Annotated in this window: 74 protein-coding genes; 16 read left to right on the top strand and 58 right to left on the bottom strand. The window is 62.2% G+C overall.

Translation table 11 applies throughout. The annotated features are described in order from the left end of the window. Window positions 1–162 precede the first annotated feature (162 nt). Window positions 163–1,398, bottom strand: coding sequence for an MFS transporter (locus tag AAF358_21060; protein ID MEM7708055.1), 1,236 nt, complete (start codon window positions 1,396–1,398; stop codon window positions 163–165). Next, window positions 1,388–2,431 (bottom strand): hypothetical protein, encoded by a 1,044-nt coding sequence (locus AAF358_21055; protein ID MEM7708054.1) that lies wholly within the window; start codon window positions 2,429–2,431, stop codon window positions 1,388–1,390. The genes AAF358_21060 and AAF358_21055 overlap by 11 nt, the downstream gene beginning before the upstream one ends. A 64-nt stretch (window positions 2,432–2,495) precedes the next feature. Here AAF358_21055 and AAF358_21050 point away from each other — a divergent pair, with 64 nt between their 5' ends. Together AAF358_21050 and leuD are read left to right on the top strand one after the other, a co-directional pair. Continuing rightward, complete coding sequence (locus AAF358_21050) at window positions 2,496–3,911, top strand: 3-isopropylmalate dehydratase large subunit (GenBank protein MEM7708053.1); 1,416 nt, start codon at window positions 2,496–2,498, stop codon at window positions 3,909–3,911. After that, complete coding sequence (leuD, locus tag AAF358_21045) at window positions 3,908–4,555, top strand: 3-isopropylmalate dehydratase small subunit (GenBank protein MEM7708052.1); 648 nt, start codon at window positions 3,908–3,910, stop codon at window positions 4,553–4,555. Before AAF358_21050 ends, leuD begins: the two co-directional genes overlap by 4 nt. An 80-nt stretch (window positions 4,556–4,635) precedes the next feature. On the opposite strand, the gene AAF358_21040 is transcribed toward leuD, so the two are convergent. The 15 genes from AAF358_21040 to AAF358_20970 all read right to left on the bottom strand — a co-directional run bounded on the left by AAF358_21040 (window position 4,636) and on the right by AAF358_20970 (window position 27,173). Next, a complete protein-coding gene (locus AAF358_21040) occupies window positions 4,636–5,595 on the bottom strand; it encodes a DUF4437 domain-containing protein (protein MEM7708051.1) in 960 nt (319 codons plus the stop codon). Window positions 5,596–5,609: 14 nt separating this feature from the next. Next, window positions 5,610–5,876: a hypothetical protein gene (locus AAF358_21035; protein MEM7708050.1), complete on the bottom strand. Its 267-nt coding sequence runs from the start codon at window positions 5,874–5,876 to the stop codon at window positions 5,610–5,612. 47 nt (window positions 5,877–5,923) lie between these two features. Continuing rightward, a complete protein-coding gene (locus tag AAF358_21030; protein MEM7708049.1) occupies window positions 5,924–6,712 on the bottom strand; it encodes a GntR family transcriptional regulator in 789 nt (262 codons plus the stop codon). Window positions 6,713–6,794: 82 nt separating this feature from the next. Continuing rightward, on the bottom strand, window positions 6,795–9,362 hold the full coding sequence (locus tag AAF358_21025) for a TonB-dependent receptor (GenBank protein MEM7708048.1): 2,568 nt from the start codon (window positions 9,360–9,362) through the stop codon (window positions 6,795–6,797). A 279-nt stretch (window positions 9,363–9,641) separates the two neighbouring features. Further along, a complete protein-coding gene (locus tag AAF358_21020) occupies window positions 9,642–11,930 on the bottom strand; it encodes an NADP-dependent malic enzyme (protein MEM7708047.1) in 2,289 nt (762 codons plus the stop codon). Between the two features lie 101 nt (window positions 11,931–12,031). Then, window positions 12,032–13,051 (bottom strand): class I fructose-bisphosphate aldolase, encoded by a 1,020-nt coding sequence (locus AAF358_21015; protein ID MEM7708046.1) that lies wholly within the window; start codon window positions 13,049–13,051, stop codon window positions 12,032–12,034. Window positions 13,052–13,082: 31 nt separating this feature from the next. Next, window positions 13,083–14,270, bottom strand: a complete 1,188-nt coding sequence (locus AAF358_21010) for a phosphoglycerate kinase (GenBank protein MEM7708045.1) — start codon at window positions 14,268–14,270, stop codon at window positions 13,083–13,085. A gap of 8 nt (window positions 14,271–14,278) precedes the next feature. After that, on the bottom strand, window positions 14,279–15,286 hold the full coding sequence (gap, locus tag AAF358_21005) for a type I glyceraldehyde-3-phosphate dehydrogenase (protein ID MEM7708044.1): 1,008 nt from the start codon (window positions 15,284–15,286) through the stop codon (window positions 14,279–14,281). A gap of 20 nt (window positions 15,287–15,306) precedes the next feature. Then, entirely contained in the window at window positions 15,307–17,316 is a 2,010-nt protein-coding gene (gene tkt, locus AAF358_21000; protein ID MEM7708043.1) for a transketolase, read from the bottom strand. A 141-nt stretch (window positions 17,317–17,457) separates the two neighbouring features. Further along, a complete protein-coding gene (locus AAF358_20995) occupies window positions 17,458–19,365 on the bottom strand; it encodes an MFS transporter (GenBank protein MEM7708042.1) in 1,908 nt (635 codons plus the stop codon). A gap of 107 nt (window positions 19,366–19,472) precedes the next feature. Next, window positions 19,473–20,741: a nucleoside transporter C-terminal domain-containing protein gene (locus AAF358_20990; protein ID MEM7708041.1), complete on the bottom strand. Its 1,269-nt coding sequence runs from the start codon at window positions 20,739–20,741 to the stop codon at window positions 19,473–19,475. 54 nt (window positions 20,742–20,795) lie between these two features. Continuing rightward, on the bottom strand, window positions 20,796–22,475 hold the full coding sequence (locus AAF358_20985) for an alanine/glycine:cation symporter family protein (GenBank protein ID MEM7708040.1): 1,680 nt from the start codon (window positions 22,473–22,475) through the stop codon (window positions 20,796–20,798). Window positions 22,476–22,733: 258 nt separating this feature from the next. Further along, window positions 22,734–24,089: a LysM peptidoglycan-binding domain-containing protein gene (locus AAF358_20980; protein MEM7708039.1), complete on the bottom strand. Its 1,356-nt coding sequence runs from the start codon at window positions 24,087–24,089 to the stop codon at window positions 22,734–22,736. Further along, entirely contained in the window at window positions 24,086–25,261 is a 1,176-nt protein-coding gene (locus AAF358_20975) for a hypothetical protein (protein MEM7708038.1), read from the bottom strand. The genes AAF358_20980 and AAF358_20975 overlap by 4 nt, the downstream gene beginning before the upstream one ends. Further along, a complete protein-coding gene (locus AAF358_20970) occupies window positions 25,188–27,173 on the bottom strand; it encodes a protein kinase (GenBank protein MEM7708037.1) in 1,986 nt (661 codons plus the stop codon). Before AAF358_20970 ends, AAF358_20975 begins: the two co-directional genes overlap by 74 nt. Before the next feature lie 89 nt (window positions 27,174–27,262). Here AAF358_20970 and AAF358_20965 point away from each other — a divergent pair, with 89 nt between their 5' ends. Next, complete coding sequence (locus AAF358_20965) at window positions 27,263–28,228, top strand: PfkB family carbohydrate kinase (protein ID MEM7708036.1); 966 nt, start codon at window positions 27,263–27,265, stop codon at window positions 28,226–28,228. Here the strand turns inward: AAF358_20965 and AAF358_20960 are convergent. Then, on the bottom strand, window positions 28,221–28,826 hold the full coding sequence (locus AAF358_20960; protein MEM7708035.1) for a hypothetical protein: 606 nt from the start codon (window positions 28,824–28,826) through the stop codon (window positions 28,221–28,223). The genes AAF358_20965 and AAF358_20960 overlap by 8 nt on opposite strands. Before the next feature lie 170 nt (window positions 28,827–28,996). Between AAF358_20960 and AAF358_20955 the strand changes: the two genes are divergently transcribed. Further along, a complete protein-coding gene (locus AAF358_20955) occupies window positions 28,997–29,389 on the top strand; it encodes a VOC family protein (protein MEM7708034.1) in 393 nt (130 codons plus the stop codon). Here the strand turns inward: AAF358_20955 and AAF358_20950 are convergent. Next, window positions 29,386–30,120, bottom strand: a complete 735-nt coding sequence (locus AAF358_20950) for a hypothetical protein (GenBank protein ID MEM7708033.1) — start codon at window positions 30,118–30,120, stop codon at window positions 29,386–29,388. The genes AAF358_20955 and AAF358_20950 overlap by 4 nt on opposite strands. A 234-nt stretch (window positions 30,121–30,354) precedes the next feature. Here AAF358_20950 and AAF358_20945 point away from each other — a divergent pair, with 234 nt between their 5' ends. Further along, a complete protein-coding gene (locus AAF358_20945; GenBank protein ID MEM7708032.1) occupies window positions 30,355–30,537 on the top strand; it encodes a hypothetical protein in 183 nt (60 codons plus the stop codon). A 79-nt stretch (window positions 30,538–30,616) separates the two neighbouring features. Here AAF358_20945 and metF read toward each other — a convergent pair whose 3' ends face one another. The 4 genes from metF to AAF358_20925 all read right to left on the bottom strand — a co-directional run bounded on the left by metF (window position 30,617) and on the right by AAF358_20925 (window position 34,790). Then, window positions 30,617–31,450 carry a methylenetetrahydrofolate reductase [NAD(P)H] gene (gene metF / locus AAF358_20940; GenBank protein ID MEM7708031.1) on the bottom strand — a complete coding sequence of 278 codons (834 nt, stop codon included), beginning with the start codon at window positions 31,448–31,450 and terminating at the stop codon, window positions 30,617–30,619. 69 nt (window positions 31,451–31,519) lie between these two features. Then, entirely contained in the window at window positions 31,520–32,944 is a 1,425-nt protein-coding gene (ahcY, locus tag AAF358_20935; GenBank protein MEM7708030.1) for an adenosylhomocysteinase, read from the bottom strand. A gap of 150 nt (window positions 32,945–33,094) precedes the next feature. Then, window positions 33,095–34,267, bottom strand: coding sequence for a methionine adenosyltransferase (metK, locus tag AAF358_20930; GenBank protein ID MEM7708029.1), 1,173 nt, complete (start codon window positions 34,265–34,267; stop codon window positions 33,095–33,097). A gap of 160 nt (window positions 34,268–34,427) precedes the next feature. Then, window positions 34,428–34,790, bottom strand: a complete 363-nt coding sequence (locus tag AAF358_20925) for a hypothetical protein (protein MEM7708028.1) — start codon at window positions 34,788–34,790, stop codon at window positions 34,428–34,430. 132 nt (window positions 34,791–34,922) lie between these two features. Between AAF358_20925 and AAF358_20920 the strand changes: the two genes are divergently transcribed. Further along, window positions 34,923–35,231 carry a hypothetical protein gene (locus tag AAF358_20920; protein ID MEM7708027.1) on the top strand — a complete coding sequence of 103 codons (309 nt, stop codon included), beginning with the start codon at window positions 34,923–34,925 and terminating at the stop codon, window positions 35,229–35,231. A gap of 21 nt (window positions 35,232–35,252) precedes the next feature. On the opposite strand, the gene AAF358_20915 is transcribed toward AAF358_20920, so the two are convergent. Then, window positions 35,253–35,498: a hypothetical protein gene (locus AAF358_20915; GenBank protein ID MEM7708026.1), complete on the bottom strand. Its 246-nt coding sequence runs from the start codon at window positions 35,496–35,498 to the stop codon at window positions 35,253–35,255. A gap of 176 nt (window positions 35,499–35,674) precedes the next feature. Between AAF358_20915 and pyk the strand changes: the two genes are divergently transcribed. Then, window positions 35,675–37,102: a pyruvate kinase gene (gene pyk / locus AAF358_20910; protein MEM7708025.1), complete on the top strand. Its 1,428-nt coding sequence runs from the start codon at window positions 35,675–35,677 to the stop codon at window positions 37,100–37,102. 343 nt (window positions 37,103–37,445) lie between these two features. Further along, entirely contained in the window at window positions 37,446–38,876 is a 1,431-nt protein-coding gene (locus AAF358_20905; GenBank protein MEM7708024.1) for an MATE family efflux transporter, read from the top strand. Between the two features lie 175 nt (window positions 38,877–39,051). On the opposite strand, the gene AAF358_20900 is transcribed toward AAF358_20905, so the two are convergent. The 20 genes from AAF358_20900 to AAF358_20805 form a co-directional block, all read right to left on the bottom strand. Beyond that, window positions 39,052–40,311 (bottom strand): DUF445 domain-containing protein, encoded by a 1,260-nt coding sequence (locus tag AAF358_20900; protein MEM7708023.1) that lies wholly within the window; start codon window positions 40,309–40,311, stop codon window positions 39,052–39,054. A 19-nt stretch (window positions 40,312–40,330) separates the two neighbouring features. Next, window positions 40,331–40,636 carry a DUF962 domain-containing protein gene (locus AAF358_20895; protein ID MEM7708022.1) on the bottom strand — a complete coding sequence of 102 codons (306 nt, stop codon included), beginning with the start codon at window positions 40,634–40,636 and terminating at the stop codon, window positions 40,331–40,333. Further along, complete coding sequence (locus tag AAF358_20890; GenBank protein ID MEM7708021.1) at window positions 40,633–43,029, bottom strand: ATP-binding protein; 2,397 nt, start codon at window positions 43,027–43,029, stop codon at window positions 40,633–40,635. The genes AAF358_20895 and AAF358_20890 overlap by 4 nt, the downstream gene beginning before the upstream one ends. A 260-nt stretch (window positions 43,030–43,289) precedes the next feature. Next, complete coding sequence (mazG, locus tag AAF358_20885; GenBank protein MEM7708020.1) at window positions 43,290–44,084, bottom strand: nucleoside triphosphate pyrophosphohydrolase; 795 nt, start codon at window positions 44,082–44,084, stop codon at window positions 43,290–43,292. A gap of 8 nt (window positions 44,085–44,092) precedes the next feature. Then, the gene (locus tag AAF358_20880) at window positions 44,093–45,454 is read right to left on the bottom strand and encodes an ATP-binding protein (GenBank protein ID MEM7708019.1); all 1,362 of its coding nucleotides are present in this window, start codon (window positions 45,452–45,454) and stop codon (window positions 44,093–44,095) included. 81 nt (window positions 45,455–45,535) lie between these two features. Beyond that, entirely contained in the window at window positions 45,536–46,222 is a 687-nt protein-coding gene (locus AAF358_20875; protein ID MEM7708018.1) for a response regulator transcription factor, read from the bottom strand. A gap of 34 nt (window positions 46,223–46,256) precedes the next feature. Beyond that, the gene (locus tag AAF358_20870) at window positions 46,257–46,484 is read right to left on the bottom strand and encodes a hypothetical protein (protein ID MEM7708017.1); all 228 of its coding nucleotides are present in this window, start codon (window positions 46,482–46,484) and stop codon (window positions 46,257–46,259) included. 166 nt (window positions 46,485–46,650) lie between these two features. Then, complete coding sequence (gene thrC / locus AAF358_20865; GenBank protein ID MEM7708016.1) at window positions 46,651–47,934, bottom strand: threonine synthase; 1,284 nt, start codon at window positions 47,932–47,934, stop codon at window positions 46,651–46,653. A 2-nt stretch (window positions 47,935–47,936) separates the two neighbouring features. Continuing rightward, the gene (locus AAF358_20860; GenBank protein ID MEM7708015.1) at window positions 47,937–48,923 is read right to left on the bottom strand and encodes a homoserine kinase; all 987 of its coding nucleotides are present in this window, start codon (window positions 48,921–48,923) and stop codon (window positions 47,937–47,939) included. Window positions 48,924–48,932: 9 nt separating this feature from the next. After that, on the bottom strand, window positions 48,933–51,404 hold the full coding sequence (gene thrA / locus AAF358_20855; GenBank protein ID MEM7708014.1) for a bifunctional aspartate kinase/homoserine dehydrogenase I: 2,472 nt from the start codon (window positions 51,402–51,404) through the stop codon (window positions 48,933–48,935). Window positions 51,405–51,706: 302 nt separating this feature from the next. After that, window positions 51,707–52,570 (bottom strand): arginine deiminase-related protein, encoded by an 864-nt coding sequence (locus tag AAF358_20850; GenBank protein ID MEM7708013.1) that lies wholly within the window; start codon window positions 52,568–52,570, stop codon window positions 51,707–51,709. Between the two features lie 141 nt (window positions 52,571–52,711). Continuing rightward, window positions 52,712–53,698 carry a tRNA dihydrouridine(20/20a) synthase DusA gene (gene dusA / locus AAF358_20845; protein MEM7708012.1) on the bottom strand — a complete coding sequence of 329 codons (987 nt, stop codon included), beginning with the start codon at window positions 53,696–53,698 and terminating at the stop codon, window positions 52,712–52,714. Window positions 53,699–54,269: 571 nt separating this feature from the next. After that, window positions 54,270–58,043, bottom strand: a complete 3,774-nt coding sequence (locus AAF358_20840; GenBank protein ID MEM7708011.1) for a C13 family peptidase — start codon at window positions 58,041–58,043, stop codon at window positions 54,270–54,272. Window positions 58,044–58,673: 630 nt separating this feature from the next. Next, a complete protein-coding gene (locus AAF358_20835; GenBank protein MEM7708010.1) occupies window positions 58,674–61,403 on the bottom strand; it encodes a tetratricopeptide repeat protein in 2,730 nt (909 codons plus the stop codon). After that, on the bottom strand, window positions 61,403–62,014 hold the full coding sequence (locus tag AAF358_20830) for an ECF-type sigma factor (protein ID MEM7708009.1): 612 nt from the start codon (window positions 62,012–62,014) through the stop codon (window positions 61,403–61,405). Before AAF358_20830 ends, AAF358_20835 begins: the two co-directional genes overlap by 1 nt. 112 nt (window positions 62,015–62,126) lie before the next feature. Further along, on the bottom strand, window positions 62,127–62,876 hold the full coding sequence (locus AAF358_20825) for a hypothetical protein (protein ID MEM7708008.1): 750 nt from the start codon (window positions 62,874–62,876) through the stop codon (window positions 62,127–62,129). Continuing rightward, complete coding sequence (locus AAF358_20820) at window positions 62,873–64,072, bottom strand: NAD(P)/FAD-dependent oxidoreductase (protein ID MEM7708007.1); 1,200 nt, start codon at window positions 64,070–64,072, stop codon at window positions 62,873–62,875. Before AAF358_20820 ends, AAF358_20825 begins: the two co-directional genes overlap by 4 nt. Window positions 64,073–64,155: 83 nt before the next feature. Then, window positions 64,156–64,872, bottom strand: coding sequence for a DUF2490 domain-containing protein (locus tag AAF358_20815; protein ID MEM7708006.1), 717 nt, complete (start codon window positions 64,870–64,872; stop codon window positions 64,156–64,158). A gap of 24 nt (window positions 64,873–64,896) precedes the next feature. Next, window positions 64,897–65,913, bottom strand: coding sequence for a phosphotransferase (locus AAF358_20810; GenBank protein MEM7708005.1), 1,017 nt, complete (start codon window positions 65,911–65,913; stop codon window positions 64,897–64,899). After that, window positions 65,914–67,191, bottom strand: a complete 1,278-nt coding sequence (locus AAF358_20805) for an aspartate aminotransferase family protein (protein ID MEM7708004.1) — start codon at window positions 67,189–67,191, stop codon at window positions 65,914–65,916. Window positions 67,192–67,333: 142 nt separating this feature from the next. On the opposite strand from AAF358_20805, the gene AAF358_20800 reads away from it, so the two are divergent. Both AAF358_20800 and mauD read left to right on the top strand, forming a co-directional pair. Beyond that, entirely contained in the window at window positions 67,334–67,888 is a 555-nt protein-coding gene (locus tag AAF358_20800; protein ID MEM7708003.1) for a MauE/DoxX family redox-associated membrane protein, read from the top strand. After that, the gene (gene mauD / locus AAF358_20795; GenBank protein MEM7708002.1) at window positions 67,873–68,478 is read left to right on the top strand and encodes a methylamine dehydrogenase accessory protein MauD; all 606 of its coding nucleotides are present in this window, start codon (window positions 67,873–67,875) and stop codon (window positions 68,476–68,478) included. The genes AAF358_20800 and mauD overlap by 16 nt, the downstream gene beginning before the upstream one ends. A gap of 21 nt (window positions 68,479–68,499) precedes the next feature. Here the strand turns inward: mauD and AAF358_20790 are convergent, their stop codons facing one another. The 8 genes from AAF358_20790 to AAF358_20755 all read right to left on the bottom strand — a co-directional run bounded on the left by AAF358_20790 (window position 68,500) and on the right by AAF358_20755 (window position 77,596). Next, complete coding sequence (locus AAF358_20790; GenBank protein MEM7708001.1) at window positions 68,500–68,973, bottom strand: hypothetical protein; 474 nt, start codon at window positions 68,971–68,973, stop codon at window positions 68,500–68,502. Then, window positions 68,957–69,442: a cytochrome c gene (locus AAF358_20785; GenBank protein MEM7708000.1), complete on the bottom strand. Its 486-nt coding sequence runs from the start codon at window positions 69,440–69,442 to the stop codon at window positions 68,957–68,959. Before AAF358_20785 ends, AAF358_20790 begins: the two co-directional genes overlap by 17 nt. Further along, a complete protein-coding gene (locus AAF358_20780) occupies window positions 69,442–69,945 on the bottom strand; it encodes a methylamine dehydrogenase light chain (GenBank protein MEM7707999.1) in 504 nt (167 codons plus the stop codon). Before AAF358_20780 ends, AAF358_20785 begins: the two co-directional genes overlap by 1 nt. 11 nt (window positions 69,946–69,956) lie before the next feature. Beyond that, window positions 69,957–71,105, bottom strand: a complete 1,149-nt coding sequence (locus AAF358_20775; protein ID MEM7707998.1) for an amine dehydrogenase large subunit — start codon at window positions 71,103–71,105, stop codon at window positions 69,957–69,959. Window positions 71,106–71,107: 2 nt separating this feature from the next. Further along, window positions 71,108–72,502 (bottom strand): aldehyde dehydrogenase family protein, encoded by a 1,395-nt coding sequence (locus AAF358_20770; GenBank protein MEM7707997.1) that lies wholly within the window; start codon window positions 72,500–72,502, stop codon window positions 71,108–71,110. A 97-nt stretch (window positions 72,503–72,599) separates the two neighbouring features. Then, the gene (locus AAF358_20765) at window positions 72,600–74,993 is read right to left on the bottom strand and encodes a TonB-dependent receptor (protein MEM7707996.1); all 2,394 of its coding nucleotides are present in this window, start codon (window positions 74,991–74,993) and stop codon (window positions 72,600–72,602) included. Between the two features lie 49 nt (window positions 74,994–75,042). Next, entirely contained in the window at window positions 75,043–76,257 is a 1,215-nt protein-coding gene (locus tag AAF358_20760) for an MFS transporter (protein ID MEM7707995.1), read from the bottom strand. A 1-nt stretch (window position 76,258) separates the two neighbouring features. After that, on the bottom strand, window positions 76,259–77,596 hold the full coding sequence (locus tag AAF358_20755; protein ID MEM7707994.1) for an aminotransferase class III-fold pyridoxal phosphate-dependent enzyme: 1,338 nt from the start codon (window positions 77,594–77,596) through the stop codon (window positions 76,259–76,261). A gap of 95 nt (window positions 77,597–77,691) precedes the next feature. Between AAF358_20755 and AAF358_20750 the strand changes: the two genes are divergently transcribed. After that, window positions 77,692–78,744, top strand: a complete 1,053-nt coding sequence (locus tag AAF358_20750; protein ID MEM7707993.1) for an AraC family transcriptional regulator — start codon at window positions 77,692–77,694, stop codon at window positions 78,742–78,744. Between the two features lie 59 nt (window positions 78,745–78,803). Beyond that, window positions 78,804–80,519 carry an arylsulfatase gene (locus tag AAF358_20745; GenBank protein MEM7707992.1) on the top strand — a complete coding sequence of 572 codons (1,716 nt, stop codon included), beginning with the start codon at window positions 78,804–78,806 and terminating at the stop codon, window positions 80,517–80,519. Window positions 80,520–80,545: 26 nt separating this feature from the next. Here the strand turns inward: AAF358_20745 and AAF358_20740 are convergent, their stop codons facing one another. Beyond that, window positions 80,546–81,349, bottom strand: a complete 804-nt coding sequence (locus AAF358_20740) for an SDR family oxidoreductase (protein ID MEM7707991.1) — start codon at window positions 81,347–81,349, stop codon at window positions 80,546–80,548. 173 nt (window positions 81,350–81,522) lie between these two features. On the opposite strand from AAF358_20740, the gene AAF358_20735 reads away from it, so the two are divergent. Then, window positions 81,523–82,248 (top strand): HAD family acid phosphatase, encoded by a 726-nt coding sequence (locus AAF358_20735; protein MEM7707990.1) that lies wholly within the window; start codon window positions 81,523–81,525, stop codon window positions 82,246–82,248. A 7-nt stretch (window positions 82,249–82,255) separates the two neighbouring features. Here AAF358_20735 and AAF358_20730 read toward each other — a convergent pair whose 3' ends face one another. The 4 genes from AAF358_20730 to AAF358_20715 all read right to left on the bottom strand — a co-directional run bounded on the left by AAF358_20730 (window position 82,256) and on the right by AAF358_20715 (window position 89,143). Beyond that, entirely contained in the window at window positions 82,256–85,477 is a 3,222-nt protein-coding gene (locus AAF358_20730; GenBank protein ID MEM7707989.1) for a diguanylate cyclase, read from the bottom strand. 73 nt (window positions 85,478–85,550) lie between these two features. After that, entirely contained in the window at window positions 85,551–86,324 is a 774-nt protein-coding gene (locus AAF358_20725; protein ID MEM7707988.1) for an SDR family NAD(P)-dependent oxidoreductase, read from the bottom strand. A gap of 5 nt (window positions 86,325–86,329) precedes the next feature. Continuing rightward, window positions 86,330–87,349 carry a metal-dependent hydrolase gene (locus AAF358_20720; GenBank protein ID MEM7707987.1) on the bottom strand — a complete coding sequence of 340 codons (1,020 nt, stop codon included), beginning with the start codon at window positions 87,347–87,349 and terminating at the stop codon, window positions 86,330–86,332. A 102-nt stretch (window positions 87,350–87,451) separates the two neighbouring features. Beyond that, on the bottom strand, window positions 87,452–89,143 hold the full coding sequence (locus tag AAF358_20715; GenBank protein ID MEM7707986.1) for a hypothetical protein: 1,692 nt from the start codon (window positions 89,141–89,143) through the stop codon (window positions 87,452–87,454). A gap of 250 nt (window positions 89,144–89,393) precedes the next feature. Here AAF358_20715 and AAF358_20710 point away from each other — a divergent pair, with 250 nt between their 5' ends. Continuing rightward, window positions 89,394–91,784 carry a penicillin acylase family protein gene (locus tag AAF358_20710; GenBank protein ID MEM7707985.1) on the top strand — a complete coding sequence of 797 codons (2,391 nt, stop codon included), beginning with the start codon at window positions 89,394–89,396 and terminating at the stop codon, window positions 91,782–91,784. Window positions 91,785–91,808: 24 nt separating this feature from the next. On the opposite strand, the gene paaI is transcribed toward AAF358_20710, so the two are convergent. Then, window positions 91,809–92,240: a hydroxyphenylacetyl-CoA thioesterase PaaI gene (gene paaI, locus AAF358_20705; GenBank protein ID MEM7707984.1), complete on the bottom strand. Its 432-nt coding sequence runs from the start codon at window positions 92,238–92,240 to the stop codon at window positions 91,809–91,811. A gap of 140 nt (window positions 92,241–92,380) precedes the next feature. Between paaI and iaaH the strand changes: the two genes are divergently transcribed. Both iaaH and AAF358_20695 read left to right on the top strand, forming a co-directional pair. Next, a complete protein-coding gene (gene iaaH, locus AAF358_20700; protein MEM7707983.1) occupies window positions 92,381–93,868 on the top strand; it encodes an indoleacetamide hydrolase in 1,488 nt (495 codons plus the stop codon). Window positions 93,869–93,993: 125 nt separating this feature from the next. Then, window positions 93,994–96,237: a TonB-dependent receptor gene (locus AAF358_20695; GenBank protein MEM7707982.1), complete on the top strand. Its 2,244-nt coding sequence runs from the start codon at window positions 93,994–93,996 to the stop codon at window positions 96,235–96,237. The last annotated feature ends 94 nt before the right edge of the window (window positions 96,238–96,331 follow it).

Here is a 96,331-nt window from a genome sequence, read left to right as displayed (position 1 = left end):
TGCGGGTTTCAGCAAAATTCACGCCGCTGGCGTGTACGTCAACCAGCACCTGGCCCTCGCCGGGTACCAGCGGCTCCAGCTCCTCCCAGACCATCACCTCCGGCCCGCCAAACTCGTTGACCTTAAATCCCTGCATGTGGCTTAACCTCTATCAATCATCTTCTAGGTGGCGAGTACGCGCTCCACCTCTTCCACCTCCAGCCCCGACGCCACCGGCGTAAGAAACAGGTACAGGCAGCCGGCAAGAAATAGCGGCACCCCAACCAGGAGCGAGTAGCCCACGGTCCAGCCCACCGTCTCCACCGCCAGCGAGGCCAACAGCGGCCCCGCCGCGGAACCGAGCGTGACGGCAAAAGAGCCGCACGTTGCCATCGCCGTGGCGCGCGCGCGCGTCGGAAACACCTCAGCCAGGTAGGCAAACTTGACGGCGGCGCTGCCGTAAAAAAACATGCTCATCACCCCGTAAGCCGCCAGGATCTGGCCGTAACTTTCCGCACCCCAAACCAGCACCTGAAACATCAGCGCGCCCAGCAGCGTCCACAGCACGACCGTGTTTCGTCGGGTCATATAAAACTCCCCGATCACCGCAGCCAGGATGTAGCCGATGATGCCGATAGCGTTGCCGGCACCAATGAGGAGCGAAAACTCCACGGCCGCCATGCTCCGGTGTTCCGCGAGGTAGCTGGGAAAAAGAAAAATTGAGCCCGCGTACGCCCAAACAAACAAGAACTGCGCGCAAAAGAGCAGCGCCGTTCGGCGGCGCAGGCCGGGCGAAAACAGCTCCTTGAGCCGAACCTTTTCCTGGCCGACCCCGCGCGCCTCAACCGCGCGGCGCGGCTCGCGAATCAGGCGGTGGACCACCCAGATCAACGGCAGGCTGACCAGGCCGGTGAGAAACAGCCAGCGCCAGCTATGCTGGCTCAGGAGCCACGCCGCCCATAGCGACGCCAGCGCCCACCCGAGCGGGTAACCGATCTGCAGGAAACCCAGAAACAACCCGCGGGACCGGGCCGGAAACTCCTCCGAGATAATCGCGCCCGTCACCGGATACGACAGGCCGCCCGCAGCGATGCTGCTGCCGCGGAGGAACATCAGCGTCAGCGAGTTGACCGCTGCGCCGTGCAGCGCCACCAGTATGGACGAGGCCAGGAGCGACAGCTTGAAAAGCGCTTTGCGTCCCAGCCGATCGGCCAGCAGCGCCAGCCACACGATCAGCAGACCGCCCAGCACAAACGCGCTGGAGACGATGGTCATCACCCCGGAAAGGCTGAGGTTAAACTCCTCCCGGATGGCAGGAATGGCAAACCCGAACAGCGCGAGATCCATCTGCGCCGTTGTATAGGCCAACAGACAAACGACAAACGCCGTGATGGGATAGCCGCGAAGCTCAGCCCACATCAGCAACCGCAACCCAGGCATAGCCGTCAGGGCCGTCAAAGCAGACCGAAGCTTCGCCAAACTCGTCTTCGAATCGGTCGCTGACCACCCCACCGGCATCGCCGACCTCCGCGCAAAGCCGATCCAGGTCCCGCACCTTGACCGAATAGGCGCACAGGTTGCCGCAGCCCGGGCGCGATCGATCGCGCCGATCATCGCCGGCGAGGTAAGACGAATAGATCTGCAGCAGGCCGCTGGGGCAATCCAGGGCCCGCGTCCGCTCGATGTGGAAGGTTTCCCCTGGACGCAGAGCTAGCGCCTCTATTGTCGTTTGCTCGGTACCCGAATCGTGGGCATCACCATAGGGTGCGGTTTCGAAGCCGAACACGCGCTTGTAAAACGCAGAGTCAAACCGACCGGCGGGCTGCACGATGTTCGCGTGGCTGCCTTCGGTGTTGCGGAACGCCAGACGGTCGTCAATGGTCCCGAAGCCCGGCCGGTCAAAGCCCGCGCGCTGGATAAATGCCAGCCGGAATCGCCGCCCGAACACCAGCGTTTCGCGCAGGCCGACAAACGGTCGGTAAAAGTCCACTTCTGCGGGAGGGTGGCTCAGCGGCGCATTGACCAGCGGGGATACCCACAGCGCCCACTCACGCTGCTGTTCACTGTTCGTCAGGCTGTCTCGGAGCTGGAGGATATCCTGGGTATAGAGGCCCATCCATCGGCTGCCCACCACCAGCGGCCGCGTGTCGTCCAGACCTTCGTTACGCAGCTGATCCCAGAACTGCAGACGAACCAGACCGGTGTTGAACGTATCGCAGCCGCGATGGCGAAGACGAACGCTGGTCAGGCCCTGGCGATGCGCATAAGCCAGGCCAGCGGCCTCCGGCCCGAGGCGCCCCTCGTCAACCGGCTCAAAACCGAGAACCGCCCAGAACCGCAGCAGGGCTTCTCGCTCTGCGTTTGGGGCGCCAAAGATAAACTCGTGGATGCCGGCCTGCGTCTGTCGCTGGGCAGGGCCGTGATCGCCTTTATCTTCGCTGGCTTCTGCCACCGCGATGCCCCGAACTAAAAGTCTTAATGTTATACAATTAGGTCTTTTAACGCATTCGGACAATATGCCCCAAACGCTGTTTGACAAGATCTGGGATCGTCACGTGGTCCGCAACCTGGACGACGGCTCCTCTCTGGTCTACGTGGACCGAGTGTTTCTGCACGAGCGGACGGGCGGGGTGGCGCTGACCAGCCTGGCCGAAAGCAGTCGCGAGGTTCGCAACCCCGCCCAGGTGTTTGCCACCATGGACCATATTCTGGACACCTATCCTGGCCGCGGTGACGCCACCGAGGTGCCCGGCGGCGAAGCGTTTATCACGACCATGCGAGCCACTGCCCGCGAGGCCGGCATCACGCTATTTGATATCAACGATCCCCGTCACGGCATTGCCCACCTCATTTCGGCTGAGCAGGCCATCACCCTGCCCGGCCTGGTGGTCGTCTGCCCGGACAGCCATACGTGCACCCTCGGTGCGCTCGGCGCAATCGGTTGGGGTATCGGCACCAGCAACTGCGAACACGCGCTGGCCACCGAGACGCTGCGAGCCCGCAAGCCGCTGCAGCTCGCGGTGGAGTTCAGCGGCGAGCTGGCCAACGGCGTGACCGCTAAGGACTTGATTCTCTACCTGATCGGGAAATACTCGGCAGCGGGTGCAGCCAACCACGCCATGGAGTTTCGCGGGCCCGCCATCCGCGCGCTCGACATGGAGGCGCGCTTTACGCTGTGCAATATGGCTGTGGAGTTCTCGGCGTTTACCGGGCTGATTGCGCCGGACGAAAAAACCATCAGCTACGTGGCAGGCCGACCCTACGCACCCGTAGGTAACCGCTGGGATGAAGCGGTGGAACAATGGCGAGCGCTTCGCAGCGACGATGAAGCGGCCTTCGATAAGGTGCTTTCCATCGACGTGAGCGAGGTTCCGCCGACCGTCACGTGGGGTATCAGTCCCCAGCATGCCGTGGCGGTCACCGCCGGCGCGCCAGAACTGGACACAGCGGACAGCAACGAACAGCGCGCTGAGTTCACCCAAGCCATGGACTACATGGGTCTCAAGCCCGGCCAGCCGCTGATCGGGCTGCCGATCGACGGCGCGTTTATTGGCTCATGCACCAATGCTCGGCTGAGTGACCTTCGATCCGCCGCTGCAGTTCTCAAAGGGCGCAGGGTCGCTGAGGGAGTCAGGGCGATTTGCACCCCGGCCTCCGCGCAGGTGAAGCAAGCGGCTGAGCAGGAGGGGCTCGATCAGATTTTCACCGGCAGCGGCTTTGAGTGGCGGGAACCCGGCTGCTCCCTGTGTTTCAATGCCGGCGGCGAGGGGTTTGGACCGGAGCAACGGGTGGTGTCGAGCACCAACCGAAACTTCCGCGGCCGGCAGGGCCCCCGCACCCGCACCCACCTCGCCAGCCCGGCGTCGGTGGCCGCCGCGGCTGTCGCCGGATGCATCGCGGACGTGCGCCAATATCAGGAGGCAGCGGCATGAGGGCGTTTACGGTGCACCAGGGCGTCGCCGCCCCGATCATGCAGGACAACATCGATACCGATCAGCTGATCCCGTCCCGAGAAATGAAGCGGGTGAGCAAGAGCGGTCTCGGCGCAGGCCTGTTTGCCGGCTGGCGCTACCGCTACGACGGCAGCCAGAAAATCGGGCCGGCCGAAAACTTCGTGCTTAATCAGCCAGCTTACCGCGACGCCAGCATTCTGCTGAGCGGCCGCAACTTTGGCTGCGGCTCATCTCGTGAGCACGCCGTGTGGGCACTCACCGATTTTGGCATCCGCGCGATTATCGCTGAGGGCTTCGGCGCCATTTTTCGCATGAACTGCGGGCGAAACGGGCTGCTGGCGATCGATCTGCCGGCGGACGAGATCGCCGCGCTGCGCCGGTTCTGCGAAGTTGATCCGCAGGCCAACCAGCTGACCGTCGACTTGACGAACAATCGGGTCGAGGCCGGCGACCTGCACAGCTTTTCGTTCAAGATCGACGAGGCCGACCGCCACATGCTGCTCAACGGTCTGGATTTCATCGACTTCAGTCTGCAGTTCCAGGACGATATCAACCGCTTTGCCGAGGCCTATCGTCAGCAGCATTCCTGGGCGGTACTCCCGGCGTCATCGAACGGCGACTGATCAGCCATTCATAACCAAAGACGGGCCCGCGCAGCTGCTGCGCGGGCCCGTCGATGGATGAGCAACGCCGGTACTCGCCCTCAGTCGTGGACGTGATCTCCGTTGTGGTCGTGGTGATGGTGTGTTCCGTCAGCGTGGGTATGACCACCACCGCGACGCTGCATCGTATCCTCAAAGTCTTCGGGTCCGTGAGGATGGTTATGCGCATTGTTGACGCACCACTTGTAGAGAATCGGATCGCGTTTGGCGAGCCGGGCTGCTGACCGCAGCTCGTTCTGATCAGGTGTGCTCCACGGGTTGTAGTGGAAGTGATTGAACAGCTTCGAGTCGGTGCGACCGATGGCGATACAGCCAAACTCACTCGCAAAAGCACCGTGGTTGATATACGGCGGACGCCAGAAGTAGCCACCCGTGGGCAAATCACCAAACTGCATCATCCAGGACGTGCCCCAGAGGTGATATCCCTCCTCCGCACAGTCGTGGTAGGAGATATTGTCCTGATGGAAATCCGGGGTCATGCAGTACAGGAACGTCATGGCGTAGGTCTGCGGATTGAAGTTCAGCAGCTTGATCATGCACCCCGACGCCACCGACGGACTGACCAGATTGCCCGGCTGCCAGACGATGTCACCAAAAGAGTCGACATCATGATAGAGCTCGGCGCGAGATTGCGGGTGGTGCTGATCGCTATCCACGCGACTCGGTTCTGCCGTGTTGTACATCATCAGCAGGAGCGCACCCTGATCGCTGGTGATCTCCGGCAGCGCGTAACCCGCCGGGACATAAAAGTAGTGGCCCTTGCGACAGCTCTTGTCGCCGACCTGAATGTTGCCTTCAACAACGATGAACTCGAGCTCCGAGTAGCTGAACCCGGGCGCCTGACGGTACCCGCCGGCGAGCTGCACGGTCATGGTGCAGGACCCGATTTCGGTATCGAAGCTGAGCATCTTGTAGCTGAAACCGACGCCGAAGCCCGGCAGGGTCATGTTCTTGAAGGGTACGTCGCGATCGCAAAACGGTTCGATATGTGGTCTGGACATGTTTCTAATCCCCTTCAGTAGACAACAACGTGTTCGCCGTCGGGCTTCACCGGCAGCTCTTCTTCTTTGATTTTGACCCGCTGATCACCGTCAGCGTTGAAGCCATACTTCTTCAACCGCTCGAAGAACTCTTCGTACCACTGATCGCGAGAGGGGTTAAGCGCCTTCATCTCCGCGACAATTTTCTGGTAGCGCTCTTCTTGTTCCTTGCCCTCCTGCTCCAGCCACTCGCGCACTTCGTCCGGCAACTCCCGGTCGATCTTGGTATAGATAAAGGTCATAGGTTCCTCCGCTCCTGTGAATTTTGATTCAAGCCTTCGGCGCCGGATCAATCAAGACTCAGCTCCATGGCGTACTTATAGCGTTTGGGGTTGTAGAGACAGTCGAGCACATCGACGATGCGTGGACCTTCGACCGACGACAGACGCCGGATGGATAGCAGCGCCGTGCCGGGCTCGACGTCCAGCTCAGCCGCCACCGACGGTGTCGCCGGCTCGGCGCTGAGCACCTGGCTGACGTTGCTCAGCCTCAGCCCGTTGTCGTGGAAGATCTCCAGCCGGGGTGTCGACTCGAGCTTGCTGCGGGTATAGCCCCGACGGATACCGGCAGTCCAGCTCACGTAGTAAGCAAACGGCTCACCGTCTTCGTTGCTGCGGACCCGCACGAGCTTGTGCACCTTGTCGCTGGGCGTAAGATCGAGAAGGTCCCGAATCGACTCCGGTGGTACGAGCCGTTCAATCGACAGCACCCTGACACTGCTGTGTTTGCCCATCTCAGCGAGGTTTTCCAGCATCCCCACCAGCGGCGCCCGAACGGGCTGCGGTGAGTACTGATAGGTCACGTGGGAACCTTTGCCACGGAAGCGGGCGATCAGGCCCTCAGCCGCAAGCTCATCCATGGCCCGCTTGGCGGTGATCCGGGAGATTGCAAAAGCGTCTGCGAGGCGCTGCTCGCTCGGGATCTGGCTTTTGTAGGCCAGCTTGCCGTCATAGATGGCACCGCGCAGGACGGTGTAAAGCTGATAATAGAGCGGGGCTCGGGACATCGAACCGCTGCTGACCAGATCCCAATCCGGCCGGATAGCGTTCAGCGATTCGTCCACCGTCAGTTGTGGCATGGCCCCTTTATTTGCGCGTCAGCGCACCCCTCGTTTTCGTAAGTGTGCCCCGCCGGCGGTGCCGGCGGGGCCTTCCATTAAATCAGAACATGATGCTGGCGCGCAGGCCGAACTCCTGTCGATCGTTGGGTGCCACGTTGACCCCCTGCTGCACAAAGAAGTTGCCGAAGTCCACCGGGAACGCCGTGTCCGAGAACCGGGCACCGCTGGCCCAGGCGTCAACGTCGAACAGGTTGTTGACGAACAGCTCAACCCGATACTTGTCGGTCTCCGCGCCGATCCGAACGTCAGTGATAAAATAGTCTTCGGTAAACGCCAGATTACGCTCGTCGGTAAACGTTTCGCCGAAATAGTTGATGTCGGTACGGGCAAAACCCTCCCAGGCACCAGGCAGATCGAAACGGTAGGTTGAGGTCAGGTTGCCGCTCCACTTGGGCACCCGGGGCACAGACAGGCCGGTGACGTCCGAAAATCCAAAAATCGCCTCGCCAAAGTTGAAGATGTAGCGGGTATATTCGGTGTCGACGTAAGCGACGCTGGCGTCAACGGTCCAGCCGTCGACAATGGTTCCACCCACATCAACCTCGAAGCCTTTCAGATCAGCGTCGCCGTCCAGCAGGACGTTGCGAGCGTTGAAGAACGGCTCGAGTACGCCGGTCTCCGGATTCGGCAGCTGGCGGGTGGTGACATCTCCGATAACGCCGTCATAGGTACAGCCCGGGGCACCGATGGCAACGTCATTAGCGGTACAGGTTTCGTTAATCAACCCGCTGGAGCGACCCTTGATGCCGACCCACTCATTCCACCACACGGCAACGTTCAGGTAGCCGGCACCGTCAAATAGCACCTGCTTCCAGCCGAGCTCAAAGGCGTCCAGTTCCTCCTGGGGCAGAGATTCGTTCAGTCCCGGAAACTGCGCCAGGTACTGCGCTCGCTCTTGCTCATCAGCGTTGAGGAAGAAGTCGTTGGCGTCACCCGGCACAACACCCAGCGCATAGCTGGCGTAGAGCGTGGTGTCCTGACCCGGCTGCCAGCGGGCGATCACGCGGGGCAGAAATTCGTTGAACTCAAATTCCGGCGCGTTATTCAGCCCGTCGGGGCCGGTGACGCCGCCCTTGGTCAGCGTGTCCTGCTGATAGCGTCCCTCAGCGGTCAGAGTGATCGTATCGGTCAGGTCAAAGTCCAGCGAGGCAAAGATCCCGAGAACCTCGGCCTCGTCAGACTGACCAAAGCCGTTGGGGAAAGGCCCTAGCAGGAACGGATTGCCGCCCGCCCCCGGCACGCAGTCAGACTGATCGTTTCCGGGCTCGAGGCCGATACACCCAAACATGAAGGTGCCGCCGGTCAGCGAGGAGGTAAATTCCTGCTCGTAATAGTTGACGCCTGCCGACCACCGCAGACGACCATCCTGTGGACCGGTCAGGCGAATCTCAAAACTCTGGTCTTCCAGGTTTTGGGGGTCGTTCGAGAATCCACCCGGGAATGCTGAAAGGTCAAAGTCACGGATAAAATTGGCCTGCTGATCGTTGACGCCAAGGACCACATCCAGATCCATCCCATTGTCGAAGCTGTAGGTGGCGCTTGCGCTCAGGCGCAGGGTCTCGCGAATCAGGCCGATATCGTTGATGCCCGGTACACCAGGCGGCAGCGGCGCGCTGCCGAAAACCTCAGCCAAGCTGAGGCCGGCACCGTTTAAGCCGTCAGGCAGCGTCGTATTACCGTCGATCACGCGGCTTCCCGTCACCGGAATGGTGCTGTCAACGTCTGGTACCTGGCCGCAGATAAAGTTAACCGGGTTGACCGTTTCGCCGGCAGGCGTGGTGATCGTGCGACCGCTACAGGAATCGTTGACTCGACCTGCGACATAGGCCTGTGCCGGCGCACCGTCGTCGTCTTCCGAGTAAGAGGCGCGGAAGCGAACGCTTAAGTTGTCGCTGGGCTGCCAGAGCAGCTTGGCGGAGATGGTCTCGGTGTTCTCGTCACCTAAGCGGCCGCCGTCAGAAGCCGTGAAATGCCCCTGCTTGTCGTAGACGCGAGCGCTCAGGCTACCGGAAAGGACGTCCGGGATGAGCGGTCCTTCCACAAACGCGGTGACGTCGAAGCGGCTGCGATGGGTCCCGCTGACATTCACCTCACCGCCGAATTCTTCCATGCTGGGGTCGCGCGTGATGAAGTTCACCGCGCCGCCGAAAGTGTTCCGGCCAAAGTAGGCAGACTGGGGCCCCTTGATGACCTCTACACGCTCAATATCCATGAGTGAGAGTGACGTACCGCCGTTGAGCACGTAGACGCCGTCGATAAACAGCGCGCCGGTTTCAAAGCTGGGGGAAAACTGGGCCTGGTTCAGACCTCGGAAACGCAGCTGCGTGTTGTAGCGGCCGGGCTGATTCTGGCCTTGGTTGAAGAAGTAAAAACCCGAGGCAAGCTGCGACAGGTCTTCAAGACCAGTGAGGCCACCTTCCAGAATGTCGAGCGAAGACACGGAGGTGATGGCGATGGGAATCTCCTGAAGACTCTCCTCGCGCTTCCGCGCCGTAACCACGATTTCCTCCAGGCCGCTCTCGTCGTCGCCCGACTGGGCCAGTGCGGACTGGGCTGGCACCGACAGGCAGCCGGCAATCAACGTGGATAACAGTAACTTTCGGTGCATGGTAGAACCCCTATGCTGCAAATACTGACGCTGTTGCCAGCCAGCTTCGCCGTCGGGATCTGATGCACACAGTCGACAGCGGCGTCGCCGGACCTATGATCGCCGTCTCGTCGACAGGGTCAGCTCCGCTGACGAGACGGTCTCGACAGTAGCATTGTCATATCGTTATATCAATATGACATTTATGGATGGGGGAGCGCCGGCCGGAAAATCGACGTTTACGTGCTAACGGCACCCGCGGCCGGTCGATGAATGATCACCGGCCGCCTTCTGGATGAGTCAGTCGCCGTTCGGGTGATCCAACTTTTGCGCGTCCACGACCGCCAGTGCCGTCACGTTAACGACCCGGCGTACGGTGGCGGTGGGTGTGAGCACGTGAGCCGGTTTGGCCGCCCCGAGCAGCAGCGGACCCACCGCCACCGCGTCGGCGAGCACTTTGGTCATAAAAAACGAGATATGGGCTGACGCCTGGTCGGGCATTATTAGCAGGTTAGCGCTGCCCGTCAGCGGAGAGTGAGGCGCAATCTTCTGACGAAGCTCAGGCACCAGGGCGGTATCCACCTTCATCTCGCCATCAACCTCAAGCGCCGGATCGAGTTCGCGAACCAGCTCGAGCGCCTGCCGCATCTTCTCGCTGGAGAGATCGCTGTGGCTGCCAAAGTCAGAGTGGCTGACCATGGCCACCTTGGGCTCCAGCCCAAATTCGCGCACCCGCTCAGCCGCGAGCAGCGTGGCGTCGGCAATTTCTTTGGCGCTTGGGTTGGCATTGACGTGCGTATCGCAGACAAACACCTTGTGCTCCGCGGTGCCCATCACCGACAGTGACGAGGCCTGGCTGACGCCGTCGCGCAAGCCGAGGACGCCGAGCACGTGCGCGAGCTTCTTGTTGTATCGCCCCACCACCCCGGCGATCATCGCGCCGGCTTCGCCTCGTTCCACCATCAGCGCGGCGATCACCGTATTGCGCGTGCGCACGACGTATTTTGCGGTCGCCGGCGTGATGCCACGCCGTTGCATCTTTTCGTAGTAAAGCGTCCAGTAGTCCCGGTAGCGAGGATCATCTTCCGGATTGACCACCTCAAGGTCGCGCTCGGGATCGATGCGCAGGCCAAGTTTCTTGATACGCATGGCCAGCACGCTCGGGCGCGCGACCAAAATAGGGATCGCCAGACCGTCATCGAGCACGTTCTGAACCGCCCGCAGCACCACCTCTTCTTCGCCCTCAGCGAACACCACCTTGCGGGGATCCGCTTTCGCACGCTCAACGATCGGCTTCATCAGCATCGTTGAACGGAACACCATCTGGTTGAGCTGCTCCAGATACTCGTTCATGTCGCTGATTGGTCGGGTGGCCACGCCCGACGCCATCGCGGCCTCCGCCACCGCGGGCGCCACGTGGACAATCAGTCGCGGATCAAACGGTTGTGGGATCAGGTATTCACGCCCGAACTGGGGCAGCTCGCCGCCGTAAGCCTGGGCGCTGATATCGCTCGCTTCGATCCGCGCCAAACCCGCGATGGCCCGTACCGCCGCCATCTTCATTTCCTCGGTGATCCCCGTGGCACCAACGTCCAGCGCGCCGCGGAAAATATAGGGGAAACACAGCACGTTGTTGACCTGGTTTGGGTAGTCTGAGCGACCGGTTGCCATGATCACGTCATCCCGGGCGCCGTGCGCCTCCTCGGGCATAATCTCGGGCACCGGGTTGGCCAGCGCGAGGATGATCGGGTTTGGCGCCATGGAGCGGACCATCGCCTGATCGACAACGCCGGGCGCTGAAACGCCGAGGAACACATCCGCGCCGTCCATCGCTTCGGCCAGCGTCCTGGCGGACTCCGCGGTGGCGTAGCGGGCCTTGGGGTCGTCAGCGGACAGATTGTCTCTACCCTTGTGCACCACGCCGGCCCGGTCGGTGACCAGCACGTTCTCCGGCTTGAGACCAAGGCTGACCAGCAGGTCCAGGCAGGCAATCCCGGCGGCGCCGGCGCCGGAAGCGGCCAGGCGCACCTCCTCGATCGACTTTCCCACCATCTCCAGCGCATTGAGCAGCGCCGCAGCCGTGATAATCGCCGTGCCGTGCTGGTCGTCATGAAACACGGGACTGTTGATCCGCTCCCGCAGCTTGCGCTCCACCAAGAAACACTCCGGCGCTTTGATGTCCTCGAGATTGATGCCGCCAAAGGTCGGCTCCAGCGCCGCGATAATGTCCACCAGCTTGTCCGGATCGTCCTCGTTGATCTCGATGTCGAAGACGTCCACACCGGCAAACTTCTTGAACAGCACCGCTTTCCCCTCCATCACCGGCTTCGCCGCCAGCGGGCCGATCGCGCCAAGCCCGAGGACCGCCGTACCGTTGGTGACCACCGCCACCAGATTGCTGCGTGACGTGACCTCCGACACACTGGCCGGATCCTTTTCGATCAGCTCGCACGCGGCTGCAACGCCCGGCGAGTAGGCCAACGCCAGCTCGTCCTGGGTGGTGAGGGTTTTGGTTGCCACCACCTCAATTTTGCCGGGGGTGGGCAGACGGTGGTATTCGAGCGCTCGTTCCTTCAGGTCATTGCTCATGGCGAAGGCTCCACAGGCAGGGGCGCCGCATGCGCGACGCGTTGCTGGAAAACCGCTGGCGAGACCCGAAGACGGGACCGCCGGGGCGGCTCAAAGCGGTTTCAGGCGGCCTCAACCGATTCGTCGTATTGACCGGTAGCGGCCAGCCCGTTGCAGCGCGCCCGGTGTGCGAGGATCGCCTGGGCCGCGGCCACATTTTGGGTAATGTCTTCGCCCCACTTCAGCAACGCGCCATGCTGCAGCGCCCGGCCGTAGGAAAAGCTCAGCGGCCAGGGGTGAGGTCCGACGCTGTTCATGGCGTCGAGATGCTGGGTGGCGACAATCTCCGACTGGCCGCCCGACAGAAACACGATCCCTGCCGTGGAAGCCGGCACGGCGTTATAGAGACACTGCAGCGTGGCTTCGGCCACCTCCGGCACGCTCGCCTGCTCGGCGCACTCGTCGCCGGCAATGACCATGGAGGCTTTCAGGATAGTGCCTTCCAGGAGAACCCCCTGATCAAAGAGCGCGCTGAAGAGGCTTTTCAGCGTCGCCTCGGTCACTTCGTAGCTGGTGTCGAGGTCGTGGCTCCCGTTCATCAGCACCTCTGGCTCGACGATCGGCACAATGTCAGCCTCCTGACAAAGGGCCGCATACCGCGCCAGGGCGTGAGCATTGGCGTCCACGCAGGCGCTGGTGGGCGCGTTGTCGTCGATCTTGATCACAGCCCGCCACTTGGCAAATCCCGCACCCAGCTTGGCGTATTCCGCCAGCCGGTCGCGCAGTCCGTCGAGGCCCTCGGTAATCATTTCCCCGGGATGGCCAGCCAGCAGATGGGCGCCTTTGTCGACCTTGATGCCCGGAATGATTCCGGCCTTTTTCATCAGGTCGACAAACGACTGGCCGGTACTGGCCGTCTGGCGGAGCGTTTCGTCATACAGAATGGCGCCAGATATATGCTGACCGAGATCGGGGGTGGACAGCAGCATTTCGCGATAGGCGCGGCGGTGGTCTTCCGTACTCTCAAGGCCAATCTGGTCGAAGCGTTTTGTGATGGTGCCGGTGGATTCATCGATGGCGAGAATCCCTTTACCGGCCGCCACCATCGCCTGGGCGGTGCGGGTGAGCTGTTCTACGTTCATGGGTTTCCTTTGTGTCGGGCAGCTGGCCGGCTCAGTCAGCCGAAGCTCCTGCCCGAGCTTTTAGCATGGCCACCGCAGGCAGTTCACGACCCTCAAGAAATTCCAGGAACGCACCGCCGCCGGTGGAGATATAGGAGATCTGGTCGGCAACGCCGAACCGCTCGATCGCTGCGAGGGTGTCACCGCCGCCGGCGATGGAAAAGGCGCTGGACTCAGCCACGGCTCGAGAGACGGCCGCCGTTCCCTCGCTGAAGGCGGGAAACTCAAAGACGCCAACCGGCCCGTTCCAGACCACGGTGCCCGCGGCACCGATCATGCCGGCATAGCGCGCGGCCGTACGGGGCCCGATGTCCAGGATCATTTCATCCGGCTGAACGTCACCGACGGCGCAGGTGCGCGCCTGCGCGTCAGCGCTGAAGCTGTCGCCCACCACGACGTCCTCCGGCACCGGAATCTCAGCGTTGGCCGCCCGGGCAGCTTCCATTAGAGTCACCGCCTGATCCACCAGATCCGGTTCGTACAGCGATTTGCCGACGGCGTGTCCGGCAGCCGCGATGAAGGTGTTGGCAATCCCGCCACCGACAATCAGCTGGTCAACTTTTTTTGACAGCGCCTCAAGCACCGTCAGCTTGGTCGAAACCTTAGCCCCCCCGACAATCGCCATCATGGGCCGGCTGGGCTTATCGGTGGCCTTGGCCAACGCCTCAAGTTCCCCGGCCAGCAAGGGGCCGGCGCAGGCCACCGGTGCATATTCGGCGACGCCGTGCGTCGAAGCCTGGGCGCGGTGGGCGGTGCCAAAGGCATCCATAGCGAAGACGTCGCAGAGGGACGCCATCCGCTGACTCAGCGCCGGGTCGTTGGCCTTCTCGCCAGGATTAAAACGAACGTTCTCGCATAGCACCGCCCGGCCTGGCTCGCAGTCGATGCCGTCCAGCCAGTTGCTGATCAGCGGCACTTGAGCGCCGAGCAGCGCCGACAGATGTTCGGCGACCGGGGCCATGGAAAACGTCGGGTCAAACTCGCCCTCCGTAGGACGCCCCAGGTGGGACAGGATCATGACCCGGGCGCCGGCATCCATGGCCATGCGGATGGCCGGCAAGGCCGCCTGTATCCGGGTATCGCTGCTGACCTTGCCGTCAGCGAGCGGCACGTTTAAGTCTTCCCGGATCAGCAGGCGCTTGCCGCTGAGCTCGATGTCCTTTAAGCGCAGAAAACCCACGCCTGCCGTCACGCGTTGACCACGGCCAGCGTCGTGTCGAGCATCCGGTTCGAAAAGCCCCACTCGTTGTCGTACCAGGACAGGATCTTCACCAGCTTGCCGCCGATTACCTTGGTGAGGCCGGCGTCAAAGTTGGAAGACTCGGGAGTATGGTTGAAATCGATCGACACGAGCGGCGCGTCGTTGTAGCCGAGAATGCCCTTGAGCGGCCCCTCCGCTGCGGCCTTGACCGTCGCGTTGACCTCCTCAACCGTGGTGTCGCGGCTGGCGATGAAGCTCAGGTCGACGACCGACACGTTGATGGTCGGAACCCGCATGGCAAACCCGTCCAGCTTGCCGTTAAGCTCGGGCAGCACCTTACCCACCGCGCTGGCGGCGCCGGTTTTGGTGGGAATCTGAGACATGGTGGCCGACCGTGCACGCCGCAGGTCCTTGTGGAAAACGTCCGTCAGGACTTGATCGTTCGTATAGGCGTGAATAGTGGTCATCAACCCCGACTCGACGCCAATTGCCTCGTGCAGCGGCTTGACCACCGGCGCCAGGCAGTTGGTGGTACAGGAGGCGTTCGAAACCACCTGATGTTCGGGTTTGATGACGTCGTGGTTGACCCCGTATACGACCATGGCGTCAGCGTCTCCGGCGGGCGCAGAAATGACCACCTTACGGGCGCCGGCAGACAGATGCAGACCCGCCCGGTCCCGGCTCGTGAAGATCCCGGTGCACTCCATGACGGCGTCGACGCCCATCTCACCCCAGGGCAGCTTGGCCGGATCGCGCTCGGCGAAGACTTTCACCCGGTCACCGTTGATCACCAGGTCCTCGCCCTGCACCTCGACGGTCCCCGGGAACCGGCCGTGAGCGGTGTCGAACTGAGTCAGGTGGGCGTTGGTTTGGGGGTCACCGAGGTCGTTGATGGCGACGACATCGAACTCACCGGCGCGACCTGATTCGTGAATCGCTCGAAGCACGTTGCGACCGATACGTCCGTATCCGTTGATGGCAATTTTGACGGCCATGAAGTTGTCTCCGTTGAGTGTTAGGGGCGGTTCTGCACAAGCTTCTTGCCCCGAGCAACCACGTTGTCCGGGGTAAAGCCAAAGTGCCTGAAAAGTTCTGGGGCCGGTGCTGATGCGCCGTAGCTGTGCATGCCCAGGACGTCGCCGTCCAGCCCGGTGTAGCGATACCAGTAGTCGGCGCTTGCGGCCTCTATCGCCAGGCGCGCCCTGACGCTGCTCGGCAGCACCGCCTCGCGGTAGGCCTCCGGCTGTCGATCAAACGCAGAGGTGCAGGGCATGGAAACCACCCGGGTGCCGATGCCTTCGGCCTCGAGCGTTTCCGCCGCGGCCATGGCCAGCGTCACCTCTGAACCGGTGGCGATCAAAATTAGTGCCGGGTTCTCGCTCGAGCTGTCCTTGAGCACGTAGCCGCCTCGTTCTACCGAGGCCAGGGTGTCCGCGTCGCGCTGCTGATGCGGCAGTCCCTGGCGGGTCAGCACCAACGTTGTTGGGCCGTCACGCCGCTCGACGGCCGCTTTCCAGGCCCAGGCGGTCTCCACCGTATCGCAGGGGCGCCAAACCTCGAGGTTCGGAATCAGTCGTAGGCTTGCCACGTGTTCAACGGGCTGGTGAGTCGGGCCATCTTCACCCAGGCCGATCGAGTCGTGGGTATAAACATGAATCGAAGCCGCCGGAATCAGCGCCGACATACGTACCGCGTTTCGGGCGTAGTCGGAGAAGACCAGAAAGGTGCCGGTGTAGGGGATGATCCCCCCGTGCAGCGCCATCCCGTTGGCCATGGCGGTCATGCCAAACTCGCGCACGCCGTAGTTGACGTAGTTGCCGTCTCGATGGCTGGCGGTGATATCCGTACTGGCGCTGTGCCGGGTGTTGTTGGAGCCCGTCAGGTCCGCGGAGCCTCCCACCATTTCCGGTACCGCCGCGCCGATCGCCTCCAGCGCCATGCCGGACGCCTTCCGGGTCGCTACGCTGGCAGCACCCGCCTGGCAGTCGCGAATGTACTCGTCGATCAGTTCGGACCACCCTGCCGGCAACGCGCCGCTGATCAGCCGCTTGAGCTCCGCTGCAAGCTCCGGTTCAGCGGCCTCGTATGCCGCGAGCTGCTGATCCCAGGCCTGCTGGTCCTCGGCGCCGCGCGCGCGGGCGTTCCAGCCGGCGTAAATATCTTCCGGTATTTCGAACGGCGGGTGCTCCCATTGAAGCTGCACCCGGGTTGCGGCCACTTCGTCTTCACCCAGCGGCGCGCCGTGTGTCGACGCCGTGCCCTGTTTGTTTGGTGAGCCAAAGCCGATCATGGTTTTGCAGCAGATCAGCGTGGGTTCGTCCCGATTTTCACGGGCGGATTTCAGGGCACTCGCGAGCGCCGCCGGGTCGTGGCCGTCGACCGCGTCGATGACCTGCCAGCCGTAGGACCGGAAACGGGCCGGCGTGTCGTCGGTGAACCAGCCGTCCACCTCACCGTCGATCGAAATGCCGTTGTCGTCGTAGAGACAAATCAGCTTGCCCAGCTTCAGTGTGCCCGCCAGCGAGCACACCTCGTGCGAAATGCCCTCCATCAGGCAACCGTCGCCGGCCAGCACGTAGGTGAAGTGATCGACGATCGAATGGCCGTCTCGATTGAAGCGAGCCGCCAGAATCGACTCGGCGAGCGCCATGCCAACCGCGTTGGCCAGGCCCTGCCCCAGCGGCCCGGTGGTGGTCTCAACGCCTGGTGTTTCCGCAAATTCGGGATGACCCGCGGTTTTGGAATGCAGCTGACGGAAATTGCGCAGCTCGTCAATGTCCAGATCGTAGCCGGCCAGGTGCAGCACCGAGTAGATCAGCATCGAGCCGTGGCCGTTGGACAGCACGACCCGGTCGCGATCGAACCAATTCGGGTCCGCCGGGTTGTGGCTGAGAAAATCGTTCCAGAGCACCTCAGCGATGTCCGCCATGCCCATGGGCATTCCGGGGTGGCCACTGTTTGCGGCCTGCACCGCATCCATGCTGAGCGCACGGACGGCGTCAGCAAGCTTCTTTCGATCGGGCATTATGTCTGACTCACGGATCAGTTAGCAGAGGCGGGCGCCGAATTCTCCCAAATCGAGCCCTCGCCGGAGCCGCGAATTGTCCCTCAGCCACAAGCCCGCCGCAAGGGCGAATGCCGGATCGGCGGGCAGGTTGACCGGCCCTCAGTCCGCGCCGGTTCGAATCAGCTGAAGCACCCGATCACGGAGCCCGTCAGCGGTGGCTTCACTGGCCGCCACCAGCTCTCCGGTGCGCAGGCGGATGCGGCTGAAAAGCTTACGCCACGGGCCCCGAAAGGCCCCGCCGTCAGAATGGCTGAAATAGCTGCCCCAAAGCCCGTCGAGCGCCATCGGCACCACCGGGACCGGCCGACGTTCAAGAATTCGTTCAACCCCTTTCCGGAAGGCTGCCACCTCGCCGTCGTCGGTCAGAGCGCCCTCCGGGAAGATACAAACCACCTGGCCGTCAGCCAGCTCGTCGTCGATCCGGTCGAAGGCCGCTTCCAGCACCTCGGGGTTTTCTTTGGCGCCCGCGATGGGAATGGTTTTGGCGGCGCGAAATAGCCAGCCCAACACCGGCCAGCGGAAAATCTTGTAGTACATGACAAAACGCACCGGCCTCGGCACGCTGCCGCCGATCACCAGCGCGTCCACGTAGCTAACGTGGTTACAAACCAACAGCACCGGTCCGTCAGCCGGAATCCGATCCATATCGTTAAGCCGCACCCGATAGAGCGTCCGCACCAGCACCCAGGCGGCGCAGCGTAGGAGAAATTCCGGCACCAGCGTAAAGATGTAGAGAGCCACCACGGCGTTGAGCACCGCGGTCAGCGCAATCAGCTGGGTCACGTCCAGGCCCAGGCTCAGAGCAGCGATCGAGTAGATGCCGGCCAGCACCATCAGCAGCGCGTTGAGCACGTTGCCGCCGGCGATGACGCGGGAGCGTTTGTCCGGTTCGCTGCGATGCTGAATCAGCGCCAGCAGGGGCACGATGTAGAAGCCCCCAGCGGTGCCGATGAGCAGCACGTCCGCGACAAAGCGTTTCGCCCCAGGCCGCGCCAGAAACTCTCCGACGCCGGCCAGGGTGGTCACGTCCGCGCTCAACGCGAGCGTGCCGGCGGAAAAATAGAGATCAAGCCCGAACGCCGACAGACCAAAGGCGCCCAGCGGCACCAGCCCAATTTCGACTCGCCTCGCTGACAGCTTGTCACACAGGATGGAACCGGTCCCGATCCCCAGCGAAAACAGGGTAAACACCAAAATGGCGACCGACTCGTTGCCGCCCAGCACGTCGCGCACCAGCGGCGGTAGCTGCGCCAGCATCACCGACCCGAAAAACCAAAACCAGGAAACGCCGAGAATCGATCGGAACACGACCAGGTTCTCACGAGCGTGGCCCAGCATCCTCGCGGTCTGGCGAAACAGGTTGGGATCAATCTTGAGGTTAGGGTCGGCCACCGGTACGTCGGGGATCTTTCGGGAAAAGCCATAACCGAGCGTCGCTACGATCATCAGCACCACCACCACAAGCTGCCAGCCGACCCCGTCGATCGCGATCAGCGCACCCCCGGTCAGGCTACCGAGCAGGATGGCAACAAACGTCCCCATACTGACCTGCCCGTTGCCTTTGACCAGCTCCTCGGTGCTGAGCACCTGGGGCAGGATTGCGTACTTCACGGGGCCAAAAAAGGACGACTGCGCGCCAGCCAGGAACAGCACCAGCAGCAGGAACGGCACCGAATTCATCCAAAGGGCCAGCCCGGCCAGACACATCACGCCGATTTCGAACGCCTTGATATAGCGGATCAGCATCGCCTTTTGAAAGCGGTCAGCCAGCTGGCCAGCAGTGGCGGACAGCAGAAAAAACGGCAGGATAAAAACCACCGCCGCCAGATTGACGAGTTTGCCCGAGTCAAGCCCCCAGAGGCTGAGCCCCTGGTAGGTGATCAAAATAATCAGCGCCTGCTTGAAAACGTTGTCGTTGAATGCACCCAGCGCCTGCGTTCCGAAAAACGGCCCGAAACGGCGCTGACTGATCAGCGATCTCTCTTGGGTGTTGGAAGCCTTGTCCATCGCTAGACTATAGCCGCCGGCGGGCCAATTCAGCCGCTCGACCGGAAAAGGCGCTTCGCACGGCCCCGGAGGTAGCGTCAGGTGCTACCGCCCGCGGCACCCGTGGGTCAGAAGGAATGCAGCACACCGGCGATGGTGGCCGTCATCATCGACACCAGCGTACCGCCGAGTACGGCGCGCAGGCCGAAGGCCGCGATTTCGCTGCGCCGGTCCGGCGCCAGCGGCCCGATGCCGCCGATCTGAATGGCAATCGAAGAAAAATTGGCGAAACCGCAGAGCGCGTAGGTGGTGATCAGCCGGGCCTTATCCGACATCTCGTTTTGGATCTCGCTGAACGCGGCGTAGGCGATGAACTCGTTGGCCACCAGCTTCTGTCCAATCAGACTGCCGACGGTGGTGATGTCGGCGGTGGGCACACCGATCAGCCAGGCCAGCGGCGCCAGAAGATAGCCCAGGATCACGGCGAGATTCAGCGGTTTGCCCAGCATCTCGTTGAGGCCTGTCACCTGACCCAGCCACTCGAGCGGCCAGTTGACCAGCGCGATCAGCGCGATAAAAGCCAGCAGCATGGCGCCGACATTCATCGCCAGGCGCCAGCCGTCGCCGGCGCCGTTGGCCGCCGCCTCGATGGCGTTGTGGGCGGTTTTTTCGACTTCAAACTTCACCGAGCCCATGGTGAGCGACTCGCCGGTCTCGGGAATCAACAGCTTGGCGATGACGATGGTCGCCGGCGCGGCCATGATGCTGGCTGACAGCAGATGTTTGGCGAAAAACAGCTTCTCCTGATCGCTGTCGCCACCAAGAAGCGCAATGTAGGCGGCCAGCACCGCACCGGCGATGGTCGCCATGCCCGCCACCATCATCGTGAGCAGCTCAGACTGCGTCATGCGGGCGATGTAGGGCCGAACCACCAGCGGCGCTTCGGTTTGCCCGACAAAGACATTGGCCGCTACGGCGAGGGATTCTGCGCCGCTGACGCGCATAAATTTGCGCATGACCCAGGCCATGCTCCCGACCACCTTTTGCATGACCCCCAGGTGGTAGAGCACCGCCATCAGCGACGCAAAAAAGATGATGGTCGGCAGCACCTGAAACGCGAAGATAAAGCCGAAGCTGCTTTCCTGCTCCGAGAGCCCGCCGAAGATAAACATCGCGCCGGCCCTGGAAAACTCGATCACGGTGATAAAAAAGGACGCCAGCGCGTCGAAGACGCGACTACCTAAAGGAGTCAGGATGACAAACGCACCAAATAGGATCTGCAGCAGAACGCCCGTCAACACGGTCCGCCAGTCCACCTGACGACGGTGGCGCGAAAACGCCAGCCCGATCAGGATCAAACCGGTCAGACCGACAATGCCGGAGATTACGTCCCCCATCAGGTGAGGCGCCGCTGCTGCGGCATTCCGGCGCCTGCGGTGGTTAAACCCAGACTAGCGATAGGACTGGATCTCGCCGCTGCGCACCCGGCTGAGGTAGCTCTTAAGCTCCCGCTTAACCACACCGCCGAGCAGGTACAGACCAATAATATTGGGAAAGGCCATCCCTAGAATCATCGCGTCGGAAAAGTCGGTGACCGCGGTCAGATTCATCGAGCTGCCGATCACCACAAACACACAGAAGACCATCTTGTAAGCCGTCTCCTTCCCGACCCCTTCCCCGAGCAGAAAGGTCCAGCATTTCATCCCGTAGTACGACCACGCCAGCATCGTGGAGAACGCAAAGAGGACCGCCGCCAGCGCCAGCACGTAGGGGAACCAGCTCAGCGTATCGGCAAACGCACGGTTGGTCTTGGCAACACCCTGGATCAGCTCGAGGTCCGATTCCTGAACCCACAGGTTATCCGCGTCTTCCCGCCAGACCTCGTGCCAGCCGTCGCTGCTGTTGAGCAGGCGAAGCTCGGTGCCCCGTTCCGCCTGCTCCACCACCACCGCCGACTCCTGCGCCTGGGCGTAGAGCGCCGCGCTGTCGACGTCCACGGTTGCGTCGACCCGCCAGAAACCGGAGATCACCAGCACCAGCGCGGTCATGGTGCAGATGACAACCGTATCGATAAAGGGCTCCCAGAGCGCCACGAGGCCTTCGGTGACCGGCTCTTTGGTCTTGACCGCCGAGTGGGCGATGGCGGCTGAGCCGGTGCCGGCTTCGTTGGAAAACGCCGCGCGGCGAAAGCCCTGGATCAACACACCCACGGCACCGCCGACCACCGCCGTCGGGGCAAACGCGCCGCTGACGATCGCGGCGAACGCGCCCGGAATCTGATCGAAGTTGACGCCGAGGATCACCAACGCTGCAGCGATGTAGAGTGCCGCCATAAAAGGCACCAGCTTGCCGGTCACACGGGCGATCGATTTGATACCGCCGATGATCACCACCGCGACCAGGGCCGCCATTACCAGCCCAAACAGCCAGCCCTTGTCCGCGAGAAAGCTTTCGTTGCCGCCGGTGACGGAGACCACCATCGCGTGTGCCTGGTTGGCCTGGAACATGTTGCCGCCGCCGAAAGAGCCGCCGATGCACAGCAGCGCAAACATTACGGCCAGCAGCTTGCCCAGCGGCGCCAGCGCCGGTGACCGTTCCGCCAGCCCGCGGGACAGGTAATACATCGGTCCGCCGGAAACGGTGCCGTCGGGATACTCATTGCGGTATTTCACGCCGAGCGTGCACTCGCAGAACTTGGTGGACATGCCCAGCAGGCCGGCCAGAATCATCCAGAACGTGGCGCCCGGGCCGCCGAGGGTCACCGCCACGGCCACGCCAGCGATGTTGCCCAGTCCTACGGTGCCCGACACCGCGGTTGCCAGCGCCTGAAAATGGGACACCTCGCCGGGCGAATCCGGGTCGGAATAGTCGCCCCGAATCAGGCGAAAACCCTGAGCAAATCCCCTGACGTTGATGAATCCGAAGTAGAGGGTGAAGAAGGTGGCGCCGACCACCAGCCAGATCACGATAAAGGGTACGCCGGAACCAAACAACGTGATCGGGTAAAAGATGACCAAAAACACTGCGTCGGTGATCGGCTGGACCAAGCTGTTGATACGTTGATCGATACTGCCGTCTTGCGCCAGCACGGTCAGCGGCGCGAACAGCAGCACCCAAAATAGCTTTTTCATTTGCGGCGTTCCCTCGTTTTTCTGTGTTTTTGTGCCGCACCCGCTCGCCGGGAAATGCAGCATTTTGCTGGCCGTCAGGCTTGAACACGTGAGCAAACGGAAGTCGGTCCACTTGCGTTGCTGAAAAATCTCGAAGACTGATCAGTCGGCGCTGCCGGCTTGCCTGGCGACAGTTCCAGCCGCTCCGGCGGCGCTAATGGTACACAAAATTGTCCCGGGCGGTTGCCGAGCTCCTCAAGCTCCGCCGTCGATCGCCCGTTAGGGGCCGGGCCTTGGCAGCACTTCGAGCCTGATGGTCACCGGATTGCTGAGCGCGCCCAGGAGATCAGCCGCCCGCAGCTGGAGCACCGGAGCCGGCCCACCGGCGGCTAAGCGAACGCGGGCCCCCTTGTTAACACGCTCCCACTGACCCTCACCCCAGCGATACTCCAGGTAGTCCAGCCCGATGCCTGCATCAAAGGCCGTTAGCGTTAGTTCGGTGTCGGGGGCAACGAGCAGCTGACCGTCCCGCCACCGGTGTGGACCCGTTGGGTAGGCGGCAACCGCCGGCGGCCGATCGTCGATGCGAAGCGTCTCCAGCGTCAGGAGTGTCGCCTTGCTGGCGTAGCCTTCCAGCCCGCTGGCGCTGACCCCGCGGACCCGCCAGTAGTGGTCGCCAGCCTCGGGCAGCGTGGGCTGCCAGCTCGTCTCTGCGACGGGGCCACTGCGCAGGATCAGCGAACCGCAGTCAGGGTCCCGGCAGATCTCGACGCGGTAGTGATCCGCTCGGCGAACCGCTCGCCAGGACACGCGCATGTTGGCCACTTTCCAAACCGTCCCGTCAGCGGGCTCAAGTCTGCGCGGAGAGGCCAGCAGCTGCTCGGGCGGTGACGGTGGGCCGTTGGCCGGTACCTTCGAACCCGTACCCTTGCGCAGCGCGACCTGGGTACCAGCGGCCTCCACCAGCGAGCTGCCTTCATACACCATCACCCGGGCGCTGCCGTCTTCCTCATCAGCGCCGGCGGCGATCTTGCCTCGCCCGTCGTCGCCCGGCTTGGGTCGGGTGACGGCGCTACCAGCGATCAGCTCAATCTCGGTCCGGCGGCGGCTCATGGGCGCAAATTCGAGTTCCGCTGCGCCGCGGCGCACCTCGATCCGTCCGCGGTCCACGCCGCGCAGCGTTGTGGTCTTCTGCTGCAGGAAAATCTGCGAGAACTCGCCGACCCGCAGCAGCGAGGCATCGGTGAACTGGAGCTCCGCGGACGAGCTTTGCCGCGTTCTGACACCATCCCGCTCGGCCAGCTGGTCGCCCGGCCGAGCCGACTCCCAGGCCGTGCGCTGGAGGTTTTTATCGACCTGATTGGCAACGGTTCGAACCAGCGCTTTTTCCGCCGTGATGCGCCGTTCCTTAATGACCGTCAGCTGCTGCCCGATGCGCAGCCGATTGGGATCCTGAATCTCTGGATTGAGCCGCCAGTTTTCTTTCCAGAGAAAGTCCTCGCCGAGGTAATACCGCGTGATGTCCCAGAGCGTCTCGCCCGGCTTAACGATGTGGATCCCGAGCGTGTCGTCCACCTGCTCCTGGGCGTGGAGCGCGGCGCACCCGAGCAGCAGCGTTGTAAGGACCCATCTCATAGGCCGCTGCCTCCGTCGTCTTTCATTGTATCGGCTGCGCGCATGGGCCGGGAGCGACGGGGTGAGGTGCGGACGTCAACGTGACGCACACGCTCGTTGCCGAGGCGATCGATGGCACGGAGCTGCACCTGGTACCAGCCTCGATCGACAAAGCGGATGGTCTCGGGCAGCGGCTGCGGTGGCGTGCCGTTGTAGCGGTAGGTCGCGTTTTCGACGCCGGCGCCCTCATCGGTGACCAGAATCGTCAGCACGCCTCCGACCGGCAACGCAACCTCTTCTCGCTCCGCGAGCTCGACACCCTCGGCGAGTACGCGGATCTCCGGCGGCTCTCGATCGTAGCGCCACGAGGCTTCGCTCACCGTCGTATTGCCCAGCCGGTCGGTCGCGCGAAGGCTCGCCCGGCTCGCGCTGATCGCAAGCGGCGCGCCCGCGGCCACCACCTCCCAGCCAGCGCCGCGATCCAGCTCCAGCGTCGCCACCCCGGCTGGATCGTCAGCGTTGAGCGACAGGCTGACCGGCGGCTGATACACCGCGCCGCGGGACCCCTCACCCAGCGCTTCCGACTCGATCGCCCAATTGAGCTCCGGGCCGGCGCCGTCCACCTCAAAGCTCAGCTTCGCTGCGACTCCCTCGTTGCCGAACGCGTCGCCGGCAAGCGCGGTGAGCTGATGCAGGCCGGGCCGCCAGCGACCACCGCTGATCGAGATCGGGTGCGTATCGCTTAATACCCACCGATCCAGCCCCGCCGGGTCCTTAAAACTCAGCACTAGTCGGACAGATGGCGCCGCCATCAGCCTGCCACCGTCAGCCGTCAGCCAGCTGCCGCTGAGACGCATGCTGCCCTGCGGTTGGGTGCCGTCAACGGTCACCTGCGTGGCGGTGCTGGGCGCGCTGGCCTGGGTCTCCTCGGTTATCTCAAACCAGCCGACGGGCTGAAGCTCGCCATCCTCACGCCGCAGCACCAGCACCTCGTTCAGCGGTGCGGGATCGGCGGACCGTTCGGTCAGGGGAATCGCCAGTCCGTTGCTGGCGTACCAGTAGTCGCCGGGCGGCAGGCCCAGTCTGTCGATCAGGTCGCTCGACTGCGCCGAGGCGGCGCTAGGAATCGATGCGGCGAGTAGCAGCCACCGTATCCAGCACCTGCGTTTCTGGCGTTGCGTTGCCTGAGTCATTCCCTGCTTCCAGCGGTGTCGTGTCGTCGAGGTCGGCGGCGTCCTCGGGGGCTCCGGCCAGCATCACTACAACCGGCGCTAGTCGTTCGAGCGCCTCAGCCGCGCTGGCCGGTCGTTTGGCCGGAGTTTTTTCGAGCAGATCATCGATCAGGCCCAGCATCACCTCCGGAACATGGGCCGCGATCTCGGGCGACAGGCTGACGTCGACCGAAGACGTCCGGGTAATGATCTGGGCCGTGTTGCGCCCCGCAAATACCATCCTTCCTGTCAGGCACTCTACCATCACCACGCCGACGGCAAACAGATCCGTGGCGACGCCGAACTCAGCCGTCAGATAAGACTCCGGTGCCAGGTAGCCGGGCGTGCCTTTGATCACGCGCTCCCCCTCACCGCTTCGATTAAGCAGTCCGGCGATCCCGAAGTCCGAAACCTTCACCGAGCCGTCCTTGGAGACCATGATGTTCGCCGGCTTGATATCCCGATGAATGACGCCGCGTTCGTGAGCGGCCCGCAGCCCTTTGAGGGTCGCCTCGGCTACGTTGGCCACCGTGCGTGGTGACATTCGCACCTCACGCTTCAGCTGCTCGTCGAGCCCCTCGCCGTCAACATACTCCATCGCAATAAAAGCGAACTCGTCGTTGCCGAGCACGTCGTAAACCGTCACGATATTCGGGTGGGTCAGACCTGCGCTCGTGATGCCCTCCTGGAGCAACGCGGCGGTCAATTCCTCGCGCTCCGACGCCGGCAGATCGCTGTCGAGCTTAATGGTCTTGAGCGCCACCTCGCGCCGCAGCTTCGGATCCCAGCCCAGATAAACCGTTCCCATAGCGCCCGATCCGATCCGCCGCGTGATCTGATAGCGATCCAGGCACACCTCACTCAGACTGTCCCTTTCAGCCATCGCCTGTTCCAGCTTTTCGAAGGAGTCTTTGAGCTGAGACATTTCGCTGCCGCCGCTGCTGTCACTGCCCAGCAGCCGCCGCTGCGCGGCGATCATCTGGCGCACCGGACGGACGACAAGGCGATGAGCGCCGAGCATCAGCAGCCCCATCACGAGCGCCAGCGCGCCGAACGCCTGCCAGGCCGTGCGCCGCATCTGGGTGGTTGCGCGTTCAGCCTGACGGGCCGGCTGGACCGACAGTACGGACCAGTCTGCGGCGGGAATCCGCGCAAAGGCGGCAACCCCAAAACCCTCATCCAGGCTGAAGCGATGGGCGTCCGACCGGACCGGCGCCTCCCGCGTCTGGGTCAGGATATGGTCGGGAACGAGCCCGACCGCGTCGCCGTCACCGGCCACCAGCTTCCCGTCAGCATCGATCACGGCAAGGCGCGCCGCATCGCCGAGCTCCGGCGGCGCCGAGCGGTCACGGAGCTGGGTGTTGTCGAGCAGCGCCACCAAAAAGACCCCGGGGCGCGCCGTTTCGCGGCCGAGCACCAGATAGCTGCGCTGCTGGCGGCGCACCGCCAGCGGGCCCTCGTTGAGTACGCGCTCCAGCAGCTCACCCGACGCGCTGGGTTGGCCTTTTTTGGCCAGGACAAAAATCTCTTCGTTGCTCACCGCCGCCTGCGGACCACCGGCGGATTTCCGGGCGTAAAGGCCGAGCGACTTGAGCTCATCACGCGTCGCCAGGGTTTCTTTTAATACCTCGAGCGAGGCCTCAGAGTTTGGCTGCAGATAGACGTCTTCGTGATCGCCGGCGGACGCGAGCAGACCGTCCATCACGTTCAGGTAATCGCCGATACCGTCAGCATTCGCGCGGGCAACCAGCAGGTGGGTGAGCTGGGTCTGGTCGACCATCGCTTCGCGGCTGCTTTGAATCTGATACCAGGACAGGGCAAACGGCAGCGCGCCGACCACGGTCAGACCGATAGCCACCCAGCCCAGAATCGGTATGGAAAATCGCTTGCTCAATCCCCTGCCTGCAGCGACCGCAGCCGCGCCGTCAATGCTGTCCTCCCGGAATGATAAGGTATGGCCCGATCTCAGGCGAGGTGACCGTGATGCCGGTGCTGGTGGTTGGAAGCTACAACTGCGACATGCTTTTTCGCAGCGAGCAGCTGCCGGCCCGCGGCGAGACCCGCCTCGGGACGTTTGCCACCGCTCACGGTGGCAAAGGCTTCAACCAGGCCGTGGCGGCGCATCGAGCGGGCGCTGAGACCACGTTTGCCGGCGCCCTGGGTGACGACGCGCAGGGCGGGCAGGTCCAGGCCTTTGCGACCGCAATCGGCCTTCGGTGCCGCTGGCAGCACGGCAGCCAACCGACCGGCGTTGCGTGCGTGGTCTCCGAGACGTCCGGTGAAAACCAGATTGTTGTGGCCCCCGGGGCCAACCTTGAGCTCACCTACCGGGCGGCCGATCTCCCCGACAGGCCCGCTGACGGCTGCACGGTGCTGCTCGCCCAGCAGGAGTGTTCGCTGGAGCTGACGCGCCAGGCGCTGGCAGACGCCGCTCAGCGCGGCGCGCTGGCCATGTTGAACCCAGCGCCGGCCGACCTGCCCGGCGCAGAAACCCTGCTGGATCTCACCGATCTGGTGACGCCCAATGAGGCTGAGTTTGCGGCGCTCCTGGCGGCGCGCACCGGCGAAGCGCTGCCCGCCGACTGGGCGAGCGCGCCGCCCGAACAGCTACAGGGATGGTGCGGGCAGCTGGGTGGCGCCACCGTAGTGATCACCATGGGCCGTCGAGGCGGCTTTTTCTCGGTGCCAGCCGACAACTACTGGCACCTGCCCGAGGCGTATGGACGCTACAATGCGTTTAGCGTCAACGCGATCGATACGACGGGCGCGGGGGATGCGTTCAACGGGAATCTGGCGGCTGCGCTCGCTGGGGGCGAAGCGCTTCAGACTGCGCTGACACGTGCTGCGGCTGCGGCCGCGCTGTCGACGACCGCTCTCGGCGCGGCGCCGTCGATGCCCGGCGCCGCAGCGGTCGATCAACTGTTGACCACTTTTCCGGTGACTAATTAAGACGATCGCAGGAGATACGGCTGAACGGAGACCAGCCGCTGTCGCTGCCCGGAGCGGTCGCCTCATACTTCCAGTCGAAGTGTTCGTCACTCATGTTGTAGAACGTAATCTTTGCCGCGTGCGGCGGAATGTTCGCGGTACGCGGCGGATTTTCGCCCCGCATCACAATCATGCCCTCGCTGTAGGTTGCCTCGTAGTAGTCAAACTCGGGCTGCGCCTGCGTCGCCCAGACCATGTGCCATTGCTTCTTCTCAGCGTCATAAGTACGCAGGTTGGTACCCCAGGGCGCGCCCTCGGCCGCCGGCTTCCAGACGTCCTGCACCGCATGACCGTCCAGCACGTAGTACCAGCTCCAGGTCGCCCGGCCAGGCAGCGTTTGCCACTCGCCGTTAGGACCCTGCGACGAGCTTTCGCAAGACCAGCTGCCTTTGAGCGCTCCATACTGAGCCAGTTCTGCTGGCGCTGCAGGGTTGGGGCCGGCGGCGGTGAGCGGTGCGCTATCCCCTTCGCCGGCGAAGGCCGGAGCCGTCACCAAAGCGCCCACGCAGACCAGCGCCCATAGCTTCCGCTTCCCGGGTACGTTATTCGATCGAATCATAAGTAGTTCCCTCCCGACGTTTGCTGCCGCCGGATTTAAGCAGAAGCGACGCTTGAAGGAGCGCCGAATACTGATCAAAGTTCACTTTGACCGTAATTGCAACTCCGCGGCCCTACGGATCCAGGGGTCGAGTTCCGCGTCAGCGGACGATCAACCAGAGGAATTTCACGATGACGGAAACCACCATCAGCAGCCTGGCGTTGCTGGTCCACGACTACGATGAAGCGATCGACTATTTTACCAACCGGCTCGGCTTTACGCTGCTTGAGGACACCGCGCTCGGTGATCACAAGCGGTGGGTGCGGGTGGCTCCGCCCGGCGGTGGATGTGCACTGCTGCTCGCAAGAGCTGCCGACGACGAGCAGCGGTCGGCGGTGGGGAAGCAGGGCGGCGGGCGCGTGTTTCTTTTTATGCAGAGCAGCAACTTCTGGGAGAGCTATCGGTCGATGAAGGAGGCCGGCGTGAATTTCCTGGAGGAGCCGAGAGAGGAGCCTTATGGCTGCGTCTGCGTTTTTGCCGACCTCTACGGCAACCGCTGGGACCTGCTGGGAGCGGCCGGTTAATCCTGGCAGACCCCGCCGTCCTGAACCTCCAGATCGCCGGCCAGCGTGAAGCTCACCTCGAAGTCGTTCGCCACCGACACCGCCCCGCCCAGGATGGAAAACGGCGTTAGCCCAAAGTCGTCGTGGCCCAGCGTAACCGCTCCCCGAAAGGCCGGACGGCAAAAACTGTCATTCAGCCTCTCCACGTCAAGCGCTTGCGTCGCCGTTGCGCCCGCCAGCTCAAAGGTAACTGTGACGCTGCCGTCAGCGTCGGCCGAGTCGTCAATCGTGGCGCGGATAAACGGATGCTCCAGCGGGTTCAGCACCTTCTCCGAGAGCAGGTTACCGCGGGTTCCCTCAACGTCTTTCGGCTTGATAGCGCCGGCAAAGTCTTCGCCCTGCGCTGCACGGGTTTCCGGCCGGTCAACCAGCAGCTCGGCCGGTCGGACATACAGCTCGGCCTTCACCCGATCATCCTCCAGGGAAAAGCTGCCGAGGATCGATGCTTCAATGGTGTGATTGTGACCCAGCCGGGCCAGCCGGCCGGCGCGATAAACCTTGACCAGCATCCGACTGTCAACAACCCGGTAGCGCCGCACCGCTGGCGCCTCAGGGGCTGGTTCCTCGGGTGGCGTTGCCACGGAACCCCCCGGCGATGGCTCAGCTGCCTGGGACGGTGCGGAGGGCAGATTGCTCAGGTCCGGGACCGGCTGTCGGTAGCAGCCCGCCGCCGCCAGTCCCCAGATCAGCACCGTCGGTCCGGCGAAGAGCCGCCAAAAAACGCCACAACAGGTTGTTTTTACAGAGTTAATGGGCTCGATCTCCGAGTTAACAATTGCTTACGCCGGGCACACATTCGTTGACAGAAAACGGCTCCGGCCGGCCGTATACTTTAAGCCGTGGAGTGAAAGGAAACACCCACGAGGGCCTCAACCCGGCAGGACACGGCGACGAGGCAGGCAGAAGCAACAGCCAAGGAGACAGCAATGATGGAGATGCAGTGGGATAGCACCGAAGGGTTTCAAGAAACCCCGGACGCCAGGGAAGCGGCGACCATCGCGGAACTCGAGCTCGGCCTCAGGACGGCCGCAGACGACGTGCCCGTTTATCAAGAGGACGATCGCTTTGTTCGCCAGTGGATGGCGGAAAGGCTCAGTTCCGGGCTGTAGGCAGCAAGTCCGGGCGCAAGCCCGGTCCTGACGGCACACCACGGATTGGCGTTACGGGCACGGATGCCCGACGTTGCCGTCAGGATGCTTCCGCTAGGCCCAGCGCGTCGATCAGCTTGACCGTCGCGGCGGCGCGATTCAGCGTATAGAAGTGAAGCGACGGGGCGCCGCCGGCAATGAGTCGCTCACACATTTCCCCGACCACTTCCAGCCCGAAGTCAGCAATCGCTATTTTGTCGTCGCCGAAGTCTCGTAGCCTCGCCTCCATCCAGCGCGGAATCTCCGCACCGCAAACGTCCGAAAAGCGCTTGAGCTGAGCGTAGTTGGTCACCGGCATGATGCCTGGAACGATCGGTACCTCAACGCCCGCGGCGGTCGCCGCATCGACGAACCGGAAGTACGCGTCCGCGTTGAAAAAATATTGCGTGATCGCCTCCGAAGCACCCGCATCGACCTTCGATCTAAAGTAGGCCAGATCTTTTGCGGCACTCGAGGCTTCCGGATGCACCTCCGGATAGCAGGCTACCGCGATGGAGAACTGCTGCGGATAGTTCTGCTGGATAAACGAAACAAGATCGCAGGCGTAGGCGAAGCGGTCACCGCCGACCGAGCCGGAGGTCGGGTCACCTCGCAAAACAACCAGTCGATCAACACCCTTTGCCCGATAGCGATCGAGCAGTGCGCTGATCGTGTCCTCGGTGCCGCCTCGGCAGGAGATATGTGGCGCAACGGGATCGGTCGCCCGAATCTCGTCGACGGTATCCGCCGTCTCGTCTCGCGTCGTGCCGCCGGCACCGAAGGTCACCGAAAAGTATTCGGGCTTGAGCGCCCGCAAACGCTGGTGCGTTTCCTTAAAGCGCTCGCGCTGGGCGCTGTTCCGCGGCGGGAAGTACTCGAAGCTGAAGTTGGTCATGGATAACCCGGATGGGCGGGAGGAGGAATCCGGCCGCCCCGCGGCGGCCGGAAACTTAAGGACTGCCGCTTAGTAGCGGTAGTGATCAGGCTTGTAGGGGCCTTCGACCTTCAGCCCAAGATAGTCAGCCTGTTCCGGCGACAGCTCGGTCAAGCGGGCACCGATGCGATCCAGGTGCAGCCGCGCAACCTTTTCGTCCAGGTGCTTCGGCAGAACGTAGACCTTGTTCTCGTAGTCGTCCGCGTTATTGAACAGTTCCATCTGAGCCAGCGTCTGGTTGGTGAAGGAGTTGGACATCACGAAGCTCGGGTGACCCGTGCCGCAGCCCAGGTTTACCAGGCGACCGCCGGCCAGCAGGATAATCCGCTTGCCGTCGGGGAACACCACGTGGTCGACCTGATCCTTGATCGGCTCCCAGGTGTATTCCTCCAGGCCTGCGACATCGATTTCGTTGTCGAAGTGACCGATGTTGCAGACGATCGCCTCGTTCTTCATCCGCTCGAGATGGCTTCGACGCAGGACGTCATAGTTGCCCGTGGCGGTCACAAAGATATCGGCCTGCTCGACGATGCCTTCGTCTTCCATGTTGACGACGCGATAGCCTTCCATCGCCGCCTGCAGAGCGCAGATCGGATCGATTTCGGTGATCCAGACGTTGGCGCCGAGGCCACGCAGCGACTGTGCGGAGCCTTTGCCCACGTCACCGTAGCCCGCCACGATGGCGATCTTGCCGGCGATCATCACGTCGGTGGCACGCTTGATGCCGTCCACCAGCGACTCGCGGCAGCCGTACAGGTTGTCGAACTTGGACTTGGTGACCGAATCGTTGACGTTGATTGCCGGAAACGGCATCTCGCCCTTTTCCGCCAGCCGGTACAGGCGGTTAACGCCCGTGGTGGTCTCTTCGGTCACGCCCTTGATGTTGCCGAGGATATTGCTGTAGAAGCCCGGCTGAGACTCTAGACGCTGACGGATCGAGGCAAACAGCGAGCGCTCTTCTTCGCTGCCCGGATTGTCGAGCACCGAAGGATCTTTCTCCGCGGCTGACCCCAGGGTAATAAGCATGGTGGCATCACCGCCGTCATCGAGAATCATGTTCGGCGTGCCGCCGTCGTGCCACTGCATGATGCGATGGGTGTACTCCCAGTACTCGTCCAGGGTCTCGCCTTTGTAGGCGAACACCGGTACACCCGAGGCTGCAATGGCTGCCGCCGCGTGATCCTGCGTTGAGTAGATGTTGCAGGACGCCCAGCGGACCTCTGCACCCAAGGCCGTCAGCGTTTCGATCAGCATGGCGGTCTGGATGGTCATGTGCAGTGAACCGGCGATCCGCGCACCCGCCAGTGGCTGCGCGTCACCAAACTCCTCGCGGAGTGCCATCAGGCCGGGCATCTCCGATTCGGCGATGCTCATTTCCTTCCGGCCGAAGTCGGCCTGACTGATATCTTTGACGAGGTAGTCTTTGCCCACCTCCGGTTGAATTACTGCGCTCATAAACTATGTGCTCCTAATGAGTCGGGTAGCGCCGTTATGATCGTCAGACGTGATGAGCCTGGGCCTTTTTTGGCTTGCAGCGCTTCTCATCAGCCTGATTTCTGTCACGTTAAAACCCGAATCGTCAAATTCAGGTGTATCGAATACGTTTTAACCCGCGGCCGCTCTAAGTTCCGCCGCCTTGTCGGTATTTTCCCAGCTGAATGCGCCAGTCGCCGCGTCGTAGATTCGGCCAAAGTGTCCGTACGCCGCGGTTTGCCGATAGATCGGTCGAATCAAATCCAGCATCTGCATCAAGCCGTACGGGCGCAGGTCGAAGTGTTCAGCGACGAGTGCCTCAATTCGCTCCACCGGGATCGTCTCAGTGCCGAACGTCTCGACGGTAACTGAGGTGGGCTCGGCGACACCGATCGCGTAGGAAACCTGAATCTCGCAGCGCTTGGCCAGACCGGCCGCCACAATGTTCTTGGCCACGTAGCGGCAGGCGTAGGTTGCCGAGCGGTCCACTTTCGACGGGTCTTTGCCCGAGAATGCACCACCACCGTGCCGGGCCATCCCGCCGTAGGTGTCGACGATGATTTTGCGTCCCGTCAGGCCGCAGTCGCCCACGGGGCCACCGATTTCAAATTTGCCCGTCGGATTGATGTGGTACTTCGTTTGCGAGGACAGCCACTGGTGCGGCAGCACCGGCTTGATGATCTGTTCCTGCACCAGCTCGGTCAGATCCGCCTGGGAAATCTCCGGGCTGTGCTGCGTCGACAGCACCACGGCGTCGATGGCAACAGGTTGGCCGTCTTCGTAGCGGAACGTGACCTGCGACTTCGCGTCCGGACGCAGGTACTGCTGGCCTTCTGAGGTTTCACGTCGCACCTGCGCCTGGCGCTCAACCAGCTTGTGGGAGAAGTGGATGGGCGCTGGCATCAGCACGTCCGTTTCGTCGGTAGCGTAGCCAAACATCAGGCCCTGGTCACCGGCACCCTGCTCTTCCGGGGACGACCGGTCGACGCCCTGCGCGATATCGGGCGACTGTTTGCCGATGATGTTAACCACCGCGCACGTGGAGCCGTCGAAACCCACCGCTGAAGAGTTGTAGCCGATATCGTTGATGACGCCGCGGATCAGCTCCTCGAGATCGACCCAGGCCGAGGTAGTGATCTCTCCACCGACGATCGCCACGCCGGTCTTGACCATGGTCTCGCAGGCCACACGGGCTGCCGGGTCCTGGTCGATAATCTGGTCCAGCACCGCGTCGGAAATCTGGTCGGCGACCTTATCTGGGTGCCCTTCCGACACCGACTCCGACGTAAACAGGTGGCTTCGCATGTTAAATATCTCTTTAATCGGATAAAGAGATATAGTTTATCGGCCCGGCCGGGGAATGTCACCCTCGGGGGCGTGGCTTCAGCCGTGAGCCGGGGGGCATGAATCCATGGGTTTTTACGTCGGTCGCGGGAGCGATCGATCGCGTCCCTTTGCTGGGAGACTAACCGTGTACCACCGCAGAGAAGGCTTTGACCCCGGAACCGAGGTCGCAGAGCGTGTAGGTGCAGTCAAACTCCGTAATCACCTGACCGGTTGACGTTTCGAAGCGCCAACGTACGGTGACCGTCGCCAGGTTTTCGGTCAGCGTCGCGCGCTCGCTGCTAAGCAGCAGCGCCCGGTGATAGCCCATCCGCTTGTGGGTATCGCACACACGGGCGAAATATTTCACCGCGTCATCCCGGGTGAGCAGCGCCTCGCTCTGATCCATGGACGCGATGAGGCCGGGGTAATGGTAAAGGTCGGCGATGCTGTCCGCGTCAAAGGCGTCGAACGCTGCGCGGTAGGTCTCTAGAAACTGTTTCACTTTCATAGGCTTGAGAATAACCCAAGGACGCTGCGGTGCCTATGGACCAGGGGTGATCATGACTTTTGTCAATTACGCAGGACCCCAAAAAATGCGACGATTCAAGCCCTTAGACGTTAGGAGAAGGCCTGAATGGCAACTGCACTGCAATGGTTTTTGTTTGGCATGTTCGTTTGGGCCTGCTGTGTGTTGATGAGCGCGCTGGAAAGCCGCGTGAGCGCCAACGGCGAAGCCCGCCGGCAGCGGCGTGAGGTCGGCAAGCGCCCGACCTGGTGGCGACAGCTTTGGGATGAAAGCCTGGACGACGAGGAAACCGAAGAACCGACGCAGCGCGAACGCGCCATGGCGGCGGAAATCGTAGAGCTCAAGGACCGTATCGCCACGCTCGAGGCGATCGTCACCGATCGGAAGTTCCAGTGGGAAGACGAGCTCAGGAAATAGCGCTGCTTCGCTAACGCCCCCTCAGCGTACGAAGATGCCGTAAACCCTTACGCCCAGGTACCAAAGTGCGCCGGTGCTCGTCACCGCCATCGGCCAGAAGGGTACTGGATACTCCAGGTAGTCGGAGGAAACGAAGCCCCAGCTCGCTCCGGCAACCATAACCAGTATGGACAGGTAGCTCTGAAGCTCGATACGCCCTCGGCGGAGCAAGCGTCGACGACGCTGGGCTTCGTCTGCCGAGATCCCGTCGTTTGTCGCTGCGTCCAAAGCGGTTCCACAGTGTGGGCAGACCGCGTGCTTGTTGGATACCCGGCTTCCGCAGCCGGGGCAGGAAATGATCACAAAGCCCCACCTCTCAGCCGGCGTTGCCCCTCAACACCAGCCGTTTTTTTTCTGTAAAATTCGAGCTCGAAAATACCGACTCCGAAGACCCCAGGCAAGCCATGAAAACCAACTCCAAGACCTGCATTATCGCAACGGTTGGCCCAGCCAGTTCCGATCAGAACACGCTGGAACGACTGATCGACGCCGGGGTTAACGTATTCCGCCTGAATTTCTCTCACGGTGAGCCGGAGGACCATGCGGCGGTGGTCGAGCGAATTCGTGCTGCTGAAAAAAGAACCGTCCGGGCCATCGGCATCCTGCAGGACCTTCAGGGCCCCAAGATTCGCACCACGCGCTTTGCGGACGGGCCGGTGAACCTGACCGAAGGCAACACGTTCCGTTTGACCTGCGACGACGACTCACCGGGTGATGAAAACCGGGTTGGCGTCACCTATCCGGGGCTGGCGCGCGATACTAAGGCCGGTGAGACGCTGCTGCTGGCCGACGGCCGGCTCGAGCTGGAGGTCACGGAAGTCCAGGGAGAAACCCTGGTCACGCGGGTCGTGCGCGGCGGGCCGCTGTCGAACAACAAGGGCATCAACGTGCCCGGCAGCGACCTCAAAATCCCGGCGCTGTCGGAGCAAGACGCCGCCCACATTAAGGTGGGTGCCGAGCTGAACGTCGACTGGGTCGCCATGAGCTTCGTACGCAGCCGCGACGACATCCTGCTGGCGCGACACTACCTGGACCGATACGCCAGCCGGGCCAAGCTGATGGCCAAAATCGAGAAGCCCAGCGCCATCGAGCGGTTCGCTGACATCCTTGAGGAAGCTGACGGCATCATGATTGCCCGGGGCGACCTTGGCGTTGAGCTCTCGGTCGACCGCGTACCCATGGTTCAGAAAAAACTGATTCGGCTCTGCCGCGAAGCGGGGAAGCCGGTGGTGACCGCCACGCAGATGTTGGAGAGCATGACCACCTCACCCACGCCGACGCGCGCTGAAGCTTCCGACGTTGCCAACGCGATCTTTGACGGCACGGACGCGGTCATGCTGTCAGCGGAAACGGCGGTCGGCGACTATCCAACAGAAACGGTTGGGGTTATGAACCAGATCGCACTATCGGTGGAGGCTGACGAAGGCTACCAAAAGGCCATGAGCGAAACCCAGATTTCCGTCGAAGCATCGCTGGCTGACAGCGTTGCGTCCGCCGCCTGCCAGATGGCCAGCGCGATCAACGCCAAGGTGATTGTGACCTTCAGCTCAAGCGGCAGCACGGCGCTCCGCGTCGCGCGGCACCGCGTTACGCAATACGTGCTCGCCATTACCCCAAATCGGGAGTCTTATCAGCAGCTGGCCATGTCCTGGGGGATCGATCCGGTGCTGGCCGAGGACATTCGCGACTCGGACGAGATGGTGGCGCGAGCCAATGAGGTGATCACGCAAACGGGTATTGCTCAGCCCGGCGACTACTATGTGATCACCGCCGGCGTCCCGTTTGGCGTGTCCGGCACCACCAACCTGATTCGCGCAGAAATTGTCACCTGAGCAAACCTTTGGTTAATTGACCCACGTTTTCAGCGGCTTACCACCTTCGAAAACGCCGCGAAGAAATAGATTGCCGACCGGGAACGTCTCCCGACACTTGCAAATGCCAGCGATCGGCGTATGGTCGCTCGTTCTTTCATGTTTCACTCCACAAGGGCAGAGCCGATGAGCAGCGCAGAAATGTACAAGCCGACGCAATCGCCGTTTGCCTTTAGCAAGCCTCGCACCCTGGCGAGCGCGGCCTAACGGCCGGCGATCTTCCCGGCGCCAAATCCGGCGCCACGCAAGCTAATTGAATGACTGCAGCAGCGCACGAGGCGCTGTGGCGGGCTGGAGTGTCATCATGAACGTTACTCAAAACCGTACCGCGGAGCCGGCCGTCGGCGGCGTGCGCCGCTGGTGGCGGCTGTGGAAGCAGGCCGTACGCGGTGAGACCGAAGATTTCACCGTCGGGCCGATCGGCACGGCGGTCTTTCTGTTGTCGGTACCGATGGTGCTGGAGATGGCGCTGGAATCGGTGTTTGCCGTTACCGACATCTTTTTTGTCGCCAAGCTCGGCGCTGACGCCGTCACCGCGGTAGGCCTGACGGAGGCCGCAATCACCCTGCTCTACGCCGTTGCCATCGGCCTCAGTATGGGAACCACCGCCATGGTGGCGAGACGGGTCGGCGAGAAGCGACACGAGGAGGCATCGGTTGTTGCGGGCCAAGCGCTCTGGATGGGGCTGATTACCAGCGTGGTGGTCGCAGTGCTCGGCATTTCGTTCGCCGACGATATCCTGCGGCTGATGGGCGCCAGCGAACAGGTTGTCGCGACGGGCAGCGGATACACCGTCTGGCTGATGGGAGGCAGCCTGACCATCACCTGGCTGTTCATTATCAACGCCGTCTTCCGTGGCGCTGGTGATGCTGGCATCGCCATGCGTTCGCTGTGGCTGGCGAACGGCATCAACATCGTGCTCGACCCGCTGCTGATTTTTGGCGTCGGGCCGTTCCCAGAGCTAGGTGTTGCGGGCGCTGCCGTTGCGACCACCATCGGCCGCGGCTGTGGCGTTGTCTACCAGCTGTGGATGCTCACCGGCATCCGTCGCAAGGTGCGGCTGGGCTGGCACCATCTGAAGCTTCAGATGCCGGTGCTGCGCCGTCTGCTGACGGTGAGTGCCGGCGGGGTGGGCCAGTTCATCATCGGCACAACCAGCTGGATTTTCCTGGCTAGACTGATTGCCGATCATGGCAGCGCCGCCGTGGCCGGCTACACCATCGGCCTGCGCATCATTATCTTCACGATCATGCCGGCCTGGGGTCTATCGAACGCGGCGGCCACCCTGGTGGGACAGAATCTGGGCGCAGGCCAGCCGCTGCGGGCACAGCAGTCCGCGTGGCTGTGTGTCCGGTACAACGTCACGTTCATGTTGGTTGTGGCGACGGCGTTCCTGCTGTTCGCACCACAGCTTGTCGGGATCTTTACGCAGGATCCGGCGGTGCTTGGCTACGGCGTTCAGTGTCTGCGGATCTTGAGCATGGGGTACTGCTTCTACGGTCTCGGGATGGTGCTGACGCAGGCCCTGAACGGTGCCGGTGATACCCGGACGCCCACGGTGCTCAACTTCTTCGCGTTCTGGCTGCTCCAGATTCCCCTGGCCTGGTGGCTGGCAAACGCACTGGCGCTGGGCCCGCAGGGAGTCTTTATGGCGGTGCCGATCTCGGAGGCGTTTCTTTCCGTCGGCGCCGTCTGGGCCTTCCGCCGCGGACGCTGGAAACTGAAGGAGGTTTAAGCAACTGCGTTGAGTGTTCAAAAAGCCATCCATGGCTTTTTGAACATCGCCAAATGAAAAATGTCATTTTCCTTTGGCTTACATTTTCGCTGGCTTGCAGCCATCGAAAATGCCGGCACATCCCTATGCCGGACGGTGCGGAACGAAGTGCAGCGTGTATTCACGCGGTGTGCGTTTAGGGAAGCGCGTGCACGATTGTGTGCAGCAGCAGGCCCACCAGCCCGCCCACGAGCGTGCCGTTAATGCGGATGAACTGCAGGTCGGGACCGATCTGCAGTTCAATTCGTTTGGCGGTGTCCACCGGATCCCAGCTGCGCACCGTCGAGCTGATCAGACCAGCGGCCTCCTCGCCGAGCTGCGCGACAACAAATCGCGCCCCGTCGTGCAGCCATCGATCAAATGTTTCAATGAGGCTCGGATTGTCGAGCGCGTCCATGGCCGTGCGCCGGATCAGGTCGGCGGCGAAGCTGTGGGAAGCCCCACGGTTTTCTTTAAGCGCGTCTCCCACCATGATCGAGAGTTCACGCCACAGCTCCTCGGAGTAGCCCCGCACGTTCGGGTCACGCAGAAACTCTGCTTTCACCGACTCAAAGCGGCGAGCCGTAAGGCTGTCGGGGTCCATGAGTGAGTCGGCCAGCTCCCGGTAAGCCGAGTCAAAACGCTGGCGAATTTCGTGATCGGGAGTCAGCACCATTTCGAGCAGTCGCTGCTGAACCCGATCGATAATCTTGTCGTAGATCTTTTGGTCGACAAACTCAGGCACCCACCACGGGCTCTCGCTCTGCATCTGGCCGCGCAGCGACTCACGGTGGTCTTCCAGAAACGCTGTCAGCACCCGCAGCAGCTCGGTGAGCAGCGCCTGGTGATGGCTATTGCTGGCCATCAGACCCAGCAAACGGCCGGCAGCGCCTGCGGTCGGGAGCTGCTCGAGCCGCGACAGCACGTTGCGGGCAAAAAACTCGCGATAGCGCGATTCCTGGAAAACCTCGGTGGTCCAGCCCAGCAGCTTCAGCAGCGTATCGGCCAGCGTGTCCGCGTGGAGGACGCTCCAGCGGCACAGCGTAGCGGCCGATGAGCGCTGGGCCATCTGCTGTCCCACCGCGTCGGGGGTCAGAAAATTAGCGACGACAAACCGGCCCAGCGACTCACCGATCTCGTCCTTGCGCCGCGGCACAATCGCCGTATGAGGTATCGGCAGACCCAGCGGGTGCCGAAAAAGGGCCACAACGGCAAACCAGTCGGCCAGGGCGCCGATCATCGCGGCCTCCGCGAATGCCTGGACGTAACCGACCCACGTCGCAGACGGGGCCAGCCACTGGGTCCAGCTGAACACGATCGCCATCGCGGCGAGCAACAGAAGCGGGAGTCGCCGCATGCGCTTGAGGCGCCGGGCGAGATCGGCGTCGGATAGGCCGGGCGCGGCCGGAGGACTCAAAGCGCCGCCGAGGGCGTATTCAGAAACTCACCCGCCCGATCAGCATGTCGCGGTACATGACAAAGTCACCCAGCAGGCTGTACCAGGGATGCTGGAACGTCGCCGGTCGATTCTTTTCAAAGAAAAAGTGGCCGACCCACGCAAAGCCGTAGCCCGCCAGCGGGATCGCCAGCAGCACCCACAGGTTGCCGGACAGCAGCGCATACACAACGATAGCGAGCACCAGGCTGGTGCCTGCAAAGTGAAGCCTCCGGCAAACGGCGTTGCTGTGCTCCGACAGGTAAAAGGGATAAAACTCCCGGAAGCTCGAAAACTCGCTGCTCATTGGTCCAGCGCCTCGCGCAGCGCGTGGGCCACCTGATCGATGCGAAACGGTTTCTGGATGCAGGCGCTGATCAGACCGCGATCCAGCTCCTGCTGCGTAATCATCTGGCCGAAACCGGACATGAGCACCACTGGCAGGTCAGGATTTTCCCGTCGGCAGTGCAAGCCTAAATCGATACCGCTCATGTAGGGCATAGTAAAGTCAGTCAGCAGCGCGTCAAATCCGTCAGGGTCTTCCCGGATCGCCGCCAGCGCCTCGTTGGCAGAGTTGCGGACCGTCACCGAGTAGCCGAGTTTCTGCAGGCCCTCTCCGACCAGGCCGGCGATGGCCGGATCGTCGTCGACAATCAGCACGCTTTCGGTACCGGAGAACACGCGCGCTCGATCGACGGCAACCTGCTCCTCTACCGGCACGTTCTGGTTCGGCAGCAGCACGACAAAGGTGGCGCCTTTGCCCTCCTCTTCCGTCGCCAGCTCAACCTGGCCGCCAAGCTCTTCAACCAGGCCACGCACCACCGACAGACCCAGCCCGGTGCCCTTGCCTTTCGGTTTCGTGGTCCAGAACGGGTCAAAAACATACGAGCGGTCCTGCTGCTTGATGCCGGGCCCATTGTCCTTGACGATCAGCTGCAGCCAGCCCTGATCCTCCCGGCTGACCTCGCTGGCGTTGACCGTCAGTCGCCCCCCCGCAGGCATCGCCTGTACGGCATTGGCGCAAAGATTGGAAAGAATCTGAAAAACGTCTGACGGGTTCGCCTCGATCACGCCACAGTAGCTGTCCACCTGGCTTTCAATTTCCACGTTGGCCGGCGCTGAGGCACGCACAAATTCCAGCGTCTCACGAATAAACGGTGCAGCCAGCAGCGGCTCGCGGTGCTCTGAGCGCTCCCGTCGGGAAAACACCAGCAGCTGCCCAACGAGGGAGCTGGCGCGCTCCGCAGCGGTCACCACGGACCGGAGACGCTCCACGTTTTCCGTTTCGTCGGTCATGGTGGTGAGCACCATATCGGTGTAGGCGAGGATCGGCGTCAACAGGTTATTAAAATCGTGCGCAATGCCGCCGGAAAGCACGGCGAGTGACTCGAGACGCTCAGCTTCGCGAAGGCGCATCTCCTGGGCGCGGGCGAGCGTCACGTCCTGGCCGATCGCCTGATATCCCTGAAGCTCGCCGCTGGCGTTATGAAATCCCCTCAGCGTCCAGCCCACCGTAGCCGACCGTCCGTCTACGCCGACAATCTCGTTCTCGTATGTCTCAACGGGGTGATCAGCACTGATTCGGCGCACCGCCCGGCGCACGATCGCCATCTCCTTATCGCTCAGCAGATCGCGGATGTAATAGTCCTGAACCTGGTTGGGGGAAAACCCAAAAAAATCACAGAGCGACTGGTTAGCAAACTCCAACTGGCCATCGCTATTGGTGCGGAGAATAAATCCTGTGTGGTCTTCGACCACGGCCCGGTATTTGGCTTCCGATTCACGCACCTCGGACTCCATCCGAAGCCGCTCGGATACGTCGTTGACCAGCACCACGAGCAGCTCTTCACCCGACTGCGTGATGGGATTCATCGAGAGGGAGACGGCAAATTGTCGACCACCGCGCGCGCACCCTTCCAGCAGGTGTTCCTCGGCTGCGCCAGGCGGGCCAAACTCTCCCTTCAGTCCCCGGCTGAGTACCCCGCGCTCCGGTTCCATCGCGGCCGGCAGAATTGTCGAAACCTCCCGGCCGAGCAGCCAGGTGCCGTCACAGTCAAAAAGGGCTTTGGAACGGGCGTTGCTACGGACGACAGTGCCCGCCTGGTCGACCACCAGCACGCCAACCGGAATGATCTCGAGCAGCGCTTCGATATGATCCCGGGCCTCGGTCCGTTCCCGCGTGACAAGAGACAGCGCCACCAGATCCGCCACCGAGCTGACAAACGCCTTTTCGTCTTCGGTCCACTCCCGAGGGCGGCCAACGTGTTCGGCACATACGACGCCGCGAACCGTGTCACCCGAGAAGATGGGGGCGTCCAGCATCGCACCAATTCCGGTCGGCTTGAGGTACACCTCTGCCAGCTCGCGCGTCCGCGGGTCGGTGACCGCATCGTCCGCGTCGACGACGCGAGACGTTTCGCACGCGGCAAAGTAAGAGGGGCATTGGGTGCTCAACAGGGGGGCAGCCGTCCGGTGTTCGTCATCCTCAACCATATCGGCACAGCTCAGCACGCGGCGATCGTCGCTGAAGAACCAGATGCCAGCTCGCTGGACGGCGAGATAACGGGCCGTGGCCTCGGTGATTTTCTTTAGCGCAGCGCTGAAATCCGGGTTGGGGTGTCGAAGCGACATGGCCAGATCCAGCAGCACCTGGTTCTGGGTTTTTAAGCTGTCTACGCTGCGTTTTGTCTCTACGGTCAAAGCAAGGCCCTTCCCTGCAGTATACGCATGATCACCTGGCGCTCACTGGGCCGATCGATAGAGAGGGCACCGGCGCGCTGCACTGAAAAGATATGTTATAGCATCGGCACCCCAGCCGATTTTTTGACTGACCGATCGCCGGGGGCGTCGCCGCGCACCGATGCCCCTAAAACGAATACGCAAAAGCGCCCCATTTTCCGACAAATTGGCCGTCTGAGAAGGCGCAGGTGTCGCCAATTGCTGATGCGATATGGATACGGTCATCTCTCTCCCGGGTTTGAGGAGGAGTCCGCCGCCAGGGCCTTCTTCGCGGCTTCCCACAGCTGATCGAGCTGGTCCATGGCGAGGTCATCGAGCGGTTCTGATGCCAGCTGCTCCAGCGTTCGGAAGCGAGCCTCAAATTTCCGGTTGGCCCCACGCAGCGCCCGGCCCGGATCCACCTTTAGGTGTTTGGCGAGAGCAATCGTGGAGAACAGCAGGTCGCCGATTTCCTCCTCACAATGATCGGCATACTCGGGTTCATCCATGGCCTCGGCCAGCTCGCCGACCTCTTCACGGACCTTGTCGAGGACGCCAGCCGCGTCTGGCCAGTCGAAGCCGACGGCCGCGGCGCGGCTGTGCAGCTTCTGCGCTCTCATCCATTCCGGCATGCCGCGCGTGATCCCGGCCAGCGCGGAAGGGTCTTGGTCAGCGCCGCGTTCGGCTTTCTTCATCGCTTCCCAGGCGTTCACCTGGTCATCCGCGGTGGTCACGGTGGCGTCGCCAAACACATGCGGATGGCGTCGCACCATCTTGTCGTTGATCGACCGCGCTACGTCTTCAAAACTGAAGTGCTCAGCCTCGGTCGCCATCTGGGCATGAAAGACCACCTGAAGCAGCAGATCGCCAAGCTCGTCCTTGAGGTCCGTCATATCTTCGCGGGCCACCGCGTCCGCTACTTCGTACGCCTCCTCGATGGTGTACGGGGCAATCGACGCAAAGTCCTGCTTGAGATCCCAGGGGCAGCCGCCCTCCGGGTTACGCAACTGCGCCATAATGCTGAGCAGGCGCTGCATTTCGCTCACTACGTGTCTCCTTGAAATCGAATCCAGATTCTCGCGCCGCCAAGCTCGCTGCGCGCAATGCCGAGCTGCGCACCGTATGAGTCGGTCAATTCGCGAACGACCGCCAGGCCGATCCCGTGCCCGGGAAGCTGCTCGTCACCACGCACGCCGCGCTGCAGCAGCTGCTCGGCCTGATCCTGATCGATGCCGGGGCCATCGTCCTCGATAATCAGCTCAAGACCCGAGCGGGTCTTCCCCGGCAGCGCCTTGGCGGTCAGCAGTACCCGCTTTTGGCACCATTTGAAGGCATTTTCCAGCAGGTTGCCCAGGAGCTCTGCGAGATCACCGGTTTCCCCGTAAAAACGCGCCTGAGGATCGATCGCAAACTCACACTGGATCTGGCGCTCGCGATGCGCCTGCTCCAGCGTCTGCACAACCTCCTCAGCGCGGTCTGCAATCGGAATGGGTCTCGCAAAGGTTTGATGACCGGAGGTTCGCGCCCGCTTCAGCTGATAGCCGACAATGTCGCTCATCCGCCTGACCTGCGACCGCAGCATCTCACCATTGCCGGTTTCCTCGCTGTCCAGCGACGTGCTCATCACCGCCAGCGGCGTCTTCAGGCTGTGCGCCAGGTCAGCGAGCGAATTGCGGAAACGGGCCAGCTGTTTTCTCTCCGAGCTGATAAACGTATTGATGCTGCCGGTTAGTCCGGCCAGCTCCTGGGGATAGTCCCGTTCGATGGCGTCCGCCTCGCCGCGCTGCACCCTCGCAAGATCTGCCGCCACGCTGCGCAGGGGCTTGAGGCTCCAGCCGAGCACCACAGACTGAACCAGCAGCAGCAGGACCGACGCGGCGCCCAGCCAGCCCCAGAGCGATCGACGAAACTCGGCCAGCTGCGCCTCGAAGGCGACGGTGGATTCCGCGGCGGAAAAGGTAAACGGTACGTCCCGACCTTCGGGTGATTCCCAGGCAACGCCGAGGCTCAGCGTGAACACCGGCTCAACCACCGTCATGTTGGGTAGATAAAACTGGGTTTCACCCGTCAGGACGCGCGGCGGCCACTCGAGTTCATGCCCCACCTGGGAGCTGGAGTTCCAGCCGAAGCGTTCACCCGAGACGCGCGCGTACAGCCCGGAGCTGGGGCGGCTCAGCCTGGGTTCGGGGGTGGCGTCCGGGAGCAGCAGGCGGTCATCGGTGTCTAGGTCAGCCGCAACCAGCAGCGTATAGATGACACCCTGCAGACGATCCTGGACCGCGTCACGGGCGCTGTCGGCGTAGGCGCGATCCAGCACCAGCCCGGTCAGCCCGAGGAAGGCTACCAGCGCGATGCTCACGGCCAGGGTCAGTCTGGCGGTCAGCGACAGAGGTCGAGTTCGGCTCATCGGGGATCATCATAGCCCGCGCCGGACGGGGTGCTGAAGCCTGCTGCACTCTTGGAGACCAGCAGACCGCCATCCGCCCCATTAGCTGGTCGCGGGCTCCACCGCCTTAAAGCGGTAGCCGCGCCCGCGCAGCGTTTCGATCGGTTTGACGCTGCCATCGGGGTCCAGCTTCTTGCGCAGCCGCCCGACAAAGACTTCGATGACGTTGCTGTCGCGGTCGAAGTCCTGCTCGTAGATGTGATCGGTCAGCCGGGATTTCGAAATCACCTCGCCGGCATGCATCATCAGATATTCCAGGACCTTATACTCAAAGGACGTCAGCTCCACGGCCTCGCCGTCGAGACTGACCTGCTGCGCGCTGGTATCGAGCGATATCGGCCCGCTCTGCAGCACCGACTGCGCCCAGCCGGCGGCGCGACGAACCAGCGCGTTCAGACGCGCCAGCAGTTCCTCGACGTGAAAAGGTTTGACCAGGTAATCGTCCGCACCGGCACCGAGGCCTTCCACCTTGTCCTGCCACTCCGACCGCGCGGTCAGAATCAAAACGGGGAATCGCTTCTCGGCCTCTCGCCAGCGGGCGATCACCTCCATGCCGCCGAGTTTGGGTAGCCCCAGATCCACCACGGCGACGTCGATCGGATATTCCTGACCCAGGTATAGACCTTCTTCACCGTCAGCCGCGGCGTCGACCGCGTATCCCTCACGCTGCAGCCGCGCGACAAGCGTCTCGCGAAGCGGCTTTTCGTCTTCAATGACCAGAACTCGCAAGGTAATCAGCCCTCCATCGGCAGCAAGCCGGCCGCTATCGTCGCGGCTTCACCGGATTGCCGGCGACCTGCACGTATCTCACCTTGCCATCTTTGGTCAGGACCTTAACGATGTGAATCTGCCGGTTGTTCCGCACTTCGGTGCGAGCCGACAGGACCTTGCCGCCGGTATCACGGCGAACCTTGTTGACCGCCTGCGCCAGGGTCATGGCGCTGGCTGCGGGCACGCCGAGCCCCAGGGCGAGGCCCAAGGTGGCTGCCATCAGCAATTTTCGGCGTCGTGGGTTCATCGACAAATAATATCATTCACAAACGTTGCAGGTACCTGCCACGGGCAGGCGTAACACCAAAGGCCGCACGACCCATTAGCCGGCAGCCCACTCAGGCCCATCACCTTACCAGCGCAAACTTAACGTCGGCTGAACTGCCTTATTGTGACCAGTCGAGCAATCGGGCCTTCAGCGCCGGCAGCGAAGGTTCGATATCCGTTTTGCCCGTCGGTCGCTCCAGCAGAGCGGCGAGCGCCGGCGGGACCTCCACCGGCTGGCCGATCAGCGGCTCTACCGTGCCCTCAAATTTGGCCGCGTGGGCGGTGGCAAGAGCGGTCCAGGACAGCGCCGGATCAACCTTCCTGAACGCCGCCAGGGCCGTGGCGGTGTGGGGACAAATCGCCAGGCCGAGCGAGTCGTGCGTCTCGCGCACCGTCTCGGCAATCGCGTTGTCCTCGAACGCGTAGGCGCTCACCTGCTGATTCAGTTCAGCGTGCTCCGGGTGCAGATGGCGAAGCCGTTCCATGTTGCTGGGGTTGCCTACATCCATCGCGCTGGCGAGCGTAGCCACCGTGTCCTCCGGCTGCCACTGCCCGGATCCGAGGAATCGCGGGATCACGGTGTTCGCGTTGGTCGCCAGCACAATCTGACCGATTGGCATCCCGCAGCGGCGGGCCCAGATGCCGGCCAGCGCGTTACCAAGATTGCCGGTGGGAACAATAAAGTTAGCGTCCTGACCGTGGCGCGCGCGCCACCGCAGACTCGCCGCCGCGTAGTAGCTCATCTGCGGCAGCAGTCGAGCCACGCTGATGCTGTTCGCTGAGGTCAGGGGGCATGCTGCGGTCAGCGCTTCGTCGAGGAATGCCGCTTTGACCAGACGCTGACAGTCGTCGAAAGCACCGCGCACGCGCAGGCTGAGTACGTTGTCGCCCCAGCAGGTCAGCTGATGTTCCTGCCGCGCGGAGACGCCGCCTTCCGGGTAAAGAATGACCACCCTCAGCCCAGCGCGTTCAGCACAGGCCGCGGCCACGGCGCTGCCTGTGTCACCAGAGGTCGCGACCATGACGGTCGGACGCCTGTCGCCGCTCAGGCGGGTCAGGCAAGCGGCCAGAAAACGGGCCCCGATATCTTTGAAGGCCGCGGTGGGACCGTGGAATAGCTCCAGGATCGACAGGCGCTTGTCGCTTGTCTGCAGCAGCGGCACGGGAAAGTTAAGGGCTTCCCGGCAGATGTCCTGAAGGTCACCGGCCAGCTCATCGTCAGCAAAAAACGGGCGGATGAGCTGCTCACCGATCGCCGCAAGGTTCGCCTCGGGATCAAAATCATCAGGCACCAGCGAGGGGAACGCCAGTGGAACGTAGAGGCCGCCATCGGGCGCCAGGCCTTTGAGCACCGCCTCAGCCAGCGGGACTCGTGGACCGCCCCGGGTACTAAAAAACAGCATGGCTAGCCCGCCGCGTCGGTGACCAGCCTCGCGCCCGGGCAGTTCACCGGTGAGCTGAACACGCGCGTTTCCAGGCCCTGCTCGGTAAAGGCTTGCGCCATGGCTTCGCCGCCCACGGTGGCCGCGCTCTCCGCCTGAAACCAGGCAAACACGCTGGGACCGGAACCGGAAATCGAGCAGCCTAGCGCGCCCGCCTCCAGTGCCGCAGCTTTCACCTGCTTAAAACCCGGAATCGAGGCGGCCCGCTGCGGCTCGACCAGCAGGTCCTTGAGGCTGGCGGTGATCACATCAATATTTTTCTCAAAACATCCGGCAACAAACGCGGCCAGATTAGCCGATTGGGCGACCACCAGCTCCCGGGAAAAACCTTTCTTCAGGCTGGCCCGTGCGTTGCGCGTTTGAATCTCGATCTGGGGATGCACCACGATGCAGCGCAGCCTGCTTGGCGCGGGGATGGTCATGGGATAGCGATGCCCGTAGGGCCCGACCATGGCCAGTCCACCGAGCAGCGAGGCGGCCACGTTGTCACCGTGCTCGCTGCCGCTGGCGACCATTTCGCCGGCGAGTGCGTACGGGTAGAGCTGATTGATCGGCAGCGGGATCTTCAGCATCTTGTTGACCGCAACGACCGCTGCCGCTGCGGAGGCGGCTGAGCCTCCGAGTCCGGATCCCAGCGGAATGCCTTTGTCGACGTGGACTTCGAAACCGGAATTGAGCGCCAGGGCGTCGACCATCGCCGCGACCGCTTTGAGCGCCGTATTGCGCTCAACGTCTTCGGGCAGGTCCGGCAGCACGCCGCTCACGCCGGCCAGCCGAACACCCGGCTCTTCAACCTGTCGAATAGTGACCGTGTCACCGACACCCTGCAGGGCATGACCCAGCACGTCGAAGCCCACCGCGACATTGCCGACGCTAGCGGGCGCAAACGCGCAGGTCTCACGGATGTTGCCCAGCGATACGCTTTCACGCTGGCCTTGCTGGTTGGTCATGATTCTCGTTCAGTCCTCAATTTGCCGCAGCGGCGCTACCCGCGGCGCGCCCAGCATAGAGCCCAGGCGCAGCAGGTCCGCAAAGACGCCGGCCGCAGTCACTTCCGGCCCGGCGCCGGGACCGCGAACAATCAGCGGATTGTCGCAGTAGCGATCGGTGACGTACCGCACCACGTTGTCGGTCAGATCGATCCCGGCAAACGGGTGATCCGCCTCCACTTCGGTTAAGCCGACGCTCGCCTTGCCGTCGCTGGTCAAACGCCCGACAAAGCGCAGCCGACGATTCGCCGCGTTGGCCGCTTCGAGCCGGGCAGCCAGCGCCCCGTCGTGCTGCTCAAGTCCGGCCAGAAATTCATCCACCGTGGCTTCTTCCAGCTCAGCCGGCACCAGCGAGCTCACCGTCAGATCTTTCACGTTGAGCTCCATACCGATTTCTCGAGCCAGGATCACCAGTTTCCTGGCCACGTCCGTTCCGGTCAGATCATCCCGCGGATCTGGCTCGGTGTAGCCCTTCTCCCAGGCTTCCCGCACCAGCGCCGAAAAACCCCGGCTCCCGTCGTACATGTTAAACAAATATGCCAGCGTGCCGGAAAAAATTCCTTCGATCATCTGGACCCTGTCACCGGTCTGACGCAGGTCCGACAGCGTTTGCACAACGGGCAGACCGGCACCGACGGTGGTTTCGTAAAGGTATCGACTGCCCGTCAGGTGGCTCGCCGTCAGGAGCTGCCGATAGAGATCGAGATCCCCGGCAGCAGCTTTCTTGTTGGCGGTGATCACGTGAATTCCGCGACCCAGCCAGCGATGGTGCAGGTCGGCGACGGCATCACTCGCGGTACAGTCGATCAACACCGCATGCGGCACGTGATCGGTTTGCACGTGGTCTGCCAATACGTCCAGATCGGTCGCCTCCCCGCTCTCCTCAACCTGCTTCTTCCACGCCTCAAGCTCCAGCCGGCCGTCACCCAGCAGCATCTTCCTGGAGCCAGCGATGGCGCGGATTCGGATGTCGACACTCGACTCAGCCCGCAGCCGCTCGACCTCACGATGAAGCTGGTTCAGCAATGCCCCTCCGACGTTGCCGTGGCCAATAACCCCTACCGAAAGCGTTTGAGCCGACAGGTAAAACGCCGAGTGAACGGCACGAACACCACGCTGCACGTCGGCCTGAGGGATCACAGTTGAGATGTTTCGCTCCGACGATCCCTGGGCGATGGCCCGCACGTTGATCCCCGCGGCGCCCAGCGCGGAAAAGTACCGTGCGGCAATGCCGGGCTGACCGGCCATCGCGTCGCCGACAATCGCCAAGACGCTGTGGCCGGGCTGCGAGCTGATCGTGTTGATCAACCCCTGACGCAGCTCGTCTTCAAATTCTTCCTGCAAAAGTGCGGTGGCGGACCTGAGGGAGCTGCCGGCAACGCCGACACAGATCGAGTGTTCGGACGACGCCTGGCTGATCATGACCACGGAGATATTGCCGCGCTTCAGGGCGCCAAACAGCCGGCGCGCGGTGCCCGGGACACCGATCATCCCGCCACCCTCAACGTTGACCAGGCCCACGTCGTCGATCGCCGAGATGCCTTTGATGCTGAAATCATCGCCATCTTTCAGTCCGATCCGGGTACCCGCACCTTCCGGCGCGAAGGTGTTACGGATGCGAACAGGGATGTCGGCGGCGATCGCCGGGCCCAGAGTCTGTGGATGGATGACCTTGGCGCCGAAGTAGGCGAGCTCCAACGCTTCATCGAATGAGATCGCGCTGAGGACGCGTGCATCGGGGACCAGGCGCGGGTCGGCGCTCATCACGCCATCAACGTCGGTGAAAATGTGAATTTCATCAGCGTCCATGAGACGACCGACGATCGCGGCGGAGAAATCGCTGCCGTTGCGTCCAAGGGTGGTCGTACGCCCGCGGCCCGTGCGGGCGACGTAACCCGGCATCACCCAGATCGCCGGGCGCCGGTCTTCCAGGGTCGAGGTCAGCCCTTCGCGCGAGGCTGTCCAGTCGACGTTTGGCCCCATTTCCCCTTCCGAGACCACAATAAACCGCCGGGCATCAAGCCAGTCTGCGTCCTGGTCCAGCTGCGTGAGATGGGCGGTGAGCAGGCGGGAAGACCACAGCTCCCCCATGCCGGAAACCGTATCGCGAACCGGGCCGTCCGCTGAACGCACAAGCGCAGCGCCTCGCAGCAGATCCGCCAGGTCTGCAAAATCGCTCTCAACTTCCGGCGGCACGGCGCCGGTGAGCGTCGTAAAGGCCTCGCGCTGGCGGTTGCACAGTTGCTCCAGGTCGGCGCTGTAATCCTGCCCTGACTCCGACAGTTCGATCAGCGCAAAGAGCGCGTCGGTCATCCCTTTCATGGCGGACACTACAACAATCAGCGGCGACCCGAGGGCCGCGCTGCAGATATTGGCGACCCGGCGATAGTGGTCGGCGTCTGCAACGCTGCTGCCGCCGAATTTATAGACTCTGGCTTTGATGCCCTTGCTCCCCAGCTTTAGTGTCCTGTCACGTTAATTGGTTGAGTTTCAGCGCGTGTCCACAAGGCCCTGGGGCAAGGCGCGAGCCGCCGGCCAGGGTGGTTCCCTGGCCAAGGCTCGCAACGCCGCTCTTTGCCTTGTGGGACGCGCTGTTCTTCATTTCTTGGGGGAGCCCCCTTGGGCAACCATAACCGCGTTGCATCGCTTGCCAACGGCGTCGGCCATGGTTGGCGCGATGCGCCTTGTTCTTGGCGCCCAACGGGGCTCTGAAATCCAACCAATTCACGTGACAGGACACTAGCTTAAAAGATTTCGCCAATCATGCAGCGCACGCTGCCGCCGGCTCGCTCGAGCTCACTGACGTCAACGCCGGTCACGGTGAAGTCCGCCTGCCGAAACCACGCAGCGCTCGCTTCACTCAGCGCCTCGGCAGCCCGTTTGCTCATCACCACGTCTCCTGGCGTCACCGCCAGACAGTTGGCGGCAAAGTGGTTTTTTTCCGCTTCCGTGAGGTAGTGCACCTGCGCCCCGTAGAGCGCGTCCAGCACTTCGCGCAGCGATTGCTGCGACGCCTCAGGTGCATAGGCAATCGCTCCGCGACCGGCCAACACCGACAACACGACGTTCGTGTGATATTCCTGCGGTTCCAGCGCGAAAAGGAACGTTGCACGCAGACCAAATGCCTCGTGCATGACCGCGGCGCCTGCCGCGTCCGCCCGCTCACTGAGACCGCAAAAACCCACCCGCCGGGCGTGATCGATAATCAGCGAACCGGTCAGCTCCGCGGTGCACTGCGCGCGGTCCAGCTCCACCAGCTCGTAGCCCAGCGTTTGGCAAAAGAACTGCCGGATTCCTGGGTGGGTCGTCTCGCGCTGCCGACCTGGATAATGCATGGCGCCCGTGATCAGCCGGCGCTGGCTGGTGGCGAAGGCGTTGTTGGGAAACACGCTGTCGCCGGCGCCGGCGAGCGGGCTGAAGCTGACCGTCGGCAGGCCGAGATCCCGAAGCGTTTGTGCCAGCTTGCACTGCTGCAGCCAGGCTTCTTCCGATCGGGCCGGTTCGTCGAGATCAAGGTACTGGTTGTCGTCAGCGGTTTCGGTGGCCACCGAGAAGCTGGGGTCGGCCACCAGGAAAGCCGCAGCCGCCGTCGCGGCGGAATAATCCACCGGCGCCTTCAGTGCGCAATCGAGGAACTCGCTGGGGCTTTCGGTCAACATTTTCGGGCAGGGCAAAAGCTTGTAAGTCTAACTCAAAACCGCCTGGCTCAGCGATGAAATTCTGTTCTGGTCATGGGCTCGCCGCGGCGCTCAGGCCGCTTTTCCTGCGGCCCGGTGCACCGCCTCCAGTGCCCCCTCGACGACCCACCAGCCGGCGTCTGCCCGGTGCGCGTTTTCCGACAGGAAACGCCGCCAGTAGCGTCCTCCGGGCTGCCCCTGGAATAGTCCGAGAAGGTGTCGAGTCATGTGCTTCAGCGGCGTCCCGTTTGCAAGCTGCCGCTCGACGTAAGGTCTCAGGCTCCTCAAGACCGCCTCCCGGCTGGCCGGCGGCCGGCCGCCGAGCAGCTTCTCCTCGCACACGGCCAGAAGAAACGGATTCTGATAGGCCGCGCGACCGAGCATGACGCCGTCGACGCGGGCCAGGTGCTGCTCACACTGCTCCACCGTCTCGATTCCGCCGTTGATGACAATCGTGAGCTCGGGGTGTTCCGCCGCCAGTCGATAGACGCGCGGATAGTTGAGCGGCGGGACGGTCCGATTCTCTTTGGGACTCAGTCCTTTCAGCAGCGCCTGACGAGCGTGCACGATTAGCGTTGTGGTGCCGCTGGACACAACGCTCTCAACAAATTGTTCAAGATCGGTGTCCTGGTCCTGCTCATCGACACCGAGGCGGTGTTTCACCGTCACCGGGACGGTCACCGCCTCGCGCATCGCCTCAAGGCAGTCGGCCACCAGCGCAGGCTCGCGCATCAGGCAGGCACCGAAGCGCCCGGTCTGTACGCGGTCACTCGGGCAGCCGACGTTGAGATTGATTTCGTCATAGCCGAACGCTTCACCGATGCTCGCCGACTCGGCGAGCGCCTGAGGGTCTGAACCACCAAGCTGCAGCGCCACCGGGTGTTCGACAGGATCGAACCCGAGCAGCTTTTGGCGATCGCCATGGATCACCGCACCTGTCGTCACCATCTCCGTATACAGGCGGGCTGAAGGCGTCAGCAGCCGATGGAAATAGCGACAGTGGCGATCGGTCCAGTCCATCATCGGGGCGACGCTAACTCGATTGACCCTTGATCTCATTGATTTCATTGACCTTTATCGGGATTCCTCAATTTTCGACTTGTCCAGATTCTGCCCGTTTCTGCCTCATTTACAACGGATTTTAACGGGTCAGTCTTGCGTCGAGGACATTCAATACCACCAGCTTGGGCCAGTGACCATGGAATCAGTGCAATCACGTTCACAAAAAGCCGCTGAAAGTTGAGAACACCCAAAGCATCTAACGAGGCTTGGACGAGTGATCATAGCGTTGGCAAACCCACTAGTTGCATTTCGACCGGCTCACCAACCCGATAGGACCGAGGAATTGCGTAGCGTCAGCTACTTTAAGGTCTCCAATTCCGCGACTCGGGACACCGCACAAAGTGCTCGTTAGTCAACGACGCCGACAATCGTGACTGCAGAACGGATCATGCCCCGCTCCTCTAAAAACGACCGCCTGGGTTTGGAGCGATAGATCGAATCGAAAGAGAGCGCGGTTCCGATCAAGCTTAAGAGCCATGGATATTCGGTTGGTTTTTTCGCAAATGAAAATTTCGATTTTTCACTCGATCGGTAATGAGCTCGCGTAATCCACAGCACGTTAAGTTTCTTATTCAAAATCGCTGACAAAAATGCGATCCCCGATTGCCATAGCTTCGAGTGGGAGGGAGGTATTCCCATCTGCATCGGTTGCGAACACAGAAACCGCAAATGTCGGGGAGTCGATATCAATCTGCCCCAGGATCCCACTCCAAATCCCTGCATCAACCTCACTTAAAGCGATAGTTTCTCGCGCGAATCCTGGCCGTTCAATCACGGCGGTAACCGCTTCGATTAGTCCTGTGCTTGTCACCTCGCTGACGGTCAGCTCGTAGGGTTCATTAGTGACAAAGGGCGGGGCATCAATCGAACCGATCAATGGGGCGTCTCCAGCAAACAAGATGCCTTGCCCGATGGCGTATCTCGAAGATACGAATCCGTCTGCCAGTTCGTTGAAAACTCCGTTCTTATTGTCATCAATCGCAGGCCTTTGGGGAGTCACGCCAAAGTTAATTCCCGATCTCGCGAGTTGGAACGACTGACGAACAGTGGCTCCGTTCAAGGTCTGGTTCCAGAAAAAGTTAGAGAAACTGATCTCAGAGTCTTGCAAGATCGTTGCGGTACGCCCAACGCCGGAGCTGGCGATAACAATCCTGTCGCCGCTAAATGGTGCAAGGTCCTCAACAAACGACACCGCATCATCCGATTCCACAATAATTGTCAACGTGCCGGAGATAAGCCCGTCGATATTCATCAGAAAATTATCGAACGCGGCGGGGCCAAGGCGCTCTTCATTACTCAGTACAAGTTCGCCACCGACTTGCTCGCCAACTAGGTAGAGGGTCAGGTCTTGGGTGTCACTTGTCCCCCAAGACGTGATCGCAAATTCGATATTCGCTAGTGTCGGCATACCATCTGCGCCTGCTATCCCGGCGTTTACCAGGAATTGCACGTCGTCACACGTAGAATCGGGGCATGTATCCCCGTCCGGGCCATAGCCCTGCTGTACCAGTGCTCGCAACGCCAGGTCACCGCTACTGACGTAGGACTCAAATCCTGAGCTTGCCGGTTCGCCACCCGCCACGACAACTGCGCGGCGCCGTAACGGATTTCCCACTGTCACGGTCGTTGCCATAGGCACCGTAGTCGATCCGAGACTATCACTCGCGCAGATGGCGACCTGCCACGTTCCCACCTCACTGAAACCATCAAACGTTCCCTCGTAGTGTCCGCCGCCACTCGACTGAAGATCCACTGTGGGAAGGTCCTGAATCGGGTTGTCCGGAGAGCCCGGATTAAAACCCGGAGGACGTAGCACGGCCCAGACACGTCCAATGCCGTCTTCATCGATCACATTATTTGCCCGAAGGGTTGCTGAGTTCGTGCCCAGAATACTCTGGTCTGGACTTACCGAGCCAATACTTGGCGCATCACCAATGTTGGCGGTACCGTTTCCGATCAAAAAAAAGTTCTCTACAGCGGCCAAGTCTGACGATGAATTAGTCTGACCATCCCCGTCAGCCTCCAGCTGCGGAATTTGGCTCGCAAAGACGCCCGTTGTCGCAACTGACGCCAGCGAGAACGCATCGCCCAAAGACAATCCGTTAAAAATATGCGTCCAGAAAAAGTTGGAAAAAGACAAAGCTCCCTGGCTAACAAAATAAGCATTTTCAAGACCAGACGCAGACGTAATGATTACTCTGTTATGCGATGGTGCTGCAAGTTCGTCCTGGAACGAACCAGATTGGCACGCATCGTAGATGACAGTTATCCGACTACCCGGGTTAGCTTGCTGCCAAGTATCAATCCAGCCAGCAAGTTCTGCCGCGCTCACCGTTTCCGTACCAGAAATTCGAAACACATCGTCGCCGCCGTGATCGACGAGGTACAGAACGAGATTCTGCGTCCCTGCCGCAAACCCGGTCATCCCATCGAGCCCGCTGCCCAGCAAGGCTTCCCGCAATGATGCTCTTGTGGCGTTGGCGTCAACGTCATCTGCGACGCCGTTTTGGTCTAGGTCAAGATCTGTGTCGGCGGACAAGTACTCGATGGTCTCGCGGTTCAATCCTTGATAGGCCAAAGCGCGGTAAGCAAAGCTAGCGTTAGCCTGTGTCGCCGGCCAAAGTGCGTTACCCGGATAGGGGCCTCCACCCGCGACGATAATCGCTCGCGTGTCGTTAATGGCAGTGGTTAATTCAAATTTTTGTACACGATTCAACCCCGCGTCAACAACAAACAACGTGTCTCCGGAAGTTGCGGCGCTAACAGGCGCGCCGCTGAACAAGCTGACACCCGTGCCCCGCCCGCCTAGTGCTGACTGCAGATTTCCGAACTCGTCCCAGACCTCGATCGTCTCACGCTGTGTAGAAAAGTTCGTAGTGATGACCCGCTCTTGGTCATCAACGGTAATGGCCACCGGATTGCCAACTGCCCACTGCCGAATCGTATTAAGCGAGGCATCAAGAACAACAACCTCGGCGGAAGTCGTAAGAACGTAGACCTGTCCCGAAGGACCGACCGCAACTCCAATTGGATCGCGCGGCAGCGCCTCACTGGCAAGCGCTACTCCAACATCCGAGTACTGCCGAACGAGACCCGAGACATTGGTGACACGTTCTGCGACGTAGATTGAGGTGCCATCAGGACTGAGAGCGAGCCCCCTCGGGAATTGAGAGGTGGCGGTCGGGAAACTCGCAATTTCATTTCCAGAGTCGTCGAAGCGGCGGATTTGTTGGGAGTCAACTGTGAAAACTGAACCGTCTGGATGTGCTGCGACATTCCCAGACTGAGCTGTCCCAAAGTCGCCCAGATAGGCGCCTTGCGGATCGAAGATTCGGATGCCGCCATTGTCGGGAACAAGGAGATTGCCAGCTGAGTTGATGTCGATTTGTCCGGGTGAATCGATCCTGCCTGGTACTAGGGCACCGCCAGGGAAGATGCCTGAGCTGGTAAACCTGCTGACTATCGCACCGCTAGCATCACGCGTTTCCACAAAATCAAAGCCTCCAACAACGAAACCACCTGAAGGGTCTTCGGCAATCGCAAATACGTTGAAGTCGCTTGAAGGAATGCTGCCCATCGGTACCCCATCCAGGTCATAGAGGTAGGCTGTGAGACCCGAGGCTACATACAGTTGATCGCCAAGTAGGGCCAAGCTCGCTGGTCCTGAGCCGGGCACAGACCATTCGGCAACTAGCGTCCCGTCGGTCGTAAATTTCTTTACCGTGTCATTAAAATCCTCACCCACAAAAACAAACCCCTCGGCACTGTAAGCCAGCGGCGCCCGCACTTCGCATCCACAGCTGATTGGCGGCGACGAGTAAATCTCCCAGGCGGTGTTTAGCAAGTCGCCATTTAAAGAAAACGTTTGAACGCGAGGCGGCAAACTTGCTCTGCCATCAGAGACATAAACCACACCATTTTGACGATCAATCGCTAAACCTCTTGGCGAGCGAAATTGGCCTGGCCCGGAACCTAGCGTGCCCCAGGAATTTAACAACTCTCCATCGGGTGAGTAGACTCGAACGCTGCGCGGGCTGGGACTGGCATTCCCTGCAGCATACAAATTACCGTTGGGTCCAAGCTCGATGGCGTGTGGCGTGAAATCGGTCCAGCGCGAAATGACCTGACCGTTGCGCGATAGCCTGTAGATCCCGACGCCGCTCCGGTCTCCGGCGTAGATGCTCCCATCCAGTGCGACCGCCATATCCTCGATCTGCAGGAAATACCACGGCTGAGGAAGCACGGGGAAAAAACGCTCAAAGCGATATTGGATTTCGCCGGACTGTGCCACAGGTAGTCTCAGACCCAATACCAAGATCATGGATATTAGGCAAAGCTTCATACGACTTTCCCCCGTAAATCTCACTTCAATCTAGCATGTGCGAAATCCCCGGTATGTAAGAAAAGTCCGCAAAGCCTTCTCAGAACATTAGCACTCGTCTGGCGATCGCTAGCTGAGTTTGGTGAGTGAGAAAAACAGATTTACTGAAAATAGCTGGATTTTGGGATTTGCCAGACAGTCTGAGGAGGGAACAAGCCGTTCGGTTTACAGTGCGTTGCATTCGTTAATCAATGGGTACCCGTAAGCAGCCATGGACCCGTCGCGCCAGTGACTAATCCGTTCATCTCGGTGTAAGGGTTATCTAGCCAATCGCTTTCGTTATGTTGAAGTACGGTTTCGCCATATTTGATTTGGCTGTCACCAAATTGTCCGTGGCCAGGGGTTGTCGCTCCGACCTAGCAAAGTGGTCCTCCATAAATCTTCCACGAATATTTCCGTTTTTCTTACTTTCCGTTTTCGCGACGTAAAACAGAGCGTGGTTCCAATCCATCATTGACCTAATGGGAAGGGTTTCGAGCGTTTTTGATTCGGTTGCCATGGAAGTCCGGCTTCTCGGTTAATGGTTCAACTCCGCTTTTTTCCGGCTTCTGGCCCGTCTCGCGCATTTAGTTACTCGTCGCGAAGTTTCGATCAGTCGCGGGCAGCCCGCTCAGCCTCAATCAGGCTCAGCGTTTCATCGATTGTGACAAGAAGGTCCCTGGCCTTGTGAAACGGGCTATCGGCGACGCGGGAACGGGCGGATTTCAGCGCCAGCGCCGCGGCGGTGAGCTCAGCACGAGCCAACAACACCCGGGCCAGGGTCAGCTCGGCGCCGGCCGTCAGCAGCACCTGATTCAGCGGGGCGGCGCCCGCCAGCGCCTGCTCAGCGAGCGACTGCGCAGCCTCGAGCCCGCCTCGCCGCAGGCGTGCCTCAGCGGCGTAGCGGCTGGCCAATACGCTGGTCACCAGCCCGAGAGCCCGCGTTTGGGCGGTCTCGAAGGCCTCCAGCGCGGCATCGGGTTCGCCGAGCTCAACCAGCGCCATGCCGGCGAACACATAATCCCTTCCTGCGTTGTCTTCCCCGGGGTTGTCCGGATCGGTCAGGATTTCAATGGATTGATGAAAGGCCTCCAGGGCCTCGTTAAAGCGGCCCGCGCTGAAGTAGCTTGAGCCCAGATTCGACCAGCCAAAGGCCGCCTTGGGTGACCGAGGCCCAAAAACCTCGTTTAACCGATCCCGATACTGGGTCGCCAGCGCCAGCATTTCTTCCGTCTGACCCAAATGCGAAGACAGCACCGACCGGTTCGCGAGCGCCGCCAGTGTTCGCGGATGGCGATCGCCGTAGATTGCCGTAAACCGATCGAAGGCCTGCTGCAGCTTCTCGCGCGCCGCCTCGAACCGGCCGGTGTCGCTGGCCACCGTACCCAGCAGCAGCGCAAGCACCGCGAGCTCTGGATCATCGGGCTCCATGCTAAGCTCACCAATGCGGTACGCCTCTACCGCGATGGGATAGAGCGTCTCCAGCGCGCCCAGCGACCCGTAATAGCCGCCCAGCTTCCCGAGCGCCCTCGCATAGTCCGCGCTGTCGGTCCCGGCATAGCTTGCGATGATCTCCAGCGCCTGATCATAGGTTTCGACAATCGCGCCGCGATCGTTGGTCTGGCGCATCGCGCGGGCGGTCGCCAGCAGACTCTCAGCGAGCGCCGCGCGGGGCTCGGGTGACAGCCTGAGCCGCGTTGTCAGCGCCAGCCGGTGGAGATCGAGAGATTCGGCTCTGCTGGCCGCCTGGTAGACCTCACCGAGCAGAAAGGCTGTTGACGCAAAGTCTTCGGACTCGCTCTGCCCCAGTTCGCGATATAGCGACAGGGCCTGCTGTAGGTATAGCTCCGCTTCCTCCTGTGAGCCCAGGCCGTGATAGGCGCCGCCGATCGCCTGAAATGTTGCGGCGGAGGTTAGCGGGTCGTCAACGCGATCCACCACCTGAGTTGCGGCGGATGCCAGCAGCGAGTGGGCAGTGACGTCGCGGCCCCGGCTGATGCTCGGGTCTGCCTGGCGAAACACGCTGACCAGGAAGCGGCGAACCTCCGCCTGCTTCTGCGCCTCAGCGATCGCCAGCCCGCGCTGCCGTTCGGCCTCGCGGGTCTGGCCGACGCTATAGGCGAAAGCGGCGCCCAGCGCCAGCAGCGCGGCAAGCGACGCGGCAACCGCGGCGCGGTGCCGGCGAACGAAACGGCTCAAGAGGTACCAGCCAGAAGGTTTCCTCGCCTGCACCGGTTGGTGGGTCAGATAGCGGCGCAGATCATCGCCAAGATCGTCGACATTGCGATAGCGGGCTGTCGGTTCGATGGCGCAGGCCTTGCTGAGAATCGACCCCAGGTCGCCAGCCAGCTGTCGCTGCAGGAAGCCAAGCCCATCGGACCGAGCGTCCGCGATTGCCCGGGCGTTGAGTGAGGCGGCGAGACGGCTTGCTGGTGAAGGCACCGACTGCAGCAGCGTCGTCACGACCTGTTCCATGGATGCGCTTTTCAGGTCCCGGGCCGGAACGCCGCAAACCAGTTCACCCAGCAGCAGCCCCAGCTGAAAACTGTCCGTATGGGTGCCGATCGCGCCATCGCCGACCTGTTCGGGAGCAGCATTTGCGGGCGTCAGCAGCTGGTCGTCCGGGCGGGTAATCGTTGGGCTCGCCGCGGCGTCCGACAGCACCTTGCCGATGCCAAAATCGATCAGCTTGGGCTGACCTTCCGCGTCAACGAGGACGTTCTGCGGCTTGATATCGCGATGAACAATCAGCTGCCGATGCGCCGCGGAGACGGCAGCGATCACGGGCAGAAACAGCTCGATGCGCCTGGCAACGTTGAGCCGCTGCTGATCACAGTAGCCATCGATCGTCTGACCGTCGATGTACTCCATCACCAGGAATGGAATCCCCTCCGGATCTACACCACCGTCCAGCAGTCGGGCGATGTTCGGGTGCTCCAGGCTCGCGAGCAGCTGGCGCTCCCGTTCGAAGCGCACCGCCTGTTCCGGCGACTTGAGCGCGACAAACTTGATCGCCACTCGCTGCTGGTAAGCACCGTCGGACCGCTCGGCGGCGTAGATCTCGCCCATCCCGCCGCGCCCGATCAGCGCACCGATTGTGTAGGGTCCGACCCGGCGTCCAGGCGAACTCATTCGGCTGAGGTGATCCACCAGCGAAGGCGTCTGCTCCGCCAGCGACGCTTTGATCGCGTTGTCGTGCTCAGCGGCGAGCATGCTCTCAACGCGCCGCCGCACCTCGGTTGAGTCGGTCAGCTCATCAAGGGCCGCCTGCTGCTCGGTACCGCTCAGATCACAAAGCTGATCGAACAGTCGTCGGACCCGTGCCCATTGATCCGATTCCATCACGTCTTACGGCGCGTTCCGGCGCCGGCATCGTGCCCCGCATTCGGGTTAGCGGTTTCGCTGGACAGCTCGCTGGCGAGGAAGGCGCGGGCGGCCCGAAAGTCGCGCTTGATTGAAGGCTCGGATCGATTGAGCAGCTCGGCCACATCGGTGACGGACATGCCTGCGAAGTAACGCAGTTCGAGCACTTGCTCCAGCTGGGGATCCAGCTCGCCTAGCTTTTCCAGCGCTGCGTCGATCGCAATGAGCTCCGAGACTTCCTGCCAGCGAAGCTCCCCTCGATCCAGCGCGTCGAGGCTGAGTCGAAACCCGCCATCACGTTTCGCCGCGCTGTGTCTTCGCGCCAGGTCGATGACCACCTGCCGCATGACCTTGGCCATCGTGGCATAGAAGTGTTTGCGGTTTTTCCAGCGGCGCTGTCTCGATCCGAGCTTGAGGTACGCTTCATTAACCAGCGCCGTGGTGTTGAGCGTGGCGCTGCTGCGTTGGGACCGCAGCTGGGCGTGAGCAATGATGCGTAACTCCTGGTAAACCTCCGGCGCAAGATCCGCCCGCCAGTCGCGGTTCAAGCGTCCGGTCAGGGTGCCGCCGGTGCTGGGCTTATCGCTCAAACCGCTGCGTCGCTCCTCGCTGCCTTGCCTCGGATGTTACCTCAAAGAGACGTTAGGGCACCGGGTGATGACCGATGTCGTGTCCGCCGTAACCTCCCGCTAGAATTTGACCCTAAGGCGCCGCCAGCGCCTCGCGCAGGCGCTCGATCCAGCCGGGAATGAAGACGCCTTTCATGGCGCGCGCCGCCGGCAGGCCCGCCACAGACATCAACCTGGCGGCCAGCGACAAATTCGACGACAGCACCGGCACGGGCCAATCTTCTGCCAGGATCCTCAGGGACGGCAGGCCGGTGCCCGTCAGCAGGACCGCGTCCACCCGTTGAAAGTTGAGGGTTGCGAGTACGGCCCTGGCATCGTCGCTGTCGAGCTGATAGATGCTCCGGGTGTCTGCCGTAGCCGTTTCGATCGGCACCAGCTGCTGAACCTCAAAACCCGCCGCGGTCCAGTACTTGGCGGCAGCATCGCGGATTGATGCTGAGTAGGGTGCGGCGATCGCAATGCGTCGGGCATTGAGCTTTTCGAGCGCCCAGCCGATTGCATGGGTTGCGGTGACCACGGGAAAGTGCTGACTGCAGCGATCCACCAATTCCCGCTCCCGCACAGCGCCGAGCAGGTACGAAGATGCGGTACACGCAAAGCCAAATGCATCGAGTGACAGCACGTCAAAGCGGGTGAGATAGTCGGGGAGTTTTTCGAGATATTGGCGCAGCCGATCGGCCGGCTCATCTGCCTGGCTGGTTAGTCGCACGGTGTGCAGGCAACAGTTGCGCGGCAGCAGAATATTCATCTCGGGCTCAACCGTGGGGTTACCCTGGGGCGTACCAACGCCGAGGCGTCCGCCGGTTCCGTAGTCCCCGCTCAATGCGCTTCCTTTTGTAGACCGGTGATCATCGACGCCCGCAGCAGGTATTCTCTGGCCAGCTCCGGTGTGGTCGCGATGTGCTGGAGTTCCTCGAACATCTCGCGCCGCTTCGCCGGGTCACGCTCCTGCATGCGGCGACGGTTGCGGTCCGCCTGCTGGAGGATTTCCCTTTTCGCAGTCGGCAGTCGCCGCTGCGTGTAGCGGTCCAGCTGCGACGGTGGCGCGCCGGCCAACACTCGGTGAAGCTCCTCGGTGAGGGCAAAAGCATCGTGCACCCCTCCGTTCATCCCCATGCCTCCCGAGGGGCTGTTCAGATGCGCCGCGTCACCAGCCAATGCAACACGCCCGCGGACGTAGTCTTCGACAATTCGCATATGAAGCCGGTAGACCCGCTGATCGAGCACTTCGTAGCGTTGTGACCTCGGAACAATTCGCTGCAGCTTTCGCTCGATCGCATCGGGCTGGCTAGCGTCCTCCACCGATTCATCCGGATCTCGATACAGCGAGCACCTCCAGCGATCCGGCAGGTGAAGCAGGCTGAAAGTACCGCCTTCCGTCCACACGTAGTTGACGTTGGACAGCCCCGGCAGATGATCCTGAAACGGGAATTGGGTGGTGGTCAGGATCGTCGTTTCCGGATAGGTCTTCCCGTCAAACTCAAGACCGAGCGCTTTGCGGACCACGCTCCGGGCCCCGTCCGCGCCGACCGCAAATTCGCCGGCCCAGCGCCGGCGGCGATCGCGCTCCTCGACCTCAAACTCCACTCCGGAACTATCCTGCTCGATGGCGGTGACCCGGGCGCCAAAGCGGAGATCCACAAACGGTGAACCGCTGAGTGCCTCCAGCAGCAGGGCACAGAACTTCGACTGCTCGCACTGTAGCCGGTAGGGATGACGGGTTTGATCCGCAATCAGCTTCAGATCGAACTCGGCCTTTTCGTGCGTTTCGTGAATTCGGATCTGCCAGGAGGGACAGGGCCTGCCAGACGCCAGCAGTTGTTCCGTAATGCCGTAGGGATCCAGCATGTCCATCGTTGGCGGATGAAACGTTGAGGCACGCAGATCCTGGGGCAGGTGGTCATCCGCTTCGAAAACCGTGCAGCGGATGCCAAAGCCGTGCAGGCGCAGCGCCGTCACCAGCCCCACCGGACCTGCGCCGACAATCAGAACTGTGCTCGCTCGTTTGCTGTCTGTCATCACTCCCCAGCCAGAGTTTCAGCGCGGCCGCTCTGCGCGTATTACAACAGATGAAGCGCCGCTGATTCGCGTTGTGCAGCTCACTAGAAGCGCCGGCGGATCGTCACCATCAGCTGCCCTTTGCTCACGTTGTCGGTGATCTGGCGCATGTACCCCAGCTCTAGCCGGGTGCCGTCAGTGGCGCTGTAGCCCAAGCCGGCGCCGATCCGGTAGCGATCATAATAGTCGACCCGACGGCCGCCGCCGATGTCCCGCTCGCCGTTGAGGAACAGCTCGTTGGCCAGCGACAGATAGTAAGTCCCCGGGCGGAGCTCAGAGTTATTCAGCGGCAGGCTGGCCGACAGGGAATACCTCAGGCGAGTCCGCAGATCCTGGCCCTGAAACCAGCGTTGTTCGAAACGAAAGCGCTGCCCAATCCGCCAGCGGCCGAGCTGGCGCCCCGGTAATGACCATTGTTGGTAGATCCGGTTTTCCCGCGTCTTGTCACTGCCCGGGCCAAACTCGCCCGTATTGACGGAAGCGATGCCCAACGTAAGGGTCCCAGGAATCCCCGGCGCCGCGTAGGTGAGGCCGGCGCGGAGCAGCACCTGCTGCAGGTCGCCGGCCAGGTCGAAGTTCCGGTGCTGTACGTCCCCCTGCAGACCCCAGCGGCTGTCGTCGAAACCGGTGTTCCAGACCAGCGCATACCAGGCCCCGACCTGGCTCTCGTCCAGCTGCGCCAGCGCCGAGGCGGGATACAGAAATACGCTCGCGACAATCAGGAGAAACCGACGAAGCGATGGTGCTGGAAGTCCCTTCAAGAGCAGCGGCAGCTTCGAAAAAGCTTACTCGGATGCGAGGTAGGTTTCGGTCTGCCGGCAAGCCATCTCCAGCAGCGCTGGGGTGAGCTCCCGGGCCGTCTCCGTTTCGTGCCGCGTGTGTACCCAGCCCAGGTAGGTAAAGCCGCGAGCCGTCAGAAAGAGCGGCAGCTGCTCGAGCTGCTCATCGCTGAGCGAACGATGCGCGCGATAGCCCTCGATCAACGCTTGGCGAGCCGTATCGACGTAGGGCTCGTCGAGGATGAAATACAGCGAGGTTGCCAGCTCGAAAAGGTGCCAACCAAAACCGGCGTCGTCGAAGTCGATCAACCGAACGCCATGGCTGTCAATCATCAGGTTTTCGGGCGCAAAATCGGCGTGAATCATGCTGTAGACATCCGGCGATTGGTCGAGCGATGACAGCGCCGCAAACACCCGCTCCCGGCCAGCGATGAGCAGCTCACGTTGCTCCCTGGAAGCCGCTTCCAGTTCCCAGAACCGGCCCCAGAACGGCTGCTCACCCGTCAGACCCTCAGCATCCCAGGCGTGCCTGACAAAGCCTTCGGGCAGCTGCCAGGTGGAGGCCTGATTATGCACCCGCGCCGCCAGCTCTCCCATCGTGCGATAGCTGCTGGCGACGGTAGAGACGTCGCTGACACCCTCCTCCACGGAACCCAGCTGCTCGCCCTCAACCCACTCAAACAGATCGATCTGAATGTCGCCCGGCAAACCGGCCCCGCCCTGCAGCACAAAAGCCTGCCCCGACCTCGTGGTGATAATCGTCGGAACCCGAATGCCCGCCTCGCTCAGGGCCTGCATCCACTGGAGCTCAGACCGCAGTTCGTCATTGCTGTGATAGCCGAAGCGGTGCAGGCGAAGCGCGTAGCGGCCCGTCGAGGTGTTGACTTCAAACACCGCATTTTCTCGGTATTTGATCAGCCTCAGCTGCGCGTCAACGATGTCCCACTGACCCAGGGCCTCGCGCCCGGCAGCCTCCAGGCGCTGTGACTGCTGCTCAGGCGTCAGCTCAAAAAAATCGGTCACTTAGAAATCTCCCAGCACGTCGTCCAGCGTGCTGATCAACTGATCAGCGTTTGCGGTTGAGAAGGGGAGCGGCGGGCGCATTTTCAGCACGTTTCCGTGCTCGCCGATGCTGCTCATGATGACCCCTCGCCGGCGCATTTCGTTGACAACCCGTGACGTCTCGGCCGGCGCCGGCGTCTTGCGCTCCCGGTCCAGCACGAGATCCACGCCGAAAAACAGGCCTTTGCCGCGCACGTCGCCGACAAGTTCGTGGCGGTCCTTCAGCGCGTTGAACCCTTCCAGCACGTGACGTCCCACAACTTCCGCGTTGGCGACCAAACCCTCGTCTTCGATGACCTCCAGCACCGCCATGGCCGCAGCGCAGGACACCGGGTTGCCGCCGAAGGTGTTGAAGTACATGACGTTGCTGCGGAAGTGGTCGATCAGTTCACCGCGAGCGACCACCGCTGAAACCGGGTGGCCGTTTGCCATCGGCTTGCCCAGCGTCAGGATGTCCGGGACGACCCCCTGCCCTTCGTGTCCCCAGAGCCTACCCGTTCGCCCAAACCCCGACTGGACCTCATCAGCAATAAAGACCCCGCCGGCGTCCCGCACCAAAGCCACCGCTCGCTCAAGGTAACCCTCGGGCATGTTGGGCAGCCCCTCGTTGGCGTAGATCGGGCAAACGAGCATCCCCGCCAGCTTGACCCCGGCCTGCCGGAACCGGTCGATCGCCTGGCCGACTTCAGCGACGTATGCATCAGCCAGGGCTTCTTCCTCGAGGCCGTTGAGCGTCCGATAGCTGTCGGGCCAGGGAACCATTTCGATGGTTCCCGTCGGGTCGTCCGGCGGCCCAAACAGCGAACTCAGGCGCATGACCAGCTCGGTGTTACCGTGATAGGTCGCGTTTGTGCAGATGATGCCCTCGCCGCCGGTCCAGAGTCTTGCCATGCGCAGCGCGATGTCGTTCGCCTCGCTGCCGGTGCAGCCGAGCATCATCCGATCAAGGCTGTCATCGAACGTCGCCAGCAGCTTTTCTGCGTAGTTCAAAATGTTTTCGTGCAGATAGCGGGTGTGCGTATTGAGCTGCGCCGCCTGCCGGCAAATCGCGTCCACAACGCGTGGGTGGCAGTGGCCGACGCAGGGCACGTTGTTATAACAATCCAGGTAGCGGCGCCCGTCGGCATCCGTCACCCAGACGCCTTCACCTTTGACCAGGTGAAGCGGCTCTTCATAGAACAGCGGGTTATTTGGTCCCAGCAGCCGTTCCCGCTTCGCCAGCAGTTGTTCGATGGACATGAATGGTCCTGACGCGATGGCTTTTCCCAAGCCAAACATAGTACCTCGCCGACTGTGGCGGTGCATGGCTGGCCGCTGCTGCGAGCCAGATAAAAGTGTGCCCACGTGCTTCTTCCCAGGCCGTGAACAGTTACAATGGGAAATGACTATCGATGCTGCCGCCGCGGCGCTTTTGATCAGCGCCGTCACCCTGTTATTTGCCTTTTCCGTCAGCCACAAGATTCGCTCCCCGCAGCACTTCGCCGCGGTGCTGGCGGACTACCAGATCATGCCCGACGGCTTGGTGCCCGCAGCGTCGTGGGTGGTCATCAGCGCGGAGCTGGCGGTGGTCGGGTTGGTCCTTCTGGGACAGGCCGCGGCGGCCCTGATGCTGGCCGGCCTGCTGATGGCGGGCTATACCTTTGGGATCGCGCTAAACCTGCTGCGAGGTCGCAGGGATATCGACTGTGGCTGCGCTGGTCCTGCCGCTAGCCAAACCCTGTCGGGCTGGCTGCTGCTGCGCAACGTCCTGCTGCTCACGGTGATCGCCGTGGCCCTGGTGCCCGGCCAGGGTCGAACGCTCGGCTGGTTCGACTGGCTGACCGTGACCCTGGGGCTTGCTGCCGCAGCAGCGCTGTACAGTGCGGCCAACACGCTGATCGCCAGCCACCTACGCCTGACCACCAACACGGAGGCTCGCCTGTGGAAAACGCGTTGATGATCTCGGTGGTGCTGCTTTGGGTGGTTGTTATTGGCCTGATTATGGTGGTGATTGCGCTGGCGCGGCAGATTGGCATCCTCCACGAGCGCATTGCGCCGGCCGGTGCGCTGTCCACCGGCGGCGGGCCTAAGGTGGGTGACGCCGCTCCCTCGCTGGCGGTGAAAGACCTGGCGGGCGAAGTCCATCACCTGGGACCCGCAGAAGTCTCGCTGGCCGACGCCAAAAGTCAGCTGATCTTTTTTCTTGCGCCATCCTGCCCGGTCTGTAAAACGCTTCTTCCGGTCATCCGCTCAAGTGCGCGGGCGGAGCGCGGTTGGCTCGACGTGATGCTGGCCAGCGACGGTGAGCTTGAGAAACAGCAGGCGTTTATCGAGCGCGAAAAGCTCTCCGACTTTCCCTATGTACTCTCGACCGAACTGGGTATGACCTACCAGGTGGATAAGCTGCCTTATGCGGTCCTCATCGACCAGCAGGGCATCCTGCGGGCCAAGGGGCTGGTCAATTCACGCGAGCACCTCGAAAGCCTCTTTGAGGCGAAAAAAACGGGTATCGCCTCCATCCAGGAATACTTTCAGCAGGCCGGTTAGAAACCCGGCCGGGACGCTCGCTCAGGGCGACGCGGAGGGCTGGTCCAGCGATCGGCGCAGCTGCCGATTGGTCTTGCTCAGATCATCAAGGATCTTTTGCCGCCGGGCGGCGGGGTCCGTGTCGGGGGACTGTCGCAGCTCCGCAACCTCGGCTAGCGTGTAAGGCTCAAAATCCTCGGCCAGCTCGTCGGCGCTGTAGGTGCGCAAGATCCAGTTCATCAGCTCAGCGAGCTGCTCGTCGTTGACCGGCGCGGTGGCTGAGCCGGGTACCTGGATCAGGAATCGGCGACCTTCTTCGCTGTGGGTAAAGTACCCGACAAAGCCGCTCATTTTCGGAACCTTGTCTGCCAATCCCTCGGCGGCCGGCAGGTGGCAGCCCTGGCAGTAGAGCATGTAGTTGATCTTGGCCCGATGGTCGTCAGCCTTGGAACCCGCGCCGACCGCCAGCATCGCCGCCGCGATCACCAGGCGTAGCGGGTTACTTGGGCCAGGCATCAGCGTGTTTCTCAACGAGCTGCTGACGGACCTTGGCCGCCTTGTCAGGGCCTGCTGCCCCCCACTGCTCAGCGACTCCGGCAACCTCGTCCGCGGTGAACGCAGCTACTTCGCTACCGTCGTCATCGGCCAGCTCAAACATCACGTAGTTCAGCGCTTGCGCAATCGACTCATGGTCCATCGCGCCCCGCTGCCCGGCCATCACGCCAAAGTAGCTCTGGCCGCCGGCGCTGATCTGCCCCATCAGCCCGTTGAGCACGGTGCCGATCAGGTACTCGCGCCCTCCCTCCAGCACGGCAATCTGTCGGCCGCGCTCCCGGATCGGCGGAAAGGCGCCGGGAATACCGGCGCCCGTCGGCAGATGACAGGCGGCGCAAACGTTGTAGGCGTCCGCTGGACTCTGCTGGGCCCAGCTGCTGCCGGTGGCCGCCAGGGCGGCGACCGACAACGCGAATGCTGCAGTCCGCATCATTGTTCCAGCGCTGTACCGACCACAATAGCCGTCGAGCAGTTGTACGTCAGATGTTTGGTGCCGATACACCAGTTGATGTCATTGGCCGCCTGCGGACGGTAAACCGGCCGGTCTGCCTCGTTGCGGTTGCACAAACACGCGCCGCACGAGGTTTTGCCGCAGCAGTCGTTGTAGGAAATGATGTAGTTCTTGCCGTCAGCCGGGTTCTGGCAGGTGCCCAGCCAAGTCATCGGCGACATTTCGGTGCCAGGCGGACAGGTGTTCATCGAGCCACCGCAGCAGCCGCATAGAAACCCGTCGATCGCACAATAGCGCCAGTAATCGCAGGAGTTGGGGTCACCCGTTTCGCCGGGCTGCTGCTGCGCCCGCGTCACCGGCAGCAGCGGCAGCGCTGACACGCCGGTTAGCGTCATGGCCAGCCGGCCCATAAAGCTACGTCGGCCGGTGCTCTGGGCCACGGTACGGGTTTTGGACTCGGTCATGCGGTCCAGCTGTTTCATCAACCAGTTCATCATCGTGCTCCGTGCACTACAAAAGGAGTTTCCTGACCGAAGCCGGTCACGGTACGCAGGTACTTGCCGCTCTTGGCGTCATAGACATCCAGGCCCATCTCGATATTGGTGACGATCATGAGCGGCGCCTCAGCATCGCGCGTCAGCGCAATCGACAGTCCCGGCGTTTTTAGCGGATGGCGAGCCGTACGCTTACGGGTGGCGGGGTCGTAAAGCCAGACCTCTATACCCGGATCTTTGTGGGAGCCGTCATAGCCGGCCGGGTGAGCCAACACGTAAAGCTGGCCCTCCGCGTCGGACAGGGCGTAGGTCATGCCGCCGGGGCGCCAGCCGTCGTCGTCACCCTGACGCAGCGACCACCGCTCCCCGACCATGGCGGCCGGACCGCTCAGGTCCACCTCCACCATGTCACCCAGAAAGGTCGGAAAGTACGCGGTGCTGCCAACCATGGCGGGCTTTTCGAACAGCGGGTTGTTGTCGATATCGTTGAACGACTCGGTGCGGGCGCTCGAGGCCATGGTGCCGTCCGCATTGAGCTGCACCGAGTACATATCGCCGCCGGCGCAGATCGAGGTGAAGCCTCGTTCACCGGTTGGGAACGCCAGCGAGCAGCCGGGGATCGGGATTTCGCCGAGATACTTGCGCTCCTCCAGGTCCACCACGCTCAGCGAGGTTGCCGGATTGAGGTTAAAGATCAGCACCAAGCGTTCGTTGTCGATCAGCGTGTGGGCATACTGATTGGGCATCCCGCTGTAGCGGTTGTTGTTGGGCAGGATCACCTCGTCAACGGGTTCCAGCGTCCGCTTGTCGTAGATCGTCAGAACATCCGTCCGGGTACCGCGAGAACCCCGGGTGTAATAGGTCTCAGCGACATACATCTCTGGCCGCACCGAAGACTGATTGACCGTCGCGATGAACGAGCTGTTGAACATGCCTTTGACCTGTTCCGGCAGCGTCTCCGCATCAGCGTCGATCACGTACTGACGTCCGTCCAGCATGTGAAAGAAGGTCGCGTCGTGGACAATGATCCAGTGTGGTGGATACTTCTCCGGCAGAGTTAGGACCTTGCCGAGCTGTTCCGGCTGCAGCTCCGCCTGGGCGGCTGTAGCAAAGGTGAGGATCGCTCCTGCTAGCAGTGTGTTTTTCATCTTCAGGCCGCCGCGTTGACAATCTTGATATGGGTGTAGGCTTCAAGCCCCTCTTCCCCAAACTCCACGCCTAGCCCGGAACACTTGATGCCGCCGAACGGCACGTGCGGGGCAATCTCCGCGTGTTTGTTGATGAAGATTGTGCCGGCCTCAAGCTGAGCCGCCACGTTGGCAGCCGCCTCGGCGTCGGTACTCCAGACCGACGCATCGAGGCCAAACTCGAGGCCGTTGGCGCTCGCGATGGCATCGTTGAGGTCGGAATAGCGAATGATGGGCAGCACGGGTCCAAACTGCTCTTCATCGACCAGCCGGGTACCGTCTTTGATGTCAGCGACCAGCGTGATCGGATAGAAATAGCCCTGACCGGTAGGCTCACCGCCGCACAGGATTCGTGCGCCCTGCGCCTTGGCGTCTTCAACCAGGTCCTTCACCTTATTAAACTGCATTTCGTTTTGCAGCGGGCCCAGCACGTTGTTTTCGTCCATGCCGTCACCCATCGGGACGTTGGCGGCAAAGTCCGTGAGAGCCTGACAGGTCTCCTCGTAGATGCTGTCGTGCACGTAAAGGCGTTTGAGAGCACCACAGGTCTGCCCGCTGTTGATAAACGACCCCCAGAAGATACCTTCCGCCATCGCTTTTGGATCGACATCCGGCAGGACAATTCCCGGATCGTTACCGCCGAGCTCCAACGTGATGGCCTTGAGCGTCTCCGAGGCGCTGGCCATCACCTTCTTGCCGGTGGCGATCGAGCCGGTAAACACCACCTTGCCGATATCCGTGTGCTGAGTGATTTCGGCACCGAGTTCATTGCCGCCGGCAACGCAATTGAGCACCCCAGGCGGCACCGCTTCGCTGATCAGCTCAATCATCTTGAGCGTGCTGAGCGGCGTAAATGGAGACGGCTTGATCACCACGGTGTTGCCGGTGCGGATCGCCGGAATCACGTGCCAGATGGCAATCATCAGCGGCCAGTTCCACGGCGTAATCGAGCCGACTACACCGATCGGAACGCGATGCTGCTCGATGCGTCCGCCTTCGTTGTCCTGGAGCACTTTGACCTCAAGGCTTTGCTCCGCCGTGTAGCGCGTCCAGCCGATACAGCCACCCAGCTCAAAGTTGGAACCCATGCCCGCCAGCGGCTTGCCCTGTTCTTTGGTCAGCAGCACCGCCAGCTCACCGGCGTTGGCTTCCAGAATATCGGCCATTTTGTGACACGCGGCCTTGCGGTCGTCGTCACTGCTGAAACGCCAGGACTGAAAGGCCTTGCCGGCCGCCGCCACGGCGTCGTTCAGGTGTGCGCTGCTGGCCTGCGGAGACAGACCGACAAGCTCGCCGTTCGATGGGTTGTTGATCTCGCTCTGGCTGTCAGCAGCAACCTGCTGGCCGTTGATGGTCATGGTGTATTGAGTAGTCAAGACCGCTGTCTCCGTAACTGGTTATTGTTGGCTGCCGCGGCCCGGCCCTCCGGGCAGCGGCGTTTTCACGACAAAGCGCCTAGAAGCTGAACGTCAGGTCCATGCCGTACCACTGGGGCGGACCATAAACCGCGGTACCGCCGAGGATCCCGAGATCCAGCCCGTAGAGCTTGTACTCTTCGTCGGCGAGGTTTTTGACCCAGCCTCGAACGTTCCAGCGCTGGTCGGCGCTGGTCCAACCCAGGCTGGCGTTGGCGACCCCGTAAGAACTCTGGAAGGCCGCACCGCCATTGGTGACCTCCAGGAACTGATCGTCGTACCAGACTCCGTCAAGCTGCGCAGCAAAGTTGCCGCCCAACGCATCCCAGTTGTAGCGGAATAGGTAGTTGAAGCTGACGTTCGGGGTGTTGGGCAGCTCCCGGTCGTCGAGGAAGTCGATCGGCCAGTCCACGGTGAAGCCCACCGGCGTGACCTGGCTCTGGGGCGTTTCCACATTGTCGACGTCAGAGCCCATGAAGGCCGCGCCCAGGATGATGTCCCAACGCTCACTGGGCAGCAGAATCAGTTCAATCTCCGCACCGATGTTCTGCGCGTCGGCGTTAGACACGCTGGGCGTCCCGTCGCTGAAGGTGAACGCCTGATAGTCGTCGTAGCTGTAGAAGAACGTCGTGGCGTTCAGCCGCGCGAGGCCGTCCGCCAGGTCGGTTTTGATGCCGAGCTCCAGCGAGGTCAGCACCTCTTCGTCGTGGCGAATGCGATCCAGGCCCACATTGGCAGAAGGGGCAAAGTTGCCGCCCTTGATGCCGCGGTTGAGAGAGCCGAAGATCAGCGTATCGTCGCTGGCCTGGTAGTTCAGCTGCAGCCTGGCGGCATAGTCGCCGTAGTCCACCTCGTCGACATCAGAGCCCGCGGCCCGAGCCGCGGCGTTGAGGTCGAACAGACCGGGCACCAAGATCCCCTCTTCCGGCGACTCAAAGTCGGTCACAAACCGGAAGTCTTTGTCGTCCTGAGACCAGCGCAGGCCGGTGATCAGCGTCCATCGCTCACCCAGGTCCCATTCAGCCTCACCAAAGATCGACCAGTTGCGTGAGTCCAGCGTGTAGTCCTGCACAACGGCGGGTGCGGTCAGCGTGGTGGGATCAAAGCCGAGTTCGACCGCCACGCCGGAGACCGGAGCCCCCCGGGTGATGACGTCAGCATCGGTTTCCATATCCAGGAAGTAGGCGCCCACCTGCCAGCGCATGGTGTCGCTGGATCCGGACAGGCGGAATTCCTGGCTGATTTGGGTGAAGTCCGCCACCGTCGTGAATTCGATGATCGGCACCGGAATGCCGTCGCCGTCCTCGGTGTAAAACTTGTCCAGGTCGGAATAGTTGGTGATGGAGGTGAAGTCCCAGCCGTTGTCCAGCGCGTAGTCAAAGCGCGCCGTAAACGCGTTGGTTTCGCGATCCATGAACCCGGAGTAGTCAGAAAAATGCTGGAAGGGCGTTGGGTGATCGCCATCAAAGATGGTCAGGCCCGCCTCATCCACCGGCGCAAAACAATCGAGCTGACTCGGGCAGAAGAAGATGTCTGCCGTCGCGCCGGCCGGCGCGCCGATAACGTTGGTAACGAAGTCGACAAATTCCGGCGGGATGTATGCATCGGCTGCGTTGCCGTAGGGCATAAAGCTGTAGCCGCCGGTCGGCACGTCGTCATCTTCGGTGCGCCGATAGCTGAGATCCAGCTTACCTTTGTCGCCGATGTCGAACTGCAGCGAACCGCGGATCGCGTAACCATCCGTGCCGCCAAGGTCCGTGCCGCTGGGCGGCAGCGGGTTGCCTTCAGGAAACGGCGAGGACTCGATAAAACCATCTGACTCTTCCTGGCGAAACGCAACCCGGTAGCGAACGGTGTCAGAAATCGATCCACCAACCGCACCCTCCACGGCGACGCGACCGAACTCCGCGCCGAGGACAGACAGGTAGCCGTTGGTTTCCTCCTCGTCGGCGCCTTTCGTGATGTAGTGAATCACGCCGCCGGTGGCGTTCCGGCCGAACAGCGTGCCCTGCGGACCGCGCAGCACCTCAACCCGCTCCATGTCGAAGAGCTGGCCGTTGAGGGCGTTCATGCTGGCAACGTAAGCGTCGTCGATGTACACCGCAACCGGCGCTTCCAGGTTGTCGGTGAAGTTGTTTTGAGAAACACCGCGAATGTTGAAGACGGTCAGATTGGGAGAAAACGTGGTCATCTGCAGACCCGGAATCTGCTCCGTGATCTCCACGGTGTTGGTAATTCCCAGCGCCTTCATCTGCTCACCGGAGTAAGCGGTGACTGAGATCCCTACATCCTGCAGGTTTTGTTCGCGCTTCTGGGCAGTCACGACCACCTCTTCCAGCACCTGCGCGCCGGCGCCGGCCGACATGGCCATGGCGACGGCCGCAAACAACAGCGTTCGGCGCTGCGTTTTGAGCGGGTTTCTTGGATTTCTCATGTGTCTCCCTCCGGGATTTTTATCATGTTGAAAGTCAGCTTTTCCCGGGCTACGGGCCGGGATCCGGTATACCTACGGTGCTGGGCTGTGCATTCCTGGCGATGTGGTGCACCCGCTGGGCCACCAGGCCCGGCAGCTTCACCAGGAGCGCGGCACCAAACAGTACTACCGCCGTGAGATTGACCGCGTCGTATCCCCCCATTCCCAGGATTCGCGCGGCAACAAAAGGTCCGATGGCCAGCCCCAGCATCTGCATGGATACGCCGTGCACCACGGTATGGCCGCTCGCGTCGTAGTCCGACAGCGAGCCCAGCAGGTAAGGCATGCTCAGGTTCCAGAGCAGATTGAAGCCACAGACCGCCACCCAAAACTCCAGCGGCGCGGCGCCGCCGGTCAGGAGCCAGGTGGCAACGCCGGTACCTATGATGCTCAGCACCAGCGGCCAAAGCCGGCCGAGGCGGGTTTCAAACAGCACGGAAAAGAAAGCACCGCCGACGCCGAGAAACTGGGACACGGTGAGCGCGTTAGCCACCGCCTGCTCGTCCATCCCGGTCTCCAGCCCGACCAGAAACAGATAGGCCCAAACTATGCCGATGGCGATGTTGTAGATCAGAATGGCCAGCAGCGACAGCCGCCGCGTCGTTGGGTGGAAATCGGGCGGCGCTTCCGCCTCCTCCGCCCGACCGCTGTCCGGCACCGACCGGATGAACGCGAGGCCCGTCAGGTGAAACAACGCAAAAAACACCAGCACGCCGTTCATGCCGACCAGTCCATAGGCGGTCGGCATCACCAGCAGGCCGATACCGCCATAGGTCAGCACCCACACGATAATGAGCCCAAAATTTCGATCGGGCCTCGCCGAGATGCCCATCATGGTGAATGTCAGGGAGATCAAACCGCCCGAGCACAGACCGGCCGCGAAACGGAGGACGGCGAGCGCCTCAAAATCCGTCTGGTTCATGGACAGCAGGTTGGCCACGACGCCCAACGCCACGCAGCCGCTCAGGAAAATCCGCCAGGAGATTTTTGCGGCGATCAGGCTGAGCAGGATGGTGGTCGCAGCAATGCCGAAGACTTCAGCCGAGGCGATGTAGCCGGCCTGCTGTTCCGTGAGACCCACACTCTCGACCAGACCCTGCACAAATCCCGGCTGGACAATAAACACGCACGGACCGATCACCGCCAGATAGACAATAGCCACCAGTGAACGCCGTGAGTTGACGTCCCGCGGCCGGCTTCGATCGCCTAGCAGCACGTGCATCATGTCAGCGATCCAGCTCCTCGAACGCTGTGGTCAGGGCCGCGACCATTTCGTCGCAGTGATTTTGCTGAAAAATTAGCGGCGGACTCAGGATCAGCTTGGTTCCCACCGGGCGCACCAGGACGCCTTCCCGCCGGACCACACCGGCCAGCTCGTAGGCAAAGCCGCCGGTGGGATCGATCGGGTCGCGTGTCTGCTTATCGGCAACCAGATCGATACCGATCATCAGGCCTTTGCCGCGCACCTCGCCGACCGACGGAAAACGCTCTTCGAAGGGTTTGAGCGCCGCCAGCAGATAGTCACCCTGGACCTTCGCGTTTTCCGGCAGCTTTTCGTCGCGCACGATGTTGAGGCTGGCGATCCCCGCAGCGCAGGCTACCGGGTGGCCGGCGTAGGTGTAGCCGTGCATGATTGCGCCGTCAAAGTTCTGATTGGCTGAAAACGCAGCCTCCACCCGTTCATTGACCACGGTGGCGCCCAGCGGGATATAACCCGAAGAAATCCCCTTAGCGAAACACATAATGTCCGGCTTAACGCCCCACCCGCGGCTGCCGAACATGCAGCCCGAGCGGCCGAAACCGGTGACCACCTCATCGGCGATCAGCAGCACACCGTGGCGGTCGCAGACTTCGCGGATCAGCGGCCAGTAGTTGGCCGGCGGCACAATCACCCCGCCGGCGCCCTGCACCGGCTCCGCGATAAACGCCGCAACCGTGTCGGGCATCTGGAACTCCAGCTCGCGCTCGAGCTGCTCGGCACACAGGCGGCCCAGCTCCTCCGGAACATCGGTCCAGGGGTTGCGGTACAGCCAGGGGCTGTCGAGGTGGAAGCAGCCTGGCAGCAGCGGTTCGTAGTTGCGGCGATTGACGTTCAGGCCGTTAACCGACACGCCGCCGAAGTGGGTTCCATGATAGCCGTGCTTGAGGGAGATGAACTTGGTGCGCTCCGGCTGGCCGTTCAGGCGATGAAACTGACGGGCCATCTTAAGAGCCGTCTCAATGGCGTCAGAGCCGCCGGAGTTGAACACCACGCGCCGCATGTTTTCTTCGGCGGTGAACTCAAGAACCAGCTCCGCCATCTCCACAACGCGCGGATGAGACACGCCATCGAAGAGCTGGTAGTACTCCAGCTCGTGGAGCTGCGCGATGATCGCGTCTTTGATCTCCGTGCGATTATGACCCGCGTTGACGCACCACAGACCGGCCACGCCGTCCAGCAGCCGTTTCCCCTGATCATCCTGTACGTAAACGCCGTCGCCGCGCGTGATGTGCAGCGGCTCGCGGGCTTCTGCCTCGTTCGGATGGACCATCGGGTGCCAGAGGTTGGCGGAATAGGCTGACATATGGTCTTCACGTAGAATTCATGAATCGTCAAGTGTCCTGGTCTGCGCCGGCAAGAAATTGACAAAATCGATCATTAATTTGATATTTTGAATCAATGCCCGCCCGCGAACCGACAATCGCCGCCTCCGTTGTGCAATCGCTCTGCGACGCGCTGCCCGACCATCAGCCGGTCGTACAGCAGGGACTGCGCCGATTCTCCCTGACACGTTTCAGCGCTCAGGACAGCTATCACCGCGTACCCCTCAAGAGCTATCTGCGTCTATTTGAATGGCTGGCCGAGGAGCTCGAATCCCCCAACCTGGGGCTCGAGCTGTCCGACCGGACGGGGGTGGAGACCATCGGCGCCGTCGGCTACCTGTTTCTGAGCTCCGCGACTCTGGAACAGGCCTTTAACAGCATGATCCGCAATATCCAGGCGGTGCAGGACGTTTCCTATATGGCGTTGACCCTCGGCACCCGCTACGCCCTCGTCAGCTACCGGGTGGCTCACAACAACCTCGCCGAGTGCCGGCAGGACAATGAGTATTCGCTCGCTTTCATGTGGCGCCTCATCCAGCTTTACACCGGCAGCAGCTGCCCGCTGGTCCAGGTCGACTTTGAGCACGCGCCGCCGCAGGACATCGCTGTTCACAAGCGACTGTTTAAAGCGCCGGTGCTTTTCAATCAGCCCAATAACAATATTTATCTGCCGCTGAGCGCCATGAAGCTCACGTCCGCGGCGCTGGATTCCAACCTCTTTCCGATTCTGGAAGCCCAGCTGAATGAATCGGTGGCCCAGCAAGCCCGCGCACAGCGGTTTTCCGATCAGGTGATCGAGGTATTGTCTGACGACGTGCTGCGCGAGGGCGCGAGGGCCAAGGTGGTTGCGGCGCGGCTCGGGATCTCGACGGCCACGCTGCATCGTCGGGTCCGCCGCGAGGGCCAGTCGTTTAAGGGGTTGCTGGACGACCACTGCAAGCAGCTGGCGCAGCGGATGATGTCCCAGCCCACCCTGCCCATCGCCAGCATTGCGCGGCGTCTGGGTTACGCCGAGACCGCCTGCCTCACTCGCGCCTTTCGCCGCTGGTTTGGAGTCACGCCCAGGCAGTATCGCAAGCAGCAGGGTCAACTGACCGACCCGGCGGCGTCTTCTCGCCCCGCTCTTTGAATTTCCCGCCGGCGGGGCCATGATGGCGAGCACCTGGGGTCTTGCGCGGAACGATATCAATGCACCGAGCCACGCTTTTTACGCTTCTTGTCGCCGCTGTTCTCCTCCTCGCCGGCTGCGACCGTGCTCCCGAGCCGAGCACGCAGCCTGACGCCAGCGAGCCCTCCGGCGCGGCGGAAACCCGACCCAACATCCTGCTGATCGTCGCGGACGATATGGGATACACGGATCTCGGCAGTTTCGGCGGCGAAATTGAAACGCCCAATCTCGACGAGCTCGCGCTAGCCGGCGTGCGGCTGACCAATTTCCAGACGGCCTCTATGTGTTCACCCTCACGGGCCATGATGTTGACCGGCGTGGACGCCCACAAAGCCGGCTACGGCAACATGCTGGAGGAGCTGTCGCCCAACCAAAAGGGACAGCCGGGCTACGAGGGTTACCTGAACGACAACGTGGTGACAATCGCCACGCTGCTGCGCGACGCCGGCTACAGCACGTTTCTCAGCGGGAAGTGGCACCTGGGAAGCGAGCCACAAAGCTATCCGGGCAAACGGGGCTTCGAGCGTTCCTTTGTGCTCAACAGCGGCGGAGGCAGTCATTTTGCCGATATGAAGCCCGCATACGCCCCCAACCCGGACACCAAAGCGGACTATATGCGCGATGACGTCAAGCTCACCGAGCTGCCGCCGAGCTTCACCTATTCCTCTCAGTATTTTGCCGACCAGCTGATCAGCTACCTCGATGAGCGGGACAACGAACAGCAGCCCTTCTTCGCCCTGCTGGCTTTCACGGCGCCGCACTGGCCGCTCCAGGCACCGGACGCGGCGCTCGAAAAATATGCCGGTCGCTATGACCAAGGCTACGATGAGGTGCTGACCCAGCGACTTTCGAGGATGGCAGAACTCGGCCTGCTGGCGGACAACGCCGTGGCCGTCAGCCGACCGCCAAAGGGGCTCTCCTGGTCGGCGCTGACCGCCGAGGAGCAGCGCGTCGAGGCCAAAGCCATGGAGGTCTATGCCGCCATGATCGACGAGATGGATGTGCACACCGGGCGGGTCATCGACTACCTGCGCCAGTCCGGCGAGCTGGACAATACGGTTGTCGTCTTTCTGTCCGACAATGGCGCTGAGGGGCATGATCTCGATGAAACCTGGCCTGCGGACATGTTTCCCAAGATCCGCGCGGTGATCGATCAGAGCTTCGACTTCAGCTTCGAGCAGATGGGCAAACCCGGCTCGTACCTGCTCTACGGACCAAACTGGGCGCGCGTTGGATCGCCGACAGGGCGACTCCACAAGGCCTTCCCCACCGAGGGCGGTACCCGCACCTCAGCCTTTGTGCACTACCCGAGAGTCATCGACGGCGGTCGGATCAGCGACGAGCTGGTGGCCATCAAGGACGTTGCCCCGACGCTGCTGGAACTGGCCGGCGTCAGCCCACCCAACGGCGAATACCGCGGCCGACCGGTCGAGCCGATGACCGGCGTTTCTTTTACGCCGCTGCTGGCAGATCCGGCCGAACGTATGCCGGAGCGGCCGCTCGGCATGGAGCTGATGGGCAAACGCGCCCTGCGGCTGGGTGATTGGAAACTGGTGCACATGCCGCCACCCTTCGGCAGCGGGGAGTGGCAGCTCTTTGACCTGGCCTCCGATCCCGCCGAGAGCGAGGATCTGGCGGCCCGCGAACCGGGCAAGGTGGCCGAACTCCAGCGGCACTGGAACACCTACGCCGAGGAAAACGCCGTCATCATCCCGGACTGGGTCAGCGGGTATTAGCGCCCGCTAGTGGGCCGCTCGACCCACTAAGCCTGACCTTTCTCTTCGTAAAACTCTCGGAGCTGCACCGGGCTTTCGGGTATGCATGACCCGCCGTCCACCGCGATGGTCTGCGCCGTGACGTAAGACGCCTGATCGGATGCGAGGTACAGCATGCAGTAGGCAATGTCCTCCGGCTTGCCGATCTCCCCCTTTGGAATATAAGACGCCATCTCCTTGAGGCCTTCCTCGTCGGCCAGGATCGACATCGCCTGCGTCAGAATAAAGCCCGGTTCAACGCAGTTGAACGTGATGTTTTCCCTCGCGTGCTCCAGCGCCGCGGTTTTGATATAGGCGTTCATCGCGCCTTTTGCGGCAACGTAGGCGGAGGTTAGGGGCATGGAGACTCGCGGACCGGTTACCGATGAAGTGAAGATGAATCGCCCACCACCGCGTTTGCGCATATGCGGCACCGCGGCCTGCGTCAGCCAGAGGCAGGGCTTGAAGTTAACCGCCAGGCCGCGATCCAGCTCGTCGTCCGGGAATGACTCGGCGGGGTACATGGGAAATACCGCGGCGTTATGAATGCAGATATCGAGCGCCCCAAAACGCGCAACCGCCTGCTCGACGGCAGCCAACAGCTCAGCCTTAACGCCGACATCACACTGCGCCAGCTCAGCCTGGCCGCCCGCTTCACGAATCGCGTCGACCACCGCCTGGCCGTTCTCCTGGGTTCGCGTGGCAACCACCACCGCGGCACCGGCCGCCGCAAACACCTTGGCGATTCCCTCACCGATCCCCTGCCCGGCGCCAGTCACGAGCGCCACCTTGCCATTCAGGTCTCCAAACATCACTGCCTCCCTTGGAAAATCGGCCGTCAACGACAGCCCAAGCAGCGTCTGTCAGGCGTCCGGTCTCTGGTGGTCATCATCCACGAGTTACCCGACCGCGACAATTCCATCGCGGGGCGTAGCTGAACTAAACTACCGGCCCGGATCGCCGCTGCGCGGAACATTGACCACCGATGACCAAAACTCAACCTGTGCTTCTGCCAACCGCCGCCGCGCTGACGCTGCTGCTGCTCAACGCCTGCTCGGTTAACGTCACCTTCGGCGAGCGGCCGCTCAGCCCCGGCACCGACTGGGTGGCCAACTCGTCAGGCTGGGTCGACGAGGCCAACCAGGTCTTCGAGGCCGCAACCGACTATGTGTTGGAGGCGAGCGACGGACGGCCGGCCGGCAGCTGGGCCGTGGTTTTGGACCTGGACGAAACCGTGCTGAACAACGTTCAGTATCAGGTCATGCTCGAGAACGACGGCAAATCGTATACGCCGGAGAACTGGTACCAGTGGACCCAGGAGGAGAATGCCACCCTCGTTCCGGGGGCGCTGTGGTTTATCAATGCGGTCAACTCAGCGGGCGGCCACGTGGCTTTTGTGACCAACCGTAGAGATCGCGAACAGCTCGCCACGGAGAATAACCTGGCGAAACTCGGCGTTGTCCGGGGCCAGGATTTCCGCGTGCTGCTCACCCGCGCCAGCCCGCAAGCACCGGGCGGGAAAGACGATCGCTTCAGCGTGGTACCGGAGCTGCTGGCCGTGCAGGGCTACCCGGAGGTCACGGTGGTGGCCTATGTGGGCGACAGCGTCGGTGACCAACCCAGCAACCCGGGCGAAGCGCGGTTCTTCTGTATCGATCAGGGGGCTATGTACGGCGAGCCTTGCGCCAAGGTGCCCGGGCCGGGTATCTGAATCCTTCTCAGCGATCCATGCTTCGCCAGACGCTGGTCAGGCTGGCGTCAGGCAGATTGCTGTGAAGCTCGATCAGGCCGTCGGCAAAGGCCGCCGCCGGGTCGGTCAACCATCGAGTGACGTCCACCTGGCCGCGCAGCGCTGGTCCGGCCAAAATCCCGGCCCAAGCGTTTCGCCCGGCGTGTTTGGCGGCGTAGAGAGCCATGTCAGCCAGTCTGACCGCATCCTGCCAGTCAACCTGCCCAGGGTCAGCCGGCGCGAACGGCATCGGGCAAAAGCCGATGCTGCACGTCAGCGTCAGTGCGGGACTGTGAGGCGTTTCGAAAGGCGTTTCGTGAAAGCGCGAAACGATACGCCGCGCCAGCTCCGCGGCGTGCTGCCGTGAGGTGTTTCTAGCGACCACGAGAAACTCTTCGCCGCCCCAGCGAACCAGGTGATCGGATTCGCGAAAGATGGTCGCCAGCCGATCGGGCACCGCTTTCAGCACCGCATCACCCGCCGCGTGCCCATACCGATCGTTAACCCGCTTGAAGTGATCGATGTCGATCATAAACAGCAGCAGGTCGGCACCTTCGAGCACCTGCCCTCGGCCGGCACCGTAGGCGCGGAAACACGCGGCCTGATCGATCGGCAGGTGATGCTCAGCGAATCGTCGATTAAACAGGCCCGTCAACGGGTCAGTGAGGCTGGCGGTTCTCAGCTGCGCAGATTTCTGCTCGAGCTCGGCAGCGGTCTGACGAAGCTCTCGGGTGCGAAGGGCCACCGTCTCCTCCAGCTCAACCTGTCGCTGCCGCAGAGCGCCGGTGCGCCAGCGGATCATCAGCAGCACCAAAGCGGCCAGCGCCAGCGCCGCCAGCCAGCGCGCCGCCAGCGTTTGGTGCCACAGCGGCAGGACGGTCACGTAACGCATAAGCGTTGCAGGGTCCCACTGACCCTGACGATTGGTGGCCTGAAGGCTCAGCACATAGCTTCCAGGCGGTAGCGAGGTGTAGTTGATGGATCGGTCGCTGACGCCGGCCGCTCGCCACGACTCATCGAAGCCCTCCAGCCGGTAGCGATAGCGAATAGTGCGGGCGGCGAGAAAGTCCAGGGCTGCAAAAGCCAGGGAGAATTCGTTGCGCTGCGCGGGAACGACGATCGGCTCGCTCGGCGACAAGCCGGCCTGGCGGGGATTGAGCTCCTGATCGCCAGCCCGGGCCGCGGTGAACGCCAGCGGTGCGCTGCGGGCCGAGGGCTGCCATCGGTCGGGCTTGACGATCGTCAGGCCTCCGTCACCGCCAAACAACAGTTCTCCGTGCCGGGTCCGCACGGCCGGCTGTCGGAAATACGGGGTCACCAAGGCGCCGCCGGCCGGCCCGATTCGACTGATCGAATAATCGAGCGGATCGATGACGGCAAGGCCACCATTGCTGCTGGCCCAGATTCGCCCGGCCAGGTCCATGAGCAAAGCGCCGGTCAGGTTGCTCGGCAGACCGTCAGACCGCGTGAGGTGATCGAGCGACCCGCCCGGTTCGTAGACATAGATTCCGGCGCCCGACGTGCCGATCCAGGTCCGGCCGTCATGATCTTCCAGGAGCGACGTCACGTAACCATTTTCCAGGGTCGCAGGCGGCGCGTTCCGTTCCGGCAGCGTGCCCAGCACTTCGCCTCCTCCATCGATCCAGGTAACGCCGTCCCAGGTCCCCACGGCCAGCCGGTCGGACGCGCTGGCCAGCAGCGACGAGATCCGTGGATCGGTAAAGGCCGAAGTCACCGACGCTTCTACTAGCTCCGAGCGAAACGGCAGCTGATTCAACCGGAGCCGCCAGAGCCCGTCGCTGCCACCCGCCCACAGGGTGTCTCCCTGGGCCAGCAGGCTGCCGGTGAAGACCGCTTTACTCCGCACGTCAAAGGCCATGCGCGCCAGCCGCGGTTCTTCAAAGAGGTATACGCCCCAGTTGCTGCCGAGCACAATCTGGCCGCTGTCGGTCTGCGCCATCGCCTCGACCGCCCCGCCCGGCAGGGCTGACTCCGGAGTGTCGGGGTCGACGTCGATCGTGCCTACCCTGCCCCGCTGCGGATCCACGATATCGACACCGCTCTGCCGGAGCCCGACCAGGATTCGCTCGTCGTTCAGCTCCAGCAGCGAAGTCACCGCTCGGTCTCTCAGCGCGCCATCTCTCCCGGTGCCGCCAAAGGCGGTCAGCAGCGCGGTTTGAGTGAGATCATGCACGCTGAGTCCGCGGCTGGTGCCCACCCAAACGAGGCCGTTGTCATCCGGCACGATAGTCCAGACCTCGTTATCCGCCAGGCTGTACTTTTGGGCGGGCAGGTGCTCGAGGCGCCGGGAGCGGCCGCTGACAGTATCGATTTCAATCAGGCCACGGCCATAGCTGCCCAGCCACACCAGCCCTGGCCCGACCTCCGCCATGGCGTAGATCCACTCACCGCTGAAGTCGGCGATGGGTACCCGGGCAACGGCGTGATCGAGACTGATGCTCACCACGCCATGGCGAGGTGTGCCTACCCAGATGGAACCGTTGGAAAGCTGCACCACGCTTGAGATTCGAACGCCCGGCTCAAGCTCCGGAGCGAGGGAAATCTCAACGAAAGCCTCGCCACGCTGGGATTGGCGAAACAGGCCCCGGCTCGTGCCGACCCACATGGCGTCATCAGCCGCCACAAGCACGCTGAACGTGCGCATGGTCCGATCGTTGTCGAATGGACCTCGCAGAAGATGCTGTGATGAGCCGGTGCCAGCGTCGAGCCTGAACACGCCCCGCCCCGTGCCGGCCCAGACGAACAGCCCCTCGGCGCGGTCCTCAAAATCAATGGCGGTGACCGGTAACGGCGCACCCCCCGCCAGTGGGTACTGCCGCCAGCTGCCGTCATCAGGATCAAAACTCCGCAGCGCCTGACCGGTGCCCACCCAGAGCCGGCCGCGCGGTCCCGCCCTGAGGATCCGAATATCCGTCTCGACGTCAGACCATTCGCTCTCGAGCCGCTGGAGCTCTAAACCGTCCCAGCGAGACAGACCGTCGGAGGTGACCAGCCAGGCGAACCCCGCGCGATCGTGGGCAACGCCCGGAACCCGGCCAAAGGGTAGTCCTTGCTCAGCTGAAAGATTGAGAAAAACGGCGTCGACCAGATCGCGCCAGCGTTGATCAGAACTCTCACGATCAGCACCGGACGCATGGGCAGGCCAGATGGCCAGCGTGAGCACCAGCCATAACGTCGACAATCCCCTCATGGCGCAAGCATAACTGGCGGCGGTGGCTGACCCAAACGAGAGTGTTTGATCTAAGCCTGCGCGGCTGGGCCCGTCAGCGGGGCTGCATGCGCAGGCCGCCATCCATCCGGATGCACTCGCCGTTGGTGTAGTCGTTTTCCACGATGTATTGCGAAAGGTGAGCGATTTCCTGCGGCTTGCCAAGCCGCTTGGGATACAGAACGCTGGCTTCCAGCGACTCCACGACCGGATCCGGAAAGGATTCAAACAACGGCGTGTGGATCAGGCCGGGCACAATCGTATTGACGCGGATCCCGTACTGAGCGAGGTCTCTGGCCAGGCACAGCGTCATCCCGATAATGGCGCCCTTGGAAGCCGCGTAGGCCGCCTGACCAATCTGCCCCTCATAGCCAGCGATCGAGCCGGTGTTGATGATGACACCGCGGGTGCCGGAATCGGTGACCGAATCCTGTTTCGACATCTGTGAGGCGCACAGGCGCAGGACGTTAAACGTGCCAATCAAGTTGATATCGATAGTTTGCCGAAACTTTTCCAGCGGATGCGGGACGTGGTCTCGGCCCACCGTTTTGCAGCCGGGGCTGATCCCGGCGAAGTTATTGCAGATGTGGATCTGTCCAAAGCTCGCCAGCGTGTGCTCGACGCCCTGCGTTGCGCTGGCTTCGTCAACAACGTCCACCGCGCAAAAGACTGCCGCGTCTCCCAGCTCGTCAGCCAGGGCCTGGCCGGCTTCCTGATTGAGGTCGAAGATCGCCACTTTCGCTCCCGCTTCCGCATACCGCCGCACGGTTGCTTCGCCAAGACCTGATGCGCCGCCGGTGACCACAGCGACTTTGTTCTCGATATTCATGCGTGTTACTCCGCGTTAGCAGTCTGTTTGACCATTGCCCAGAGCCTGGCCAGCGACCCGATATCCCGCTCATAAGGCATAAACACCTCGACGTGCGCTGTCGGGTCGGGCACCGGCGCCAGCGTGATCCCCCACAGCGGCTCAAGCTCATCGGGGATCGGCGCATAGCGGATGTCGCCGATCTTCAGCCGGCCGCTGCCAGGCACAAAATTGATGTAACCCTGGCTGAAGCGGGCAAATCGCTGCGCGTCGATGAGCTGCTGAGACCCCTCGGGGAGTATCTCCCAGCTGCGGCGCAGATCCGCGACCTCGGCGGACGCTCCCGGAAAGTGTTGACCCGCCCCAAGCCCTACGCCGACAGCGTCCACGTGAAAGGCGCCGCCAGACTCGTAGACCGTTCGCCAGACCAGCAGATTACCCAGACTCGGCATGGCTCTCAGATGATTGGGCTCGTGACCGCGAGCCTCGGCAATCGCCCGCATTTCCGATTCGGCACGCTGCTGCTGGAGACCGCCCAGAAACAGGTAAGCAAATAGCCACAGCAAGCCAACCCAAGCCAGGCGCGGACTCCGGCGCCAGCGAGCCAGCGCCACCGCCAGCAGCAGCGGCAGGGTCACCAGCGGATCGATGATGGAGACCAGATCCAGCGACAACCGCAGATCGGACACCGGCCACAGCAGCGACGTCCCATAGCTCGTACACAAATCCAGCAGGCCGTGGGTTGCAATCCCGAGCATGCTGAAAGCCAGCGTGAGCTTCATCGACAGGCCCCACCGTCGGCCCAGGGTGCCGTGCAGCAGCAGGCCGGCCAGCAGGCCGCCAAGCGGGATATAAAACAGTGAATGGGTAAAGTGCCGGTGATATTCCAGCGCCAGGACCGGATCGGTGGACGACCGAATTAGCACGTCCAGGTCGGGCGTCATCGCCGCGAGACCGCCGATCAGCGCCGCTTTGCCAAGGTCAGCTTTGCTGGACGCGGACTGCGCCGCCAGGGCACCGAGCGTGCCCTGGGTTAAGGGATCCATAAGCGGTTGTTACCGTCGAGCCGAAAAGGGCCCGTATTGTCGCCGCATCAGGCGACGATCACCAGTGATCGGCCGGCCGTGGAATCAGGTCATCCCCAGCGGCTAGGGGTCTTCCCAGGGCCCGGGGATCCAAATCCCCGATCCGTCTCGGTGGCTCTCCCGAATCTCGACGCCCAGCGCGCTGCGCTGGTGAAGCAATAGATCATCCTTCCGTGGGTCACCCAGCAACAGCCGCGGCATCCAATTCACGCGGGCCTTCTGATTAAGATCGGGCGGCTGTTCGAAGCCATCGGCGAAGAGAAGCTCCTGGACGGTCGTCAAGTCCTGCGCTTCGTTGTCAGCAAGCGTCGGGTCGGCTGTGCCGAGCGGCGGCTGCACGCTGGCGCGATTCTCGATGACCGTCTGCACCGGAGCGTCGACCGTGACCGACAGCGTATAAACCACCTGACTCCCGGCCAGCAGGTCTACCAGATCGTCGATATCCCCGCTCCCCGTTGCGCCACAGCTCGCCCCCTGACCGGGGCTGCAAACCCAGCTTGCACCAACCAGCTCGGCCGGTATCTGGTCCTGCACCCGTGCGCCGCTGACGGACGCCGGACCGCTGTTCTGGACCGTCAACACGTAGTCGAGCATCCCACCGAGCGCAACGCTCTCTTTTCCGTCAGTCTTGCTGATCGACAGATCCGCCTCGGGACCTGGATTGCTGACCACAAAACTCTCGTCCTCCGATGGCTCGACCGTTGGCAGCGTGTTGCCAGCCGGATCCACAATCGACTGCGCGGCGCGCAAATCGAGGCCCACCGGCCCATTAAAGCTGGCGAGGTCACCGCCGCTGACCGTCAGCTCGTATACGGCGGCGCTCACCGCGACAACCCCATTCACCTGCGCCAGCGTGCCGCCGCTGACGGCAAAATCCGCGGCGCTTGGCGGAACGATGTCCTCGTCGAAGACCGCGCGAAAAGTGAGGACATCCGCGTCGGTGAGCGGCCCAGGCGGGTCCTGGCGAAGAAACGACAGCAGCGTCGGCCGCACGGCGTCAAAGGTCACGGTGTTGTCGACGCTGGTCGACGCCAAACTCGGGTTGCCGCCGCCGTCCTGCGCGGCGCCGGCTGGCAGCGAAACGATCACCGTCCCCTCACCGGTCATACCGCTGACCGCCAGGTTGTAAGTGGTGCCGCTGCCGGATACCGAAACGTTGGTGGCGCCGGCCGTACCGCCAAGCATCACGTCAGAGCTCTCCAGCCCGGTCACCGGCTCGCTGAAGGTAGCTCGGAAGCTGATCGGCACCAGCCGAGCCGGGTCGGGCTGCGAGATCGCCTGTTCCACCGTCACGGTCAGCTCGTTGGCGACGAGATAACTCTCGTCAATCGGCGGCTCAACCGCCGGCAGCGCGTTGCCCGCAAGGTCAACAATCGCCTGACCGGCGCTGAGGTTCAGCCCAACCGGCCCATCAAAAAAAGCCAGGTCGCCGCCGGCGACCACCACATCATAGACCGCACCGGAAACCGGAAAGATGGTACTGACCAGCGCCGTTGTTGCGCCGTCGACGGCAAAATCGGTGGGACTTGGGAGCTGAATATCCTCATCAAAAACCGCCTGAAAAACGAGCGTGTCCTCGTCGGTATTTTCGTCGAGCGGCGACAGCCGGGAAAAAGATAGTACGTCAGGCGGCTGAGAGTCGATTGAACCCTTTATCGTGGAAGCGACAGACTTGGGTGGCAGATCGACAGTCCGCTCGCTGCCATTAGCAACTGCAACTGACCCGAGCAGCAAGACGGTCAGACCAACAATCACGGCCCGCCGTTCCCGAATCGGGGCGCACCTTTCAGCAGGTTTATTAAGTCTTGTTGTCAAAACGTCCTTCCCCCAGGTCGCCGCATGGTCGACCCTAGCATAGGCACCGCAGCCGGTTCCGTGTCCTGTCTCGAGCTGACCACACCACACTCACTAATCATCGGCGGCATCGAGGCGAACCTTAGATGACTGTCGGGGTCGACGACCTGGCGTAGGTTATAGTTCTGCGCCTGGGAGCGGAGAAATACACGTGCGTATAGCCAGCATGGCCATCATGGTCGCAGCCCTGACAGTCGTTCTTACGGGGTGCGCGCGGGAGATCGAGACCACCGAAAGCGATGCAGTCGTGCGGATCGTTCGCGACGGTTACGGCGTACCCCACATCTTTTCCGACGACCGCTACGGACTCTATCTGGGCTATGGCTACGCGGTCGCCCAGGATCGGCTGTTCCAGATGGAGATGGCCCGGCGCAGCACGCAGGGTCTCGTCGCTGAGGTTCTCGGCAAGGCTTACCTGGACTACGACATCGACACCCGCAGGCTCTTCAGCCCCACCTCGATCAGGCGGCAGCTCGCTGAACTAAAGCCCCAGGACATGGCCATTTTTACCGGCTTTGCCGATGGGCTTAACCGCTGGATCGAAACGATCGTCGATACGCCGGCAACGCTGCTGCCGCTGCAGTTTAAGCAGCTGGGATTCCGCCCGGGCCCCTGGACGCCTTACGACGTCGCCATGATCTTCATCGGCACCATGAACAACCGCTATGGCGACTTCAATACGGAGCTGGAAAACGCCGCCATCCTCGCGGAGCTTATTTCTCGGCACGGTGAGCTTGCGGGCCGCAAACTGTTCGATCTACTGAACCCTCGCTTCACCGAGAACGCGCCGACGACCATCCCGTCAGCCGACTGGTCACGGCCGGCGTACGATTCGCTGGCGGACTCTGCGGCATCGCCGGCAGCGGCGCTGGAGCTCGCCGCGCTGACGCCCACACCGGCAACCGCCGGCTTTAGCAACGTCTACCTGGTCGGCCGCGCCAAGGCCATGGGCGCCGAGGCGATTTTGGTGAACGGGCCTCAGTTTGGCTGGTTTAACCCGGCATACGTCTATTCGGTGGGACTGCATGGTCCGGACCGGGCGGTTGTGGGCAACACCCCTTTTGCCTATCCCATGATCATGTTTGGCCACAACGACCGGATCGCCTGGGGCAGCACCTGGGGTGCCAGCGATATCGTCGATGTATTTGTCGAGCAGCTGAATCCCGAAGACGCCGGACAATATGTCTATCGCGGTGAAACCGTTGACTTCGAGCGCCGGATCGAACGATTTTTGATCAAGGACGGTGAGCCGGTATCGGTCGAACTGCTGCGGTCGGTCCACGGCCCGATTGTCAAAATGGACGAAGCGGCCGGTGTTGCCTACGCCAAAAAGCGCGCCTGGGACGGCGAGGAGCTGGCGACGCTGCTCGCGTGGCTGCGCGCCACCTGGGCCGGCGACTGGAACGAGTGGAAAACGGAAGCCGCCCGCTCCGCGATCAACGTCAACATGTACTTCGCGGACGTCGCGGGCAACATCGGCTACTTCCACGGTGGCAAGTATCCGCGTCGCCGGCCGGGTCACGATAACCGACTGCCCGTATCGGGCGGCGGCGATATGGACTGGGAGGGGCGCCAGTCGATCGACCGGGCCAATCCCCATGTCCTTAATCCCGGCACCGGGTTTCTGGCGAACTGGAACAACAAACCCGGGGAAGGCGTCATGAACCCGGACTTCTTTTTCTACTCCTGGTCTCGAGCGGATCGGGTGGACTACCTGAATGACGCGCTGGCGGCCATGGACCGGATCACGCCGGACGCCGCCTGGGATCTGCTGACGGGTAGCTCCTACGCCGACGTATACGCCCCTTATCTGCTCCCCTTGCTGCAAGGAGCGCTGGCGGAGACCGACGATGAGTCTATGCTCGATGCGTACCGAATGCTGGAGCGGTGGAATCAGCTGTCGGTTGATAAGGACGCTGACGGATTCTATGACCAGCCTGCGACGGCCCTGTTCCGCCGTTTTGTGGCGGCGCTTATTGAACAGGTTCTGAGAGACGATCTTGGAGAAGTCTGGCCGTTCTATGCGGCCACCGGCTACCCCACCTCGCAGGCGCCGACGGCCGCGGGAACCAATCTGCCGGCGGGCCTGAAAGCGATCGTCGAAGCGGCTGACGGCCGCGCTGGTTACGACCTTTTTAACGGCGCTGGCGTCGACGCGGTGGTCCGGATCGCCTTCGCGGAGGCCATTGCTGCAAGCCGGGAACAACCCCGACTAGCCACGGCTCCCAGACCTTTTGCGCCCAAAAATTTTCTCGGCATTCCTCAGGCGCTGGACCAGGAGCTGATGACCGCCCCCATCGAGCAGAACCGAGGCACCGAAAACAACATGATTGTGCTGCGCCCGGGAGCCATCGAGGGATGGGAAGTGACGCCGCCGGGTCAGTCAGGGTTTATCGACCCCGACGGAAAGCGCTCGCCCCACTACGAAGATCAGTTCGAGATGTATCATCGCTTCGGCCGCAAACGCACCTGGTATTACGAGGCGGATATCGAAGAGCAGAAGCGGTCGGAAACGACCCTCGGGTATCAGCGACGCAACTAGATACAGACGCGGCGGCGCGGGCACTCAGTTCGGGGCTTTAATGAGCTCTGGCCCAACGGTCGCTGAACGGCCGTGGAAGCGAGCGACCAGCTTTTGATCCTGGTTGGTCACGGTCACATCGTAAAACCCCGATCGGCGACCCCGATGCCCCTCCAACGCGGTGGCCGTCAATTCATCACCGAGCTTGCCTGGGCGCACAAAATCGATTGCCGCACCAGCGGCGACGGTCACCTGGTTGTAGCCGTTGCAGGCGAAAGCAAACGCTGAATCGGCGAGCGTAAAGATGTAGCCGCCGTGACAGATATCATGCCCGTTAACCATGTCCGCCCGGACGGTCATGGTCACAACCGCCTCGCCCTGAGCCGGGATTGAGACGTTCATACCCAAAGCACGGCTGGCGCGATCGTCAGCCAGCATTTTGTCGGCACAGGCGCGCGCCAGCTCGAGTGTCTCCATGGAATGCACATTCCCCTATCAGTTCAAAAAGTGCGGCGCGACCGCCGGACCCTCAATCTGCCACGTTTGCCCGCCGGGGAAAAATCGTGATAAATGACCTCGGCCCTGAGGCCTGAAGAAAAACCAAAAAGGAGCGTCTGATGAAGCTTTCGTTTTGCAGTCTGGCAGGTTTGCTGCTGCTTGTCGGGTGCGCGTCCGGCCCTCAGAAAACGGCTGAAGTTCCGGCCATGCCCGATCTCAACACGGTATCGACGATGCTTCAGGAAGGCACGCTCACCAGCGAAACGCTGGTCAACGAACTGCTGAATCGAATCGACCAGCAGGCGGAACTCAACGCGTTTATATCCATCAATCCGGAGGTTGCCGTGATCGCCAGGCAACGCGACGAGCAGCGCGCCCGCGGCGAGGTGATGGGGCCGCTCCACGGGATTCCGCTGGTGGTGAAGGACAACATCCACGTCGCTGGGATGACCAACACGGCGGGCACTCCTGGACTGCAGAATTTTGAACCACGCGAATCCAATGAGACGGTTGTCGCGCTGCAGGCTGCCGGTGCCATCATTCTCGGCAAGACCAACCTGCACGAGCTCGCGTTTGGCATTACGTCCAGCAACACCGCTTTTGGGGCGGTTGGCAATCCTCGTGACCGCGCGCTGTTTCCGGGCGGTAGCAGCGGCGGCACGGCCGCGGCCATTGCGGCGGGCCTTGCGCCGGCCGGGCTGGGCACGGACACCGGTGGCTCCGTGCGAATCCCGGCAGCCCTGACCGGCACCGCCGGATTCCGACCGTCACCTGGCCGGTATCCGTCTGATCGGGTGACGCCTATCTCCCACACCCGAGATACGGTGGGCGTCATGGCGGGCAACGTCGCTGACCTGGCGCTGCTGGACCGGGCCATTACCGGCCAGACCGGCTCAGACGCCGCCGGCTTGGATGTTCCCGAAGCCGGAACGATTCGCCTCGGCATCATTTCCGAGTACTACTATTCCGGCCTCGAAGCGGGAACCGCATCGGTGGTGACCGATGCGCTTGGTCGCCTGCGGTCAGCCGGCGTGCAGCTGGTTGAAGTCAGCTTCCCCGAGCTTGGCGAGCAGGTCGGCGCAGGATTTCCGATCGCGCTCTACGAGGCCCGGGAAGATCTCACAACCTATCTGGCGCGCTTCCAAACCGGTCTGACGCTCAGCGGGCTGGCCCAACAGGTCGCCAGCCCGGACGTCAAGGGGATCTTGGGGGCGGTTGCCGGCGAGCAACCTCCGGTCTCGGAGGCGGATTATCAGGGCGCGCTGGCCACCATCGGACAGATGCAGCGCCAGTTTGCGGCGCTGTTTGCAGACCAGCAGCTCGACGCCGTGATTTTCCCGACCACCATGCTGACCGCCCGACCGATTGATGGCAGTCTGGAGACGGTCGAGCTGAATGGCGCATCGGTGCCAACGTTTCCCAGCTACATTCGCAACACCGATCCAGCCAGCCTCGCCGGCCTGCCGGGCGTCAGCTTTTACGCTGGCGATGCGAGTAACGGTCTGCCCGTGGGTCTGGAAATCGACGGCGCACCCGGCACTGACGCGGCGCTCCTGAACGTGGCGCTGCGGCTCGAGGCCATTTTGCGCTCGTCGGGTTCCGAGTAGGGCAGAACGGATCATAGGATCGGAACCTCGGGTGACGTCGATGCTAACGTGATACAAAATGTTTGAAATTCGTTAAATTTGTGTATCATGTTCATCAAATAATTCCACACGAGGGAGACTTATCGATGTCCGTGAACAAACCCAAGCTGCTGGCAACCCTGATCGCCGGCGCCCTTGCCCACGGCGGCGTCAACGCGCAGGCGCTCGAAGAAGTGGTGGTGACAGCGCAGCATCGGGCGGAGAACCTGCAGTCCATTCCGGTGACCGTCAGCGCCCTCAGCAGCATTGAGCTGGAGCAGGCCAACATCTTTGACGCGGCCAGCATCGCGGTGAACGTGCCGGGGATGGCCTACGCGGAATTTGCGCCGGGTCAGGCGCTCATCTCCATGCGCGGCATCAGCTCCGTCGACGACGGGGCAGGCCTGGATAACTCGGTTTCCCTATTTCTCGACGGCGTCTACATCGGCCGTCTGGCCAGCATCAACTTCGACATGTTTGACCTTGAGCGGATCGAAGTGCTGCGCGGTCCCCAGGGCACGCTGTTCGGCCGCAACTCCATCGGTGGCGCCATCAACGTGATTTCCTCCAAGCCCGAAGAAGAATTTGGCGGCAAGATCGGCGTCACCGCCGGTAATCAGGGCATCCTGCGCTACCAGGGATTTGTGACCGGCGCCTTGAGCGAAAATCTGTCAGGCAAGTTCACGATCAATCATCGGGAACACGACGGCTTCGTGCGCAACGTGATCCTCAACAAAGATCAGCAGGACGAAGACCAGACCTCGCTGCGCGGCCAGCTGCTGTGGACCGGTGAAAGGTCGGAATGGCTGCTGTCAGCCGACTGGATGGACGACGACCGCGAAGACATGGGCCGCACGCCCATCGACAACAACGCGCCGCTGATCCCAATTGCAGCCGCGAACGGCGTCAACGACGTGCGTCAGAACGCCGCCCCGGCGGACGGCTTTTCCAAGCGGGAAGCCAGCGGCATCAGCCTGCAGGGTGACATCGACTACGCCAAGGGAACGCTGACCTCCATCACCGCCATTCGACGTGCTGAGACCGACTGGGAAATGGCTTCCGTTGGCGCACCGCTGGGCGTGCTGGGATTACCGTTTGACGAGGTCATCGACGATATCGTTGAGGACATTGACACCTTCTCCCAGGAATTTCGCTGGACCTCGAACCTCGACGGCGCTTTCAACTACACCGCCGGCTTTTACTACCTGCAGGAAGACACAGATCGGATCGAGCAGTTTAAGATCACCGCTGCCGGCACCCCCGACCCCAACGTACCTTTCCGCCAGCTCGATCGCGGCAGTCAAAACATTATCGGCAACGAGGTCGCCGGTTCTTTCAACGAGACCACCAGCTACGCCGTCTACGCGCAGGGAACCTACGACTTCAGCGATCGACTGCGTCTGACCTTCGGCGCCCGCTTTACTTACGATGAGAAAGACTACCGGGCCAACTCGGTCAACTGTGGGGGAGACCGGACGGGTACGCCGTTTGAAAACTCGCCGTTCTGTCAGGGCGTCGGCGGTAGCCTCAGCATCATCGCGGAATCTTTCGACGTGAGCGCCAGCGACGACTGGAGCGATTTTTCGCCGAAGGTGGCGCTGCAGTACGACCTCAACAATGACTCGATGGTTTTCGGTTCAATCTCGCGCGGGTACAAGAGCGGCGGCTTTGGCGGCTCCCAGGGTATCGCCTCAGCGGCAATCCGGCCGGTCGATCAGGAAACCGCGCTCAACTACGAAATCGGCTATAAGGGCGACCTGCTCGACAACACGCTGCGCTTCAACGCAACCGCCTTCTACACCGACTACGAGGACCTTCAGGTCGTTCGCTTCGGCCCGGTTCCCGGCTCCGACTTCGGCACGTTCATCACCACCAACATTGGTAGTGCTGACATCCTAGGGATGGAAGCCGAACTCATCTGGAACGCGAGCGAATTTCTCAGCTTCTCCGGCAATGTCGCGGTGCTCGACACCGAGGTGAACGACATCATCATCAACAACACCGACGTGTCGGGATCAGACCTGCGCCAGGCGCCGGACCTGTCCTACAACCTGGTCGCCAACTACGAGCTGCCGACCGACAACGGCGACTGGAACTTCCGGCTGCAGTTTAGCCACACGGATGACCAGATCAACGACTACATCGATCAGCGCACCCGGGTTGAAGAGTTCAGCCTGCTGGACGCCCGGATCGGCTGGACCTCCCCCAGCGGCACCTGGGACGTCGCGCTGTGGGGTCAGAATCTGACCGACGACGACTACATCTCCCACAGCTACGTCATCGGGCCCGGCGTGGTCGGCGTCTGGGGCGCGCCGCGAACCTACGGGCTGACCGTCAACTACGGCTTCTAACGATATTTGGATATTTGGGGTCAGAGTCAGGGGGGGGGGGGGGGGGGCGGGGCCCCCACGAAGAGCCCCAAATTTGGGGCGGATGGGGGGGGGG

This window comes from Pseudomonadota bacterium (assembly GCA_039033415.1).
In the GTDB taxonomy this organism is placed as follows: Bacteria; Pseudomonadota; Gammaproteobacteria; order Xanthomonadales; family SZUA-38; genus JANQOZ01.
This window is presented reverse-complemented; position numbering and strand designations above follow the sequence as displayed.

What these genes read in the sequence shown, in the direction of transcription:
- AAF358_21060 (MEM7708055.1), bottom strand. Translation starts at nt 1,398, where the DNA reads ATGTGGGCTGAGCTTCGCGGCTATCCCATCACGGCGTTTGTCGTTTGT.
- AAF358_21050 (MEM7708053.1), top strand. Translation starts at nt 2,496, where the DNA reads ATGCCCCAAACGCTGTTTGACAAGATCTGGGATCGTCACGTGGTCCGC.
- leuD (MEM7708052.1), top strand. Translation starts at nt 3,908, where the DNA reads ATGAGGGCGTTTACGGTGCACCAGGGCGTCGCCGCCCCGATCATGCAG.
- AAF358_21040 (MEM7708051.1), bottom strand. Translation starts at nt 5,595, where the DNA reads ATGTCCAGACCACATATCGAACCGTTTTGCGATCGCGACGTACCCTTC.
- AAF358_21035 (MEM7708050.1), bottom strand. Translation starts at nt 5,876, where the DNA reads ATGACCTTTATCTATACCAAGATCGACCGGGAGTTGCCGGACGAAGTG.
- AAF358_21030 (MEM7708049.1), bottom strand. Translation starts at nt 6,712, where the DNA reads ATGCCACAACTGACGGTGGACGAATCGCTGAACGCTATCCGGCCGGAT.
- AAF358_21025 (MEM7708048.1), bottom strand. Translation starts at nt 9,362, where the DNA reads ATGCACCGAAAGTTACTGTTATCCACGTTGATTGCCGGCTGCCTGTCG.
- AAF358_21020 (MEM7708047.1), bottom strand. Translation starts at nt 11,930, where the DNA reads ATGAGCAATGACCTGAAGGAACGAGCGCTCGAATACCACCGTCTGCCC.
- AAF358_21015 (MEM7708046.1), bottom strand. Translation starts at nt 13,051, where the DNA reads ATGAACGTAGAACAGCTCACCCGCACCGCCCAGGCGATGGTGGCGGCC.
- gap (MEM7708044.1), bottom strand. Translation starts at nt 15,286, where the DNA reads ATGGCCGTCAAAATTGCCATCAACGGATACGGACGTATCGGTCGCAAC.
- tkt (MEM7708043.1), bottom strand. Translation starts at nt 17,316, where the DNA reads ATGCCCGATCGAAAGAAGCTTGCTGACGCCGTCCGTGCGCTCAGCATG.
- AAF358_20995 (MEM7708042.1), bottom strand. Translation starts at nt 19,365, where the DNA reads ATGGACAAGGCTTCCAACACCCAAGAGAGATCGCTGATCAGTCAGCGC.
- AAF358_20990 (MEM7708041.1), bottom strand. Translation starts at nt 20,741, where the DNA reads ATGGGGGACGTAATCTCCGGCATTGTCGGTCTGACCGGTTTGATCCTG.
- AAF358_20985 (MEM7708040.1), bottom strand. Translation starts at nt 22,475, where the DNA reads ATGAAAAAGCTATTTTGGGTGCTGCTGTTCGCGCCGCTGACCGTGCTG.
- AAF358_20980 (MEM7708039.1), bottom strand. Translation starts at nt 24,089, where the DNA reads ATGAGATGGGTCCTTACAACGCTGCTGCTCGGGTGCGCCGCGCTCCAC.
- AAF358_20975 (MEM7708038.1), bottom strand. Translation starts at nt 25,261, where the DNA reads ATGACTCAGGCAACGCAACGCCAGAAACGCAGGTGCTGGATACGGTGG.
- AAF358_20965 (MEM7708036.1), top strand. Translation starts at nt 27,263, where the DNA reads ATGCCGGTGCTGGTGGTTGGAAGCTACAACTGCGACATGCTTTTTCGC.
- AAF358_20960 (MEM7708035.1), bottom strand. Translation starts at nt 28,826, where the DNA reads ATGATTCGATCGAATAACGTACCCGGGAAGCGGAAGCTATGGGCGCTG.
- AAF358_20955 (MEM7708034.1), top strand. Translation starts at nt 28,997, where the DNA reads ATGACGGAAACCACCATCAGCAGCCTGGCGTTGCTGGTCCACGACTAC.
- AAF358_20945 (MEM7708032.1), top strand. Translation starts at nt 30,355, where the DNA reads ATGATGGAGATGCAGTGGGATAGCACCGAAGGGTTTCAAGAAACCCCG.
- metF (MEM7708031.1), bottom strand. Translation starts at nt 31,450, where the DNA reads ATGACCAACTTCAGCTTCGAGTACTTCCCGCCGCGGAACAGCGCCCAG.
- ahcY (MEM7708030.1), bottom strand. Translation starts at nt 32,944, where the DNA reads ATGAGCGCAGTAATTCAACCGGAGGTGGGCAAAGACTACCTCGTCAAA.
- metK (MEM7708029.1), bottom strand. Translation starts at nt 34,267, where the DNA reads ATGCGAAGCCACCTGTTTACGTCGGAGTCGGTGTCGGAAGGGCACCCA.
- AAF358_20920 (MEM7708027.1), top strand. Translation starts at nt 34,923, where the DNA reads ATGGCAACTGCACTGCAATGGTTTTTGTTTGGCATGTTCGTTTGGGCC.
- pyk (MEM7708025.1), top strand. Translation starts at nt 35,675, where the DNA reads ATGAAAACCAACTCCAAGACCTGCATTATCGCAACGGTTGGCCCAGCC.
- AAF358_20905 (MEM7708024.1), top strand. Translation starts at nt 37,446, where the DNA reads ATGAACGTTACTCAAAACCGTACCGCGGAGCCGGCCGTCGGCGGCGTG.
- AAF358_20895 (MEM7708022.1), bottom strand. Translation starts at nt 40,636, where the DNA reads ATGAGCAGCGAGTTTTCGAGCTTCCGGGAGTTTTATCCCTTTTACCTG.
- mazG (MEM7708020.1), bottom strand. Translation starts at nt 44,084, where the DNA reads ATGCAGCGCCTGCTCAGCATTATGGCGCAGTTGCGTAACCCGGAGGGC.
- AAF358_20880 (MEM7708019.1), bottom strand. Translation starts at nt 45,454, where the DNA reads ATGAGCCGAACTCGACCTCTGTCGCTGACCGCCAGACTGACCCTGGCC.
- AAF358_20870 (MEM7708017.1), bottom strand. Translation starts at nt 46,484, where the DNA reads ATGGCAGCCACCTTGGGCCTCGCCCTGGGGCTCGGCGTGCCCGCAGCC.
- thrC (MEM7708016.1), bottom strand. Translation starts at nt 47,934, where the DNA reads ATGCTGTTTTTTAGTACCCGGGGCGGTCCACGAGTCCCGCTGGCTGAG.
- AAF358_20860 (MEM7708015.1), bottom strand. Translation starts at nt 48,923, where the DNA reads ATGACCAACCAGCAAGGCCAGCGTGAAAGCGTATCGCTGGGCAACATC.
- dusA (MEM7708012.1), bottom strand. Translation starts at nt 53,698, where the DNA reads ATGAGATCAAGGGTCAATCGAGTTAGCGTCGCCCCGATGATGGACTGG.
- AAF358_20840 (MEM7708011.1), bottom strand. Translation starts at nt 58,043, where the DNA reads ATGAAGCTTTGCCTAATATCCATGATCTTGGTATTGGGTCTGAGACTA.
- AAF358_20835 (MEM7708010.1), bottom strand. Translation starts at nt 61,403, where the DNA reads ATGGAATCGGATCAATGGGCACGGGTCCGACGACTGTTCGATCAGCTT.
- AAF358_20820 (MEM7708007.1), bottom strand. Translation starts at nt 64,072, where the DNA reads ATGACAGACAGCAAACGAGCGAGCACAGTTCTGATTGTCGGCGCAGGT.
- AAF358_20805 (MEM7708004.1), bottom strand. Translation starts at nt 67,191, where the DNA reads ATGTCCATCGAACAACTGCTGGCGAAGCGGGAACGGCTGCTGGGACCA.
- AAF358_20800 (MEM7708003.1), top strand. Translation starts at nt 67,334, where the DNA reads ATGACTATCGATGCTGCCGCCGCGGCGCTTTTGATCAGCGCCGTCACC.
- AAF358_20790 (MEM7708001.1), bottom strand. Translation starts at nt 68,973, where the DNA reads ATGCCTGGCCCAAGTAACCCGCTACGCCTGGTGATCGCGGCGGCGATG.
- AAF358_20785 (MEM7708000.1), bottom strand. Translation starts at nt 69,442, where the DNA reads ATGCGGACTGCAGCATTCGCGTTGTCGGTCGCCGCCCTGGCGGCCACC.
- AAF358_20780 (MEM7707999.1), bottom strand. Translation starts at nt 69,945, where the DNA reads ATGAAACAGCTGGACCGCATGACCGAGTCCAAAACCCGTACCGTGGCC.
- AAF358_20775 (MEM7707998.1), bottom strand. Translation starts at nt 71,105, where the DNA reads ATGAAAAACACACTGCTAGCAGGAGCGATCCTCACCTTTGCTACAGCC.
- AAF358_20770 (MEM7707997.1), bottom strand. Translation starts at nt 72,502, where the DNA reads ATGACCATCAACGGCCAGCAGGTTGCTGCTGACAGCCAGAGCGAGATC.
- AAF358_20765 (MEM7707996.1), bottom strand. Translation starts at nt 74,993, where the DNA reads ATGAGAAATCCAAGAAACCCGCTCAAAACGCAGCGCCGAACGCTGTTG.
- AAF358_20760 (MEM7707995.1), bottom strand. Translation starts at nt 76,257, where the DNA reads ATGATGCACGTGCTGCTAGGCGATCGAAGCCGGCCGCGGGACGTCAAC.
- AAF358_20755 (MEM7707994.1), bottom strand. Translation starts at nt 77,596, where the DNA reads ATGTCAGCCTATTCCGCCAACCTCTGGCACCCGATGGTCCATCCGAAC.
- AAF358_20750 (MEM7707993.1), top strand. Translation starts at nt 77,692, where the DNA reads ATGCCCGCCCGCGAACCGACAATCGCCGCCTCCGTTGTGCAATCGCTC.
- AAF358_20745 (MEM7707992.1), top strand. Translation starts at nt 78,804, where the DNA reads ATGCACCGAGCCACGCTTTTTACGCTTCTTGTCGCCGCTGTTCTCCTC.
- AAF358_20740 (MEM7707991.1), bottom strand. Translation starts at nt 81,349, where the DNA reads ATGTTTGGAGACCTGAATGGCAAGGTGGCGCTCGTGACTGGCGCCGGG.
- AAF358_20735 (MEM7707990.1), top strand. Translation starts at nt 81,523, where the DNA reads ATGACCAAAACTCAACCTGTGCTTCTGCCAACCGCCGCCGCGCTGACG.
- AAF358_20730 (MEM7707989.1), bottom strand. Translation starts at nt 85,477, where the DNA reads ATGAGGGGATTGTCGACGTTATGGCTGGTGCTCACGCTGGCCATCTGG.
- AAF358_20725 (MEM7707988.1), bottom strand. Translation starts at nt 86,324, where the DNA reads ATGAATATCGAGAACAAAGTCGCTGTGGTCACCGGCGGCGCATCAGGT.
- AAF358_20720 (MEM7707987.1), bottom strand. Translation starts at nt 87,349, where the DNA reads ATGGATCCCTTAACCCAGGGCACGCTCGGTGCCCTGGCGGCGCAGTCC.
- paaI (MEM7707984.1), bottom strand. Translation starts at nt 92,240, where the DNA reads ATGGAGACACTCGAGCTGGCGCGCGCCTGTGCCGACAAAATGCTGGCT.
- iaaH (MEM7707983.1), top strand. Translation starts at nt 92,381, where the DNA reads ATGAAGCTTTCGTTTTGCAGTCTGGCAGGTTTGCTGCTGCTTGTCGGG.
- AAF358_20695 (MEM7707982.1), top strand. Translation starts at nt 93,994, where the DNA reads ATGTCCGTGAACAAACCCAAGCTGCTGGCAACCCTGATCGCCGGCGCC.